Raw genomic sequence first — 114,314 nt, forward strand, 5'->3', positions numbered from 1 at the left:
ACGACGGCAAGAAGGACAACGGTCTTATCGTCAACACCGTCACCCAGGTCACCAACTCGCCGAACCGCATCGCGGTCTGCATCAACAAGCAGAATTACTCCCACCACGTTATCAAGAACACGGGCATTATGAACGTCAACTGCCTGTCCGTTGAGGCTCCGTTCAAGGTATTCGAGACCTTCGGCTTCCAGAGCGGCAGAAACGTCGACAAGTTCAAGGACTGCGAGCCTCTCCGTTCCGACAACGGCCTCGTATTCCTGCCCAAATATATCAACTCCTTCATGTCGCTCAAGGTTGAGGACTACATCGACCTCGACACCCACGGTATGTTCATCTGCATCGTCACCGAGGCGAGAGTCACCTCCGACAAGGAGACCATGACCTACACCTACTACCAGAACAACGTCAAGCCCAAGCCCCAGACCGAGGGCAAAAAGGGCTGGGTATGCAAGGTTTGCGGATACATCTACGAGGGTGAGGAGCTTCCCGAGGATTACATCTGCCCGCTCTGCAAGCACGGCGTTGCCGACTTCGAGCCTATCGAATAAAATCCATTTAAATGCCAAGACCGACGCGGTAAAACGCGCCGGTCTTTTTTCGTTCATTTTTCAATACTACTACCAAACCCAGAAGGTTTTGCCTGTAACGCCCGCTCCCTCAAAGATGTCTGCGGAGTACTTCTGAATGGCTGTGGCGTCGGTCACACTCACAACGCCGTCGCCGTTCACGTCGGACGCAAAAAGCGTGCGGGTGTCGGGAGTTTCCATCTCGGCGGCGATTTTCTGAATCGTTGTCGCGTCGTTGACGTCAACCTCGCCGCTGCCGTCCGCGTCGCCCATCTTTACGAACTCAAAGTCGTAATCGCCGTAGAACTGCGACGACAGCCATGCCGCGCGGCTGTAGCACCAGTCGGAAGCGTAATTATACATATCGTAATAGCTGTTCTGGTTGTAGGTCTTGGGCATCTTCATCAGCTCAACGCCCTTATCGTCAATGGTGAAACCGAGATAATCGAGCGTCGTGTGGTCGGCGACCCAGCCGCTTGTTCTGAGCAGCCAGCCGCTCCTGTAGTTCATCTCGGCGCTGCTGCTGAGCAGGTTGAAGTAGCCGTTGCGCGTGTACAGCTCGCCGTCGATCTTCGCGCTCGGAAACAAGCCGTAGAAGTGATATAGCGCCGGCATGAAGCTCTCGAACCAGATCCTCGGCGCCGCCTCCTGAACCTCGGTGTTCAGCGAGATCCTCGCCATGATGTTGGATGGAGTCTTTGTGCCCTTCGGAGTGCCCTTGTAGCGGCACCACCAACCCGTCGGCTCCTCGTAATCGGTAACGCCGAAATTCTTAAGGTCGCGAGTAACGCCTGTCGCGTTGCCGAGGGAGTTGTCGTAATCCCACACGGGCGAGCCGTAAAACTTATACTTGCCGTTTTCGTCTGGCTTGTAGGTAAAGAAGGTGCTCGAAACGCCGCTGTCCCAGTTCTTGCCGAGCTCGTTGATGAGATACAGCTTCGTCACGGAATCAACATCAGCGTAATCAGAGAGCATCATCAGCTTTGAAGAGGTCGCGTTGTAGAACTTGTCGAACTTGCTCTTGACATACGCCTTTACCTCCTCGTAATACGGCTGACCCTCCTCAATTTCGGGAGATTTGATCGTTACCTTGAGTCCCTTTGTGCTGATATAGTAGTCGCCGTCGCCCGCGCTCGCGTCGACCTCCGCGATAAACGCGAAGTTGTCCTTCAAGGTGCCGTCCTCGTTGAGGTAGCCCTCGTCGTCGACCTCGGGTACAAGGCTGCCCGGCTCGACCTTCTCGCACATCTGGTAGCTGCCCCGGTAGAAGCCGTTGACATAGAAATCCACAAACCGTGAATCGGATGCGTAAGGCAGTCCGACCGCGTCGGAAAGATCATATAGAATGCGGTTGCGAGCGAGTGAATCGTCCTGATAGTTCGCAAGAATGGAGTATTTCTTGTTCTTCTCCATGCCCGCGATGCTGACCTTCTTGTCGTAGGTGATGTTGTAACCCTTCTTCGGCTTGTCCCACGAGGTATTGCCTCTGCCCTTTATCTTCTTGATCGGGGTGTTGTCGACCTTGCCGTTGGGAGTGACGATCGCGCCCGTCGCCTTCGCGGAAAGGCTCTTGTCTGAGTTAAGATAGCTCATCAGGTCGGTGCCTTCGCCGTCGGCGTCGCTGTTGTTTATATAAATCGCCGCCTCAGCGCCCGACTTCATCACGCGCAGGGTATAATCCTTTCCGTCAGCGCTGACGGAATAGCTTTCGTCCATGCTGTAGGGTACCTCGGCTGTGGTCTGAGAAGCGATGTCAACTCCGTTGACCGTTACGCTGCCGTCAAAACCGTTGAAAACGTCTATCATGTCACCGTTCGCCGACGAGGGCAGGAAGAAATACTTCTCGTCGGAGCTTATCTCGTTAAAATCCTCGTCGTGGACGCACTGCCATCGCTGCCACGCCTCGCCGTCGTCAGAACCGAGAACCGCGTGGACATACAGAGCCGCGTCCGTCGTAAAGCCCGTGGGCTTGCCGCTGTCGGCAGCCGAAACAGGTACCGCCGAAAACGCGCCGAGCGTCAGGATCGCTGTCAGTAATAACGCCATTATTTTTTTCATTTTCATTCCCCCTTTGCATTATGATTATATCACAAAAATCAGCATTTATCAACATGAAAAACCGTTGAAAAACAATCCGCGTTATGATAGAATGAAAAGAGAAATAACTACGGGCAGGTGCGCTTATGAAAAAGTACATTTTGGCTCTCGACGAGGGTACTACCAGCGCGAGAAGCATACTGTTTGACAGGAACCAGAACGTCGTCAGCGTGTCGCAGCACGAGCTGCCGCAGATCTTCCCTCACGCGGGCTGGGTCGAGCAGAACCCGATGGATATATACGCCAACCAGTACGCCTCGATGACCGAATGCGTCGCCAAAAGCGGCATTTCACCCGATGAGATCGCGGGGGTCGGCATCACTAACCAGCGCGAAACCGCCGTTGTCTGGGAAAAGAGCACGGGCAAGCCCGTCTGCAATGCGATCGTCTGGCAGTGCCGCCGCACCGCAGATATCTGCGACAGGCTCGTTGAGGACGGATACAGCGATTATATCCAGCAGACGACGGGTCTGAAAGCGGACGCGTATTTCAGCGGCACAAAGATTAAATGGATACTCGACAACGTACCGGGCGCGCGCGAAAAGGCTGAGAACGGCGAGCTGCTTTTCGGCACAGTCGACACATGGCTCGTGTGGAAGCTGACGGGCGGAAGGGTTCACGTTACCGACCGCACCAACGCCTCGCGCACAATGCTGTATAATATTCACACGCTTTCGTGGGATACTAAACTCTGCAGACTGCTCGGCATACCCATGAGTATGCTGCCCGAGGTCAAAAGCAGCAGCGAGATCTACGGCGAAACCGAGATCATGGGCGCGAAGGTGCCTATCTGCGGCATCGCGGGCGACCAGCAGGCGGCGCTCTTCGGTCAGGGCTGCTTTGACGCGGGCGACATTAAGGTCACCTACGGCACGGGCTGCTTCCTCCTCGCAAACACGGGTCACGAGCCTGTGCAGAGCCGCCACGGACTGCTCACCACGATTGCCGCCACCGAGAAGGACAGAGCGGTCGAATACGCGCTCGAGGGCAGCGTTTTCACCGGCGGCGCCGTCGTTCAGTGGCTGCGCGACGGTCTGAGGATAATCTCGGACTCGAAGGACACGGATTACTTTGCCCAAAAAGTCAGGAGCAGCAACGGAGTGTACGTCGTGCCCGCGTTCTCGGGTCTCGGCGCTCCGCACTGGAACATGAGAGCGAGAGGTATCATCACGGGGCTGACGATGGGCAGCACCCGCGAGCACATTATCCGCGCGGCGCTTGAGTCGATCGCATACCAGACCGACGACGTTATCGCCGCTATGGGCAGCGACACAGGCAGGAAAATCACCTGTCTGCGCGCGGACGGCGGAGCTTCGGCGAACAGCTTCCTGATGCAGTTCCAGTCGGATATCTCCGACACTCAGGTTATCCGCCCGAGCCAGAAGGAAGCCACAGCGGCAGGAGCCGCGTTCCTCGCGGGACTTGCCGTCGGGTTCTGGGAGAGCCGTGAGGAAATCATGAAAAACGCCTCGGCTGAGAGCGTTTTCAAGCCCGCAATGGACAAAAACGAACGAGAAAAACTGCTCGGCGGCTGGCACAGCGCCGTTAGAGCGTGTACGGGGGTAACAAATGATTGATGTAATTGAAAAACGCTTTCCGTCCTCTGACGAAAAGCACGAGCTGTACGCGAGAATATATCTGCCCGAGGGCGAGGTCAAGGGACTTTTCCACGTCGTTCACGGCATGATTGAACACATAGGCAGATACGACGGCTTTATGCGCGTCATGGCTGAGAACGGCTGGATCTGCTACGGCTACGACAATCTCGGCCACGGCAAAACCGCCGCCGACAGCAGCGAGCTCGGCTACATGGGCGGCTACCGCTACCTGCTCGCGGACGTGCGCCGCTTCACCGCCGAGATGAAAAACGACTACGGCGACGACCTGCCCTGCATTCTCATGGGTCACAGCATGGGCTCGTTCATCGCGCGCTGCACCTTCACAAACAAGCTCTGGGACAAGCTGATCATCATGGGTACCGCCGGTCCGAACCACGCGTCGTACTTCGGTACCTCGCTGCTTGACCGACTTATTGCGACCAAGGGCAAGCGGTACATCTCAAAGACTATCGAAAAAATGATGTTCGGCACCTACAACAACCACTTCGACGAGGAGGACGCTCACGCTTGGCTGAGCAGTATCAAGGAAACGCGCGACCTGTATCACGCCGACCGCTACTGCGCCTTCCATTTCTGCGTAGACTCTATGAACGACCTGCTGCAGATGCTGCAGATCTGCAACCGCAAGGCGTGGTTCTGCCGCGAGGAGCTTAATGTGCCGATCTTCCTGCTCTCGGGCAGCGAGGATCCCGTCGGCAACTACGGCAAGGGCGTTCAGGAGGTCTGTAAGAAGCTCCTGAGGTACGGCAAAAACGCACAGATGAAGCTCTACCCGAACTGCCGCCACGAGGTTCTTAACGACACCTGCCGCGACGAGGTCATCAGGGATATTCTGGTGTTTGCCGAGAGATAATATTCTATAAAAGAAATAACGGAAGGGTTCTGCCCTTCCGTTTTGCTTTATGTATTCAAAAATTCCTTTAACTCGCTGAGCCTTCTCTCGCCTATCGCCCTGCCGATGTTGTAGGCGTTACGCATTTTGTCGGGGTCGTGCTCGATTCTTCCGATCGGCAGCGGCTCGTCGGGACAGATCACAAACGCCCTGCCTGCCTTTTCTTCGGCGAACACGAGCCTGCGGCTGCGGTTGTAGTTTTCGTGGCGGTTCTTCATCGCCGCGAGCAGGTTAGGGTACTTTCGCAGAGAAAGCTTCATCAGCGGCATAAGCGACGCGGGCTGCTTCTCGAAATCGCGCGGCTGAGTGAGGATAACTACGTTCTTCTCAAAGCCGCCGCGTATCATAAACCTGAGCGGTATTGAGTCTGACATTCCTCCGTCGAGCAGTTTCTTTCCCTCAAGCTCAACGGGCTTTGACACGAGCGGCATGGACGCAGAGGCGCGTATCCACTCAAAGCAGGTGTCGTCAGCAAGGTCGAGGCGCTTGTAAACGGGCAGGCCGGTGACGCAGTCGGTGCAGACAACGTAAAATTCCATAGAAGAATTATTAAACGCTTCTCTGTCAAAAACATCGAGCTTGTTCGGTACTGTGTGGTAACAGAATTCCGCGCCGAAAAGGTCGCCCGTGCGGATAAGCGACCGGGTGCTGCAATAGCGTTTGTCCTTTGCGAAGCGGGTATTGTAGCGGACAGCCCTGCCGTTCTGACCCGATTTATAGTTACAGCCGAACGCCGCGCCTGCCGAAACGCCGACGAGGCAGTTAAAGCTGATTCCGTTCTCCATCATAACGTCGGTGACGCCCGCGCTGAACAGTCCGCGCATCGCGCCGCCCTCGAGAACCAAGCCTGTTTTCATAAAGACACACATCCTTCCGACATATATGGTACCACAAAATAGAATTTTTGTAAACAACAAAACCGCGCCGGTGGGCGCATTCTCCCGCCTTTGACCGGGTTGAGCTTTATCAGGGCAATCATCAACGGCGGGGTCAATCGTCTTATTATAACAAAAACCGCCCTCGAATCTCTCCGAAGGCGGCATTATTGTTATTTAATTATTTCTTTGCGGTCTTTTTGTCGTCCTTGCCGACGATGAGCTTGATGCCGATGAGGACAGCTACCATGAGAGCTGCGGAAACGCCGAGAACTACGAATACGTTCTGGACGAAGCCCGCGAGCAGATAGCCGACAGCCGCAACGCCCGCAACGGTGAGAGCGTAGGGCAGCTGGGTCGATACGTGGTTAACGTGGTCGCACTGTGCACCAGTTGAAGCCATGATAGTGGTATCGGAAATCGGTGAGCAGTGGTCGCCGCAAACCGCGCCCGCAAGACAAGCGGAGATACAGACGATAACCATTGAGGGGATAGTTCCGTCGGTGACGTTGGCGAGCTGTGACTGGAACACGCCGGTGACGATCGGAATGAGGATACCGAAGGTGCCCCACGAGGTGCCTGTCGCGAAGGAAAGTCCGAGCGCGACGACGAAGAGCAGCAGCGGAAGCAGGATCTGGATCGCGGTAGCGCTCTCAACAATGCCTCTTACGAACTCAGCGGCGCCGAGCTGGTTGGTCATTGTCTTGAGTGTCCATGCGAATACGAGGATCAGGATAGCGGGAACCATCTGCTTGAAGCCCGCTACGATGGAGCTCATGCACTCTGTGAACTTGAGCACGCGGCGAACCATGTAATAAACCATGATCACGATAAGAGCGCCGATCGAGCCGAGCGACAGACCTACGGAAGCGTCGCAGTTAGCGAATGCGTCGATGATGCTCGCGCCCTCAAAGAGACCGCCTGTGTAGAGCATTCCGACAACGCAGAAGCCGATGAGCAGAAGTACCGGAAGAATGAGGTCGATGACCTTGCCCTTTGTGTGGGTAGGCTCGTCGTCCTTGTCATATACGCTGTTGCGTGTGGTGAAGAGGTCGCCGTTGATAGCGTTGATCTCGTGGGTGCGCATGGGGCCGTAGTCTACGTTTGATACGGAAACGAAGATCACCATGATGAGAGTGAGGATCGCGTAGAGGTTGTAGGGAATCGTGCTGATGAAGAGCTGGATTCCGTTTACGCCGTCAACTGTGCCGCTGACAGCCGCCGCCCATGAGGAGATCGGAGCTATGATGCATACGGGAGCTGCGGTCGCGTCGATGATATAGGCGAGCTTTGAACGCGAGATCTTGTGCTTGTCGGTGACAGGGCGCATTACCGAGCCGACTGTCAGACAGTTGAAATAGTCGTCGACAAAAATCAGAACGCCGAGCAGGAAGGTTGCGATGCTCGCGCCGACGCGTGTGTGAATGTGCTTTGCAGCCCATTCGCCGTAGGCACGGCTGCCGCCCGCGCGGTTCATGAGCACGACTATCGCGCCGAGAACTACGAGGAAAACAAGGATACCGACGTTGTAGCTGTCGGCGATGTTGGCGATAAGACCGTCGTTTACGACCGTGGTCATCATGCCGACGAAGCCCGTGCCCATCGAAACAGCGTGGAGCACAGCGCCCGAGATGATACCGATGAAGAGTGAGGAGTAAACCTCCTTGGTGACCAGCGCGAGACCGATCGCGATGATCGGCGGCAGCAGCGACCACCATGAGCCGACCGCTACGGCTTCTTCACCGGTTCCGGTGACGGTGACCGCCTGCGTAATCGGCGCTTGGGTAAAGCAGAACACGATATAGGCGATGACTGCGCCTATGAATATCAGGTTCTTTACCAGATTCTTTTTCATTTTAATTCTCCTATGAAATTATTTTCGCCGAAACGACAATTTTCGGCAAATGAACATTAGTATTTTATCATATTAAAGCGTTAAGTGCAATAATTATTTTAATCCGAATAGATTTTTAGGAAATACGTACAACAACCCGAGTGTCAAATTGGACAGTCTGAACAGTGAAAAACGCAATACCGCACCATTTCGCAATCTCAAAAGCGGTTTTCTGTCCGCAAAGGAAGATTCAGCTTAGTTGTATTGCACAATAAAATCATAGGCGCTCCATATATTCTGCACAAAACTGTGCTATACCTCTTGACAAAACGAATAAAAAGTGAGATAGTAGATAGGTAATCGCGACCCCGATATCGTATTGGTTTCGGGGTATTTTTTCGGGCAGTCTGCTTTAGCCATTTAAATCGCAAAAAAAAAAAACGGGCTGCCGTCCTATCAAACTTAAAGGAGCATGATTATGCCAATCACAGAGTTTCTGACAAGAAACGCAACCTATTTCAAAAACGACGTCGCGCTTGTGGAGATCAACCCCGAGATCAAGAACATTCCGCATGTGACATGGCGCGAGTACTCGCTGATCGAGACCGCAAGAGGCGGAGCCTTCCGCAAGCAGCTGACATGGGGCGAGTTTGAGAAGCAGGCGAACCGCTTTGCGAATCTCCTGCTCACCAGAGGTATCAAGAAGGGCGACAAGGTCGCTATTCTCCTGATGAACTGCCTTGACTGGCTGCCGATCTACTTCGGCATTCTCAAGGCGGGCGCTGTCGCGGTTCCGCTCAACTTCCGCTACACCGCCGAGGAGATCAAGTACTGCCTCGAAAAATCCGACTCGGATATCCTCGTTTTCGGCCCCGAATTCATCGGCAGAGTCGAGGAGATCCGCGACAGGATCCCCAGACTCAAGGACTGCTTCTACGTCGGCGACGAGTGCCCGAGCTTTGCAGACAGCTACGACAAGCTGCTCAATTACTGCTCGTCACAGGCTCCCAGCGTTTATATCACCGACGAGGACGACGGAGCTATCTACTTCTCGTCGGGCACTACAGGCTTCCCGAAGGCTATCCTGCACGCTCACGCCGCGCTCGTTCACTCCGCTAAGGTCGAGCAGGCTCACCACCACCAGAAAAAGGACGACGTTTTCCTCTGCATTCCTCCCCTCTACCACACGGGCGCGAAGATGCACTGGTTCGGCAGCCTTATCTCGGGCGGCAAGGCTGTTCTGCTCAGAGGCGTTTCTCCTGAGTGGATAATCCGCACCGTCAGCGAGGAGAGATGCACTATCGTCTGGCTGCTCGTTCCGTGGGCTCAGGACATTCTCGACGCCATCGAAAGCGGCAGAGTCGACATCGACGGCTACGAGCTCAGCCAGTGGAGACTTATGCACATCGGCGCTCAGCCCGTTCCGCCCACTCTTATCAAGCGCTGGAAGGCAGTATTTCCGCACCACGCATACGACACCAACTACGGTCTCAGCGAGAGCATAGGCCCCGGCTGCGTTCACCTCGGCATGGAAAACATTAACAAGGTCGGCGCTATCGGCATCCCCGGCTACGGCTGGCAGGTAAAGATCGTCGACGAGAACCGCAATGAGGTCACCGACGGCGTAGGCGAGCTCGCGGTCAAAGGCCCCGGCGTTATGAAGTGCTACTACAAGGACGCTAAGTCCACCGACGAGGTTCTCGACGACGAGGGCTGGCTCTACACCGGCGACATGGCTGAGCGCGACGAGGACGGCTTTATCTACCTCGTGGACAGAAAGAAGGACGTTATCATCACGGGCGGCGAGAACATCTATCCCGTCCAGATCGAGGACTTCCTCCGTTCCAACGGCAGCATAAAGGACGTCGCGGTCATCGGACTGCCCGACCAGCGTCTCGGCGAGATCGCAGCCGCGATCATCGAGGTCAAGGAAGGCTTCTCGCTCTCCGAGGAGGAGGTCAACAACTTCTGTCTTGATTTGCCGCGCTACAAAAGACCGCGCAGGGTGATCTTCGCGAAGGTTCCGCGCAATCCCACCGGCAAAATCGAAAAACCCGTGCTCAGAAAAATCTACTGCGGCGAAAGCGTTGTCGCCCAGCAGAATGAGATAAATATCAAATAAGCGGAACGCAAAATCCAAACCGCTTAAAATGGGGGTATCTTAAATGGTATTGAAAATTGTAATGTTGGTTCTGTTCTTCGGCGTAATGGTCGGAGTCGGCATCTACTGCCGCAAGCACGCAACTGACGTAAACGGCTTTGTGCTCGGCGGACGAAGCGTCGGCCCGTGGCTGACGGCTTTCGCCTACGGCACATCGTATTTCTCCGCGGTAATCTTCATCGGCTACGCGGGACAGTTCGGCTGGAAGTACGGTATCGCGTCCACCTGGATCGGTATCGGCAACGCCCTTATCGGCTCGTTCCTCGCATGGGCGATCCTTGGCCGCCGCACGCGCATTATGACCCAGCACCTCAACTCCGCGACTATGCCCGAATTCTTCGGCAAGCGCTTTAACAGCAAGGGACTCAAGATCGGCGCGTCGATCATCGTATTCATCTTCCTCATTCCCTACACCGCTTCTCTCTACAACGGCCTTTCAAGACTGTTCGAGATGGCGTTCGGAATTCCCTACATCTGGTGCATCATCGCGATGTCGGTGCTCACGGGCATCTACGTTATCGCGGGCGGTTACATGGCTACCGCTATCAACGACTTTATCCAGGGTATCATCATGCTCATCGGTATCGTCGCGGTAATCGCCGCCGTTCTCAGCCAGCAGGGCGGCTTCCTTGAGGCTCTCAAGGGTCTTTCGCAGGTCACTGACGAGACCGTCAGCGATATGCCCGGCGCGTTCAACTCCTTCTTCGGCCCCGACCCGCTCAACCTGCTCGGCGTTGTTATCCTCACCTCTCTCGGCACCTGGGGTCTGCCTCAGATGGTTCAGAAGTTCTACGCCATCAAGCACGAGAAGGATATCCGCAAGGGTACCGTTATCTCGACGGGCTTCGCTATCATCGTCGCGGGCGGCTGCTACTTCCTCGGCGGCTTCGGCAGACTCTTTGACGTTGACGTTGCGGCAAACGGCTACGACGCTATCATTCCCACAATGCTCTCTACCCTGCCCGATATCCTTATCGCGGTCGTCGTAATCCTCGTGCTCTCGGCTTCGATGTCAACTCTCAGCTCGCTCGTTATCGCGTCGAGCTCAACTCTGACAATCGACCTGCTCAAGGGCAACATCATCAAGAAGATGAGCGACAAAAAGCAGGTCGTGCTTATCCGTATCTTCATTGTGGTATTCATCGCGATTTCGGCGTTCATCGCTATCTACCAGACCCAGAGCAAGAACGAGAGCGTGAAGTTCATCGCTCAGCTCATGGGCGTTTCGTGGGGTGCTCTCGCAGGCGCGTTCCTCGCTCCCTTCCTCTACGGTCTGTACTGGAAAAAAACCACAAAGCTCGCCTGTTGGGTCAGCTTTATTTTCGGCGCGGGCGTTATGGTGCTCAACCTCTTCTTCCGCTCCTTCTTCCCCGTTATTCTCCAGTCGCCCATCAACTGCGGCGCGTTCACTATGATCGCGGGTCTTATAATTGTTCCGCTCGTCAGCTTCATTTCACCCAAGCCCGACAAGCAGCTCGTTGACGACGCGTTCGCCTGCTACGAGAAGCGCGTTCCCGCCGCTCAGAAGAGGTCGCTCGACTGATGAAAAAGCCTTTGAAGCGTATGATTCACCTGCTGAACCATACGGGAACGATGAAAATCTTCTTCGCATACCTTATCGTGCTCTGCATAGGCGCGGTGCTGACGTGGATTTTTGAGCCGCAGGTTCAGTCCCTCTGGGACGGCTTCTGGTTCTGCTTCGTGGCGTCGACCACGATCGGCTTCGGCGATATCACCGCCGTCACAGTGATAGGAAGGCTCGTTGTGATTTTTGTCACCATCTGCGGTATCCTCACCGTAGCTATGGTGCCGGGCGTAGTCGTCGCGTACTACACCGAGTACCTCAAAACCCGTGAGAGAGATACGGTTTCGACCTTCCTCGAGAAGCTCGAGAACCTACCTGAGCTGAACAAACAGGAGCTTAAGGAAATCTCGGAGCGCGTCAGGGAATTCAAAAAAAGGCATAAAAAATGATAAAGGCGCCGGCGGTCAAATCCGTCGGCGTTTTTTGTTGAAATCGGGCGTGGTTTGTGATAGAATATTTTCATACAGGAGGGCGCTATGAAATCCGCAAGAAACAAGACTATCGATATCAGCGTTGACGAGGGCAGAGAGTACCTCGGGCGCTGCGTGACCGTCCGCGAAAAGGCAGCGGCTGATGAAATACTGGACAGGACTATACTCGGCGATACCTTTGAGGTTTTGCCGCTGCTGCCCAAGAGCTTTGCCGACCTGATAATCGCCGACCCGCCGTACAATCTCACAAAGGACTTTCACGGCAGCACCTTCCGCGAGACGACCGCCGACAGCTACCTTGAGTACACCGAGAGGTGGCTGAGCCTGCTCGAGCCGATTCTGAAGGACAACGGCAGCATGTACGTCTGCTGCGACTGGAAATCGAGCATCGTCATAGGTCAGGCGCTCGCTAAGCGCTTTCACATTCAGAACCGGATTACCTGGCAGCGCGAAAAAGGCAGAGGAGCCATGCGCAACTGGAAAAACAGCATGGAGGACATCTGGTTCGTTACGAAATCAAAGGACTACACCTTCAACCCCGACGCGGTAAAAATCCGCCGCAGGGTCATTGCGCCGTACAGGGTGGCAGGCAAGCCAAAGGACTGGGAGGAAACCGCCGAGGGCAACTTCCGCAACACGGGCGCTTCTAACTTCTGGGACGATATCTCGGTTCCGTACTGGTCGATGCCCGAGAACACCGCTCACCCGACTCAGAAGCCCGAAAAGCTGCTCGCAAAGCTGATTCTCGCCTCATCAAACGAGGGCGATACCGTATTCGACCCGTTCCTCGGCTCAGGCTCAACCTCGGTGACAGCCAAAAAGCTCGGACGGCACTACTCGGGCATCGAGCAAAATCCGCAGTACTGCGTGTGGGCGGAAAAACGCCTATGCGACGCGGAAACAAACAAGTCAATCCAAGGCTTTGAGGACGGCGTTTTCTGGGAAAGAAACGCAAAAATCCGTTAACGGAGGATAGCTATGCTGAAAAACAACTCAAAAATCGCGCTGATTCCCGCGTACAACCCCGATCAAAAAATCACGGGCGTTGTCAGGGGCTTAAAGAACAGCGGCTTCACCGTAATTATTGTAAACGACGGCAGCGACCCTGAATTCGACTATCTCTTTGACAAGTCGAACGGCGCCGACGAGGTTATCGCCCACGAGGAAAACAGGGGCAAGGGTATCGCGCTGAAAACAGGACTTCGCTGGATTTACAAGAACTGCACGCCGCCCTACACCGTGGTCACCGTCGACGCGGACGGTCAGCACCTTACCTCGGACGCGCTGAGGGTTTCAAGCGCCGCGAAAAGATGTCCGTCGACGCTTATAATAGGAAGCCGCAGACTTAAACACGATGCGCCGTTTCGCAGCAAGAGCGGAAACCTCATCACTCGTGTTTTTCTGAACACACTCACGCCCGTGAGGATCTATGACACGCAGAGCGGACTGCGCGGCTTTACACACGACCTGATCCCCGTGCTGACCAAAATCGAGGGCAGCCGTTATGAATATGAGATGCAGATGCTGATCGACGTTGACAGAGAGGGGATCCCGATAAAGGAGGTTCCGATCGAGGCGGTTTACATCGGCGACAACGGCACCTCGCACTTCCGCACGGTCTACGACTCGAGGCGGCTGTATAAGGTCATCTTCAAAAACGCGGGCAGAAGAAAGAAAAAGCGGAGGTAAGCGCGCGTTTACCTCCGTTGTTTTTTGGGTGCAGCCGAGACTTTACACACCTCAAAAACCCGCATAAAATCTATGTAAAGAGATACTTTCTTTACTTTTTTGAAGAATAATATTATACTGGTGCCAACAACTAAGGGAGGTGAGCCTATGGGATGGCTTCTTATTCCGTTAATCATCATTATCGTAATCATCGGCGTCGCGTTCGTGAGGAACCGCAACGAGCAGTTCAGGTTCGGCTCGGGACTCTTCAAAAACAGCGAATACAACCTTGACGATCAGGACGAATTCGTCGACAAGGAATACTACGACAAAGACGGTCTTTTGAAATGAGGCGTCAGACATGAACTTCGGACAAAATCTTCAACAACACAGAAAAGATAAGGGCCTCTCTCAGGAGGCGCTCGCAAATCAGCTATTCGTGACACGTCAGAGTGTAAGCCAGTGGGAAAACGACAGGACTATGCCCTCGGTCGATCTGCTCCTCAAGCTCAGCGATATTTTCGGCACCACGGTGGACGCTCTGCTCGGCAAGCCCGAAACGGAGAGCATTCCGCAGCCGATATCCTCGGTTAATATTCTTACAAAGAAAAAAGATATCCGTGCTGCAATGCGCTCTGTCAGGAATCCTGCGGCAACGGTTCTGATTTCGGTCGCGCTGCTTTTGGGCTTTCTCTGCGGCATGATGCTGTTCTTCAAATACAATATATATAACACTCGCTACGCTCTCGAGCACTCGACATGGGATTTTATTTACCGCTACGGCATAGCGGCTCTGCTCTGTCTTTTGGTGGGAATAACGCTTATGGTCATCGGAATTATCCTCACGAAAAAAGCAGCGGGCTTCGGCACAAATCACCCCTGCTCGCTGAGGTTCTTCTATGACCACCTCGAGATCGAGGAGGAAAATGCCGAGCCGCTGAGCCTGTTCTACGCGAATATCCGCTCGATCACCGAGACCGACGCGTATTTTATCCTTAAAATGCAGAACAAGTCGCGGCTGTGCGTTGACAAGAGAGAAGTCGAAAGCGTCGAGGAGCTTTCAAAGCTGCTCAAATCCACACCCCACTACCGCGACCGCAGGCTGTGCAAAACTCATCAGACAGGCGGCAAAAGGCTCGTTATCCTGCGTATCGCGAGGGACTTCCTCTTTGTGTCAGCGTTTTTCACACTGCCGGCGTCGCCTATCATCTTCGGCTGGCTCAACACCTTTATCACCGAAAACCAGCCGCTGAGAGTCTTTCTCTTCCTGCTGCCGATTCTGTGGGCAGCGGCTGTGGCTGCCGCGGGAATCGTGCTCGTGATAAGGCACGTCAAGGCGCTGCGGCTGATCATTGCGGGAGGTACGGCGATTATCGTCTGCGCGGTATTCTCTTTCATTATAAACAACGCGAACGTGCTGTACGACCTTCAAAACGAACGTATCACCTCGGAGAGCTTCACAGATTACATGGAGGCTCACGGAATGACGGTTGATAACACAATAAAGGGCAGAGAGGAGCTTTACATCACCTCGTGCCTGACAGCGCACCCCGAAAACAACGCCTTCAGCATCATACTCATGGAGTTTGACGAGTTTACTCAGGAAAAAGGTCTGTTCTCGGCGCTCGAGACATTCGGCGATCTTAAAAACAAGATCTGCTCAACTCCGCGGCGGACAACGCGCTACACCTCGCAGGATTTCTCGTTCAACACCTTCTACACCGAAACGACAGGCGACAGAATCGCCTATGTTTCGCTCAACGAATACACGGTGATCTATTTCGAAGTGCCGATTGAGAAGGAAGCGCAGCTCAGAGAATTGCTTAAGGACTGGGAATTACAGCTGCCATATTAAAAAAACGGAGGGCGAAAGCTCTCCGTTTTTCATATTATATCATGCCTTCCGGAAGCTCAAGCTCCTTTTCCTCAACACGCTTCATTTCCCTCTTGTTGAACGCATCGTAAATCAGCGGAATGACAAAGAGCGTCATGAACGTCGCGTAGAGCAGTCCGCCGATACATACTATCGCGAGCGGCTGCATCATCTCAGCGCCCGTTCCGATGCCGAGAGCCATTACCGACAAGCCTAGAACCGTAGTCAAAGCCGTAATGAATATCGGGCGCATACGCGTCTTGCCTGCCTCGACGATCGCCTCTACCCTTTCCTTGCCGCCGAGCCGCAGGACGTTGATGTAGTCGACGAGAACTATGCCGTTGTTGACAATGATGCCGCAAAGCGTTACGAAGCCTATCATCGAGATTACGCTGACGTCGAAGCCCGTGACGAGAAGTCCGAGGAAGCCGCCCGTGAACGCAAGCGGGATCGTGAACATGATGATGAACGGTGACTTGAGACTCTGGAACTGCGCAACCATGATGAGATAAATCATCACAACGCCGAGCAAGAGCATGAGCGAGAGCTGCTGCATGGCTTCCATCGTCATCTTGTCGGAGCCGTCGTACTCGACCGTGCAGCCCGCGGGCAGGTCGTAGGAATCCATCATCGAGCGCACGTCGTTTGTCGCGGAGGTCAGGCTGTAACCATCTGCGACCGTGCCCGAGATAATCAGGTTGCGCTTCTGGTCGGTGCGGCGAATCATGTCGAGCGTCTCCGCTTCATCGATATCCGCCACAGACGAGAGCGAGGTCTTTTTCTCCTTGCCCTCGGAATCCGTATAGGTGAGGTCAATGCTGCCGACTGTGTCTGAGGTCGTCTTGTTCGAATCGTCCTTGACGATCACAACGTCGATATTCTTTCCGTCCTCGCCGCGCAGTGTGACGGAGGTCTTTTCCTCTGAGACAGCCGCCGCGACCTGCTGGAACACCTGAGCGACGGTCAGACCCTTTGCCGCAGCCTTCGCTCTGTCAACAGTGACCTTGATTTCGGGAGAAGTCGCGCCCATGCCGCTGTCGGACTCCGAAACGCTGTCGAGCTCCTCCATATTAGCCGCGATATCCTTCGCCGCCTCCTGCATTTTTGGCAGGTCGTCGCCGATAAGCCTGAGCTGGACGCTGCCGTCGCCTAGCATTGAGGACATCGAGGTCGTCGAGCCGCCCATTGTTATCTCGCCGATTCCGTCAAGCTCCTCCTCGAGCTTCTTCGAGATCTCGGCTCCCTTCTTTGTCGCGTCGGACTTGAGCACGCCGTAGGCGGTGATGCTGCCAGCGTCGCCCGAGGAACCGCCGAAAGACATTCCCATCAGCGACATCGAGCCGCCGACGGTAACGCCGACTGTCTCGAACTCGTCGTATTTGAGCATAGCCTCGTTAACCTTCTCCGCAGCCTCGACGGTCTCGTCAAAGGTCGCGTTGTCCGAGAGCGTTACGCTCACCGAGACCTCGGTGCCGCTCATCTCGGGCATGAAGCTGAAGCCGCGGGAGAATACCGCGAGTCCGCTGCCGAAGAGCAGCGCGATTACCACTATGATTGAAACGGCCTTGTGGCGCAGCACGAACCGCAGGCTGCGCTCGTAGGTGCGAAGCATCCTTCCCTCGCCCTGCTTTGTGTCGCGGATTTTGCGGAGCATCCGCTGGCTCATCGCAGGCACCAAGGTCAGCGCGATGATAAGGCTTGCGATCAGCGAATAGCCGATAGTGAGCGCCATGTCGACAAAGAGCTGGCGCGTGAGTCCCTGTACAAAGACGATCGGGACGAAAACGCAGATCGTGGTCAGTGTCGAGGCGGCTATCGCGCCCGCGACCTGACGCGCTCCGTTCACCGCCGCAGCGGGTGCAGATATTCCCTTTGAGCGCAGGCGGTAGATATTCTCGATTACGACGACCGAGTTGTCGACGAGCATTCCGACGCCTATCGCGAGTCCCGAGAGCGAGATCATGTTGAGCGAAATGCCGCTGATATACATCATGACTATCGCGAAAATCACGCTGACGGGTATCGAGCACGCGACGATAACCGTGGGCTTTATGTCGCGCAGGAACAGGAACAGTATGATTATCGCCAAGACCGCGCCCATCAGCAGGTTCTGGAGCACGCTGCCGATGATGACTGCTATGTAGTCGCCCTGGCTGTAGAGATTTCTGAATTTCAGTCCGTCGTACTTTTCCTCGAGCTCGCGCATCTCGGCGTTGAGGTTGTTGCAGACGGTCGAGGTCGCGATGTTGCTTTGCTTCGAGAAACTGAGTATAACGCCGTCGTTGCCGTCGATTTTGGCGTAGATCTCGTCGGAGTTGTCGCTTATGAAAACGTCGGCAACGTCGCTGAGCCTGACAACGCCGACGCTGTCGATTTTCGTGTCAAAGAGCACAAGGTCGCTGAGAGCCTGTTCCGAACGAACCTCGTCGCCGACGCGTACAAGATACCTGCCGCCGTTGTCGTCGCTGACATAGCCCGCAGGCATCGAAAAGCTCTGAGCCATCAGAATACCCGACACGTTGTCGAGCGTGACCTTGCCGTCCATATCAGCCGCGTCCGCAGCGGTTTTCTTTTGCTCTGAAATCTGCTCGAGCGAGGAGTCAAGCTCCTTCTGTGCCGCGTCGAGCTGTGCCGCAGCCGCGGTCACCTCGGTCTGCTTCGCGGTCAGCGCCGCAACTGCCGAGGACATCTGGAAGTCCGCGTTCGACTGCTGCTGACTTATCGTCGCGAGCGCCTGGCTGACGGTCAGAGTCTGGTCGTCAAGTCCCGAAATCGCCGCGTCTATCTGTTCAATGCCCGAGTTAATCTGCGCGATTTGCTCGCTGAGGCTGTTTATCGTATTATCGATTGAGTCAAAGTCCGTTCCGAGGTCGCGCAGCTTTTGGTTGAGCTCCCCGATAGAGGAATCCGCCTGCGCCAGAGCCGCATTCGCAGCCGCAATAGCAGCCGCCAGCCCTTCCTTCTTTATACCGTACGGCTCGAGCTCCCTGTCGATTTTCTCTAGCTCGTCATTGAGCTCCTGCCGCCTTTCGGGGGTCGTCTCGGGGCTTAAAAGCTCCTCGAGCGCCGAGATGTAGCGGTCGTTGAGCTTCGTCAGCGCGTCTATGCGGTCGCTCAGCTCGGCTTTTGTTTTGAGCAGGTCGTTGTAGCCCGCCTTTATCGTGAGCAGAGCGTTGGAGCTGAGTTCGAGCACCTGCTTTGTCTGCGCAAGAGAAGCCTTCTGATCGAGCAGCTCCATCTTCGCGGAGAGCATCTTTGTCTTGCCGTCGTCCGCCTGAGTCTGAGCGTCCGCGAGCTGTTCGCCGAGCTGCGCCTGCTGGTTCGAAATCTCGTCGAGTGAGGACGAGATAACTCCCGCGCCGTCCTCGGCGGCGGCGACATTCTTGTCGAGCTCGGAACGCGCTTCCTTGATTTTATCCTCCGCGTCGGCAAACTTGCTGTCGAGCGCGGCGGTTATTTTTTTGTTCAGCTTATCGAGCTTCTTCTGCGAGAGCACAATGTTCTCGCGCTCGGTGAGCAAGCCCTTCTTTGACACGGATGCAACGCCGTCAACGCCCTCGAGCTTGTTGATCAGCTCGTCGCTGACGAATGACGAGATCTCGCCCCTGTCCTTGCCCTCATAGTCCACCGCCGTCATCGCGACGGGCAGCATATTCGGGTTGAGCTTGATGAGATACGGCGTGCCTATCGTGTCGCTCCACGCGTCGGCTACGGCGTCGATCGACGTACGCATATCCACCGTCGCGGTGTTCATGTCGGTGCCGTCGTTGAACTCGATTATAAGGAGCGAATAGTTCTCAGCCGACTGCGAGGTCAGCTGCTTTACGCCGTCGACTATTGCGAGCGACTGCTCAAGCGGCTTTGTCACTTCCTTTTCGACGGTTTCGGGAGTCTGACCGGCATATGTGGTCAGTACCATCGCGTAGGGCAAGTCCATGTTCGGCAGCAAATCGGGCGTCATCCGCGTGAAAGCCACAACGCCGAGCACGATCACCATTATCACCGCAACGAATATCGTCATCGGTTTTTTTACACTGAATTTTGAAATCATATACTCTCCTGTTTGATGATGTCGGCAAGCGTGCCATTCGAAAGCCTGAGCAGATCCCCGGGCGCAAGGTCGATCTGATAGCCGATTTTGCCCGCGCTGACGATGATGCGGTCAATACTGCCCGCGCTCTCGTGGAAAACCGTTGGATAAGGCTTCTTCATGCACAGCGGCGAACAGCCGCCGCGCACATATCCCGTGACCTTTGTGATGTCCCTGACGTGAATCATCTCGACGCTCTTCTCACCCACGCTGCGAGCGCATTTCTTGAGGTCAAGCTCCTTTTCGACGGGCACGACGAACACGAAGTATCCGCCGCTGTGTCCCTTTGTCACCAGAGTCTTGAACACGCAGGCGGGATCCTGCCCCAAAAGGGACGCTACCGTCACGCCGTCGACCGCTTCCTTGCCGTGCGGGTACTCGTGGGCGATATAATCCACACCCTCGCGCTCGAGCAGGCGCATGACGTTGGTTTTTATCTCTTTTTTCATATGTTTACCTTCCATACATTTCGGTTTGGTTTTATTTTATTATGTTTGGCATTCGCTGTCAACCGCTTCGACATAATTCAGTCAAAAATCGGTTTATGCACATTTTTTCATCAGGATTGCAAAACTGTCAAAAATAGCCGCACTTTGATGAATTTGTACAGTTGAAAATGAATATTTTTATTGATTTCTCCGTCAAAATGTGGTATATTTATTGTTATATAGGTCAGTCAACGATTATTAATCGTAAGCAATCCTTCATCTTACGGAAAGGAGAGACTATGGCTAAGGATATATTGGACGCTATCCGCGCCGCCGAGGAAGAATGCGGCGAGCGTGAGGCACAGGCAAAGGCAGACGCTCAGGAGCGCGCCGCGCAGGCAAAAAAGGACGCCGCCGCGCTGATTGAAAAGCGCGAACAGGCTGCCCGCGAGAAGTGCGAAAGGTCGCTGGAGCAGGCAAGGGCTGAGGCGGAAAAGGCGCTTGAGGAAGCCAGAGCCTCGGCAGGCTCGCAGTGCGCGGATATCTCGGCGACCGCTGAGAAAAACCGCGGCAGGGTTGTCCTCGACGCGGCGGAAGCAATTCTGCGTTAAACTAAAAAACAAAACTATCATCAAAAGTGTGGTGAAGCTATTTGGCAAAAGCAAAAATGAAAACCGTCAGGATCGTCGCCCTCCGTCAGGACAGAAAGCGGCTGCTCGAGCACTTGCAGGACAGCGCGCTCGTTCAGATAAAGAGGGTCGAAAAATCCCGCAGCGGTTTTGAGCGCGTTGATATGAGCCGGCCAATGCAGGTCTTTGAGCGCAACGTCACACTGACGGAACAGGCGCTTAAGATCCTCGACAGCGTTTCTCCCGAAAAGGGCGGAATGCTAGCCTCCCTTAAGGGCAGACGCGAGGTCGACCCCGACGAGATCGGCGAGATCGCTGCGAAGTCGGGCGAGGTCATCTCGATCTGCAAGCGGCTCGCTGAGCTCGACAAGAAGCGCAGCGACAACTCCGCCGAGAGGACGAGGATCGCGACTCAGCTCGTACAGCTCGAGGCTTGGCAGAAACTCGATATCCCGCTCAACACGACAGAAACCAAATCCACCGCCGTCTTTGTCGGCACCTTCCCCGAGCAGTACTCCGAGGCAGCTCTAAAGGAAGCGATAGCGGCGGAGAACCCGAAGCTCGAATTCGTCACCGAAATCGATCACAGCGAGGAAGCGATGACCTGCGCCGTCATCTTCGTTCCTCAGAGCCAAAGGACAATGGCTGAGGACGTACTGCGTACCCTCGGCTTTGCGAGACCTATGGGAGCCACGAGCAAAATCCCGAAGGTCAAGTCGGAAAGACTCCGCGAAAAGAGCGAACGTCTCAGGCTCGAAAACGAAATGGCTGAGGACGAGATCAAGTCCTTAGTACCCAGGCGCAGCGACATCAAGATCACTCAGGACTACTTCCGCATAAGAGCGGACAAGTACAACGTGATAAACAACCTCGACCACTCAAAGCACGTATTCATCATCGAGGGCTTTGTCCCCGAGGACGACTGCGAAAAGCTAAAAGAGCTGTGCGAGAGAGTCGCGACCTGCACAGTCGACTTTGAGGATGCCGGCGACGACGCTCCCGTCAAGCTCAAAAACAACAAATTCGCCGAGCCCGCTCAGGGCATTCTGACGATGTACTCGCCGCCCGGCAAGGGCGACCTCGACCCGACGCCGCTGCTCGCGTTCTTCTTCTACTTCTTCTTCGGAATGATGTTCTCAGACGCGGGCTACGGACTGCTGATGGTTATAGTTATCGGCATCGCCCTCAAGGTGTTCAAGCCCGACAAGAAGATGCGCAACAACCTCAAGCTCTTCCAGTACTGCGGCATTTCAACCACCGTCTGGGGTCTGGTATTCGGCTCTATCTTCGGCGACGCGCCCGCTTCTCTGTACAACTACTTCGCGGGCACTACCGACATGACGATGGCAAAGCTTCTGCCGTGGCCGACTCTCGACCCGCAGAAGGACGCGCTGCTGCTGATGGTGATCTCTATCGCCTTCGGTCTGGTGCATATTCTCGTCGGCATGGGCTGCAAGTTCGTGGTCTGCTTCCGCGAGAAGGACTACGCCGCGGCATTCTTTGACACGGGACTGTGGATGCTGCTGCTTATCGGCTTAGCGGTTCTCGCAGCGGGAATGTTCCTCGCTCCTGTACTTGTTACGGTCGGCGCGGTAATCGCTATCGGCTGCGCTGTCGGTCTTGTGCTCACTCAGGGACGCGGCAAGAAGGGCATCGTCGGCAAGGCTATCGGCGGTCTCGCGTCACTTTACGACGTTACAAGCTACATCAGCGACCTGCTCAGCTACTCGCGTCTGCTGGCTCTCGGTCTGACGACCGGCGTTATGGCGCAGGTATTCAATATGCTCGCGACCATGATGGGCAAAAGCGTGGTTGGATTCATCTTCATGGTGATCATCTTCATCGCAGGTCACCTGATCAACATAGGACTCAACGCCCTCGGCTCTTACGTTCACACGATGAGATTGCAGTACGTTGAGATGTTCAGCAAATTCTACGAAGGCGGCGGCAAGGAGTTCGAGCCGTTCTCGCTTCAGAGTAAATACATTAAAATTCAGGAGGATAACAAATAATGGATGGTATGTTTTTCGCGCTTTTAGGCGCTTCAATCGCAACTGCTCTCGCAGGTATCGGCTCTGCAAAGGGCGTAGGCGGCGCTGCTCAGGCGGCTATGGGCGTTCTCTCCGAGGACAGCTCCCAGTTCGGTAAAATGCTCGTTCTCACCCTTCTCCCCGGCACACAGGGTCTGTACGGCTTCATCGTAGGCTTCCTTATTCTCGTAAGCTGCGGCGTTCTCGGCGGCAGCGCTCCCACACTCGCTCAGGGTCTTTGCTTCCTCGGCGCGTCACTCGCTATCGGTCTCGGCGGTCTCTTCTCGGGTATCGCTCAGGGCAAGGCGGCTGTTTCGGGTATCGCTATGAGCGCAAAGGACAGCAAAAACTTCTCAAAGGGCATGGTTTCCGTAACCCTCGTTGAGATTTACGCTCTTCTCGCGTTCATCGTTTCACTTCTCGTTGTAATCCAGATCCCCAACCTGGCAATCTGATTTGTCCGCTGAATATTCGCTGACAAACTATTAAAAGAGGTGAAAGCATGAACGGCGGAGAAATTATACTCAACCGAATTAAGACCGACTGCGACGAGGCGGTAAAGGCTATCCGCCTTGAGGCAGACAAGTCGCGCGACGCCGTTATGGCGGAGGCTGACAGGGAAGCGCAGTCGAGAGTCAAGGTCATCGTCGAGAAAAACGAGCAGAAGCTCCGTCAGACAAAGACGGCGTCACTCAGCCGCTGCGAGCTTGAGATCCGCAACGCGCTCCTCAGACAGCGCAGAAGCGAGATCGACAAGACGGTCGGCGCGCTGCTCGACTACTTCCTCGGGCTGCCCGACGGCGATTACTTTCAGGCTATCTACAGGCTCGCCGCCCAGTTAAAGGGCAAAAGCGGCGAGATCCTGCTAAACAATAAGGATTTACAGAGACTGCCCCAAGACTTTGAGGGCAAGATCCGCGAGGCGGGACTTGACGCCTCGGTCTCAAATACTCCCGCAGATATCCTCGGCGGCTTCGTGCTCAAGAGCGGAGACATCGAGGAAAATATGGACTTCCGTGCGCTCATTAACGCCCGCCGCGACGAAATCGAGGATTTGATCAACCGCGAGCTTTTTGAGCAGTAAGGGGGAGCTATGGCGTTATCATATGAATATTCCATCGGCTCCGTCCGCGCGAGAGAGAAAAATCTTCTGACGCGCTCCGACATCGAGCAGCTCCTTTCGCTCAAGAGCGAGGCAGAGATCGCTTCTATGCTCAGCGACAAGGGCTACGGCGAAGGCAAGACCGTTGAGGAGATCCTCAGCTCCCACACCGCTCAGCTCTGGAGCTATCTCAGGGCTACGGCTCCCGATTTCTCGATTTTCGATCCGTTCCTTATTCAGAACGACGTTCACAACTTCAAGGTGATCCTCAAGGGCACGATGGCTGACAGGGATTATGAGCACCTGCTCGTCACTCCGTCTACCGTCGATATCCCCGTGATGAAGAAGGCGATCGAGAGCAGGCTCATGAACCTGCTGCCCGAGTGGCTCAGAGTGAACGCCGACAAGGCGTATGAGGCTCTAGCCCACACCGGCGACGCGAGACGCTCGGACGCTTATGTCGACAAGGCGGCTATGCTCGAGATGCTGCGCATCGGCGACAGCGGAGAGTCGCGCTTCCTTGAAGCGTATATCAAAAACTTTGTATTCTACTGCAACATAAAAACCGTTCTCCGCGCCGCGAGAACAGGCGCTAACCGCGAATACCTCAAGCGCGCTCTCGTGCGCTATGAAGGCTTCCGCAAGGACGCGCTGATCGCAGCTGCTGTCAAGGGAATCGACGCGCTCGTCACCGAACTGTCAAAAATCCCCGACTACGACTGCAAAAAGGCTATGGAAGCGTATAAGGAGTCACCCTCGGCATTTGAGCGCTGGGTCGACAACCGCCTTATCCTCCTTGCGAAGGAAAGCTGCAAGCGCGCGGGCGAAGGCGCGGAGCCGCTGCTGGGCTATTACCTCGGCAGCGAGATAGAAAAAAAGGTTATCCACATCATTCAGAGCGGCGTACGTACAAAAACCGACGCCGATACTATAAGGGAAAGGCTGCGTGAGATTTATGGCTAAGAATATTGCCGTTATCGGCGACGCCGAAACCATCAAGGGCTTCTCGGCAATCGGACTCGACATCTTTCCCTGCGACGACAACGAACAGGCGGCTCACCTGCTGCGCAACATCGCGGACGGCGACAACTACGCGATTATCTACCTCACCGAGGAGGTTTACAACTCGGTTGAAAAGGACAGGGCGCGGTATGAGGAGAGGCTCACACCCGCCATTATCCCCATTCCCGGTGTCAGAGGCAGCCTGAATACAGGCAGATCGCGGCTTTCGTCCTTTGTCGAAAGAGCGGTCGGCTCCGACATTATCTTCAACGATTGAGGTGTATTAATTGAAAACAGGAATTATAACCAAGGTCGCGGGTCCTCTCGTCATCGCAGAGGGTATGCGCGACGCGAATATGTTCGACGTTGTGCGCGTCAGCGAGCAGCGTCTGATCGGCGAAATCATCGAGATGCACGGCGACAGGGCATCTGTCCAGGTCTATGAGGAGACCTCGGGTCTCGGCCCCGGCGAAAAGGTTGAGTCCACGGGCGCTCCGCTCTCCGTTGAGCTTGGTCCCGGTCTTATCGGCGCGATCTACGACGGTATCCAGAGACCTCTCGATGAGATCATGAAGGTCGCGGGCACCAACCTCAAGAGAGGCGTTGATGTTCCCGCGCTCGACCACAGCAAGAAGTGGAAGTTCAGTCCCACAGCGAAAATCGGCGACAAGCTCACGAGCGGCGACATTCTCGGCACCGTTCAGGAGACAGCTGCCGTGCTCCACAAAATCCTCGTTCCCAACAAGATCGAAGGCGAGCTCGTTAAGATCAACGAGGGCGAATTCACGATCGACGAGGCTGTTGCCGTTATTAAAACAGACGACGGCGACAAGGAAATCAAAATGTTCACCACATGGCCTGTCCGCGTTGGCAGACCCTACAAAAAGAAGCTCTCTCCCGACATTCTGCTCACCACGGGTCAGCGCCCGATCGACACCCTCTTCCCCCTCGCGAAGGGCGGCGTTGCGGCTGTTCCCGGCCCGTTCGGTTCAGGCAAGACCGTCGTTCAGCACCAGCTCGCTAAATGGGCTGCCGCCGACATCATCGTTTACATCGGCTGCGGCGAGCGCGGCAACGAGATGACCGACGTTCTCAATGAGTTCCCCGAGCTGAAGGATCCGCGCACAGGCAACTCCCTGATGGAGAGAACCGTGCTTATCGCGAACACCTCCGATATGCCCGTTGCGGCGCGTGAGGCTTCTATCTACACAGGTATCACTATCGCTGAGTACTTCCGCGACATGGGCTACACCGTAGCTCTGATGGCTGACTCTACCTCCCGCTGGGCTGAGGCTCTCCGTGAGATGTCCGGCCGTCTCGAGGAAATGCCCGGTGAGGAAGGCTATCCCGCTTATCTGGGCAGCCGTCTCGCTCAGTTCTACGAGAGAGCAGGCCGCGTGCTCGTAAACGGCACAGAGGACACCGAAGGCGCGCTCTCCGTTATCGGCGCGGTTTCCCCTCCCGGCGGTGATATCTCCGAGCCTGTATCTCAGGCGACTCTCCGTATCGTAAAGGTATTCTGGGGTCTTGACGCGGCTCTTGCCTACAAGCGCCACTTCCCCGCTATAAACTGGCTGACCTCATACTCGCTCTACACCGACCAGCTCACAAAGTGGTTCTCGGGAAACGCCGCTCCCGACTTCATGGAGCTTCGCGGCAGACTGATGGCTCTGCTCCAGGACGAGAGTGAGCTGCAGGAGATCGTAAATCTCGTCGGTATGGACGCGCTCTCAGCGCCCGACAGACTCAAGCTCGAGTCCGCGCGCTCTATCCGTGAGGACTACCTGCACCAGAACGCCTTCGACCCCACCGACACCTACACCTCGCTGCCCAAGCAGGTGCTTATGATGCGCGCTATCCTCAGCTTCTACGACAAGGCTCTTGAGGCTCTGCAGAACGGCGCGAACATCGAGTTGCTTGTAAATATGCCCGTAAGAGAGAGAATCGGCCGTTACAAGTACGAGCCTGAGGACAAGGTTGCCGCTGAGTTCGACTCGATCCAGGCGCAGCTCGACAGCGAAATTGCAGACGTACTGAAAAGGAGTGATGACTGATGCCAAAGGAATACCGCACCATACGCGAGGTCGCGGGACCTCTGATGATGATCAGCGACGTCGACGGCGTCAAGTATGACGAGCTCGGCGAAATCGAGCTTCCGAACGGCGAGACCCGCCGCTGCAAGGTGCTTGAGGTCGACGGCACCAACGCTCTCGTACAGCTCTTCGATTCCGCGGCAGGTATCAACCTCGCCGATTCAAAGGTAAGATTTCTGGGTCGCTCAATGGAGCTTCCCGTTTCATCTGATATGCTCTCGCGCGTATTCGACGGTCTGGGCAACCCGATCGACGGCGGCCCCGCGCTCATCCCCGAAAAGCGCCTCGACGTTAACGGCACACCCATGAACCCCGCCGCGAGAAACTATCCGCAGGAGTTTATCCAGACGGGTATCTCCGCTATCGACGGTCTTAACACGCTCGTAAGAGGTCAGAAGCTGCCTATCTTCTCGGCTTCCGGTCTGCCCCACGCACAGCTCGCTGCTCAGATCGCACGTCAGGCTGCCGTCCGCGGCAAGGACGAGCAGTTCGCGGTCGTATTCGCCGCAATGGGTATCACCTTCGAGGAATCAGACTACTTTATCCAGTCCTTCAAGGAAACAGGCGCTATTGACCGTACCGTAATGTTCGTGAACCTCGCGAACGACCCCGCAATCGAAAGAATCGCAACCCCTAAGATGGCGCTGACCGCCGCCGAGTATCTCGCGTTTGACCTCGGCATGCACGTTCTCGTCATCATGACCGACATCACTAACTACGCCGACGCTCTGCGTGAGGTTTCCGCCGCGCGCAAGGAGGTTCCCGGCAGACGCGGATACCCCGGCTACATGTACACAGACCTCGCGACCCTCTACGAGAGAGCGGGCAGACTCAGAGGCAAGGACGGCTCTATCACGCTTATCCCGATCCTCACCATGCCCGAGGACGACAAGACCCACCCGATCCCCGACCTTACGGGCTACATCACCGAGGGTCAGATCATTCTCTCCCGTGAGCTGTACCGCAAGGGCGTTACTCCGCCGATCGACGTTCTTCCCTCACTTTCGCGACTCAAGGACAAGGGTATCGGACCCGGCAGAACAAGAGAGGACCACGCGGCGACCATGAACCAGCTCTTTGCGGCTTACGCGAGAGGCAAGGACGCGCGCGAGCTGATGGTTATTCTCGGCGAGGCGGCTCTCACCGACATGGATAAGAAGTACGCTGAGTTCGCTGAGGCGTTCGAGAGAGAATACATCTCCCAGGGCTACGAGGCGAACCGCTCTATCGAGGAGACCCTCGACATCGGCTGGAAGCTGCTGGCGATCCTGCCGCGCTCCGAGCTGAAACGTATCAAGGACGATATGCTTGACAAATATTACCCGAAGAAGGCTTGACGACAACAGCCGCCCGAGAAAAGATAAATTCTCGGGCAACAACTTGGCGCAGCCCGATTCAGAGCAACGTCTGACGCGGGCAACCGTCATGTTAATTCAGTCGAACCTGTCTTCACGGAGGTAAAAAAATGGCAGTAATGAATGTTAATCCGACGCGCATGCAGCTGAGCAAGCTCAAAAAGCAGCTCACAACCGCTGTGCGCGGACATAAAATGCTCAAGGACAAGCGTGACGAGCTGATGAGGCAGTTTCTTGACTTGATCCGCGAGACCCGCGACCTTCGCGAAAAGGTTGAGGCGGAGCTTGAACACTGCAACGCGCACTTCGTCAACGCCAGCGCCGTAATGAGCAAGGAGGCTCTCGACGCGGCTCTCCTCTCGCCAAAGCAGCAGATCGGAGTTCAGATCGGCTCCAAAAATGTCATGAGCGTAGAGATTCCGCAGTTTGAGACCGAGACGCGCACCGCCGACAAGGGCGATATCTTCCCCTACGGCTTCGCGTTCACTTCCTTTGAGCTCGACGACGCTGTTACGAGCCTCGATACGGTGCTTCCCGACCTTATCAAGCTCGCTCAGTACGAAAAGAGCTGCGAGCTGATGTCGGCGGAGATCGAAAAGACCCGCAGGCGCGTTAACTCGCTCGAGCACGTAATGATTCCGCGCTATCAGGAGACGATCAAGTACATCTCCATGAAGCTCGAGGAAAACGACCGCTCCAGCCGCACACGGCTGATGAAGGTTAAAGACATGCTCCTCGACAAGGCGCACCACTATTCGGCATGAGAAAAACCCTGACCGCAAAAAGGTCAGGGTTTTTTATTTGAAAATTGAAAACGAAAACCGGAAAATTTAGGGTCGCTCCGTTCCGGATTTTGGTTATTGAAATTACCTGCGGACTATGATAAAATAACAGTAACGGAGGTGCCGCTTATGATGTATCCATATCTAACGCTCGACGACGAAACGGAAATCGTTCATTCCGAAATGAGTGAGAATAACTCGGTTAAAGTTTATATCGAAAAGCCTGACGAAAACGACGGCTTTCACTACGCGACCTGCTATCTTCCGAATTACGAATGGAAGGACATTTTCGGTTTCTCGGAAGAAGAGATAGAAAAATATCGGAAGATTATTGAAAACAACGCCCACCTGATTCTGGAGCTTTCGCAAAACGGAGGATTTGACAATGCCTCAGGTTTTTAGAATAGGCTCCTATATCGTGTACTTCTGGGCGAATGAAAACAAACCGCTTGAACCTGTTCACGTTCACGTAGCCAAAGGAAAGCCCTCTGCGGACACTACTAAGTTCTGGATAACAAAATCAGGCAGATGCCTGCTTGCAAACAACAATTCATGCTATAATAACGTAACGATAAACTATCTAAGCAAGGCAATCGAAGCAAACAGCTTTATCATCATTGAAAAATGGCTCTCTTTTTTTGGGGAAATCCGTTACTACTGCTAAAGCAAAACCCTGACCGCAAAAAGGTCAGGGTTTTTTATTTGAAAATTATCGTTCACACGCACGGGAAAGTGACCCCATATTTTTCTAAAATCTCGTGAAACTCCTCGTTCTCGGCTTTAGTTAGGGTAAGGTATTTTCCATTGTTCTCTACAATGTCATCGCCGTCGCGCGCTGGCATGAACGTATCGCCGCCGAACGAAACGCTGACATCCTCGCCAAATCCGCAGGACGGAGAATCATAGTGAAGCGGCTTGCCGTAAAGCAGCTCTCTCAGGCGCACGGAATCCTCCTCGTTCACGGGCTCGATCTCGTCGTAAAAACGTACCTGAGCCTGATTCGCGAAGGGGTTGCAGGAAAAGATATTGAACACATGGAAAAGGTTCAGCACAAATATCACCGCTACTACGGCGATAATACCAAGCAGCGCTTCCTTCTGATTTTTAAACCCATAATACACCTCCAGAGATTACAATTCTGTAACTTTATTCTATCACGGTATATTGCCGCTGTCAACCGATTCTAACAAAAAGCCCGACTCGTAAAAAGTCAGGCTTTTTTCTATATTAGAATTATTCGGTTTTGAAATCGAACCTGCCGTCGATAAAGTCACAGGTGACCTTGGAGTCGGACACAACCTTGCCGTCGAGCATGTACTCGGAGAGAGTATCCTCAATTTCGCTCTGAATCGCACGTCTGAGCGGTCTCGCGCCGTATGCATCGTCAAAGCCCTTGTCGGCGATGGCGGTGATAGCCGCGTCGGTGAAGCTGATTTCGATATTCATCGCCTTCAGACGCTTTGCAAGGGTGTCAAGCATCTTCTTCGCGATTTCCTTGATCTCGTTCTGAGTGAGCTTGTTGAACACAATGATGTCGTCAACACGGTTGAGGAACTCGGGACGGAATACCTTCTTGAGCTCGCCGAGGACAAGCTGCTTTACGTCCTTCTCCTCTCTGTCCTCGTTCTGAACGAAGCCGAGCGCCTTCTGGTGGTCGGTGATCAGCCTTGCGCCGACGTTGGAGGTCATGATAATAACGGTGTTCTTGAAATCGACCGTCCTGCCCTGGGAGTCGGTAAGTCTGCCGTCCTCGAGGATTTGCAGGAGCATGTTGAACACGTCGGGATGAGCCTTCTCGATTTCGTCGAAGAGGACTACCGAATAGGGCTTTCTGCGGACCTTCTCGGTGAGCTGACCGCCCTCGTCAAAACCAACATATCCGGGCGGCGAACCGATGAGCTTGGAGACCGTATGCTTCTCCATGTACTCGGACATATCGAGGCGGAGCATGGCGTTTTCGTCGCCGAACATAGCCTGAGCAAGAGCCTTGCACAGCTCGGTTTTGCCGACGCCTGTGGGGCCGAGGAAGATGAACGAGCCGACGGGACGCTTGGGATCCTTAAGACCTACCCTGCCGCGGCGGATAGCCTTGGCGATAGATGTGACAGCCTCGTCCTGACCGACTACGCGCTCGTGGAGAACCTGCTCCATGTTGAGCAGCCGCTCGCTCTCCTCCTTGGTGAGCTGAACTACAGGCACGCCCGTCCAGTCGGAGACGATCCGCGCGATAACCTCGGCGTCGACCTCTCCGCAGCTGTCCTTCTGAGTGTCCTTCCAGTTCTTGCGGGCGTCGTCGAGGCGCTTCTGAATCTCCTTCTGCTCGTCGCGGAGCTTTGCCGCGCGCTCGAAATCCTGCTCGTTGACCGCGCTCGCCTTCTCCTGCTCGTACTGCTCGAGGGTCTGCTCAAGCTCCTTGATGTTGTCGGGAGATGTCATGGACTTGAGGCGAACCTTTGAAGCGCCCTCGTCGATGAGGTCGATCGCCTTGTCGGGCAGGTAGCGGTCGGCAATGTATCGCGAGGAGAGCTTGACGGCAGCGTCGATCGCCTCGTCGGTGATCTTGACCTTGTGGTGAGCCTCGTACTTGTCGCGCAGACCCTTGAGAATCGCGATAGCCTGCTCCTGAGTGGGCTCGCCGACCTTGACGGGCTGGAAACGTCTCTCGAGAGCCGCGTCCTTCTCGATGTACTTGCGGTACTCGTTGAGGGTTGTCGCGCCGATCACCTGGAAATCGCCGCGCGCAAGCGAGGGCTTGAGAATATTCGCGGCGTCCGCGCTGCCCTCTGCCGCGCCCGCGCCGATGATTGTATGGAGCTCGTCGATAAAGAGAATCGTGTTCTTGCTCTGCTTGACCTCGTCAATCGCCGCCTTGATTCTCTCCTCAAAGTCGCCGCGGTACTTCGCGCCCGCGACCATGCCTGTGAGGTCGAGGGTGACAACGCGCTTGTCGCGTAGGATTTCGGGGACATTGCCCGCGGAAATCTCGAGTGCGAGTCCCTCGGCTACGGCGGTTTTGCCGACGCCCGGCTCGCCGATGAGGACGGGGTTGTTCTTTGTGCGGCGCGAGAGGATCTGGATCACGCGCTCGATTTCCTTCTCTCTGCCGATGACGGGGTCGATTTCGCCGTTCTTCGCAGCCTGCGTCAAATCCCTGCCGAACTTCTCGAGAGCGGAGCCGCCGCCCGATTCGGAACCGTCAGGCTGAGATACGCCGCCGCTCTGCTGAGTGCCGAAGGAGCTCTTGAGCTGCTCAGCGAGGCGGTTGATGTCTACTCCCATGTCGCGGAGGAAGCTATGGGCGTAGCTGTCCTGCTCATAGAGAATCGCGAGCAGGATATGCTCTGTGCCGACGTAGCCGCCTGTGCGCGCCGCAAAGGAAACAGCCGTCTGCAAAAGCCGCTTTGTGCGCGGAGTAAAGGCGTTTGGCGAGAGCTTTGTAGGATAGCCCGAGCCGGTGCTTCTGATTCTGCTTTCGAGGTCAGCCGCGTTGAGACCGCATGCCTTGAGCGCTTCGGCTGCAACGCCTGTGCCTTCCTTTGCAAGACCGAGAAGAATGTGCTCGGTGCCAACGTAGTTCTGACCCATGCTTTCGGCGGACTGAACCGCGAGGTTTACCGCCTTGTTTGCTTTCTGAGTGAAGCCTTCGATGTTGAACATATACATACACCCCCATGTTTAGTAATCAATTTATTATATAACCCAAAATTATGCGAGTTTATTTCGCAGGAGCGTCGCCCTTTCGATGTCGCGGTCATGCGGCGAAAGGGTTTTGCCCAGATTTACGCTGAGCGTCGCGGGCTCTACGGCTGTCATAAGCTCGTCGACCTGCGCCGCCGTCACGTCCTTTATCTGTCCCGATGATATGCCGAGACGAACGTTTGAAAGAAGCTTAAGCGCTTCGTCGTGTGTGATAACGAGCGCCGAGCGGAGAATTCCCAGACTGCGCGCTATCGTGTCGCGGACGTCGATGCTCGAACAGATACGCTCGCGCGCCTGTTCCTCCTGGATCATCAGCTGGTTCGCGATGTTCTTGAGGTTCTCGATCGCCGCCTTCTCGGAGATTCCGAGGGTGATCTGGTTCGAGAGCTGGTACATCGCGCCCTTAGGCTCGGTGCCCTCTCCGTGAGCGCCGCGGATAATCAGTCCGAGCTTGCTGAGATTGCCGCTGATACGGCTGATGACCTTGCTCTTTTCAAGCGCAGGAAGGTGGAGCATTACAGACGCCCTCATACCTGTGCCGAGGTTCGTCGGACACTGTGTCAGATATCCGAGCCGCTCGTCAAAGGCAAACTCAAGCCGCTCGTCTAGGAGAGTGTCGAGCTTATCGGCGATGTCATATGCTTCCTCAAGAGCAAGACCCTTCTTGATAACCTGCAGCCGGATATGATCCTCCTCGTTGAGCATGATGCTAAGGCTCTCGTCCTTGCTGAGCAGTAACGCTCTGCCTTCGGAGTCGCTGATGAACTCGGGGCTGACGAGGTGCTTCTCGACGAGAGATACGCTCTGCTGAGGGTCGAGCTCGCTCATTTTGATGAAGCTGAAATCGCCGGCGATCGCGCTGTTGCCGTTGATCAAGGCGTCGCGCACGCTCTCGATGACCTTCTCTCTTCCCTGTCTGTTAAGTCTGCACGGGAACGGATAATCCTTTAAGTTCCGCGCGAGGCGGACTCTGGTAGAAATTACGATATCACTCATTTTGAACCCTCCATTTCCCTGATTTTGTCGCGAAGCTCAGCCGCCTTCTCGAAGTCCTGACGGGCAACCGCCTTCTCGAGCTGTGCCTGCAGTTCCTTTACGGTTTCCTGCTTCGGCTGTTCCTTCGGCTGTGACTTCTCCTGCTCCAGAGCCTTGCTGTGCTTACCGCAGTGGGCGGCGTTGCCGTGGATCCTGACGATCGAGGGGTTGAGCCTGTCGGCGAAGAGCGAGTAGCAGTTAGCGCAGCCGACGTGGCCGCTGTTCGCGATCTCGGCATAGGTCGTGCCGCAGAACTCGCAGCGCGTTGACTGGGTTCTCGCGGGAAGGACATTTCCGAAGAAGCTGCCGAGGAGACTAGGGAAGTCGCTCTCGAAATCGGCAAATACGTTTGTGTAGCCCAGCTTGTGGGCGCAGGCGGAGCAGAGGTCGTATTCCGTAAGCTCGCCGTTTATGATAGTCTTGACGTGTGTCGTGGCGTTCTGAGCGCCGCATTTATCGCATTTTCTCATACATATACCTCCTAATTATTAAGTGTGATGACCATGTTCTTGAACAGATCAGCCCTCAGTCTGTCGCGCTTTTCCTGCTCGACAGAGGCGAGGGTGCGGTCAGACAGCGCCGCCGCTATCAGCTTCGCCGCCTGAAGCTCCATGATGTTCTGCTGCAGCATATTGTTGAGCATAGCCTCGGCGGTCGCCTTGTCAAGATTATTGCCCACCGAGTTTATGATATGCATTATGGTCGTGCCCTTATCCATCTTCACGCGGCTGATGCGGATATATCCGCCGCCGCCGCGCCGGCTCTCGACGATGTAGCCCTGCTCGGGCGTGAACCGCGAGGTGATGACGTAGTTTATCTGGCTGGGCACGCAGCCCAGAGAACCCGCCAGCTCGTTTCGCTTGATCTCGGCGCTGCCGTCCTGCGCCTCGAGCATATTCAAAATGTACTGTGTTACCAAATCACTCATTCTCATATTTGACCCTTCTTTCCTGCCCCTTTCGGAGCTTTGATTACATTATAGCGTCAAGGTCAGGCAAAGTCAAAGTCAATTAAAGTCAGGTTTTTCGTGCTAATCTCATTCATACTCCCGTTTTCTCGCGTATTCTCTCGTTTCCACGATTTTTAAAATTTTTTGACTTTTTCTGACTTTGGTGCAGCAGGCGCTTTCTCCGCCTTTAAAAAGAAAGACGGCGGTGAGCAAAACTCACCGCCTACAGTGCTAAGCGTTCATATTAATAATAGAAAAAGCGCGCATTAATTACAAATTATTCAGCATCTGCTTTTCTTTTGGCGAAGCAATCGCTGCAGTAGTAGCTCTTGCCTTCCATGGGCTTGAAGGGAATTCTGGCGGGGCCGCCGCACTCTGCGCAAACGGTGTCATAGAACTCGCGTCCTGCCTTAGCGGCATTCTTGCGGGCCTGACGGCATTCCTTGCAGCGCTGGGGCTCGTTCTCGAAGCCCTTCTCGGCATAGAATTCCTGTTCGCCTGCTGTGAATACGAACTCGTTGCCGCATTCCTTGCAGACTAAAGTCTTGTCCTCGTACATTGTTTTCGTCCTCTCTTTGGTACATAATAATTGTCCTGCAGCGGAATCGCACCGCTGTCTGTTCTAATCAGGACATATCGAAGCCAGATACCTTGCGGCGAACCCTCTGCAGGGCGTTGTCCACCGCCTTAGTGGTGATTCCGAGCCGCTCGGCAATACTGCTGTAGCTCAGTCCGTCGACATACAGTCCGAGTACCTCAAACTCGCGCTTTGAGAGCGTTTCGCGCAGGCGCGCGTACACATGTCTGAGCTGCTCCCTGAGCATAAGCTCCTCCTCGGGATTCTTTGAGGAATCGGCAGGCTCAGAGGTGAGCGAGTCAATATCGACTATCGCCGTATCGGGGACTGAACGGAGTGCGGACTGTCTGCGGATGATGGAGATAAACCTGCGCTCGGCGACAAGCATAGCGTATCCCGCGAATGAACCCTCGCTGTCGGTGCGGTAGCTTCGCGCCGCATGAAACAGGCCGACAAGACCCTCCTGGACGAAATCCTTATGGTCGTAGCCGCGCGCTGAGTACTTGCGGGCGATAAAGCTGATTCTGCCCAAATAGCGCATGACGAGCTCATTAAAAGCCCTTTCATCGCCGTCCCTTGTGCGCAGCGCAAGAACATCATCGGAAAGTGTGCTGTAAAAGTTCTTTGCATCGCTCACTTTTCCACCCCATCACAATGATATCCTTATAACAAAATAATACAATATTTTTAAGATAAAGTCAATCTGTTTTTAGTTTTTTGTAATTGTGCATTATTAATTAGAAAGAAATTGTGCATAATCTATACGACTTTTAGTAAAAATGACAGATTGCGCTTGTAAATTTCCGACATAAGTGATATAATAGAAAAAATACCCGAGGGTTGGTGAATGGGAATGGTTGTAAAGACTATCAGCTTCGGAATAAACGGCATTGACGGCTATTTGGTAGAAGTTGAGGCGTCCTCAACGAGAGGAATGCCAAAATTTGACCTTGTAGGTCTGCCCGACGCCTCCGTCAAGGAGAGCCGCGACAGGGTTACGAGCGCTATGAAGAACTGCGGACTGCAAATCTGCTCCTCTCACCTCACCTTTAACCTCGCGCCCGCGGATATCCGCAAGGAAGGCCCTATCTACGACCTGCCTATCACGGTCTGTCTGATGCTTTTAAGCGGTCACATAATGAAAAATACCGGCGACTGCGGATTTATAGGCGAGCTGTCTTTAAGCGGTGAGCTCAGGAGCGTTAACGGTGTGCTTCCGATGGTCATTAAGGCGCGCGAGACGGGTCTGAAAAGGGTCGTCGTGCCGCCGCAGAACGCAAAGGAAGCGGCTGTGGTGGACGGGATCGACGTTTACACCGTCCGCGACATCGTTGAGCTCAAGCGGTTCCTCAACGGCGAAAAGGACCTGCAGCCCGTAAAGCCCGAGCCGAAGAACGAGAGCGATACCGCGAGGTTCGTCCCCGATTTTTCTCAGGTCAAGGGTCAGCAGCTTGCAAAGCGCGCGCTCGAAATCGCCGCGGCAGGCTCCCACAATATCCTGATGATAGGCCCGCCCGGTTCGGGCAAGAGCATGCTCGCTAAGCGTGTGCCGACGATCCTGCCCGATATGAGCTTTGAGGAAATGATTGAAACGACGAAAATCCACTCGATCGCGGGTATTCTGCACGGAGAAGGCTTAGTCACCACCCGACCCTTCCGCTCTCCGCACCACAACGTCTCGGCAGTCGGTCTGGGCGGCGGCGGTTCAAACGGTATACACCCAGGCGAGGTGTCGATGGCACACCACGGCGTGCTCTTTCTCGACGAGCTGCCGGAGTTCAAGCGCTCGGTGCTCGAGGTGCTCAGACAACCGATCGAGGACGGCGAAATCACCATCACTCGCTCGGGTCAGACCTGCACCTATCCCTGCTCGATGATGGTCATTGCGGCGATGAACCCGTGTCCGTGCGGCTATTTCGGCGACGATACCCACCAATGCACCTGCTCGCCGCAGAAGATACACCGCTATCTCAACCGCGTTTCGGGGCCTTTGCTCGACCGCTTTGACATTCACGTCGAGCTGCCGAGGGTCAAGTTCGAGGAGCTGCGCAGCGATATCAGCGCGGAGTCCTCGGAGGATATCAAAAAACGCGTCAACGACGCGCGCGAAATGCAGCGTGAGCGGTTCAGGGGCAGCGACACTATGAGCAACGCGACAATCAACGCCGCGCAGCTTCAAAAATTCTGCGTGATCGACAAGGAAGCCGAGAACGTGCTCAAAATCGCTTTTGAAAAGCTCGGTCTGACGGCGAGAGCATATGACAGAGTGCTCAAGGTTTCGCGGACGATCGCCGACCTCGATCAGAGCGAGGTCATTAAATCAAACCACGTTCTGGAGGCGGTTCGGTACCGCAGCCTGGACAGAAAATACTGGGAAAACTAAAGCAAGAAAATATCATTAACATACAGACGGACGGCTGAAAACAGCCGCCGCAAGCTAAAAACGGAGGTTATAATTATGGCTATTACCAAGAACGACATCATCGGCGACGTACTCGACCAACACCCCGAAACCGCACAGCTCTTCCTGAGCATCGGCATGCACTGCCTCGGCTGCCCCGCTTCACGCGGAGAGACCATCGAGGAAGCCTGCATGGTTCACGGAGCGGACGCTGACGCGCTCATTGAGGCGCTCAACGCGGCAGTAAAGTGAGAGAGCCCGACAGCCGTCTGAGCCTTTGCGCCTCGTTTGTACGTCAGGGCGCGAGGCTCGCGGATATCGGCACAGACCACGCATATCTTCCCGTGTGGCTGTGCCGCAATGGCGTCTGCCCGTCGGCGATTGCGGCGGACATCAATCCCGAACCTCTCAGCCGCGGTCAGCTCACCGTTGAGGAAGCGGGGCTCAGTGACAGGATCACCACCCGGCTCAGCGACGGACTGAGCGAGATCTCCGCCGGCGAAGCGGACGACATCGTTATCGCTGGCATGGGAGGCGAGCTGATAGCAAAAATCATCGGCAGCTGCGCGTTCTCAAGGGATAAGGACAAGCGCTGGATACTGCAGCCGATGACCAAAAGTGAGATTCTCATTGAGTGGCTGTGCGACAACGGCTACTCGATCCTGCGGCAGGACTGCTGTGTGGCTTCCGGAAAATGCTACACCGTTATCCTCGCCGCGTATACAGGTGAAAACAAGACGCGCTCAGAGCTTTACCCGTACCTCGGGGAGCTGTGTCCGCGGAAAAACGCAACGCATCTCCGCTTTGTGAACGCCCACATCGGGCGGCTGAGAAAGCAGTCAAGGGGTGATGCGCGCTTTGCCGCGCTCGCGGACGGGCTGCAAAAAGCGACAGGAGAATGATATGACGACAATTCAGGATATTATAGATTTTTTTGAGAGCTTCGCCCCGCTATGCACCGCGATGGATTTTGACAACTGCGGTCTGATCGTGGGCGATGCGCATTTATGCGTAAAAAAAGTACTGCTCACCCTCGACATTACCGCAGAGGTCGTCGACGAGGCGGCTAAAATGGGCTGTGAGCTGATAATCAGCCACCACCCCGTTATCTTTCAGCCGATTAGACGGCTCGGCACACGCTCTGTTCCCTATCTGCTCGCTCAGAAGGGCATCGCGGCGCTGTGCATGCACACAAACCTCGACCTCGGTGAGGACTTCGGGGTAAACATCTGCCTCGGAAGGGCGGCAGGTCTTGACGGGGTTACGCGCGCTGACTGCGGCGACGCTCTGTTCTTCGGCACGCTCGACAAGGAAATCACCGCCGCGGAGCTTGCGAAGCGCATGAAGGTTAACCTCGGCTGCGAGGGTCTGCGCTACACCGAGGGCAGGGGTACGGTCAGAAAGGTCGCGGTTTCGAGCGGCGCGGGCGGTTCGGACATCTTTGCCGCCGCCGAAATCGGAGCCGACGCGCTTGTCACGGGCGAGATAAAGCACCACGAGATAAACGCGGCGAACGAGCTGGGTATCGCCGTGATCGACGCGGGGCATTTCAAAAGTGAAGACATTGTAATCAACCCGCTGAAGGATAAGCTGAGCGAAAGATTTCCCGAAACCGAGTTTACAAAATCGCAAACTTACAGCGACAAAGTGAAATTTTTAGCGTAAAGCCGCTCCCTGATTATAAAAAAAGATTGCATAATTGGTTACAAAATGCTATAATTAGATGATAACTGTGTTATAAGGAGCAATTATGCGCATCAGAAAGAAAAAATGGGCTGCGCCTGAGCTTAGTGTTTGCGATTTCTTCGTAAAAAATCCCGAAGAAAACGCCGGCAAGTGGCGCGACGCCTTCAAAAAAAATCAGCCTCTCTGCCTTGAAATCGGCTGCGGCAAGGGCGGCTTTGCGGGTCAGTTCGCCCTGCAGAACCCGGACATCAACCTCATCGCGGTCGACATCAAGATCGACATGCTCGGAGTAGGCAGACGCACCATAGTAAAGCTGTTTGAGGAAAACGGCAAGACTCAGTACGATATAGACAACCTTCTGCTCGTCAACTACAACGTCGAGCAGCTCGACAAAATCATCACTCCCGAGGACAGGATAGAACGCCTGTTCATCAACTTCTGCAACCCCTGGCCGCGCGAGCGACACAAAAAACGCAGGCTGACATATCCGCGCAAACTCGAGATGTACAAGAGCTTCCTCAGCCCCGACGCGGAAATCCGCTTCAAGACAGACGACGACGGTCTGTTTGAGGAGAGCGTAGAGTACTTCAACGAGTGCGGCTACGAGATCACCTACATCACACGCGACCTGCACCAAAGCGGCTTTGAGGGCAACATCATGACCGAGCACGAGAAGATGTTCTCGGACGAGGGCAAGAAGATAAAATTCCTTATCGCAAAACAAAAATGATCAAAAGAGGTGACAAGGCTTGAAGCTCAGAGTACCCGCCGCCATTCTCGGCGCGTGTATGCTGCTTTCCGCCAACGGCTGCAGCTTTTTGGAGCTCGGCCTTGACGACGCCCTGCGCCCGCCCAAAACCATGGGCGACGAGGCGGAGATCGAAAAGCTGATTTCCGAATCCGCCAAGGGCAGCTACATTCTCAAATATCCCAAAAACGGCAACTACCGCAGCGCGATCATCACGCAGGATCTCGACGGCGACGACACCGCCGAAGCGATCGCATTCTTCCGCGGCAAGGACGAGGCGACCAGACTGCACATGCTCGTCATGTACGAGACCGACGACGGCTGGAAGGTCTCAGGCGACTTCGTCACCGAAACCACCGACGTCGACTGCGTTGACTTCGCCAAGATATCGGACAGCGGCAGGCTCGACATTTTGACGGGCTACACCACCTACTCGCCCAACGTCAGCTTCCTCTCCTGCTACAGCTACCGCGACGGCGAAACGACTTCAATCTCCGCGGGGCAGAGCTACTCCGCCTTCTACTGCGGAAGCCTCGAGCAGAGCGACCGCAGCGAGGTCGTTACCCTGTCGCTCTACAGCGCCGACAACGAGGCAAAGGCGACTTTGCTCGAATATAACGCCGACAAGCGCGCGCTTTACGCAAAGTCCTCGGTCGCGATGGACCCGAGCGTCGTCAGCTTCCGCCACGTGATCTTCGGAGAGCTCGGAGGCGGCGTCAGAGGATTAGCCGTTGACGGAGCGTATGCAGACGAACAGCTCTGCACCCAGATAATCTACTACAACCGCGACCTCGCCGTGCTGCGAAACCCTCTCTACCGCGAAAAGGCGAGGAACATTACGCAGCGCACCGCGGAGGTCTTTTGTGAAGACAACAACAGCGACGGCCTGATCGACATTCCCACTGTCGAGAGGCTGCCGTATGAAAATATAGACGCGCGGGCAAACACCGCCGATCTGGTGACGCGCCACACGTTTAACGCAGCAAACGAGGAACTCGTCCGCGAAAACGACTACGCGCTCAATCCCGCGTACAACTTCTGCGTCAAGATTCACGAGAACTGGGAAGCGGAAACCTTTACCGCTCAGCTTGAGGACAACGCCATGCGCTTCTTTGAATGGACGGGCAAAACGCTCGGAAGTCCGATTTTTGAGATACGCGCCTTTGAGGCGGCAAAGTGGGAGCAGGGCAAGGAAACCGACGGCTACACGCTGATCTACCGCGACAACCGCTACGCCTATGCCCTGAAAAACAGCACCGACCAGGACAGCTGGTATTCACTGACTGATGACGAAATAAAAACATCATTTTCACTCCTCGGCGACACGGGCTGAGCAGGAAAACAGATTTGATAACGGAGGTAATATTAAATGAAAAAGATTCTTGTTTGTGAGGACGAAGCGGCAATCCGCGATTTTGTCGTGATCAATCTGACCCGCGCGGGCTACGACGTTGTCGAGGCGGACTGCGGCGAAACCGCGCTCGCCAAGTACGACGAGCACAACGGCGACTTTGATATCGCCATTCTCGACGTTATGATGCCAGGCATCAACGGCTTTGAGGTATGCAAGGAGCTGAGGAACCGCAACGGCGGCATCGGCATCATCATGCTCTCCGCCAAAACCCAGGAGATGGACAAGGTCACGGGTCTGATGCTCGGCGCCGACGACTATGTCGCAAAGCCCTTCTCACCCTCCGAGCTGCTCGCGCGCGTTGACTCGCTCTACCGCAGAGTGGCGCTCGCGCAGTCCAAAAACGAGAACAACTTCAAGGAGGAGCTCAAGAGCGGCGAATTCACCCTCAACCTGCGCAACCGCGCCCTGCTCAAGAACGGCAAAATGATCGAGCTCACCCAGGTTGAGTTCCAGATCATGGAATACTTCTTCTCAAACCCCAACGTCGCGCTCGACAGAATCGATATTCTCAACCACGTTTGGGGCGACGCGTATGTCGGCGAGGACAAAATCGTCGACGTCAATATCCGCCGTCTGCGCATGAAGGTCGAGGACGAACCCTCTAACCCCAAGCACATCATCACCGTCTGGGGTCTCGGCTATAAGTGGGACGCGGGCGAATAACCCTGAATTAAAGATTGAACGAAAGGAGGCTGACAGCTGTGTTTCACGGAATTACAAAACGATGGATGCTCAATACCCTGAGTGTAATTTTCACCATCATTGTCCTTATCGTTGTCAGCCTCATTTTTGTCGTCACCTACGTCTTTCAGAACAGCGTTGAACAGAGCCTCAACTCCGCCTGCAACGAGCTCAGCCTTGTTTTTCCGGGCTACACCGCCGACAGCGCGTCCGAATTCACCGCACTCGCCTGCGATTACGTCGAGAACTTCGATCAGAAGGAACGCATGGGCGTAATGGCGATCAACTCCTCCGGCAGGATCGTCCTGACCTCGACGGGCTTTATTCCCTCGGAGTCGGAAGAAATGAAGGACTTCGGCGACGCGAAGAAAAGCCCCGACGGGTACGCTTACTGGAGCGGAAGGCTAGCTTCGGGCGAGCCCGCAATGAGCGAGACACGCATTATCAGCACCGAGAGCGGCGTTGTAGTCGGCGCGGTGCGTTACATAGTTTCGATGGAACCGATAAACAGCAGGATCCTGATCGTCGACGCGATCATCGTCGCGCTCGGCATTGTCATGCTCGCGATGGTCATTTTCTCGGGATTGCTGTTTATCCGTTCGATCGTAAAGCCTATCCGCCGTCTTAGCGAGGCGGCTGCCCAGATCGCGCAGGGTGACTTCTCCGCCTCCGAAAAAATCGAGCACAAGTACGACGACGAGATCGGCGACCTCTGCGACGCGGTAAGCGACATGGCGAAGGATCTGCAGACCACCGAGCAGATGAAAAACGACTTTATTTCTCGCGTTTCTCACGAGCTTCGCACACCGCTGACGGCTATCAAGGGCTGGGCGGAAACCATGCAGCTCAGCGAGCGCGGCACGCTCGACCGCCGCACCTTCGACCGCGGTATGGGCGTTATCATCAAAGAAAGCTCGCGCCTGACGGGTATCGTTGAGGAGCTGCTCGACTTCGGCAGGATACAGAGCGGCAGAATGGTGCTCATCAACGAAAAGATCGACATTATCGCCGAGTTTGACGAAACCGTATACATGCTCAAGGACAGAGCCGCTGAGGAAGGTATCCACCTGCTCTACGACGAGGACGACACCGTCTACTATCCGCCAGTCTACGGCGACCGCAACAGGCTCAGACAGGTTTTCCTCAATGTGCTTGACAACGCGCTCAAGTACACTCCAAAGGGCGGCGTTGTTGCGGCTCAGGTCATCTACACCAAGGACGACCCCGAAGTTATCAAAATCGTCGTCACCGACTCGGGCTGCGGAATCTCCGCCGAAGATCTGCCCAGAGTCAAGGAGAAATTCTACAAGGCTAATCAGAAGGTAGGCGGCTCAGGTATCGGACTCGCCGTCGCCGACGAAATAATGAACCTACACCACGGCTCGCTCAACATCGAGAGCGGCGAGGGAGTAGGCACCACCGTCACCCTGACACTCCCTGTCTACAAGGAAGGCGCGGAGAACATGGCGGAAACGAAGAATATTAAGCTTTAAACAGATTAACAGCGCGGCACGGACGGATCGCGCCGCGTTTACAAAGGAGTATATATGTCTAAAAAAACAAAGAAAATCACCTCAATCGGCGGCAGCGCGCTTATTGAGGGTATTATGATGCGCGGCCCCAAGAAAAGCACAGTCTGCGTCCGCACGGGCAAGGACAGCATTTACAGCGAGGACATCAGCATCACAACCATTCCCGAAAAGTGCAGCTTCTTCAAAATTCCCTTCTTCCGCGGCATCGCGGGTCTTATCGACTCCATGCGCCTGAGCTACAAGAGCCTCATGCTCTCCGCCGATAAGGCGATCGAGAGCGCGGAGATCGAGGAAGAACCATCCAAGTTCGAGAAGTGGCTCGACGAAAAGTTCGGCGACAAGCTCGTCAAGGTGATGATGGTAATTGCCTCAGTCCTCGGCGTGGCTCTCGCAATCGGACTGTTCTTCTTCCTGCCGTCCTTCCTCTTTGACCTCTGCGGCAACTTCATTCCCGCCTTCCGCGAATCAGACGGCAACGTCGAGATGGTTCGCCTCTGGAAGTCGGTCTTTGAGGGCGTGATGAAAATTACCCTCTTCTTCGGCTACATCATTATCGTATCGCAGCTCAGCGACATGAAGCGCACCTTCATGTACCACGGAGCAGAGCACAAGACGATTTTCTGCTACGAAAACGAGGAGGAGCTGACCGTCGCGAACGTAAAGAAACAGACGCGCTTCCACCCTCGCTGCGGCACCAGCTTCATGGTCATCATGCTGATCCTCGGCATTGTTATCGGTCTTTTCGTGCCCGCTAACCCCTTCGGTATCGCGTTCCTGCGACCCGTATTCAAGATTTTGCTTATTCCCGTGACCTGCGGCATAGGCTACGAGCTTATCAAGCTCTGCGGCAAGCACGACAACTGGTTCACCAGAATTATCGCCGCACCCGGTCTTTGGGCGCAGCGTATCACCACCAAGGAACCCGACGACAGCATGATCGAAGTCGCGATCGAGGCTATCAAGGCTGTGATTCCCGAGGACGGCTCCGACATCGTCAACAACTGCGGATGCTGAAGGACAGCTACCTCGCCTGCAAATCCGCGCTTGAAAAAGGCGGAATAGAGAACGCGGCGTTTGAGGCTCAGTGCATGCTCGAACACCTTACAGGCTTTGGCAGGGCCTCTCTACTCGCCAACGGCGGCGATGCGTTCGACAGGCAGGACGAGCTTGATGAAATGATAAAAAGGCGGCTCAAAAACGAGCCGCTGCAATATATTCTCGGCAGCTGGAGCTTCTGTGGCATTGAGCTGCTGGTCGGCGAAGGCGTGCTGATTCCGCGCGACGACACAGAGGTCGTGCTTAATCTCTGCCTTGACTTCCTCAAAAACAAAAATATCGCGAAGTGCGTTGACCTCTGCTCGGGCAGCGGCGCTATCGCGCTGGCTCTAGAGCGTTATGCAAAGGCTGATGTCACGGCGGTCGAGCTGAGTGACAAAGCGTTTTATTTTCTTGAAAAGAATATTAAAGACAGTAATATCGACGCGCTCAAGGACGACGTGCTGACCTGTCACACCCGCTTCAAAGACAACAGCTTCGATTTGATCGTGTCAAATCCACCGTATATTCCGTCGCGCGAGCTGCCTACCCTGCAAGCCGAGGTTCAGTTTGAACCGTCCATGGCTCTCGACGGAGGCGACGACGGCTGCGACTTCTACAGAGCGATCGTGCGCGACTGGAGCAGTAAGCTCAAAACAGGCGGTGCTCTCGCGTTTGAGCTCGGCGAAGGTCAGGCGGACGCTGTCAGAGCGATGATGGAGGGCGCCGGGTTCACAAATATCCGCACAGAAACGGATTTTGGCGGCACGCATAGGGCAATAATTGGGACAATGCTCTGATTTTAGAAAATTTGTTCGATTTTTTTAACCCCTTTTTATTGCAATTTCTCACGTTTTCCAGTATAATATACTCGAAACGTTTCAGACAGGAAATGATACCCACGACACGGAGGTAAATGAAAATGGCAATGGATAAACAAACCGCGCTTGACACCGCGATCAAGCAGCTTGAAAAGCAGTTCGGCAAGGGCGCTGTAATGCGTCTCGGCGAAAATACACATATGAACGTTGAGCACATCTCGACAGGCTCCCTCTCCCTCGACGTCGCTCTCGGCATCGGCGGACTTCCCAGAGGACGTATCGTAGAGATCTACGGGCCCGAGTCCTCGGGTAAAACCACCCTCTCGCTGCACTGCATTGCTGAGGGTCAGAAAAACGGCGGCAACGTCGCGTTTATCGACGTTGAGCACGCGCTCGATCCCGTATACGCGGAGGCTTTGGGCGTAAACATCAACGAGCTTCTCGTTTCACAGCCCGACACAGGCGAGGACGCGCTCGAAATCGCCGAGGGACTTATCCGAAGCGGCGCGATCGACGTTATCGTAATCGACTCCGTAGCGGCTCTCGTTCCCAAGGCTGAAATCGAGGGCGAGATGGGCGACAGCCACGTAGGTCTGCACGCTCGTCTTATGTCCCAGGCGCTCAGAAAGCTCGCCGGCGCTATCAACAAGAGCAACTGCGTGGCTATCTTCATCAACCAGCTGCGCGAGAAGGTCGGCGTTGTCTACGGAAACCCCGAGGTCACCACAGGTGGCCGCGCGCTCAAGTTCTACAGCTCCGTCCGCATCGAGATCCGCAAGGGCGAGGCTATCAAGGTCAACGGCGAAATCATCGGCAACCACACCAAGGCAAAGGTCGTAAAGAATAAAATCGCTCCGCCCTTCAAGGTAGCGGAGTTCGATATCATGTACGGCGAGGGCATTTCGCGCGAGGGCGAGCTGCTCGATATGGCGGTCGAGGCCGAGGTCGTACAGAAGGCAGGCGCGTGGTTCAGCTACAAGACCCAGCGTCTCGGACAGGGCCGCGACAAGGTCAAGGAGCTGTTCAGAAACGACCCCGAGCTCGCTAAGCAGATCGAAACCGAGCTGTGGGAGAATATCGACAAGCTCTACGCAAAGACCTCGCCCAGAGCGAAGGCTAAGGCAGCGGCAGCAGCGGCAACGGAAGCTCCCAAGGCTGAGGAAGAAAAGCCCGAGCAGAAGCCCGCTTCGAAGAAGGCGGCTTCCACAAAGCCCGTCAATATTGACATCATGGTTGAAGAATAATGAAAATCACTGATATCCGTCCCCGCCGCAAGGGACTCAGCGCGGTGTACATCGACGGAGAATACGCCCTCAGCCTCGACACCCAGACCCTGCTTGAGCACAGGATCGACATTGGCAGAGAGTTTGACGACGAGGAGCTGCACGACCTTATCGAGAGCAGCAACGAGCGGCGCGCAAAGGAAAAGGCTCTGTGGCTTATCTCCTACCGCAGCCATTCCAAAAAGGAGCTGCGCGACAAAATCAGCCGCACCTGCGACAGACAATCCGCAGAGAAAGCGGTTGAGCGCATGGAGGAGCTCGGTCTTGTGAACGACCGGGACTATGCCGAACGGTGCGCGCAGACACTGATATTTACAAAGCATATGTCCAAGCGCGGCGCGGCGATGGAGCTGCGCCGCAAGGGCATTGAGAGCGAAATCATCGACGAAGTGCTCGACGATATTGAAGTCGACGAGCGCGAACAGATACAGGCGGTTATTGAACGCAAATACCCAAAAATCGATGACGAAAAAATCCGCCGCCGCGCCGTCGCCGCCCTTCAAAGGCTGGGCTACGGCTGGGAGGACATCAAGGCTGTTATTGAGTCTTTTTAATACGGGTGCGGGTGTCCCGCCAAAAATTTTCAACTTTTAATTTTCCATTTTTAACTTAAAATCGAGGACTGACGCATATGAATTACAAGGCAGGCATTGTTTCTCTCGGCTGCGCTAAAAACCAGGTCGACGCCGAGATGCTTCTCTACAACTTAAAGGAACGCGGCTTCACGATCGTGAACGACCCCGCCGACGCTGACGCTGTGATCGTCAACACCTGCGGCTTTATCGAATCCGCGAAGCAGGAGAGCATCGACGAGATCATCGAGCTGGGCGCGCTCAAGCGCGAGGGCAAAATCAAGGCTATCATAGTCACGGGCTGCCTTGCGCAGAGATACCAGAACGAGATCACAAAACAGCTTTACGAGGTCGACGCAGCTATCGGCATCGGCGCGAACGCAAACATCGCCGACGTTGTGCTCAACGCGCTGAACAACAAGAAAACCGAGCTGTTCCCCGACAAGCTTGAGCTGCCGCTGAGCGGCGGACGCATTCAGTCCACACCGAAATACACCGCGTACATAAAGGTTTCCGACGGCTGCGACAACCGATGTACCTACTGTGCCATTCCGCTTATCCGCGGTGGCTTCCGCAGCCGCACAATGGAGGATATCCTCACCGAAGCCCGTCAGCTTGCAAACAGCGGCGTAAAAGAGCTGAACGTTATCGCTCAGGATACCACACGCTACGGCGAGGACATCTACGGCAAGCTCATGCTCCCTGAGCTGCTGAGAAAGCTGTGTAAAATCAGGGAGCTTCACTGGATTCGAGTACTATACTGTTATCCCGACCGCGTGACCGACGAGCTGATCGACGTCATCGCGCAGGAGGATAAGATTTGTAAATATATCGACCTGCCTCTGCAGCACTGCGACGGAGAGATCCTGCGCCGTATGAACCGCCGCGGAGACCGCGAGAGCCTTACCGCTCTGCTCAAAAAGCTCAGGGAGAAGATCCCGGGCGTTGTTATCCGCACGACCTTCATCACGGGCTTCCCGGGCGAGAGCGAGGAACAGTTTGAACAGCTCGCGCAGTTCGCCGACGATATCCGCTTTGAGCGTCTGGGCTGCTTTGCCTACTCCCAGGAGGAGGACACTCCCGCCGCGGAATTTCCCGACCAGCTCGACGACGAAATCAAGCAGAACCGCGCCGACATCATCATGGAACAGCAGCAGACCGTCATGGCGGAATACTGTGAGAGCCTTATCGGCAGGGAGATCGAGGTGCTCTGCGAGGGCTTTGACAGAATCGCCGAGTGCTTCTTCGGCAGAAGCTACGCCGACGCTCCCGAGGTCGACGGCAGCGTATTCTTCACCTGCGGCGACAGAAAGCCCAAGGCAGGCGAATTCGTGCGCGTTATGATCGACGACTACCTCGGCTGCGACCCCGTCGGAACTATGATTGACTGAACAGGTAACGATTATGAATTTACCGAATAAACTGACATTGGGAAGGATTATCCTTGTGCCGTTCTTCGTGGCGGCGCTGCTTATCCCCTTCCCCTTTCACAATATTATCGCGCTGCTGCTGTTTATCGCGGCTTCCATCACCGATACGCTCGACGGCAAAATCGCGCGCAAAATGAACCTGATAACCGACTTCGGCAAGTTCGCCGACCCGCTCGCGGACAAAATCCTCGTGCTCTCGGCGCTGCTGTGCTTCATTCAGCTCGGCTGGTGCGACTGCGTCGCCGTGATCATCGTGCTCTTCCGCGAGTTCGCCGTAACGTCCATCAGGCTTATCGCCTCCGCAAAGGGCGAGGTCATCGCCGCGAATATGTGGGGCAAGGTCAAGACCGTCACCCAGATGATCGCGATCATCGCGATTCTCGTGTTCAGAGCGGCGTACGATATTACCCTCATGCTGCTGCCGTCAAGCATTGCTCAGTCGGCGGATTTCACCGCGGCAGCAAACGGCTGGCTGTTCTGGGGCGGCGAAGCGCTTATCTGGATCTCCACCGTTTTCGCCATTATCTCGGGCGTGATTTACCTCGCTCAGAACAGGCACTTTATCTCGGAAAAATAATCAGGATGTGATTTTTTGTTCGAAACCCTAAAATCGGATATCAGCGCCGTGCTCGAGCGCGACCCTGCAGCCCGCAGCAAATGGGAGGTCATGTTCCTCTACTCGGGCTTCAAGGCGATCCGCTCACACCGACGCGCGCACTGGTTTCTGAAACACGGACATCCCTTCATCGCGCGCTGGATCTCTCAGCGCAGCAGGCATAAAACAGGAATTGAAATCCACCCCGCCGCACAGATCGGCAAGGGTGTGTTTATCGACCACGGCATGGGCGTCGTTATCGGCGAAACAACCGTTATCGGCGACAACTGCACGATTTACCAGAACGTCACCCTCGGCGGTACCGGTAAAGAAACAGGCAAGCGTCACCCGACATTGGGCAACAACGTCCTCGTCGGCTCGGGCGCGAAGGTTCTCGGTCCGTTCAAGGTAGGCGACAATGCCCGTATCGCGGCAGGCGCCGTGGTGCTCAGCGAGGTTCCGCCGAACTCTACGGCGGTCGGCGTTCCCGCGAGAATCGTCAAGGTCAACGGAGTGCGAAGCGAAATGCTCGACCAGATCCACATTTCCGACCCCGTCGCTCAGGCTCTGTGCAGACTCGAGCAGCGGATAGACACTCTTCAAAACGAAATCAAAGAATTGAAAAGCAAGGAGTAAGCAATGATTTTATATAACTCTCTCGGACAGACAAAGCAGGAATTCATTCCCCACGACGGCAACAAGGTCAATATGTACACCTGCGGCCCCACCGTCTACCACTACGCCCACATCGGCAACCTCCGCACCTACATTATGGAGGACGTGCTCGAGAAGTACCTGCGCTTCGCGGGCTACGACGTAAAGCGCGTTATGAACATCACCGACGTTGGTCACCTCTCGAGCGACGCTGACACCGGCGAGGACAAGATGATCGCGGGCGCAAAGCGCGAGCACAAGACTGTCCTCGAAATCGCGAAGTTCTACACCGACGCTTTCTTCTCCGACTGCGAGAAGCTCAATATCAAGCGTCCCGACGTAGTTGAGCCCGCAACCAACTGTATCGAGGAGTTTATCCATATGATTTCCGTCCTGCTCGAGAAGGGCTACGCCTACATCGCGGGCGGCAACGTCTACTTCGACACCTCGAAGCTCGACACCTACTACGTTTTCGGCAATATGAACGAGGACGACCTCGCTGTCGGCGTTCGCGAGAGCGTTGAGGAGGACGAGAACAAGAGAAACAAGACCGACTTTGTACTCTGGTTCACAAAGTCGAAGTTCGATTCACAGGAGCTGAAATGGGAGTCTCCGTGGGGTCTGGGATATCCCGGCTGGCACATCGAGTGCTCCTGCATCAGCTACAAGCACAACGGCGAGTACCTCGACATTCACTGCGGCGGTATCGACAACGCCTTCCCCCATCACACAAACGAGATCGCACAGTCCGAGTCCTTCCTCGGCCACAAGTGGTGCGGTTACTGGTTCCATGTGCTCCACCTGCTCGACGCGCGCGGCAAGATGAGTAAGTCCAAGGGCGATTTCCTCACCGTTTCGCTCCTCGAGGAAAAGGGCTACAATCCCGTGGTTTACCGCATGTTCTGCTTACAGAGCCACTACCGCAAGCCACTCACCTTTACCTACGAGAGCCTTGACAACACCGCGACAGCCTATGAGAAGCTGAGAAAGCGCATCTCGGCTATTCCCGACGAGGGCGAGGTTGACTCAGCAAAGGCAGAGGAGCTGATCGCGTCCTTTAAGGAAGCGCTCGACAACGACCTCAACACCTCGCTCGGACTGACAAGTCTTTACGATGTGCTCAAGGCTGACGCTAACGGCGCGACAAAGAGATATGTCATCGGCGAGCTCGACAAGGTTCTCTCTCTCGACCTGCTGACAGCCGGCGAGACTCAGGACAACGGCGTCGACGATTCTCTGACCGCCGAGGTCGAGGCGCTTATCGCAAAGCGTGCCGAAGCGAGAGCCGCCAAGGACTGGGCTACCGCCGACGCTATCCGCGACAAGCTCAAGGAGATGCATGTCGTCCTGCTCGACACAAAGGACGGCGTGAGCTGGTCAATCGAAAAGTAAGAATATAACGGACTCACCTTCCATATAATTTAGCGGAAGGTGAGTTTTTTCATGAAATGTTTGATTCTGACGAAGCGGAGTCTGGCTTCGGTGGGTTTTTGCTTCATAATCGGCGCGCTTGCGGCAACGGTCGCGATTTCGTCAACCGTAAAAGCGGTTCAGACCGCCTCCGAACCGAAGGAGGTGCCGATTTACCGCGTTCAGTCCGACAGCAAGCAGGTCGCGATCTCGTTCGACGCGGCATGGGGTGACGAGGAAACCAATCAGCTGCTCGATATTCTCGACGACGAGGGCGTCAAGGCGACGTTTTTCCTCGTAGGCGACTGGGTCGACAACTTTCCCGACGACGTAAAGGAGATCTACTCGCGCGGCCACGATATCGGCAACCACAGCGACACGCATCCGCACATGCCGCAGCTTAGTATCGGCGACGAGACCGCCGAGATTCAGAAGTGCAACGACAAGATCGAAGCCATTACGGGTCACGCGCCTACGCTTTTCAGAGCGCCCTACGGCGACTACAACAACGACGTGGTAAAGACGGTCAAAAGCCTCGGAATGTACTGCGTTCAGTGGGACGTCGACTCGCTCGACTGGAAGGATCCCAGCCCCGAGCAGATGTGCAAGACCGTGCTAGACAAGGTGTGCGACGGCTCGATAGTGCTCATGCACAACGGCGCGAAAAATACCCCTGCCGCGCTGCCGTCGATTATCGAGGGCATCAAAGACAAGGGGTATGAAATCGTACTTATCAAAGATCTGATTCCCGAGGGTGAGTATTACACCGACGTTCAGGGTGAGTTTCATCTGTCGGAATAAATGATATAAAACTGACCGCCTGTGTTACGGCATAGGCGGTTATTTTTTTGCCGAATGCCCTTTATTTTTTCCGCAGTTTCCTATATAATGAAAGGTGATAAAAATGATAAGGGTGGACTGATAATGAGCTTTTTATTTATTTTTGTTCTGGCGCTGGCAATGATATGCCTGCTGGGCTTTTTCAATGAAAAGGTTACAAAGCTGACCTATGAGATCGCGCTCATGCTGTTTTCGGTTGTTATCGGCGCGGCCGCTCTGCTCGCGGCAACGGTTTTCTCGGGGACAAGCGCCGCGGAAATACTGGGAAAAATACAGGTTTTCAATATCGAGAAGTTCCTGATGGACGGCGTGCTCTGTTTTATGCTGTTCGCGGGGTCTTGTCATCTGAAGCTCTCGGACTTCAAACGGCAGGCGCGTCAGGTGACGGTGCTCGCATTTGTCTGCACGCTTCTCGGCGCATGCTTTTACGGACTGCTATTCTACGGAGCGGCGTACTTAATGGGACTTAACCTCTCGCTGCCCATGTGCCTGATGTTCGGCAGCATTGTCGCGCCGACCGACCCAATTGCGGCAACAAGTATCCTCAACAAATTCGGACTGCCGAAAAACATCTCCTTCCTGATCGAGGGCGAATCGCTGTTCAACGACGGCGTGGGTGTAGCGCTGTTCGTCTGCTTCTCGGGGCTGGCGACGGCAACCTCATCAAGCGGCTTTTTCAGCGTGATGCTTCCGCAGATTTTCGGAGCGGTTGCTGTCGGCGCAGTCGCGACGCTCTTGCTGTTTCCGCTGTACCGCTTCACAAAAAGCAACACCCTCGGAATATTTGTCAGCCTGCTGTCGGTCGCGCTCTCATATTATCTGTGTGAGCTTTTCGGATTCTCGGGCGCCATCGCCTCGGTGGTATGCGGTATCGTATTCGCCGCGCTGCGCTCAAAATTCTGTCCGCAGGAGGATACAGAAAAAGCCGAGCGTTTCGGCTCGTTCTGGGAAACGCTCGACACTCTGCTCAATTCGGTACTGTACATCATGCTCGGCTTCAGCTTTGTGCGGATCATGCAGATGGAGCACGTTATCCTGCTGGCGCTCGTCGCGATAGCAGCGAACCTGATCGCACGCTCAGGAAGCCTGTCGCTGTCGACCCTGATTATGGGCAGGCTGCCCGACGGATATGACAAGTTCAATTTTGTCAGGCTGCTGACTTGGGGCGGTCTGAGAGGCGGCCTTTCTGTCGCCCTCGCTATGAGTACAAGGGAAATGATCAGCGAGGATATATATTTCATTATCCTCGGAGGCACGTACGCGATAGTATTCTTCACTACCGTTATTCAGGGTCTGACGATGAAGCCCGTTTATCAGCGCATTGACCGCTCGGTTTCAAAGCGAAATTCAAAGTAAAATAAAAAAGGCATTTCACTTTACCGGTGAAATGCCTTTTGCATTATCAGTCGTATACGATTACGGGTGTGCCGTAGCCTGTGTTGTTGTAAATCTTCTGAACCTTGCTGTAGGGAGTGTTTACACAGCCGTGTGAGCCGTTGCCCTTGTAGATGTTTCCGCCGTAGGACGAACGCCAGCTCGCGTCGTGGATACCGCAGCCGCCGTAGAAGCCCATCCAGTAGTTAACGAAGGACGAGTATCCGGGGCCGTTGAGGTATGTATTTCTCGCGCGTGAGGTGATGCTGAAATAGCCTGTGGGAGTGTTGCAGTAGCCGTCGTCGTTACCTGTTACAACATCGGTCTCGCAGACGAGCTTGCGGTCAATGTACAGCCACATGTACTGCTGCTTGATGCTGATCTCGACGTAGGTTCCGCCTACGCTCTGTCCGTAAGCGCCGCTGGTGATCGTTCTGCCTTCAACGCCCCATGTGCCGACAACCTTTGTTCTGCTCGGGCCGTTGAGCTTGTAGGGCTGAATGCGGAAGTAGTACTTCGTGCCAGGGGTAAGACGTACGGTGTTGAAGAAGTTATCGGTGGTAGAGTCGAGATACTTGAAGTTCTTGTAGCGGTCGGTGGAGTAGTAGATGTCGTAGCCTGTCGCCCATCTGTTGTGTCTCCAGCTCAGGTTCGCACGGGATACAAAGCTGGTTGAGCTGGTGCTCGGCGAGCACATGCCGCAGATGAACTTGATCGTCTTGTGATAAGCGTGGTATATCGCGTCACCGTAGAGGATTCTGTAGGGACGTACGCTGTAGTAGTAGGCTCTGCCGTCCTCGACGTCCGTGTCGCTGAACGAGGTCACCTTGTTGTCGGTGATCGTCTTGTAGAGAACGTACTCGGCGTCGGTCTTTGAGCATGCGCGGTAGATCTTGTAGCCGGTTGCCTTGGAGTTGCGGTTCCAGTCGAACTGGATAACACTTGAAGAACGAACCATGTCAAGGCCTGTTACGGTGCCTGCCTGGGTAGCGGTTTTCTTCAGTGTGGCGTCGCCCTCGTAGGTCTTGCCGTCCTTGGTGATGTAGGCGGCAACCCTGAACCAGTACTGGGTGGTGTGGGCGAGCTTCTTGACAGTCGCGGTGTTCGAGGTAACTGTCGCAGCCTTTGTGAAGGTCGTGCCGTTATCTCTGTTGCAGATGTAGACGTTGTAGCCTGTCGCGCCGGGTACCTTGTCCCACTTGAGGGTGATGTAGTCAGGCTCAAAGCTTGTCTTTTCAACGTTCTTGACCGCGCCGACCTGTACAACGGGCGCTGTTGTGGGCGCCTGGGTAGGTGCCTGTGTCGGAGCCTCGGTCGGTGCCTGTGTCGGGGCTTCCGTAGGCGCCTCGGTCGGTGCCTCTGTGGGAGCCTGCGTCACCGCCTGTGTAGCCGAAACCTGCGTATCTTCCTCGGCGGCTGAGAAGCTGACCGCGGAAATCGCGGAAACGGCAATCATCGCGCTGAGAAGGACTGCTAAGAACTTGCGTGTTTTTTTCATGTCAGATTCCTCTCTTTTCGTTGGTTTGATTATCTTACTATGTTTTCTGTGCAGAATCTGTCGGAATCACTGTCCTGCGACAGCTTTTCTGACCTCCGCCTTCAGCCGCTCAAACGGCGTGTCCCTCTCCTCTATCTCCTTTTGTGTGAGGATCCTCGGGGTGAGGTTGGACGCTCCGGGCTGTGAGTGCATCTGAATGCAGATACCCTCCCGCTGAATCAGCGCGAACAGCTCGCTGAGTGTCTGAGTGCTGTCGATCGCCCCCAGAATGCGGGAACGGTCCTCGGGCTTCCATCTCGGCGGCTTGTAGCCGATAGCCTTGAGCACCTCTGCCTTAAGACGCTCGAGCGGAGTATCGTTGTTTCGGATAATGTCCTGCGGAGTCAGGCGGCGCGGCGCGAGGTTGGACGCTCCGGGCTGCGAGTGCATCTGCAGGGTGATACCCTCAAGCTGAATCAGCGCGAAGAGCTGACTGAGTGATGTGCATCCCTGAATAGCGCTTATAAGCTCCTCACGGCTCTTTTTCCTGTAACCGCGAGGCTGCGGATTATTCACTCAATCACCTCCTCTTCAATTTACGTTATTAACCCATTATCTAATATTATACTGAAAAACGGTAATTATTTCAATAGCAAATTAATAAAATATTTGTTTACAGATGTTTTACTTTATGTTATCATTATTAAATAAGTATTGTATTACATCAAAATAATCTCAGAAGGAAATGGAATTATGAAGAAAATAATCACTATCGCGCTCGCGGCTCTGACGGTTTCCGCCTCGGTTCTGTGCGGCTGCGGCTCAAACAACACCGCCTCCTCAGGCGCTCCGGCTGATTCTTCCGCGGCTTCCGAAGCCGCAACCACCCAGCCCGTGACCGATTCCCCCGTCAAGGCTACAGGCGGAAAAATCCACATAACCGACAACACCCTCGGCGATATCTGGATCACCGAGCTCGAGGGCGTTCCCGTAAACAAGCTGCAAGCCGACGGGTTTACAGCAGACAATACCTTCAAGTACTACAGCGAGAATGGTCAACCCGCGTCCAACGAGGGAATTGACGTTTCTTCGTTCAGCGGCAGCATCGACTGGGCTAAGGTCAAGGAGAGCGGCGTTGACTTCGCGATGATCCGTCTCGGCGGCAGAGGCTACGGCGATGAAGGCGGTCTTTACGCCGACGACAAGGCTGCCGAGAACCTTCAGGGCGCAAAGGCGGCAGGCATCAAGGTCGGCGCTTACTTCTACTCTCAGGCGACCACAAACGCCGAAGCCGAGGAAGAAGCGGAATACGCAAAGCAGGTACTCGGCGACATTCAGCTCGACTATCCTCTCGCCTACGACTGGGAAATCGTCAAGGACGACAACGCGCGCACCGACAAGGTCACCTCGACCCAGGCTACCGAATGCGCCGTCGCGTTCTGCGAGAAGGTCAAGTCATTCGGCTACATACCGATGATTTACTCCGCGAGCAGGGAGTTCTACTTCAAGTACGACCTCTCGCGCCTCAAGGACTACGAGCTGTGGCTGGTTCAGTACGCGGACAAGCCCGACTTCTACTATCAGTTCTCGATGTGGCAGTACTCGGAATCCGGTCACATCGACGGCATCGATGGCAGCGTTGACCTCAACATCAGCTTCAAGAGCACAGCCGACTACGCTAAATAAGCGCCTGCGTACGCTATTTGCGGCAATTTGTAAGCAGATTTTTCTTTTTCGGAATATACAATCTGTTTATTGCTAAAGAGAATAATAACTCTTTGTATATTTAGTTTCGAGAATTATTGTATCATATGACTAAAATATCGTGGTAATATTTGGCACAACGCCGAACATTATCACGATTTTTATTTCTCTTATTGAATTTTATGAATTTTTTGTTATAATAAGGTTGTTGGTTTGTTACAGCTTTGTAACAGTTAATTAGATAGGAGAATTTATTGTGAAAACGAAATTCATCGGCTTGGACGGTTTCGGCGAAATCGAGGCTGTTTCCAAGAAGAAAACTACAAAGAAAACCAAAAACCTTAGTACCGCACAGAAGTCCGTGCGCTTCGCTAAAAGAGCCGCGACACTCTGCGCCAAGAACATTAAAGCCAAAAATACTTCCAATAAAAAGAAAACGGCTGCGAAAAAGCCCGTCAGAGTACAGAGCACTATCCTGGACAGACAGTACGCCCAAAGCAGACGCGTGCCCATGACCTCCGGCTCAGCTATGGATAGCCTTAAGTACTTAAAGAAGGCGACCGCCGGCAAGACCTACGCTCACAGCGCTCCCGCTGAGCCTAAAGCGCACAAGACAGTCAAGAAAAAGGCGATCCTCGCAGTCGCGGCATGTCTGACGGCTATCATGCTCTCCTGCGTAACCGTCGCGAGCGCTCTTGACGCGCCTAAGCCCGTGAAGAATGAGAGTCCCAAGGCGTCAGCTGCACTTCCCGCAGCGACCTCAGACGAGGCTGTCTACTCCCTCAACACTCCCGATATGTTCGTCAACAACGTTCTCGCGTCGCTCTATGTAGACGGCGAGCTTATCGGCACCACCGACGAGGGCGACGAGCTTGACAATGCTCTCGCTCAGTACCTTGTTGACTACCGCGCCGCTTACGACGACACCACTACGACCGAGTACGTCAACGACGTCAAGGTTGAAAGACACGCTCTCGACAACAGCAATGTCATGACAGCTGCAGAGCTGATGGAGGAAGCCAAGAGCCACCTCAGCGTCAGACTTGAAACAGACTGGTCTTACGATATCGACATCGACTACGAAACCGACATCACCTACGACGAGGACGAGGACAGCGATTACGAGAAGGTCGTCACCGAGGGTGAAAAGGGCGCCGAGCAGATCAACGTCCGCCTTGTATATATCGACGGAGCTTTTGAGAGCGCCGACGTTATCAGCACCGAGCGCAAGAAGGAGCCTGTGACCGAGGAGCTTATCCGCGGCTGCAAGCATGGCAAGAAGGAAAATGCCGTTTCGGGCGAGGGCACCGGACAGTTTATCTGGCCTTTCCCCCACACCCACAGCGTTTCCAGCCTCTTTGAGTGGCGCTGGGGCAGAATGCACCAGGGCATCGATATCGCAGGCGGCAGCGACTACGGTCAGCCGATAGTTGCGGCAGACAGCGGCAAGGTCACCTGGGCAGGCAACGACGGCGGCGGCTACGGCAACTACGTCATGATCGATCACGGCAACGGCTACATGACCGTTTACGCTCACGCGTGCGAGGTAGCCTGCTCCACCGGCGACTACGTAAGCCAGGGCGACACGATCGCCTACTGCGGCTCCACCGGTAACTCAACAGGCCCGCACGTACACTTCGAGATCCGCGTGGACGGCACTCAGGTCGACCCTCTCGGATATGTAAGCTAAATAATTATTCACTGATCCGGCTCAGAACCTTTCGGGTTCCGAGCCGGTTTTTTATCACTTGAACATATACTGCGCGGTGTCGACAATATTCTCAAACGTCTTGTAGGCGCGGTTGGCTTTTTTTCTGAGCTTCGGGTTGTCGTCAGCCGCTTTTTTGCCGACGTAGCCGACAGCCATTCCCGCCGCCATGCCTATCGCCACGCCCTTGACGACGTTCATCGTATTTTTGTTCATTTGCTCTCACCTCTTTTTTTCCCGGATATTGATATTATTCTCGTTTAGAGTTACAATATGAATGGTAAATTGATTTGAAAGGAAAATTTTGACATGGCAAAGCTCAACCTTGTGCTCGTGGAGCCTGAGATCCCCCAGAACACGGGCAACATAGCGCGCACCTGCGCCGCGACCGGCGCGTCCTTACATCTCGTGGAGCCGCTCGGCTTCCGCGTCGACGACAGAAAGCTCAAACGCGCGGGACTCGACTACTGGCACCTGCTCGACATCACCTACTACGAAAGCCTGAACGATTTCTTTGAAAAAACAAAGGGCGGAAATTACTTTTTCTTCTCGACAAAGGGCACTCACCGCCACAGCGACGTCGAGTACCCCGACAACTGCTACCTGCTCTTCGGCAAGGAAACCCGCGGTCTGCCCGAGCACCTGCTGATGCAGCACCCCAACGAAACACTGAGGATCCCGATGATCGACGAGGCGAGAAGCCTCAACCTCTCGAACTCCGTCGCTATCGCCGCATACGAGGTTTTAAGGCAGTGGGACTACCCCGAGCTGCTCAATAAAGGCGAGCTTCACCGCCACTGCTGGAGCGACGTAAACAATCTGGGATAGGGACGAAATTTTTCTACAAATTGCCCAATACCTATTGATAAAAAACCGAAAATGTAATATAATATGATTGATGTAAAATACAGTTTTTTACAAATCTCTAAAACCGAAAGGATTGAACAATTATGCAGCTTAACAAAGTATCCGTTGATGATATCAATGTAAAGGGCAAGAAGGTTCTTGTCCGCGTTGACTTCAACGTACCCCTCAAGGACGGCGTGATCACCAACGACAACAGAATCGTTGCAGCTCTCCCCACCATCAAGAAATTAATTGCTGACGGCGGCAAGGTTATCCTCTGCTCGCACCTCGGCAAGCCCAAGAACGGTCCCGAAGAGAAGTTCTCTCTCGCTCCCGCAGCTGTACGCCTCTCCGAGCTCCTCGGTCAGGAAGTTGTTTTCGCAAACGACGATGAGGTTGTCGGCGAGAACGCCAAGAAGGCTGTCGCTGAGATGAAGGACGGCGACGTTGTTCTTCTCCAGAACACCCGCTTCAGAAAAGAAGAAACCAAGAACCTCGAGCCCTTCTCCTCCGAGCTCGCTTCCCTCGCTGACGTATTCGTAATGGACGCCTTTGGCTCCGCTCACCGCGCTCACTGCTCCACCGCGGGCGTTACCGAGCACATCAAGGACACCGCTGTAGGCTACCTCATGCAGAAGGAAATCAACTACCTCGGCAACGCTGTTGAGACTCCCGTCCGTCCCTTCGTCGCTATCCTCGGCGGCGCTAAGGTTGCGGACAAGCTCAACGTTATCTCCAACCTCCTCGAGAAGTGCGACACACTTATCATCGGCGGCGGTATGGCTTACACCTTCCTCAAGGCTCAGGGCAAAGAGGTCGGCAACTCTCTCGTTGACGACAGCAAGCTCGACTACTGCAAGGATATGATCGCCAAGGCTGAGCAGCTCGGCAAGAAGCTCCTTCTCCCCATCGACACCACCATCGCGGCTGAGTTCCCGAACCCCATCGACGGCCCCATCGACGTTCAGGTCGTTGACGCTGACAGCATTCCCGCTGACATGCAGGGTCTTGACATCGGCACAAAGACTCAGGCTCTCTTCGCTGACGCCGTAAAGTCCGCAAAGACCGTTGTATGGAACGGCCCCATGGGCGTATTTGAGAACCCCACCCTCGCTGCAGGTACTATCGCTGTTGCGAAGGCTCTCGCTGAGACCGACGCTACTACCATCATCGGCGGCGGCGACTCCGCTGCGGCTGTTATCCAGCTCGGCTTCGCTGACAAGATGAGCCACATCTCCACCGGCGGCGGCGCTTCCCTCGAGTACCTCGAAGGCAAGACCCTTCCCGGCATCGCTGTTATCGCTGACAAATAATCTCTGTCAGATAAAAAAACAATCGGGCGCACTCACGCGTGCGCCCGTCATTTTAAAACGAAAGGAACGGATTGACATGGATAAAGCTAAGAGAAAAGCAATTATCGCGGGCAACTGGAAAATGAACAAGACTCCCAAGGAGGCTACCGCACTTCTCAACGAGATCACTCCCCTCGTAAAGGACGCTGACTGCGAGGTTATCGCATGCGTTCCCTACGTAGATCTTGCTGCTGCTATCGAGGCGACCGCGGGTACTAACGTAAAGATCGGCGCCGAGAACTGCCACTGGGCTGCAAGCGGCGCTTTCACAGGCGAGATCTCTACAGGCATGCTCAAGGAAATCGGCGTTGAGTACGTTGTTCTCGGCCACTCCGAGCGCAGACAGTACTTCGGCGAGACCGACGAAACCGTTAACAAGAGAACAAAGGCTGCTCTCGCTGCAGGCCTCAAGCCCATCGTATGCGTAGGCGAGCTCCTCTGGGAGCGCGAGTGCGACATCACCGAGGAGGTTATCGCAAGACAAATCAAGCTTGACCTCTGGGACGTTTCCGAGGAAGAACTCAAGAACGTCGTTATCGCTTACGAGCCTGTATGGGCTATCGGCACAGGCAAGACCGCTACCGCCGATCAGGCTGAGGAGGTTTGCGCCTTCATCAGAGCACAGCTCGCCAAGCTCTACAATCAGGACGCTGCAGACGCTGTTACTATCCAGTACGGCGGCTCCATGAACGACGGCAATGCCGACGAGCTCCTCTCCAAGACAAACGTTGACGGCGGTCTCATCGGCGGCGCTTCACTCGTTGCCGAGAAATTCGCTGCTATCGTCAAGGCTGCAAGCAAATAATTTTACAATGAAAGGGGCTTTTTCACAATGAAAAAACCTTTGATTCTGATGATTCTCGACGGCTTCGGCGTGGGCAAAAAGGGCGAGGAAAAGGCTAATGCGATCCTCGCCGCCAACACCCCGAATCTCGACAGACTCTTTAAGGAAAACGCGCTGACTCAGATCGGCGCTTCGGGTATGGACGTCGGTCTGCCCGACGGTCAGATGGGCAACAGCGAGGTTGGCCACACCAACATCGGCGCGGGCAGGATCGTTTATCAGGAGCTCACCCGCATCACCAAGACTATCAACGAGGACAAGCTCAAGGATAACGAGGTCATTGTAAGCGCAATCAAGAAAGCGGTTGACAACGGCACCGCTCTCCACCTCATGGGACTGCTCTCACCCGGCGGCGTTCACAGCCACATCACCCACCTCTACGGCATTGTTGAGCTTGCTAAGAAGCTCGGCCTTGAGAAGGTTTACATTCACGCCTTCCTCGACGGCAGAGACGTTCCGCCCTCAAGCGCCGCGGAGTACATGGAGGACTGCGTCAAGGAGCTCGACAAGATCGGCGTAGGCAAGATTGCCACCGTAATGGGCAGATACTACGCGATGGACAGAGATAACCGCTGGGAGCGCGTTGAAAAGGCGTACTCCGCTATCGTTTACCGCGAGGGCGTAGACGAGGACTGCCCCGTTGAGGCTATCAAGAACTCCTACAAGAACGGCGTGACCGACGAGTTCGTTCTGCCCTGCGTTATCAAGGGCGGCGAGGCTGTAAAGCCCAACGACAGCATTATCTTCTACAACTTCCGCCCCGACAGAGCGCGCGAGATCACACGCACCTTTGTCGACCCAGATTTCAGCGGCTTTGAGCGCAGAAACGGTTTCTTCCCGCTCAACTACGTCTGCATGACTCAGTACGACGCGACAATGCCCAACGTGGAGATCGCGTTCAAGCCCCAGACGCTCAAGAATACAATGGGCGAGTACATCTCCTCCCTCGGCATGAAGCAGCTTCGTATCGCAGAGACCGAGAAGTACGCTCACGTAACCTTCTTCTTCAACGGCGGCGTCGAGAAGGTATATGAGGGAGAGGACAGAATTCTCGTCAAGTCACCCTCAGTCGCGACCTACGACCTCCAGCCCGAGATGAGCGCGTATGAAGTCACCGACAAGCTCGTTCCCGCTATCAAAAGCGGCACCTACGACATGATTATCCTCAACTTCGCGAACTGCGACATGGTAGGCCACACAGGCGTGTTCGACGCGGCTGTCAAGGCGGTTGAGGCGGTTGACGACTGCGTAGGCAAGGTTGTCGACGCTATCCTTGAGATGGGCGGCGCGGCTATCATCACCGCCGACCACGGCAATGCCGACAAGATGGTTGACGAGGACGGCAAGCCCTTCACGGCTCACACCACCAACCCCGTTCCCTTCTGCGTTATCGGCTATGACTGCAAGCTCCGCGAAGGCGGCGTTCTTGCTGACATCGCTCCCACAATGCTCAAAATCATGGGTCTTGAGCAGCCCGCGGAAATGGACGGCAAGTCGATCATTATCTGATGATTACATTTCAGGCACACAGTTTCGGCTGTGTGCCTTTTTTTGTTGAACATCTCGGGCGAATCGTGTATAATAAAAGGAGTACCGGAAAAGAAGGAAATAATCATGATCAAACTCCGCCGATTTTTGAAAGGCTACAAAAAAGAAGTCATAATAGGGCCGCTGTGCAAGCTGTTTGAGGCGATACTCGAGCTGTTTGTGCCGCTGGTCATGGCGAACATCATCGACGTCGGAATCAACGAGCTTCACGACACGGGATACGTCCTGAGAATGGGCGGAGTGCTCATTCTGCTCGCGGCGACAGGTCTTACGAGCGCGCTGTTCTGCCAGTATTTCGCGTCAAAGGCTTCTCAGGGCGCAGGCACCGAGATTCGCCGCGCGCTTTTCAGACACATCAACTCGCTCTCGCACGCGGAGCTCGACAGACTCGGAACCCCCTCGCTGATCACGCGAATCACCAACGACACAAATCAGGTTCAGCAGAACATCGCCATGTGCATACGTCTGCTCACCCGCGCGCCGTTCATTATCATCGGCTCGCTGATAATGGCTATGTCGATAAATCTCAGAATGTCGCTGATTTTCTTCGGCGCGGCGCTGCTTATTGCGCTGACGCTCTACTTCGTCATGAGCCGCAGCGTGCCGCTATATGCCGCAGTTCAGAAAAAGCTCGACAAAATCGGCCTTATCTCGCGCGAGAACCTCTCGGGCAACAGGGTTATCCGCGCGTTCTCGAAACAAAATACCGAGAAAGCGCGCGTCGACGCGGCTACCGAGGACTTAACGAGAACCTCCGTGCGCGTCAGTAAGCTTTCGGCGCTGCTCAGCCCGATCACCTACCTCGTCACCGACTGCGCGATCATCGCGATTGTCTGGTTCGGCGCGGTCAACGTCAACGCGGGCGGAATGAAAACGGGCGATATCGTCGCGCTCGTCAGCTACATGACCCAGATCCTGCTCGCGATGGTAGTCGTCGCGAATCTCGTTATCCTCATGACAAAGGCGGGCGCGTCCGCGAAACGCATCAACGAGGTCTTTGAAACAAAGCCCTCGGTCGCCGAAATCAACCATGATTATATTTCCGCAAAAGAAAATACACCGAAGATAGAATTCAGAAATGTCCGCTTCAACTACAGCAGCGACGGTGACGACGAGCTCAGCGGCATTTCATTCACCGTCAAAAATGGTCAGACCGTCGGCATAATCGGCGGTACCGGCTCGGGTAAGTCTACGCTGATTTCGCTTATTCCCCGTTTTTACGACACGTCGGACGGCGCGGTGCTCGTCGACGGCAACGACGTTCGCGACTATCCCTTGGAGCAGCTCAGAAAAAAATTCGGCATAGTTCCGCAGCAGAGCGTTCTGTTCAGCGGCACTATCCGCGACAACATGAAGTGGCAGAACCCGGACGCAAGCGACGAAGAAATCAACCGCGCCCTGCAAATCGCCCAGGCAGCGGAATTCGTCGACAAGCTGCCGAACGGGCTCGACAGCCGCGTTGAACAGGGCGGCAAAAACTTCAGCGGCGGTCAGCGGCAAAGGCTGTGTATCGCGCGCGCGATCGTTTCGCAGCCCGAGATACTGATTCTCGACGACAGCTTCTCGGCTCTCGACTTCGCGACCGACGCGGCGCTGAGAAAAGGTCTCGCCGAAAACGCAAAAGGCGCGACCGTCCTGATCGTCACACAGCGCTGCTCAACCATCAAAAATGCCGACCTTATCCTCGTTCTCAGCGACGGCAGGCTCGCGGGTCAGGGCAGGCACGAAGAGCTTTTTGAGAGCTGCGAGGTATACCGCGACATCTGCCTCTCCCAGCTCAGCGAAACGGAGGTGGCGAAATGAAATCCTCCGCTGTAAAAAAGCTGATTCCGCGGCTCAGAAATCATATGGGTCTGCTGATACTTGCGCTGCTCAGCGCCGTAGTCAGTATCTCACTCACACTTCTGATTCCCGTCCTCGTCGGCAAGGCTATCGACAACATCATCGCCGAGGGGCAGGTGTACTTTGAGGCGGTTACACAAATTATCCTCTATATCGCAATCGCGATAATAGGCGTTACCACCTGCCAGTGGCTGATGAATTTCCTCGTCAACCTGATCAGCTTCCGCCTTGTGCGCGACCTGCGCCGCGACGTTTTCCGCAAATTCAACACCGTGCCGCTCTCGGCGATCGACACAAACTCACACGGCGATCTTATCAGCCGCGTCATCAACGACGTCGACGCTGTCGGCGACGGTCTGACGCAGCTCATACTGCAGCTATTCTCGGGCGTCGTCACTATCATCGGCACGCTCGGCTTCATGATCGCAATTGACTGGAAAATCGCCATCGCGGTCTTTCTGCTCACGCCTATGTCGCTGTTTCTCGCGGCGTTCATCGGCAGGCTGACGCACAGACGCTTCACAGCACAGCAGATATTGCAGGGCGAGATCTCGTCCTACGTCGAGGAGCACGTCGGAAACCAGCGGCTCGTCAAGGCGTTTTCATTTGAGAAACGCGCATTCGAGGGCTTTGACAAATACAACGAGGAGCTGCACGTTGTCGGCTTTAAGGCGCAGTTCGCGGGCGCTCTCGCCAACCCGAGCACGCGCTTTGTCAACGCGCTCGTCTATGCCGCAGTCGGCGTTTTCGGCGCGGTCACCGTTATATCGGGCGGTCTGAGCATCGGCGGTCTGTCGTGCTTCCTCACCTACGCCAACCAGTACACCAAGCCCTTCAACGAGGTCACGGGCGTTCTGACTCAGCTAAACACGGGCATCGCGGCGGCTGAGAGGGTTTTTGAGGTTCTCGAATGGAAGGACGAAACTCCCGACAAGAACAGGGCTCCGCTCAAAAACTGCAGGGGCAGGGTCACGATCGAGGACGTCAGCTTCTCCTACGTTCCCGAAAAACCTCTCATAAGGAACTTCTCGCTCGACGTTCCGAGCGGCTGTCACGTCGCAATCGTCGGCCCCACGGGCTGCGGCAAAACAACGCTTATCAACCTGCTGATGCGTTTCTATGAGGTCAATGAAGGAAGGATCCTGCTCGACGGCACCGATATCCGCGACCTCAGCCGCGACGCGCTCAGGCGCAGCTACGGAATGGTTCTCCAGGACAGCTGGCTTTTCTGCGGCACGATCATGGAAAACCTCCGTTACGGCAGCGAAAACGCCACCGACGAGGAGGTTATCGCGGCGGCGAAATCCGCGCACGCCCACAGCTTCATCAAGCGCATGCCAAAAGGCTATGACACCGAAATCAGCGAGGGCGGCGGCAACCTCAGCCAGGGTCAGAAACAGCTGCTCTGTATCGCGCGCGCTATGCTGACTAACCCGAGCGTGCTGATTCTTGACGAGGCGACCTCGTCCATCGATACCCTGACCGAGATCCGCGTCCAGAAGGCGTTCGCCAAGATGATGAAGGGCAGGACGAGCTTTGTTGTCGCCCACAGACTCTCGACGATCAAGGAGAGCGATGTTATCCTCGTCATGAAGGACGGCAACATCATCGAGCAGGGCAGCCACAAGGAGCTGCTCAAAAAGCACGGATTCTACCACACGCTATATCACTCGCAGTTTGAAAAGCAGTAAATAATTATCATCTTCTCCGCATATAATTGACGTAGATTATATGCGGAGGTTTTTTTATGTTAACGGCACTAAGCGTAAATGTTCCCGAGAGAGCGAAAGGACTGAAACGGCTGCGCAACCGTCTGCGCCGCGACAGGGTCGATGTTCAGGTCAGCCGCGCCAGAGGCGTGAGCCTGCGTCACATTACATATACAAGCTACAGCGGCGAGGTGCGGCTCGACCGCGCAGACAGGCTGATAGGCGCCCAGCGCTCGCAGCTGCTCTGCTCCGAAAAGCTGGTTTTCCCGATGTCCAGCGGCTACAGGCGGTTTTATTCGCGGTCGTTCTCGGCAAGGCTGTGCGCAAACATGGCGCTCGAAACTCTCAGACTATGCCCGTCCGCCGCAAGACTCAGGTGCGGGATTTACGACCCGAAGGGCGTCGCGTCGGACTACCTTCTGCAATCTCTCGCCTACTGCGTCAACCCCGTCGTAATCGAGGGTGACAATGAAATCTATTCCCTCGCCCGCGAGCGCGCTCTGACCGAGCTCGGCGCGCCTGTCACCGTGACAAGAAACCTCTCTGAGCTTGAACGCTGCGGCTTTGTCCTCGCTCCGACGGGTATTGATGTGCCGCTGAAGCTCAGTCCCGACGCGGTAGTCCTCACCTCTGGCGAACCGTCAACCCCTGTGAGCGGCGAGGTTTACTACAAATACAGCTTCCGCATGCCGAACGGCTTTGACGCGCTCAAGCCCGACGAGCTCAGCGAGGAGTATTTCTGCTCAGCACTCTACACCCTCGGCGCGCAGTACGAGCTCGGGTCGATAGTACCCCTTAACTGCTGCGGAAAATACGGCTCTCAAACCGTCAATTCCCTCTCGGAGCTTCTTGACAACCGCGCAAAAAAGGCATATAATAGGTGAGTGTGTAACCAAAACAATTTTCACTGAAAGGAAGTTTTTGATATGGCAGCAAAACCTACAATGCTCACCGCGGAAGGCTTGAAAAAGCTCGAAGATGAACTTGCATTTTTACAAAACGAAAAGCGTAAGGAAATCGCGGAGAAGATCAAGGTCGCGCGTTCCTTCGGCGACCTCTCCGAGAACAGCGAATACGACGACGCCAAGAACGAACAGGCGATCATGGAAGCCCGAATCAACACCATCGAGGCTATTCTCAAGACCGCCGTGCTCATCGACGAGTCCGAGACCTCCAATGAGCGCGTACACCTCACCTCTGTCGTAAAGATCGAGATGCTCTCGACAGGCAGACAGGTTCAGTACAAGATCGTCGGCTCAGGTTCAAATGAAGCCAACCCCAAGGAGGGTAAAATCTCCGACGAAAGCCCCATCGGCGCTGCGCTGATGGACAAGAGCGTCGGCGACGTTGTCGAGGTTGAAACACCCGGCGGCATTGTCGGCATCAAGATTCTCGAAATTACTAAGTAAGGAAGTTGAAATATGGGTAACAAGCCACAGCAGGCAAACACAAGCGACGTTATCAAGGTTCGCTACGAAAAGCTCCAGGCGCTCAGAGAAGCCGGCAGAGATCCCTTTGTCATCACCACGAGCGACCGCGATGTTTATACCGCCACAGTTAAAGAGAAGTTTGAGGAATATGAGAACAGGGACGTCTGCGTTGCCGGCAGAATCATGTCGAAGCGCGGCAAGGGCAAGGTTTCGTTCCTCGATCTGCACGATAAGACAGGCAAGATTCAGATTTTCGCCAAGTTCGACGACCTCGGCGAGGAGGAGTACGGCTTCCTCAAGAAGTGGGATATCGGCGATATCGTAGAGGTCAAGGGCTTTGTTTTCAAGACCCAGATGGGCGAGATCTCGGTTCACGCCAAGGCGGTCAGACTTCTCTCGAAGTCACTCAAGCCCCTGCCCGAGAAGTACCACGGACTTACTAACACCGACCTGCGCTACCGTCAGCGCTACGTCGACCTGATCATGAACCCCGAGGTAAAGGACACCTTTATCAAGCGCTCCAAGATCATCGCGGCTATCCGCCGTTACCTCGACGCTCAGGACTTTATCGAGGTTGAGACTCCCATGCTCGTTGCCAACGCCGGCGGCGCTGCGGCTCGTCCCTTCCTCACCCACTCCAACGCTCTTGACGAGGAGTTCAAGCTGCGCATATCCCTCGAGCTTTACCTCAAAAGACTTATCGTCGGCGGCCTCGAGCGCGTCTACGAGATTGGCAGGGTTTTCCGCAACGAGGGCGTTGACACCCGTCACAATCCCGAGTTCACCCTGATGGAGCTCTATCAGGCTTACACCGATTACAACGGCATGATGGATCTCACCGAGAACCTCTACCGCCATGTCGCCCAGGAGGTGCTCGGCACCACCACCATCACCTACAACGGCGTTGAGATGGATCTGGGCAAGCCCTTCGAGAGGATCACAATGGTCGACGCTGTCAAGAAGTACGCGAACGTCGACTTCAACGAGATCAACAGCGACGAGGAAGCAAAGGCAATCGCAAAGGAACACCACGTTGAGTTTGAGGACAGACACAAGAAGGGCGATATCCTCAGCCTGTTCTTCGAGGAATTCGCCGAGGAGCACCTGATCCAGCCGACATTTGTAATCGACCACCCGATCGAGATCTCACCTCTGACAAAGAAGAAGCCCGAGGATCCCAACTATGTTGAACGTTTCGAGCTGTTCATGAACGGCTGGGAGATGGCGAACGCCTACTCTGAGCTCAACGACCCGATCGACCAGCGCGAGCGCTTCAAAGCTCAGGAAGCGCTGCTCGCTCAGGGCGACGAAGAAGCTAACACTACCGACGAGGACTTCCTCAACGCCCTCGAAATCGGCATGCCTCCCACAGGAGGCATCGGCTACGGCATTGACAGACTGACAATGCTCCTCACCGACAGTCCTGCTATCAGAGACGTTCTGCTCTTCCCGACAATGAAGTCCCTCGATAAGTAACAACCTCAAAAGTGGCTTATCTATGCGGTTTTTGAACTTCACGAAGTACCGAATTTACACCATTTACACCAAACTTACACCAAACGGTGCAGAAAGTTGTGCAGAGCGAAAACAATCGCATATTTTAATGAATTTGACCTTGATGGATTCGTTTTCATCAAGGTCTTTTTTTGTTTGACGGATAGACAAAATCAGGCTGAAATGATATAATTATAGCAAGACAAATCGGAATAAACCGAGGTGCGAGAACCATGATATTTCAGGAATATGGGCTGAAACATAAAGACGCGGTCATTCTGCTCCACGGAGGTGGATTATCATGGTGGAATTATCGGGAAGTGGCATTGCTTCTACAGGGGGAGTATCATGTCATCCTTCCGATTCTGGACGGACACGCCGGGAGTGATCACCCTTTTACTACGATTGAAGAAAATGCGTCCGAGATCATTGAATTCATTGATGAACAATTAGATGGCTCTGTATTACTGATAGGAGGTCTTTCTTTGGGCGGACAGATTCTGCTTGAAATGCTGTCACAACGCAAAGATATTTGCTCCTATGCTTTGGTTGAGAGTGCATCTGTCATTCCGTCAAAACTGACAAATGCGTTGGTTTCCCCGACATTCGGCAGCAGTTATTGGCTAATCAAGAAAAGAAGCTTTGCAAAGCTTCAGTTTCAATCTCTGCACATTAAGCCGGAACTCTTTGAGGACTATTACAGGGACACTTGCCGGATAAAAAAGCAGGATATGATTGCTTTTCTAAAAGCAAATACGTCCTACTCTCTGAAAGATGCTTTCAGAGAATCGTCTGCTGAAATTCACGTTTATGTTGGAGCAAAAGAAACAAGAGAAATACTGCGTTCGGCAGAAGTCATTTGTAAAATGCGCCCCTCCTGTAGAATGAACTGTTTAGACGGTCTTAAACACGGAGAGTATTCAATGAATCACGCAGCTCAATATGCAAATGCCATACGACAAATTGTTCAGGGCAGATAAAGTCTGATTTACAGCATTAATCTATACTATAGCAGGCAGCCTTATGTGAGGTTGCCTGATTTTTTATGCCCAAGAACGAATTGCAAACTTCGATTTTCTCCTGTTTCTCATATAATATAGGTAAGATAAACAATCGCATATTTTAATGAATTTGACCTTGATGGATTCGTTTTCATCAAGGTCTTTTTTGTTTGACGGATAGACAAATTCAGGCTGAAATGATATAATGATAGAAAGATAAATCGGAATTTGTTGAGGTGAAGGTTATGCATTTTGGCTTTTCTTATATTGGTTTGATTTTTCTTTTAATGCTGTTTATACCTAATTTCTTCTGGACAAAAAACAAGCCTAAGGACTATGACGAATATGCAAAGTGTGAAAACAAGGTGTTATTGATTTTAGAACGAATAGGAGAAGTAGCTGTTTCATGTCTTATTTTGATTTTCAGCGACTTTAACCCGCAAGGACTCTCAATTTGGCTTCTTTGGCTTTTTGCTTCGTTTGGTTGCATGATTCTTTATGAACTATACTGGATTCGCTATTTCAGAAGTGAAAAAACGATGAAAGATTTTTACAGCAGTTATTTAGGTATCCCTGTGGCAGGCGCAACCCTGCCTGTTTTATCAGTCTTATTTATTGCGGTTTATGGGAAAAATCCTTTTCTTTTTGCAGCCGGTATCATTTTAGGAATCGGGCACATCGGTATTCACCTGATGCACAAAAAGGAAATTACCAGTCGGGAAAAGCGATAACACAAATTCTGATTTACAGCATTAATCTATACTAAGGAGAGGATTTAAATGACACACGAAGAAAAAGCGTTATCCTATTTCAAAGATAAATTTCATTGCTCACAGTCTGTTCTTGCCGCATATGCCGACGAGCTCGGATTAACGGAAGAACAAGCGTTGAAAATCGCCGCCTGCTTTAACGCAGGAATGAGAAAAGGCGAGGTGTGCGGAGCTTGTTCGGGAGCGTTGATGGTGCTCGGAATGATGTACGGTCAAGCCGATAAGGACGATCTCGACAGTCGAAACAAAACCAATCAGATGACTAACCGTTTTCTGGATCGCTTTAAGGAACTAAACGGAACATATATCTGCAATGAGATACTCGGCTGTGATATTACCACGCAGGAGGGAGTAGAATACGCTGTAAAGCACGAATTATTCACCACGACCTGCAGAGATATGGTAGCGCTTGCCGTTCGGGTTCTTGAGGAAATCATTGAATGAAAATGATATAATAATCAAAAGAAAAATCGGGATTTGTAGGAATATTCATTTCTCTTATAAACAGGCACCGAGGTGCGAGGAGGTAAATAACATGGATATGAAGCAGGCAATGAAAGAACGTCATATGGTTCGAAAGTACACTGATGAACCTATTCCGGAGGATATCGTAGAAAAGTTGAATCGTCGGGTAAGAGAGAATAATGAGCAGTATGGACTATCTATCAAATTGATGACCAATGATGATAGTGCTGTTCCCGGTGTGATCAAACTGATCCTCGCTAAGGGGGTCAACAATTTCTTTATCATGGCCGGGCCTGATGGTGCAGATGAACTGTGTGGATACTGTGGAGCTGATCTGATGCTTTACGCACAGACGCTGGGACTGAATACATGGTGGGTCGGCGGTACCTATAATCGAAAAGGAGCACAGAAAAAAATCGAAGGTGCAAAGCCTGTAGGAATCATCGCTGTTGGTTATGGCCAGACACAAGGTGTTCCACATAAGACAAAGACAGCAGAACAGGTCAGTTCATATGACGGAGAAGCACCACAGTGGTTTAAGAACGGCATTGAAGCAGCACTCTTGGCACCTACCGCACTGGCAAAACAGGCATTCACCATCAAAGGTAAAGGAAATAAGGTATCTATCTCCTGCGATAACGGCATCTTTACCGGTGTGGATACAGGTCTTGTGAAATACCACTTTGAACTTGGAGCGGGTAAGGATTGTTTTGAATGGGTGTGATCCCTATGGGTGAGCATTACAAAAGCATTTTTCTGTCTGTAATTATTATCTGACAGTCGAGTAGACCTACACCTCACAATGTAAGCCCCTCACAGAACCGTACGTGCAGTTTTCCCGCATACGGCTCTTCATAATAAAATTCACATCATCAAAATAAGCTGTAGTAGATTTTCGGCTTTGCAAGAGTGTAATATTTCATCATTTCTATAAAGCCCTTTCTTGTATAGCTTTTCTTTTCACTTCTTCTGTTCAGCACTTTATACAGCAATTCTCTGACCTGCTGTCTGTAATTACTTATCATTCTGCTGTTGAAACTTATCCCATAGTACCTGTAGTGCCCTATGAGTTTAATGTTCAGCATATACATAAGTTTACCGAGTTTTTGTTCCTTATTGCAGTATAGCCATTCTTTCATTTCCTTGAGTTTCTGTCGAAATTTCTTACTACTGGTTTTGGGCATAATCCACGGCTTTCCCTTTACTGTTCTTCCACAATAAAAGGTGAAGCCCAAAAAGTCAAATGTTTTAAATCTCGTTGATTCGCCGCGTTTGGCTTTTGCATTTGCAAGATAATGTCCGCTTTCTACAATTCGGCTCTTGCTTTCTTCAAGTTCAAGTCCGAAATTTGCCATTCGACTCTTAAGCTGTTCGTAAAACCGTTCAGCTTCCCACGGATATTGAAATCCTGCTATGAAATCATCTGCGTAAACCACAAGAAAGCACTCGCCTTTACACTCCTTCGCCACAATAATGTAGAACCACAGTGTCAGAACATAGTGCATATAGATATTTGCCAGCACCGGGCTGATTATATTTCCCTGTGCCGTTCCCTCATTACCTTTCACAAGACTTCCGTTATCTATGATTCCTGCTTTTAGATATTTCTCAACCAACCATAGAATATTCTTGTCCTTGATGTAGTAATTCAGAAACTTAAGTATCCATTCGTGCTTCATATGGTCGAAGAATCCCTTGATATCTGCGTCTACTATCCTCGTTATCTTTCTGAAGTTAATCTGGTCATACAGAGCTTTTACTGCTGTATGACAGCTCCTGTTTGGTCTGAATCCATACATACAATTCAGAAATTTTGGTTCGTATATCGCTTCAAGAATCTTCTTCAATGCTAATTGTACAATCTTATCCTCGTAGCACGCAATACCCAGCGGTCTCATTTTGCCGTTGCTTTTGGGAATGTATACTCTCAGCGAAGGCTGCGGTTTGTAGGCTTTCCTTTTCAGTCTGTCTACAAGGCTTTCGATGTTACTTTCGAGATTTTCATTGTATTCTCTTTTGGTAACTTCGTCTATACCGACAGCTTTGCTTCCGTCCAGTTCCCTATGACATTGCATTAGCATTTCTTTGTTGATGAGATGGTACAGCGACGTAAACTCAGGTCGTTTTGTATTTGCTGACTTCGATGCTATTCTTCCCAATTTCGTTTCCATTAGTTCCTCCGTCCCTGAGTACGGCTAATGTGTCCTCAGAAAGACCTTTATTATGCAACTCCCTTCCCTCTGTCGGCATTACCCGACTTCTTCGGTACTATGAAGCTGTCCGACTGCCTGTATTTCATCTGACTTTCTCCGTTTTACCGTCGTTCCATCATACTTCTTATTGAAGAAAATACAGGCTCTCCCCAGTTGACTGGATAGTCACTATGTGAAGCGTGATTGGCTCTTTGACCCCGCAGAGGTGTGTTTCATCTCGCCCTAACGATTTACACATTTTGCTTTCCGCTGGAATTAAAGCGTCAGCCCTCCGAATGGTAAAATTTCGAGGCTCCATCACCCTGTAACCCCACTTCCTCGCTGTCTACGCTTTACTGTAAACATTACTGTTTACAGCACAAGACTCGCTAACGGTGGTTGGCTAAACCTTTCCGTGCAGGCTTCTCACCTGCTAGACTATCCGCCCTTCGTCTGGGCGCACAATTCTGATTTATCGCATTTACTATTATGGCAATCGCAGGCAGCCTTATATGAGGTTGCCTGTTTTTTATGCCCTGAAACGAATCGCAAACTACGATTTTCTCCTGTTTCCTATATAATATAGGTAAAGGAGAGGATAAGGTATGAAAAGAATGTTAGCTGATGTTTGCCCTGAACTTATAAATGAATGGTCACAACGCAATTTACCTCTTACGCCGAACAGCGTAACGCACGGCTCTAATAAAATAGTATGGTGGAAAGGCAAATGCGGACACGAATGGAGAGCTTCAGTAAAAAACAGAGTAATCGGCGGAAGTGGTTGTCCTTACTGTTCCCACAATGCGATATTAGAGGGCTTCAATGACCTCGCTTCTCAAAAGCCTGAACTTGCCGCAGAGTGGTCAGCCAGAAACGCCCCTCTACTCCCCACACAAGTTACTGTTTTTGCTAATCGCAAGGCTTGGTGGAAATTCTTAACCGTATCACGCAGAACAGAGCAAAGGGTAAATCCTGATGAAGTGCAGGTCATCACCCTTGACGAAAGCAAGGAAGAATATATCCGTAACCTATTTTGGGAAATTAACAAGATTGACCACAGAATAGAAACGTACACCGAAACTGAACAGGTCGAGGAAAAGCAAAAAGACGGTAAGGTCAAGAAAGTTAATAAGCAAGTCCAAAAGAAAGCTCTTTATATAACCGTGTCCCACGTTGACCTCGAAACGATAATGACCAATAAAGGGTTTACTGCGGAACAGAAGAAAATGTGCCGTCAGTTACTTTCGGACGAGAACAACGATTTGTGGCGAGAGCTTTTGCACGGAGTAACAGGCTCGAACAGCGATATTGTCCTTATAGCGCAGGAACAGCTTGGAAACGTCGGCGGAAAGCCTTATTGGAGCTGGTACGGTTTCAGCTCCCGTGTTGAGTGGTGCTGTTGCTTTGTTTCGTGGTGTGCGAATGAGTGCGGTTATATTGAGAGCGGTACTATTCCAAAGTATTCTGTTGTTGATGATGGAGTTGTATGGTTTAAGAACAAAGACCAATGGCTTGATGGCTCAGAAGAACCGGAACCGGGTATGATAATCTTCTTTGATTGGGCAGATGACGGACTTGATGGTGGTGGCGATCACACGGGTATCGTTGAAAAAGTTGAGGGCGGCACAGTTTACACAATCGAAGGCAATAGCGGCGATAAGGTTTGCGAGAATCAGTACAGCATTGGCAACAAAGAAATTTTGGGATATGGTTTCTACTCAGGTAACAATACCGTTGCGACAGGTGATACAGCGCAGCAAACTTGACGGCAAAACAATCCTTATAGAGAGGGACTTGAATGATGATGTTTCCCAAATTGGTAGATGTAATTTTACCAAATCCCACGAAGCAGGTCATCAAATCTTAAAAATGCTATTTCCAAATGAATATGGTGGGAGCAATAAAAAAATACATTTCTGTCTTTCACAACCGCAGCCACACAAAAGAATGGATTGGGAGGAATGGCAGGCAAATGGAATTGCTTCGGTTATACTTATGCCGGAAGAATTAATCAGACAAGCTATGTTTCTTTTTAGCTTGGGAGATAAGATTGAGATGATTAATAAGGTTTATGCAACTTACGAATACGAACAATTTTCAGCTATGGCGGATTTCTTGGGAGTTTCAAAAACGGCTCTTTCTATCAGGCTTACACAGCTTGGTTTGGTCGAGAAAAACTTCTTTAGCAATCCCTACGACTTAACGAATGTGTATTATGATGGAGGTATATGAAATTGGCAAAGTTTAATGCAAAAGAAAATGATCCTGAGCGTTACGCAAGGGTTAAAGAAGAACAGGATAGGTTGAGGACGAGGTGCAAGTCAGAGCTGCGATTAGCTCGTCTGTGTCCTTACTGCGATTATCAGGTTTTCCAATTAGCCGTTGATGATGATTATATCAGGAATAATCCGACTGATAACGTTTTGAAAGAACTCAAAAAATCTCACGTTTTCCAGACGGAAAAAAGGAGAGCATTAACAAAGGAAGAACAGGATTTATTCCTGAATTATCTTAGGAACAATCATCAATACAATCATTGGTATCCACTATTCGCAGTAATGTTAGGAACGGGACTTCGTGTTGGAGAACTGACCGGACTTAGATGGTGTGATCTCGACTTTGATGAAGGACTTATTGACATAAACCATACTTTGGTGTATTATTGTCATAGAGAAGAAGTTGCTAAGAATGGCTGCTATTTCAATATTAACACGCCCAAAACCAAAGCGGGTAACCGCCAAGTGCCGATGATTGATTCAGTCAGAGAGGCTTTCTTGATGGAAAGGGACTATCAGGAAAAGATGGGTATAAGTTGCAATGTGGTCATTGATGGATATACGGATTTTGTTTTCTTAAACAAAAACGGGAAAACCCATCAGCAAGGAACTTTGAATAAAGCAATTCGCAGAATCATACGGGATTGTAACGACGAGGAACTGCTTAAGGACGAGAACGCTACCGTATTACTCCCTCATTTCAGTTGCCACTCATTACGCCACAGTTTTGCGACAAGAATGTGTGAAGCGGGCATCAATATCAAAGTGATGCAGGATACTCTCGGTCATAATGATATTTCAACGACTATGAATATCTATACTGATGCGACAAAGGCTCTGAAGAAGTCAGAGTTTCAAACTCTTGAAACGTACTTAATTCCAGAGCAATAAATGACATCACGTTTTTACCGTATACACCATTTACACCAAAACTTACACCGTTTTGAACAAGCAACATAATAAGTTGTGTTAGGTTATAAAAAATCGAAGGATTTTAAACGCTGAAAATAACAGGATTTATGAGCTTTTGGGAGCTTACAAAACGGCGACCTTGGCAATCCCGACAATGAAATCCTTAGATAAGTAACACCCCAAAACCCCAGTGTTTATGCGGGTTTCGAGAGTTGCGATGTCTCGGATTTACGCCATTTACGCCAAACTTACGCCAAACGGTGCAGAAAGTTGTGCAGAGTAAAATCAATCGCATATTTTAATGAATTTGACCTTGATGGATTCGTTTTCATCAAGGTCTTTTTTTGTTAGACGGATAGACAAAATCAGGCAGAAATGATATAATGATAGAAAGATAAATCGGAGTTTTGCAGGAGAACCGGAATGGATACAATTAAGAAAACAGGACTAAACTCCAATGAAATAAAGCTGATTGCCATTATTGCGATGACAATCGACCATGTAACTTGGCTACTATTTCCTGGATGTCAAAAGATATGGTGGGTCATGCTTCTTCACGCGATAGGAAGATTGACAGCGCCAATTATGTGGTTCTTTATTGCAGAGGGATTTCATTACACTCGAAACGTAAAAAAGTATATTGCCCGACTGTTCCTTTTCGCTGTAATATCGCATTTTGCCTATAACTTTGCCGGAGGAATACCATTTATTCCTAACGGATTTTTCAATATGACCAGTGTGATGTGGTCGCTTGCTTGGTCGGTAGTTTTGATGGTCATATTTACAACGGATCAGTTGCCGCAGTGGGGTAAAATTGTTTTGATCCTGATTATCTGCTTTATTACCTTCCCATCGGATTGGTCAACTGTGGCGGCTATGTGTCCGGTATACTTATACATGAATCGCGGCGATTTCAAGAAACAATCGCTTACTATGCTCATATGGACAACAATTTATGCAGTCGTATATTTTATCTTTATGGACAAAGCGTATGGAATCCTTCAGATGTGTACGCTGTTATCATTACCGATTTTGAAGCAGTATAACGGTGAGAGGGGAAAATGGAAAGGCATGAAATGGTTTTTCTATCTCTATTATCCGGCGCATCTGTTTGCAATTGGAATTATCAGGGTGCTCATTGGAAACGGAAGTATCTTCCCTTAGGCTGTCGATAAATTCTGATTTATTGCATTTACTATTATGGCAATCGCAGGCAGCCTTATATGAGGTTGCCTGTTTTATTTGGGGTATAGACAAAATCAGACTGAAATGATATAATTTCAAAAAGACAAATCGGAAAATATAGGAGCGCAGAATTATGAAAGGTATTATTCTTTATCAATCCAAATACGGTGCTACAAAAAAATACGCCGATTGGATATCGGAAGCTACGGGATTTGAATGTGTCGAAACGAAAAAAGCGAATATAAAAGAAGTCGAAAAATATGACATCATCGTATTAGGCGGTGGAATATATGCAATGGGTATAGCCGGTCTTTCTTTTTTGAAAAGGAATATCGATGTATTATTCGATAAGAAGATAATCGTGTTTTTCTGCTGTGCGTCCCCATATGACGAAGATGCTTTTAAGCAGATCAGAAGTCATAATATGAAGGATAAACTATCTGATATTCCGATTTTTTATTGCCGTGGTGCATGGGATATGGATTCAATGTCGTTCAAGGACAAGACACTGTGTAAAATGCTGAGAAAAGCAGTAAGCAAAAAGGATCCTGCCGATTATGAAATATGGGAGAAAGCAATAATGGATGCCGGAGAAAACAAGTGTGATTGGACTGATAAAAAATATATCGATCCTATTCTCAAATGTATTTAGCAACTTGTACTGACGCATATTTTATGAATTTGACCTTGATGGATTCGTTTTCATCAAGGTCTTTTTTTGTTTGACGGATAGACAAAATCAGGCTGAAATGATATAATTATAGCAAGATAAATCGAAATTTGTTGAGGTGAAGGTTATGCATTTTGGCTTTTCTTATATTGGTTTGATTTTTCTTTTAATGCTGTTTATACCTAATTTCTTCTGGACAAAAAACAAGCCTAAGGACTATGACGAATATGCAAAGTGTGAAAACAAGGTGTTATTGATTTTAGAACGAATAGGAGAAGTAGCTGTTTCATGTCTTATTTTGATTTTCAGCGACTTTAACCCGCAAGGACTCTCAATTTGGCTTAGCTCGCTTATGTCCATACTGTGATTATAAGCTATCTGTTGTCTTAAAGGGCGAACATAGCTACACAAGCGAGAAATGTCCTAACTGCGGCGAGATAATCGTTTTCCCACCTATATCATTCAGAATGGCGTCCAGCCACTAACATTAACCAATTTTTTCTAATATTATCCAACAAAATCAAATAATAAAAAACTATAAAAAGCAAGTTTGAGCTTGGAGCCGCTTGGTGCGTTGATTCCTATTGCCACTTGATTTAGATTTATACCTTATATATAAGGTATAGGTCTATCTTGTGGCAGTTGGCGACGTATCAAGTGGCTTTTTATCTTTTCATCAGGCAGCTCCGTGAAAGGAGTTACTGATGAAAACAATTATTGAAAGCAATGAAAACTATTCCGTTATCGACCTGACTCTTGAATATGAGAATTGGACAGGTAAAGAGAGATATGGTGTTGTTTCTGAATTGGAACAGAGCTATGTGGAATCGACTTTTGCTTCTGAATTGGAGGGTTATGCCCCGTATATCTTTATGGATAGCAGTTTTTTGGAAATTAGACGAGAATTCAAGAACAATGAGAAGAAGTTTGAAATGAGAATGTTAAGGGATACTACAACATTTGATTATGATTCTGGGCTAATAGAGCAGGAATATCCTGAAATAGCATTACCTGATTTTTCTAAAGAGGTATGCGAAATGATTGAATTTGAAAAGAAACTGAGTTGTTTGACAAATATAGAAAAAAAGCGAATCATTCAGTTTTGCAAACATCAATTTACTATATCAGAAATAGCAGAGGAAGAAGGAATTAGCAAAGCGTCTGCAAGCAGAACGATTGCGAGAGCTATCAAAAAAATAAAAAAATTTTGGAAAATGGGGTAACAAAATCGCTCTCCCAGTGGGTAATAGTGAAAGGGTAATTTCCTTTCAATAATATTTGCTGAAAAGAGGATTAAAAATGACCAACAGAAAAATCAAACGGGGCGATATTTACCTTTATGATTACGGCGAGAACGAAGGCTCAATACAGAACGGATACAGACCTGTTGTAGTATTGCAGGCAGATAACTTCAATCTCAAAGCACCTACGATTATGGTGGCGGCTATTACCACCGCCATTAGAAAGACCTTTCTTCCCTCACATATCTTGATAGAGGATAAGTATGGGCTGACTGATCCTTCAATGATTATGCTCGAACAGCAAAGAGCTGTGAACAAGGAGGAGTTAGTCAATTATGTAGGTCATATCAACGACGATAATGTCTTGCGCCGTATCCATAACGGCTTAATGAAGCTATACGGATATTGGGACTACACCCGATATAACAAGGCTAATATCCGTTGCCTGTGTCCGAGCTGCCTGAACAAGTACAAATATGTGCCGGAACTGATTGTGAAGCGAGTAGATCCGCTGACAAATATCAAGGACAGGTGCGACCAATGTCAGGGCTTCGGCTATGTACTTTTGCTGTTCATACAGCTCTTTGATGACCGTTAACCGCTTGGCTTGCTTTTCGGTAAGAACTACTCCGTTGGCTAATACAAACATATCGATATAAGAATATCCCGGAAGTCCGATAAAGTATTGGTAGTAGGCATTCTCCTTGATTTGCTCGACAAGCTCACGGTCGGAATAATCATATTTCTTCTGGATCATCAGCGACCCGAGAGCTGTTTGTAAAGGTTTTGCCGGCATACCGGTCTCGCTCGGAAACAGCGCGGCATATTTTATCTCGATGTCGTACCACGGTATACTCGCAGCCTTCTTTACCCAGCGGTTCTCAGGATCCATCTGCATCCCTGCGGGCTGATTGAAATCTGTAAAACTCATTTGTTGATTTCTATGGAACTTGTACATACTGTCCTCTAACTTAAGTGCAAGCTTTTTTATTGCTCTTGATTATTTTCTTGCACTTATTATAGCACATTTCGATGAAAAATGCACTGTTTATCGAGAATTTTACTGATTGCTTGTTTTGAAGGCAGTGACTAATTACTCATTTTCAGCCGGAGGAAGGAAAAGGTACTCGTAAACAGCAGGAGATTGCGAACACTCAAAACGCAGTCAACAAAGTTCGTTCTCTTAATCAGAGCGTTTATTCTCATTCGTTGTTTGTTTCTCCGCATATATCCAACAAACTTCACAATCTACTTTTGGATATTGAACAAATAGTTGAAGGCAGACTATGGAATAATAATCCGTGGAAAAATATATCTGATGCCGTCAGCTATTATGAGATTGAGATTTATGAGTTTCAATTCTTTCAATTCAACAGTAAAAGAGATATATGCCTTGATTCACCGAGTATTAACGGCGTGTGTTATATCTACGATGAAATTGGATACGCAGATGACCTCGAATTAGGCAATACCGTTGATCCTGATGATAGTTTTGAAGAGCATTGTGACGACGCTGAGTTTATTATGAAGTATGGGTATCAGGGTGATTACGAGATTACTCCGACTATGGTATATGACCATTTGCTTACAAAGTATATGGCTGCTGTTTTTCGTTATAATTTCCCTGATCTTTTTGAGGAACAGTGAGATGGAAATAAAGGAATTTTATCTATACAAAAATGTGAATGGTTCAAATCAAACTCTCGGTATAAGAAAAATTGATTTTCAAGAGCCTTATAACCTAACAAACGTGTTTACTGAAAAGATAGCGAGACAAAGCCGACGGAGGTTTCAAATCAAAGCTCCGTCGGCAATTTTCTATATGAGTTATACTTTATGATATGTAACGCTTTTCAGCTTCAAAAATCACTGTTTATTCGCTTTCCGGGGAGTAATTCTTGGTAAGTAGGGTATTTTCATTTCATTGCGAGTTTGGGCGTTACAAATCCAGCTATTGACAAAACGATTATTATACTTTATAATAAAACAAACGTTATAAAACGATTGTTTTAGAAAGGAGCTTATTATGCCCCCTAAAGCAAAATTTACAAAAGAAGACATTATCGACGCAGGCTTAGCAATTCTGCGTGAGCGTGACATTTCTGCCGTTACTGCAAGAGAAATCGGCAATTATCTTGGCAGCTCGGCAAGACCGATATTTACCGTTTTTGATAATATGGGCGAGGTGCTTAACGGGATTGAAGCAAAAGCTCGTGAGATATATTCCGAATATGTTGAGCAAGGATTACAGCAAACCCCTGCCTTTAAGGGCGTTGGTCAGTCATATATTCAGTTTGCAATAAATGAGCCGAAGCTGTTTCAACTTTTGTTTATGCGAAAAACATCCGGTAATATAGGCATAAATAGAATACTCCCCGAAATTGATGACAACTATACCGATATTTTAAAATCAATTACCGATGAATATCCTGTATCGGCAGATGACGCTGTAATATTGTACAGACACCTGTGGATATATTCTCACGGCATTGCCACCCTTTGCGCAACATCTATGTGTCGTTTTACGGAAGATGAGATCGGCATAATGCTGACGGAAGTTTTCAAAGCATTGCTGACAGAAAGACTGAAAGGAAAATCATAATGATAGAGATAAATGATTTAACAAAATATTACGGAAAAGGCGAAAGTCGCTTTAAAGCGCTGGATGGTGTTTCCGTTCGCATTAATGATGGTGAGTTTATCGTCATACTCGGCGCTTCAGGTTCAGGAAAATCAACCTTTCTCAATGTCATTTCGGGCTTGGAGACTTCAGACGGCGGTTGTGTTGTTTATGACAGCCAAGAACTCAGCAATATGAGCGAAAAGGATCTGACGAAATTCCGACGTGAGAACACGGCTTATATCTTTCAGCAATACTATTTGCTCCCACATCTAAATGTAGAAAAGAATGTAAGGATGGGCGCTGACCTCGACAATAACAAGGATTATCTGAAATATATCGAAGCGGTCGGCTTATCCGATAAGCGCAGAAAATTACCATCAGAACTCAGCGGCGGCGAACAACAGCGTGTAGCGATAGCAAGAGCGCTCGCAAAGAATCCGAAGGTACTTTTTCTTGACGAGCCGACAGGAGCATTAGATGAAGAAACAGGCAGACAGGTACTCGACTATATCATCAGGCTGCACGAGGAACAGGGCTTTACGATGATTATGGTAACGCACAACAGCAATATAGCCGAAACTGCCGACAGAATCATTAAGATGAACAGCGGCAAAATCGTCAGCGTTACCGAAAACACGGAGAAAAAGACGGCATACGAGATCGGGTGGTGACGGTATGATTGTCAGTATCAAGGACAGCGTAAAGTTGTTCGGAATTTCCATTATGACCTGCTGTGCGGTAACCGTCTGCAATATGTTTTTAAACTATTATTTGGATTTAACTGCGATAGCCGGTCTGATTGACAACCCCTACGCGCAGATGTTCTACGACGCACAGATTATGACTTCAAAGGTCGTTTGTGCCGTCAGCGGCGGCTGCTTGGCGATCACTACCGTTGTGATGCTGTTTTTCTATATCAAGCATTACATAGACAGCCATTCAAAGGAAATCGGGATATTAAAGGCTCTGGGTTATTCTGATTTCAAAATCGCAAAGGGCTTTTCTGTTTTCGGTTTGAGTGTATTTCTTGGTTGTTTCGTCGGCTATTTGCTGTCATTTGCGTTAATGCCGCAGTTTTATGAGTTACAAAATAAAGACGGTTATTTGCCGGAGCTTTCTATTGGTTATCATTGGATATTATTCGTCCTGCTGGTGATTGCTCCCACTTTGGTCTTTGCTTTGATTGCAGTATGCAACAGCCTGTTAAAGCTTAGCCAGCCTTGCGTCAATCTATTGAAGGGTATTGTAAAGGTAAAGGGGAAAACCAAAAACACAAAAGATAAAAAGACTTTTGTCGCCGAAATGAGGAGCTCTGTGTTAAGAAGCCGCAAAACCTTGGTGTTCTTCATCGCCTTTTCCTCGTTCTGCTTCTCGGCTATGATACAAATGTCGGCAAGTATGAAGGATTTGTCAAGTGAAATGATGGGCTTGATGATGTTGATTATCGGCGTTGTTCTGGCATTTACCACGCTGTATATCGCCGTGACCACCGTCATCCGCTCCAACCAAAAGAATATTGCTATGATGCGTGTATTCGGCTATGATAGCGCTGATTGCAAGCGTTCTGTTCTCGACGGCTACCGCCCGGCGGCGTATATCGGCTTTATCATCGGTTCCGTGTATCAGTATGCATTGCTGAGAATTATGGTTGATATTGTTTTTTCGGGCGTCGAGGGTATTCCCGAATATGAGTTTGATTTTCTGATGTTCTTCATAACGCTTGCTGTTTTTATCGTTGTATATGAAGGCGTTATGTTTGCTTATGGTCAGTCAATGAAAAAAATACCGTTAAAACAAATTATGAACGAATAAAAAAATAATCGAGCGAAGATAAATAATTTACCTTCGCTCGATTTTATTATATATAAATCAACTCTGCATTAACGATTTCCGTTGCTCGGTTACTGATATTGTTCATTCGCTGTCTCGCCTGTCGGCTCGGTCGGCGCTTCTGCCTGCGGCAGAGGTCTCCACCGGAGACCCGCGCCCCACAGCATTTGATTTTCTGCTTTGAGCTGCTCAGTCACGCCTTCCTTTTTGGCAAGTTGTTTTACTAACCGAAAGAACATATCCTCTGCCTGCTTGTCTATGTCGGCAAGATAGGAAGTGAGTTTACAACTTGTCAATAGATTGGTATAGCGAATTTTATGATACTTCTCAATGTACCGTAAATGCCGTTTGCCCCAAATCCCGATTTCTACCTTTGGCTGTTCGGGTAATCTTAAGTCGGGCAGCAGATAATCGCCCTGTTGTGTATAGCTGATTTCAAAATTGTGTTTCATAATAGAATCCTCCAAAAATATATTCGCACATACATCACAGCACCCCGATTGCCACATTTTGTTATAACTTATTATCAGTTTTTCTTTCCCTCATCTTTGCCCTTGCGAGCCGTCGGGTACGAAATAATAAAATGTGAAATCATATGTCCGCATAAGGTGAGCAAACTGCGATAAACTCACTGTTTATCAGGCTTTTGGAGGACTTTACTAACAACCTATGATATGCTATAATAACCATAGATTATTTCAAATTCAAATCAGAATTTAAAACAGACATTTTTAATTTATTTGCAGAAAGAATGGAATTATGAAAAGGAAACTTAAAAAAATTATGCTTATTGTGTTAATTATAATTACCGCAGTTATTGTGCTTACGGTACTGTCAGTTTTTGTTTCACGCTTGATAAACAGCGATAAAAACAAAATTGATACCAAAACCGGTATTCAGGAATCTACTTACATAGACATAGACGGAATGAAACAGTACGTTCAGATTCGTGGAAAAAATACCCAAAATCCCGTTATGATTTTTATACACGGGGGTCCTGCAAGTCCTATGGGATATGTATCCGCTTATTATCAGAGGGAACTTGAAGCTGAGCTTACTATTATCAATTATGACCAGCGTGGATGCGGCAGAACTTATTTTGCAAATAACTGCAATGCAAATTCTAACATAGACCTGCTTGTTGATGACCTGAATAAAATCGTTGAGTATGCAAAAGAACGCTTTGGCAAGGAAAAAGTAATAATAGCAGGACATTCCTGGGGAACTGTAATAGGCAGTATCTATATACAGAAACATCCTGAAAATGCAATCTGTTATATCGGTATAAGTCAGATTACAAATCTCTATGAAAACAAGCTGAACGCCGCACGAACGGCTCTTGAAGAAGATGCAATCAAAGAAACAGAGGATGAGCAAAAACTTACAAACCTTATCAACAAAATGAGCAAGGTTAAAGAATATAATGATATGAAATCATCTGCGTAAACCACAAGAAAGCACTCGCCTTTACACTCCTTCGCCACAATAATGTAGAACCACAGTGTCAGAACATAGTGCATATAGATATTTGCCAGCACCGGGCTGATTATATTTCCCTGTGCCGTTCCCTCATTACCTTTCACAAGACTTCCGTTATCTATGATTCCTGCTTTTAGATATTTCTCAACCAACCATAGAATATTCTTGTCCTTGATGTAGTAATTCAGAAACTTAAGTATCCATTCGTGCTTCATATGGTCGAAGAATCCCTTGATATCTGCGTCTACTATCCTCGTTATCTTTCTGAAGTTAATCTGGTCATACAGAGCTTTTACTGCTGTATGACAGCTCCTGTTTGGTCTGAATCCATACATACAATTCAGAAATTTTGGTTCGTATATCGCTTCAAGAATCTTCTTCAATGCTAATTGTACAATCTTATCCTCGTAGCACGCAATACCCAGCGGTCTCATTTTGCCGTTGCTTTTGGGAATGTATACTCTCAGCGAAGGCTGCGGTTTGTAGGCTTTCCTTTTCAGTCTGTCTACAAGGCTTTCGATGTTACTTTCGAGATTTTCATTGTATTCTCTTTTGGTAACTTCGTCTATACCGACAGCTTTGCTTCCGTCCAGTTCCCTATGACATTGCATTAGCATTTCTTTGTTGATGAGATGGTACAGCGACGTAAACTCAGGTCGTTTTGTATTTGCTGACTTCGATGCTATTCTTCCCAATTTCGTTTCCATTAGTTCCTCCGTCCCTGAGTACGGCTAATGTGTCCTCAGAAAGACCTTTATTATGCAACTCCCTTCCCTCTGTCGGCATTACCCGACTTCTTCGGTACTATGAAGCTGTCCGACTGCCTGTATTTCATCTGACTTTCTCCGTTTTACCGTCGTTCCATCATACTTCTTATTGAAGAAAATACAGGCTCTCCCCAGTTGACTGGATAGTCACTATGTGAAGCGTGATTGGCTCTTTGACCCCGCAGAGGTGTGTTTCATCTCGCCCTAACGATTTACACATTTTGCTTTCCGCTGGAATTAAAGCGTCAGCCCTCCGAATGGTAAAATTTCGAGGCTCCATCACCCTGTAACCCCACTTCCTCGCTGTCTACGCTTTACTGTAAACATTACTGTTTACAGCACAAGACTCGCTAACGGTGGTTGGCTAAACCTTTCCGTGCAGGCTTCTCACCTGCTAGACTATCCGCCCTTCGTCTGGGCGCACAATTCCGCTATATTATAGAACTATCATATCAGATAAACCCGAGATTGTCCACAAGTTTTTGCGCTTTCATAACAGGAGGATAAACCGTAAACTCCGAGCTGCCCTGCCAATGCACGTCGGGATGCGAAAGAAATTGTTCGCCTCTGCCGGTGAACGCAGCGACCTCGTAAATGTTGGCGATAAAGACATCGCCTTCGCCATAGAGGTAGGTATCGACCTCGACTTTGACGGATTTGCTGTCGAGGTTGTCCGACATGAATTTCTGATAGATCGTCCAGTCCTCCAAATCGTAATGATCCTTCGGAGAACCCGAACAAAGAAGCGTGGCGGCGCTGCCGTTGTCGGCGGTCAGCGTCACCTTTGAAAACATCACGCTCATGTCATTTTCTCCATAGAAAAGCCCACGTCGCCGGTCGCGATGACGAACCGGTTATAGTCCAAATAATCCACTTCATCGCTGTTGAGAAAATCCTCACCGCGCTTTTCAAATTCCGCGATATCGTCCTCATCGGCGTTTTCGCTTTCACCCTCGCCGTAAATGTAGTGCTCAACATCTACTGTAACGCTTTCCGCATCAGGGTTGTCTTCGAGGAAATCACAGTAACCGTCGGTTTCGGTGATCTGTTCCTCGGTGTCGGGCATTCCCGGGCAGAGATACTCGACCGTCGAACTGTTATCGGCGGTCAGGCATACTCTTGAAAACAGCTTGCTCACGCTACATTCCTCCCATTGTCATCGAACTGCTCTCGTCCTCGAACTTGTCCATAAAAGAATCAAACCCGTCCTCTCCGTCGCAGAAGATGAAGCCGCCGTTTACAAATTGACCGCTTTTTTCATCAGCCATATGTGCGCCGAATTCCGCAAAGTCAAAATAATCGCACAGCTCATCGCTGATTTCATACTCGTCGTAATAATCGTTGTCAACAAAGTATCTTCCGATCCCCTCATAGTCGCCGTAGCTGATATCGTTCAGCCATTCAAACTCGTCAAGGTGATTGATCAGCGTGATGATGTTCTTTGAGGATTTAACGTCCGTCATCTCCATCGCGGCATCGAGCTTTTCGGTATCTATGTCATAGGTGTTAAGCTCATACGCAAGTTCGTTCAGTGCGTCAATGCCCTCGTTGTCGAGTATTTCCTCAAAGCGGACGGAGAAACGACTGAAATTGGGATTTCCGTATTCACTGGACAAATCGCAGTCGTCAATGGATTCCGCGCCGAGCCTGCGGACTGCCTTGTCTATGGCAAGCTGCGATTCAGGCAGGAACAGGCTCTCGTATCTGCCCTTGTACTCCACATCGACATTGACGATGAACGATTGGTAAGCAAAGCCCGGAAAGGTTTTGCCGTCATAGACTTCCTCGATCGGCTTATCCTCAACAAACAGCAGTCCGCGCTCGGTAAAGACGCCGCGTCCTGATGCGAGGAGCTTTCTGCCTATTTCTGCGTACTTTGCATCATATCGTGAATCTGCCGGTACGCACCCCTCGGTGTTGAGCGTGTAATCTCTGCCGACCTTTGTCATATCACCGACGTTCTTGATGAGCGTGAATTTGTCGAGGTTATAGGTTAGGTTGATCATATTCTTCAGGCTTTGAGCGTTTTCATGCTCGGTTGCAGCAAAGAACTGTTCAATCTCTTCTTCGGTAAAGGAATCAAGCCGCCTTGCGAGGAAGTTCAGCTCGTCAAGATTAACATTCCGGGCGTTTAATGCTGACAGCTCTATCGGATAGTGGATGTCCTCGACAAGAAACGGCAAGGTGGTGTCAGTCGGCATTTCCGAATTTTCGAGAATGACGTTAAGCATTTCGTCGCTGACGGGGAAATCGATATCCGCAGAGTTCCCGTTATAGCTGATGTGTGCTGAAATATACAATGTTATTCATCTCCTATCTGGAAATCCCCGAACCATCGCTGATTCGGGGATTCTGATTATTATTTATCCGTATACTACATAGATTTGACCGCCGCTTGCAACGACGTTGAACATAATATCTGACGGTTCCGCGCCCAATCCGGCATAGTAGTACGGGACATAATCGACGTCGCCGTAGCAAGCCGCCGTCGCCGCGTCGGTATCGGTGTAACCGCTGATATCCGTCGGCGGGAACCATCCCGAGTTGCCGATGCCAAGAGAGCCGTTGTAAACCATACCGAGACTCTGTCCGTAACCGATTAGGTTGCTGACTACCTGATTATAGTCGAGCGTCTTTCTCTCCGTTGGTGGCTCTGTTGGTTCAGGCTCGGGAGCCGGTGTCGGCTTTGGCGCTTCCGTCGCCTTGGGCTGAGTCGCTTGAGTAGGCTTCGGAGCGGGTTTGCTCTGCGGCTTTTCGGTAGTTCTCTGGCTGCTGCTCTGACTGTTTCCGCTCTGTTTCGGAGTGTTTTCACCCGAACCCCCTGAGCTTTGGGTCACTGAGCTTTCGCTGTTCTGCATACTCCCGTCGTTCTCCGAAACGCCGCCCTGTTGGCGCGACATTTGCCCAACGTCGGCTTTTTCCGCCGTGGTCGGGTACACGCCCGAAGGCTCCTGAAAAGCCGACACAGGCGATTTCTCGGCGTTTTCCGTTTTTGCTGTTTCGGTGCCGAAAACATCAGTATTTATGCGGCTTTTCGCTTCATCCGCCGTCGCGGAATACGTTGGTTTTTGTTGGATGGGATTCGCTTTTTCTGCCTGTGAACAGGCGCATATGCTGCCCGCAGTCATTAAGATGGCTATGATGATCGCTAACTTTTTCATACAGTCAGCCTCCTTTCAACGAGCAGTATATACACGGTGCTTTTGAAAGTCCAGACAAAATCGGATACTTTTTTACATACTCGGCGCAAAACCCATACTGTCGCCCTCATCCTCGTCGAACGGCAAATCATCGTCCACATCCATCTCGGTGAAGCCGTTGCTTTCGCTTTGCTGAAGTGCCTGATTGTACGCTTCATTCCCAGCAGTTTCGCTTCTTCATTGCCGACAAGTACACAGCCGTCGTCCATAAAAATGGGTTCAATGAGACCGTCACAGACGGCGCGCTGCATACCTTCAAGCGTGTTTCGGATTTCCGCTTCATACGGTACCTTGCCGGGTTCGACGTAAAGCACCCGCATAAGGTCATCGGGCTTCTGTGTCTTCGATTCATCAAAATCAATTTTCTCAAATCCGCTGCTGTCACAGAAATAAGCTCCTTGATCTGTGACAACTACGTCGGATACAGAAAGCGAGTCACCTCTATGGAGCGGATGCCTCTCAATATTAAATTTTGTATAAATTTCTTCAAGATCACCGGTGCCAAGCTCGGCATTAAACACCTCGTCATATAACGAGGAGTCAACGCCGTTACCCTGCATAAGCTTTGTCGTTTCGGCAAGATTTGAAAACCTGAAGTGTGCCTTGTCCCGGTTGCTGTTGATTTGATAGATTTTCACTCTCACGATGGACTCGCCTCCATTCCTGTGTCGCAATCCTCAATAACCAGCTTCTCTCTGATTTCATTGAGCTTATCAAGCACCCAATCCGGTAAAGCCGCGTCATTGGCTACGCCGTAAAAATCATGGCGGCGGAAGGACGTAAACTCGTCGTCCTTCAAAAAGAAGCCGAACACCCGCGCACCGATCTTTTTCGGATCGCATCCGAAGCCGTCGGTTGCGTAGAACAGCTGAAAGTCGGGCTGTCTGTATTCGTTCTTCAATACTGTGGGCTTAAGAATGAGCACCTGATTCTCATAGTTGGTTTCGTCAGTGACTGCGGCTTTGTCGAACAGACCCAGTTCGTTCCATGCGGCTCTGAGCTGATTGGCAAAAACATTCACCAAGCCGGGATGTGCAGTCACACAGAAGTGCCAGTTCTGATCACTGCTCAGAACGTCAAAACCTTCAGCCCATTTCTTGTTTTCTTTGGAATATCTTCCGTCCTGAATGCCTTCCCTGATTGTGTTTGCGATAACCCAATTCACGCGGTCAAAACCGTATTTGTCGATCATCGACTGAACACAGTTGTCAAGGCGGTTGTCATGATAATGGCTGTTGATGGCGTCGGTAATGTCGTTAGCGCACTTGCAGTTTTCGCGGTGGCTCTCGCGCCACTGTTCCACCTCGTCAAACTCGTTGGCATTCTGAAGTGTATAGCGGTAAAGATGCTTATACTCAGGCATTTTCCGAACTTCCTTTCTGACCTCCTGCAACCTGCATCGACAGATGAACGAGCGCCGCCGCTTTCTGCTCGGGCGAAAGTTTGTTGAGGAAATCGAGGAGGGTTTCCTTCTTTTCCTCGATCGGCGTTCTCGCATTGCAGACACAGAGACTCTCGCGAGTGATGAGAATTCTGTCGTCGTCCAATTCCTCAAAAGATAAAATATCGCCGTGCTGCAAATCAAGGCTTTCCCTGATTGCATAGGGGATGGTGATTTTTCCGTCCTTTCCCAAAAATCTGAAAATAATATCGCCTGCCATAGTATCCTCCTTCCTTATACTGCCTTTTCATGGGCGCAGTCGATGATTCGAAACGGACAATTCACGCAGTCTTCGTCGCATTCGAAGCTCTCAATGTCCTCCGGCTGCAGCTTATGAATAACGACCTTTCCGTCTTCTGCGTAGATTTCGACAGCATCGGTTGGGGTGATTCCCGCCTCAATAAGCGCCTCAACGGGCAATGTGATAAAAACATGGGGCTGTGCTGTTACTGAAATAATTTTCATTAAACTTTACTCTCCTTCAAAATTCTATTAAAATAGTCCATCTTCTCTGCGTCGTCAAAAAGAGTCAGCTGCTGAGGCTGATTCTTGATTCGCTCAAAGAAGTCATAGTTTGCGATCAATAATTCCTTAAATTCCTTTCCTGCTTCATAACGCTGCGCCATCGAGTGGGTTCGGGAAAAACTGAAAATTTCACAATCCTTGTAAAGCTCCCGAATCTCGGGGCAATCGTTATATGACAGCAGGAATCTGCCTTTGATGGAAAACAGTAAATCTCTCAACCGCTCATGGTCATCTGTACCGAAGCCGCCGGGGTACATTCCCTCGGTAGCAAAATACGGCGGATCAAGATAGAAGAAAGCATCGTCGCGGTCATAATGCCGCACAAGAGTTTCAAAATCTTGATTCTCCACAATGACATTTGCCATGCGCTTTTCAAGCCGCTGTATTAAATGAAACAGCTTGCGTATGTCGAACGGCTGAGAAGCATATGATTTACCGCTGCTTGAATAGCTGTAGCGCTGTAATTTGAGATACATCGCCGCTTTGCGAACATCATAGTCCTGCGTATATTTCAGGAAAAGCTCCTTCAGTTCCTTTGCCTTAAGCGGCGGAAGCATGATTTCCGTCAGTTCCAATTCTTCTGCAAGGTATTCGTCTGTGAATATCTCATGCTCAAAGAATCGTCTGATAACGTCAAAATCATCTCTGGCATTTAGATTACAAAAGCCAATCTCGCGGATAACCGCCATCGGTCTGACCTTCATGCATCGGAACAGATTGACCAGATTGCGGTCAAAGTCGTTATATACCTCAAAGGCGTCAATTGTCGGCTTGCCGAGCAATACGCTGCCCGATCCGCCGAATACATCTATGAACCTACCATAATGCAGCGGAAACAGGTTATAGATGATGTGTAGGATCGATGTTTTGTTTCCTACTCGTGATACCGGTGTTCTGATTTTGATCCCTCGTTTCAGAGGGTATCAATCCCCGCGACGCTTCGGACGGTATCATTCGCCGCGGGGTTTGCGATTGATACCCTTTATTTTTAGTTCTTATCGAGAATTATTCATGTTCTCGACGATGTTGCGGAGTCTGCGAATTTCCGCTTCATACTTATTGACCCGGTGGATGGACAGGCAACACATCAGAAATACTCCAAGACAGCAGCCTACCATCATGCCCAGGATAAACCAGAGAATTCCCATGACTAACTCATCCCTTCCGAAACTGTTTCGCCTTTGATTGCGGCGAACTTGATTTCAAGTCCCAGCAAAACATCCTCAACAGACTTATCCGTATAGCCGCACAAGGTATTGGCGACAAGTTCTTCCAGCTCGCGCAATTCTTCAACGGTCAAAGGAAGAACAGTTGTACTGCCTTGCTCGGTGACGTCAAATCTGTCGGGATGCTGACGGTATTCCTTATACTTTTCAAGGGAGAGCTTCTCATAGAATTCTCCGAAACCGACACCGTCCATTCGGCTCTGGTCTGATACGGCAACGGCGCACCACTGACGGCACGCTTCGTCGAGCAGACCATATTTTTGCTTGAACTTCTGCAAACTTACAATCATATATTCTTCATCCTTTTCTTTAGTGATTTTACATATTCAAATCGAAATCTTCGTCGTCCTCGGGAAGTGAAGCGTTTTGCACCGCGTCTTCGCCGAGTGACAAAAGAATCTGATTGAACTGCTCTGTGTCAAAACAATCCACAATACCAAAATCGGCGCAGAGCTGCTCATACTTTGCAACATCTACGCCGTCTGTATCGAAGCTATCATTCAATTGCAGCCACGCCTTTCCCTTATCCCAATTCACGCAGAGAGAGGTGGGATAACCGCCCGTTCTGTCGCATTGGAAGTCCGGTGACACATACACGTCGCTGTCGTTCAGCCGCTCAATCCGGCTGACGAAATCCTCATATCTCACAATGACATACCTTGCCCTTCGTCGAAATCCTCGCTCTCCGAACCGTCGGTGATGTTGACGTAATCGCCGATCACACCGAGGGCTTCGTCATAACTGCCTGAGCTCATCACCTTATCGAGCATTTCTTGCGCTTCCATTCTCATGCCGTTTTGCTTGAGGGTTTGCGCCGCTTTTCCGGCAAGGTGAAAGATATTGCCCGACTCTCCAATCAGGGCGCAGTCGGGCTTTACTCTCTCGCCGAGGTATCCGCCCAACTCGTTCGGTACATAGTCAGAAAGCCATGTGCCGCCGAACTGACTGTGAGTAGAGAGTCTCCACACAGCAAGTTTACCTGTGTCAAGCTGCACATCGGGATTGAAGGGAAACAGCAGGCAGGTCACACCGTTATTCTGAAAACGGAACACATCTGAAAACTTTGTATCGTCAAGCAGAATTCTGCTTTCTCTCAACATGTCATTGATACCGTCAATCCACTCCTGCGGATCGCCGCCGCAGCCCTGAAATACAATACCTTCGGTTTTCTTCATTCGCCGAAGATCGTTAATTGAGATATCTCTTACGCTCATAAATTCATTCCTCCAATCGGTGCAAAATCATCGTCGATGTCCTCAGTGAAATCCCTTCCGGCAAATTCCTCCGCAGTCATTTCCACACCAATGAAATTTGGTGAGGAATCCTCGTCGAGCTGAATGTATCCATCTTCTCCAAACTCAAACGGCTGCTGTACAAGAATGCTGCCGCCGTGATTCACATATACATACGGCTCGATCGTTCCGTCAAGAAGATCGTCCTCGCCGCAGCGCAAATCATAACGGTACAGACCTTCCGGCACTGCGCTGTCGGGAATACGCGCGTCACTGAACAATGCAGGCTGTCCGCACACTTCGATCAGCTCATATTCTTCAAGCTCATCATAGCCGGTCAGCGCAAATAAACTGCCGTGCTGCTTGGAAACTATGCCGTAGGATGTTACCTCGGCTCCTAACTGTTGAAGTAATCTGTCGGCGTCGATATCGGAGCGAATACCATCGAGCCATCGAGTGTCAAAGTTAGTCGGCACGTGGTAGGCAAGATATTCCTTGAAGAAGTCGTCCGCATCCTCCGCGTCAAACGAAAACTCATAATCATTAATGCTCTTGAAAGCGGAAAGAGCGCCGTCAAGCGTGGTAACATGCCTTCTTTCCATTACGGCTTTAAACATAGTCCGTTCCTCAGCGGAAAGGGTCAGATAATTCAAAGCAAGCTCGTTGAGCTTAACGATATCACCCATACTTTGAAGCATAAATCCTTCAATCTGAGGAATGCCGCTTTTGAAGTCGTAGAAAACACAGTCCTCAATCTGCGACGCGCCAAGCTGTTTTGCCAAGGCGTTCATTTCATCCTTGCTCTCCGGCAAATGAAGCCACTGCGCGGATTTTAACACTTCGTCAGGGGCGGTCTCGGGGGCTTTAGCAACAAGCAGACTGAAAACAGCGCTGTCCGACGGGGATTCAGGCAGAACATGGGTGCCATCATACAAATTATCCGGTTCATGGTACCTTGTAGGTACATAGTATTTGCCATAAAACACACCGTCGTCGCGTTCTCTGAATTCCTTTCCGATGGATTTGTAATCAAGATAGGACAAGGCGGCATCCGGAACGTTTTCGAAGCGTTCGTCAAAATCATTCTCAACGACGAATCTGCCCAGCTCATAATCCGTGCCGATATTTACTGCCAGGGGTAGGATGCGCCAACCGAGTCATCGTTGATATGCCGGGCGTATTCAGATTTCGAGATGTAACCGCCGTAGGAAATAAGCTCGCCGAGTTCGTCATTGGAGATATATTCTCCGTAGCAATCGAGGTTGACGTCATTGCCGCCGCCTATTTCCGCTGCTTTGACTGCTGTTCCGAAATCCGAACAAGCTGCCAGCATTATGACGGTCAGTGCAAGCAAAACGGCGATTATCCTTTTTACTTGTTTCAATTTCTCTCTCCTTTCCTTTAGGATTAATTGGTTGGTGTAGTTGCCGGGTCTGTCACGTGTACGGTAAAAATGTTTCATGTTCATTTCCTTTCTGAAATCAAATAGAACCGGTCAAAACCGCCGCGTCCGTTCGATACGCAGGTGATAAGCGTGAGCAAATCCCTGCCCTCGGTGATGTAGCAGTCTGCCGATTCATCCTTTTTATGGATTTGTTTATCAATGACCTTATAGGTCAGCGTATTCCAATAGTTCTCGACGGTGATCTCGTCGCCGATGCTCAGATTTGGAATGTAGTCAAGAGCAAAACAATGGTTACAGCGAGAAGAATGTATTTTGATAATTACTACAGCTTTGTTCTGACGGATTTCTTCGAGGGCTTGCACTACGGTCATTATCCGAGAAGGTGTCCTATCTGCAAGCGATATTTTTTGATGACTTCTGCAAGGCGGCAAGTATATTGCAATGGAACCGCGCCTTATACGCTGAAAGGAAAATCAATCACCTGCCGAAAATATGCGGCGAGGATGAAGGAAAAGGAGCTTTCCGAAGGCAATCCTATCAATCCGATTTACAAAAGCCGCTGCTCTGCGATTCGTGTAGAACAAAAAAGAAGCACCATCACAGCAGAGTTTGCTGTAATGGCGCTGAAGGTTGCAAAAGAGTATTGGCAAAAAGCGAAGTATGACGATAACTACGCTAACGGTCAATTCAAAATGGATATGAAGCGTGAGAATTTGTATAGAGAAACGGACAGGAGAATTAAGCAAAAGTGAGCCATATTGAGAAAAAAGAATTTGAAATATACCGCATTACGCCGCCACCGCCTGAATGGGATTTGCAGGAGTATATTCGTCAGTATGTACAGAGCGGCGACGACAAATATTTCTATTGGTTCCTACACAATTACGAGCCGACGCTAAATGAAAAGGCGAAGTCCTTTAGGAATAAATACTCAATGGAAGAGCACTTTGCCGATATAAAGCAAAGTCTTGTAACAGGCTTATGTAAGGCTCTGATGAAATACGATATTACCATAGCTCCTTTTCTGCCGTATGCTCAGAGGTATATGGAGCGTGAGGCGCATAACTATATCCGCACAATGCGGACAGGCTATTCCGTGCAGAGCGAATTTGAATACGCCCGGCTTCGTAAAGTGATGGATATTTTCAATCATTCAGGTGGTGAATTTACGGAGGAAACAATTTCGCAGGTCGCAACGCAAATCGGTGAAAGCTATGAGAAAACAAAGTCCATCATTGAGGGTGGTATTCTCACCGAAAACTATACGGATGTTCAGAGTAATGATGAGGACGACACAGGAACGACCGACTTTCTTCTGCCGGATTCCTCGCTCAATCCCGAAAATATCTATTTCAAGCAGGAACTATATGACAAGCTGTATGAAGCCTATGACGGCTTAGAATATACAGAAAAGATGATGCTCGCCCAACACCTCGGCTTTTGCCCGGAGTGTTTCAGCACTCGCTACGCTGACAAGAATGATTTAGGTGAAAACGGCAAACCGAAAGAAAAGCCGATCAAACCGCTTCCTTATACCGACATCGCTACCGATCACGGGTTTAGTGATGCGGATACTGCGAAGAGGGTTTGTGATAATGCATTATTTAAAATAAGGAAATATCTCTAATCCAAACAAAAACGCAAAATAGTCAAACAAGAATTGCCGAATCATACTTGACTAAATTATTTGTATGTGCTACAATACAATTAGTCTTAATATGGAGGATTCTACATGTTTATTGGTAGAGAGAGGGAATTAAATTCCCTAAACAGTCTATATGACTCCGGTAAATTTGAGTTTGTTGTTCTCTACGGTCGTCGTCGTGTTGGAAAAACTGAGCTAATTAACCATTTTATTGCTCAAAAATCAGCGATTTATTTTATGGGTGTAGAAAGCAACGCAAAACAGAATTTGGAAAACTTTAGCAAGAGTATTATCGAGTACGCAAGCGGTATTACTGCTGAAACGACATTTGCATCCTTCCAAGTCGCTTTAGAAACAGTTTTTAAGCTTTCAGAAAAAGAGCGTATCATTTTGGCTATTGATGAGTATCCGTATATTGCAAGAGCTTCAAAAAGTCTTGCGTCAACGCTCCAATTGCTCATCGATAAATACAAAGACAGTTCTAAAATGATGCTGATCCTTTGTGGATCTTCTATGTCTTATATGGAAGATCATGTCCTTTCCTACAAAGCACCTCTGTACGGGAGGAGAACCGCTCAGATCAAGCTTCTTCCATTCGATTTTGAGGAAACTTGTTGTTATTTCAAAAAATACTCAGCAACAGATAAAGCTCTTGCTTATGGAATAATCGGTGGAACACCACAATACATTTTGCAGATAAACGACAAGCTAAGTATAGAGGATAATATTAAAAACACCTATTTAAATCCTAGTTCATCACTATACGAGGAACCCACTAACCTATTAAAGCAAGAAGTTCGTGAGCCAGCAATTTATACCGCTATTATTACAGCGATAGCTACCGGAGCATCTCGAATGTCGGAGATTTCAAACAAAGTAGGAGAAGATACGAATGTATGCTCTACCTATTTGAAGAATCTTCTTTCATTAGGAATTATAAAGAAGGAAACTCCTTATGGAGAGAAGGCTTCAAAAAAATCAATCTATTCTATTGAGGATAATATGTTCCGTTTTTGGTATAGATTTGTTCCAGAAAACACCTCCTTGATAGCAAGAGGTGCGACAGATCTGGTTTACAAGCGTATTGAACCACAGCTGTCAACTTATATGGGAAAGGTATTTGAAGAAATATGTAAACAGTACTTGTGGAAACTGCTGCTTACCGATAATTCTCCGGTATTTTTCTCTTCGCTCGGTCGTTGGTGGGGCAGTGATCCCATACGTAAATGTCAAGCAGAAATTGACATTATGGGTGAAGAAGATAAAAACACCGCTCTTTTTGCGGAATGTAAGTGGACAAACGAAAAAGTCGATGTAGGAGTATTGGAAACACTAATTCAGCGCAGTGAGTTGTTCTCTTATAGTAAAAAACACTATTATTTATTCTCTAAAAACGGTTTTACTAAAGGTTGCTTGGAAAGAGCCAAAGAACAAAGTAACATTTATTGCGTAACACATTCTGAGATTATAAAAAAGCTCGGATAAAATAAGATAATATGATAAAACAATACTATTTGCTGTTATGGTTTAGCGCAGAAAGGCAAAACAATGAGTAATTATGTAGAACTATCTATTGACAAAATTGAACTTGATAAAAGCAACCCGAGAATTGCTAATTATTTAGCAACACATGATGAAGATGATATAACGAGCGATTTGATGGCGTTACTTCTTGGAACGACATCAGATTCATGCGCTAGTTTGCGTCAATCTATTGAAGCTAATAACGGGATCATTCATCCTATTGTTGTAAACAAACAAGCAGATGGAACTTATGTTGTTATAGAAGGGAATACTCGTCTGCAAATATATAAGGATTTCCGAAAGGCTAATATTTTCAAGTTCAATTCCAACAGAATGAGATTGCACTTTAGCGGTTTTATATAAATCCTTTTCTTTTAGAACAGATTGCAGTTCTTCTAGAACATTTATAGAATTATCATCTTGAGAATAATTTGTTACAACAATTATATCTACATCTCTTTTGCTGTCGTCCTTTTTAGGCCTAATAGAAGTATGTTTTGCGTAAGAACCTGACAAAAAAGTGTCCTTATGAATGTCTTTATATTCAGAGTGATTCTCAAGATATTCCCTAAGATTATTCTGCACACTACTTATGTAACTTACAGTAGTTTTGCTAGGTTCGATATTAGAAATAAAGCTATCAAAATCTTTTTGTTTTGCCATAATTACCTCGTAAACTTATATCGTTTTGCATCTATTGGTTTTTCATAATCATAAAAACTGATGGCAGGAACTGTTCCTATATCTTGGAGTTTTTTGAGTAGACTTAATAAAAGATAAACCAATGATTTATCAGATTCGCAAAACATTATTTCGTAGTTTGCTTCACTATCATATTCTGATAAAAAAACATTATTATTCGCAGAAAAAGTACAATTATTTATAGAGCAAACTAAATCCAGTCTTTCATTACGATTTCTCTCGTTAAGATGTTCGACTACTTTTGCTTGAATTGGCTCTTTCCAATCACAAGTTGTCGTTAACAATCCAGAAATAATCTCGTGTAATTCTTTTGGTGGATACTGCCCGCCCGCGTGCTTTATTGGAGCGGACGTTCTATTTAATTCCCTCACACTTCTAGCTTTATTACCAGCATATTGAATATGATCTTTATTTAGATTTTGTTTTACTTCAAAAACAGCATAAACGCTCTCTGCAGGAACTAATAACGTATCATCTCGATGAAAAACAAAATATGAGTAGTGATTATCATATATAATAATATCAATTTGCTGACTTTGATTTCCATCAGAATCAATTACAATTCCTTTATCGACTTTATACCGAGTTGGAAGATATCTTCTAAAAAAGCTAATCCAATCATTTTCTGTTGCATCTCCCTTGGTGCCTGGATGAACAACAGCTGAAGCCGACAAATTCAACGATGCTATCATTTCATTTTGAATATTACAATAAAGTTCAGATAATTCTATTCTAGGCATTCAAACATCTCCTTGTTATCACCGCACTCATATCTTATCGACAAAAACAATTATACGCCTAATAATAAAAATGGTCAACACCATTTGTAATAAAGCAGACAGAAGCTGCTTCTGCCTGCTTTAAGTTATCAATCATATTAAAATCAACTTAGAATTTACTATTTCCGTTACACGATTTCGTATATTGTTCATTTTGCGAACCCACAACATTTGATCAATAGCTTTTAGCTGTTCGGTGCAAGCTTCTTCCTTTGCGAAAGCCTGCACAAGCTCGTCGTACATCTTCTGCGCCTGTTCATCTATGTCGGCAAGGTATTTGTTCAGCTTGCATTTAGTGAGCAGGTTGGTGTAGAGAATCGGACGGCTGTGTTTGATATAGCGAAGGTGTTGTTGTCCCCACAAGCCGATCGGTCGGTTATCCTGTTCGGGCAACGTTAAATTCGGCAACAAATAGTCGCCCTGTTGTGTGTATGTAATCTCCATTATTAGACCTCCTTGATCTTGATATTCTTGACTTTGGCTTTTGTGAGCTTGATTAACAGCTCGTCAATGATGTCGGTGTATTTGCCCCGTGAAAGAAGGTCATTCCTCAAATCAATCAGGCTGTTGATGACCGTGCGCCGTTCATCAGGCATTAAGTAAATGTGATACTTTGGATTTCTCATTGTGGTTACCTCCGTTAGATTTGATGATTCCATTATAAACGGAGATTACCGATAAATCGAATGTGCGGATTAAAAAAGTCTTAATAAACAGAAAAAACGCCGTTCCAGCTTTTACACTGAAACGGCGTTCTGTTTTGTGTATCAGAGAACACATCTGACGGCAAAACCGCCGCTGAAAAAGTAGGTGTTCATCCAATACTTGTTTGTCAAGGATAGGCAAAAAAGATGGGTTTTCGGGAAAGTGCTGTGGGGCAATGAACCCATGTCGGTGCAAAACACATCTTACTTAATACGTACTACATTCACTGATAACATAAGGAAATATTATGTAGGTGTAGCAGAAAAGAAATTACTATTACAAGAATATATATTCCCCGCTATACTTACAGATGAAAAATCTTTATCATCAGTAATAATTGCATACTTTTTTTCATTACTCAATTTATATAGTAACGTATCAAACAAATCTAATGAGTGTTGCTCAAATGTATCAATAAATTTCTGTGGTAATTCCGAATCTATTGTTTCATCAATAAAGATAATCTGTGGGATATTGCAAAGTTGTTGCCAGAATAGATTTAGAATCTGTTTCAAGTTGTTTCTCTCTTGAGGAATCGAACGAAAATCCTTAAGTTTTAAATTGTATATACCATTTGTATCTTTGTAAATTTTATATTGAATTCTCTCAATGACGTGGATAGCTTCGCATACATTAAACATTGGAATATAAATATGTTTATTGCTTGAAATAATATCTGAAATAAAATTCGAGTAATCGGCTGCAGATGAATTGCCCGATTGACTATTTGGATAAAAGGCCCAAAGAAGTGCATTTGTATCCAAAAGAAAATCCTCATCAGTGCAATCACAAACATTTACGGTATGAATATCAAAAATACTTCCCATATCTAATTCCTTATGCCTCGCCTATAGTATTAATAATTATTTTTTCAATCATGCCGCGATCATGTTTTTCATTAATGAACTTTGCGTTAGCGATAGAGTGAGACAGCGTTTTTTCTCCTAACGGTGATATATTTTCAACTTTTATTTTTTCTAATATCTCATCTTTGTTTTCTTGAATCAAATAGCCAATACTTGCATTAAAAAACATTGTCGCAAACAGATTAATTTCATTAAAGTCCAAAACAATGTTTTCACTTTGGTTAGTTGTATAAGCTTGTAAAATTTTCTCTCTAAGCATTGTTCCAGCTTTTTCCGATAAGGCATTTTTGGCAAAATCTTTTATAACAATTATCATTACAATCCTCCTTTTGTCAAATACATTTTATTATATCATTATCATTTGTATATCTATGAAGAAAATCTTTTCTAATCTGCATAGAGAAAAAAGTACCTAAAATCGGGTTTTCTAAATTTGAAAATACTTTTTTCTTCTGAGAAACCTGACAATAAGAACCGTTACTTCCAACAAGAATATCGCCTTGATTTTCTTTAGCAAAAGACTCTAAAATTTGAAAGCCCGCACCTCTTGGGTAATCAATTTTTCCGTTCAACGAGGAATTACCTTGCTGCCAGGCCCATTTTAATGCATCTGCTTCTCCTAATTGTTCCATATTACAGTCCCTAAGATAATTATTTACACTTTCTGGTATTCCTATTCCGATATCATATATTGAGAATATTAAAGACTTCTGTTGATTATAATACCCACAACAAAAAACCTTATTAACTTTACTATGTGTAAATGAATTAGAAAAAACCTCGTATATTTTAGAAATTAACTCGTTTTTAATTCCATTTTCTAATCTTACCGGAAACTTATCGATAATTGATAATGCTACATCTTCGCAATCGTCTATGTTACGAACAATCAAAAAATTAGCGGATTTATTTATATCCAATATATTACTCTTTCTGGCTTCAGAATAATGTTTGAGAATTCCAGAATCATTTAAAAACTTATTACAGTTTTTATCATTTGATAGATAACGGATAACCGAAGAATTGCCTGTCTCTTCAGCTATATACGGAATTGCAGCAATAATGACTGCATAACTTGGATTGATATAATTATAATTAGTTAAATCTATTAGTACATTTTTATTATTATTTTCTTTTAGATAAGCAATGATTTTAGCAAATTTACCCAAAGAGGTAATGCTCCTTCTGTACTCACTATTTAATTTAAATACTTCATCAAACTTTAGCATAGTTTAATCAATCCCAATATCTACATATCTATTTTCTATTATAGCAAGAAAATCGAATGTCGTCAATGCAATTTCCAAATTAGTTTACCGATTAATGACTGAGTTTTAATATTTTTTTAGGCAATGTGCCGAAAAACCAGAGTGCTTGTAAACTATCTTATGGCTTTTGGTAAAAACAACTATACTGTGCTATCATTCTCTTGAAAGGAGGCTGATAACAAATGAAAAAAATCAGCGAAGAAGAAAAACAAAACATAATCAACAGTTACAAAAGCGGAGAATCCGTCGTCAACATCTTAATGCGTACGAATATTCCGCGAAGCACTATCTACGGCTGGATAAAAGCCGAACAGCCAAAATCGAATAAACTGCCGGTCAATAAGATGACAATCAACAATCTTGAGCGAACAGTCGAAAAACAAAAGGCAATGGTTGAGGTTTTGCAAAAGGCGTTTGATGTTGAATCGATTCCGGTTCAGATTCGATTATCCATGTTGGAGGAATTATACAGTGATTACAACGTCCACGTACTTTGCGACGCACTAAAGGTTCCCAGGGGTACCTTTTACAATCACATCAAGCGCAACAAGCGGGATAATACATGGTACGCCAAACGGCGGGAAGATCTTCGCAAACAAATCGAAGTTATCTATCACGAAAGCCGTCAGATCTACGGTGCAAAGAAAATAGCTGCCGTTCTCAAAGAACGCGGTATTAACACGAGCGAAGTAATGGTACGTGAACTGATGACGGACATGGGTCTTATCAGCATTCGTGAAGACGCGAAGGATTACTATGACAAAGAAAAGAAAAAGCACAAGAATTATCTGAATCGGCAATTCCACGTGTCGAGACCAAACGAAGTGTGGGTCAGCGATATCACGTTTTTCAGGTATAACGAAAAAAGCTTTTACATTTGTGTGATTATCGATTTGTATGCGCGCAAGGTCATTGCCTATAAAATCGGATATAACAACAGCACACAGCTGACAAAATCGACCTTCAAGTCAGCCTACGAGTCCAGACAGCCAAATCAGTCCCTGTTATTTCATACTGACAACGGCTCAAATTACAAATCGAGGTCGTTTATGACCTATCTAAAAGGATTTGGCGTCACTCAATCGTTTTCCAGACCGCATGTCCCCTAATGCAACGGTTGGTTATTAGATTAGCATGTATGACTCGACACAGATTTTTTTGAGTTGGGCATCACTGAAAAAAACTACTCTGACGAAAAACGCACACAGGTTCAGTATTGAGCCTGTGTGCGTTTTTGAAATGTTGGAATAGTTCTTTATGAATGGTATGAGGTATGTTTTATCATGTCATTAAGGTCAACGAGCAGACGTTTTGCGACCGCTTTCTTTTTGAGATTGTTTCAACGCTGTGCGACGTTACGCCGCGTTCAGACTAATGCGCCGTGGACGCCTCTTTAGCCGACACAGCCCGACAGGCGCCGCTCTTTACGTTTTTTCAGATCAAAAGAACACTTCGATGCAAAATCCGAGAGCGATGCACGCCAAAATACCGAGGATCGTTCCCGCTCTGGTCATGATCTGATACTTCGTGATTTTCCTGTTCATTTGATGTACCCCCTTGCACATGAAATAAAAGTATCCACTATCGACGGGCAGTCAGTAAACATGTACTGTCTTCCCGCGTCTATATCCTCATTCAGAAAAACAATTCCGGCGCACCTGTCGTACGAGCTTAAATACTCAAAAAGCCCTTTTATGTACTGACGGCGGAACTCGTCGTTTCCGCTGTCGCTGTGCTCTGCGGCCTCTCCGAAAATGATGGGCTTGTTATATCTCTCCAAGTAAGCGCGTTTTCCTTCGTTTTCGTAGAATTGCTTGAAGCTCCCGCGCGAGTCGAGCGTGTTGTTAAGCGTCAGACTGACGTAATCGACATACGCGTCTCCCGGATAATAGTCGAACGTATATTCGTTCGCTCTGTTGGGAGACCACACCCATTTGACATTGGGCGCGTATTGCCTGCCGAGTCCGACTATGTATCTCCACGCATTGACGTACATCGCCGAATCATTTGTTTGCCAACTGTACCACCCTTGTCCGTAAGCAGGATTCATCTCCATTTCGTGCGCAAACCGGACGAAAAGCTCCGTATTTGCTCTGTTGCCCAGAGAGAGAAGCTTGAGATATCCGATTATAAGCTCGTCATAATAACCGTCCGAAACCAACGCCATGTTCAAATTCGTCGGCTGAAGCGATATGAAAGCCGTGTACATGTGCGAGTCCAAACATAACGAGATCTTGTTCTCGCTCGGTCTGTCAAATTGATCGAACCATGCCATAACATTGACACTGTCGCCGAACAGCGTGATCTCTCCGAACTCCTGACAGTAGACGCCGCAGTACTTTTTCTCGGTATCTATCGCCCTGTAAGTCTGATCGACAGGTTCGGTCTCTTTTTCCGACACGGCTTTCTCCGTTGTCGAGGCGGCAGTGTCGGTGTTTTCCGGCTGATCATCTTCATTCCCCAGATTTCTTGTCCCCCATCCGATATTATCGGAGCAGCGCATCAGACCCAGCAAGCGGACGGGAACCATAATGACGGTCAGAACGATAATAAACACCGGGATCAGCAAAATATAATACCATTTCAAGCTCTTAAGAGCCTTTATATTTCTTGAACCGAAGCTTAAGATACAGCCGATCCAGATGAATATTATTATCAGCCACCATGGGGCTGTATACGTCAGTGTCTCTATATGATAACCCAATTTGTTGAGCACCATGCAGATGATCATATTTGCATAGACGCTTAACAACAGCATGGGCATAAGCATGTCCGTCCAATAAATGAACAGCATCAGCTTTGAATTTTTGAGCATCCACGACGTCATGCGCAGGTTATTATACTGAGACCCCGCCGCCCATCTGAACTGCTGCCTGACAAACTGTTTCCATTTGACCGGCGCGTCCGTATAAACGACGGAAGTGTCCTGCATGACGGTTTTATATCCTTTTTGAAGCGTCAGATTCGTCAGACTCCTGTCGTCTGATACTTCCTTGTGTATCCCCATGAATGTTTCATGGAGAAAATCATACATTACGTCTTTCAAGAGGTCGGTCCTGAAAGCGATCGTTCGGCCCGGCAAGCATCCGACCTTGCCTTTTACGCTCATCGCCTTCATCGTTCCTTCCGCTCGGATCTCTTCGAGCACGCTTGCGAACATGGTAACGAGCTTGCGTTCGGGCTTCAGTATTTTCTGGCGGGTCGTAACGCCTCCGACCTTAGCGTCACAGGCGAACGGCTTAAGAATTTCGATCAATGTGTTTTTTGTCCAGATGGTATCGCTGTCCACAAGCAGCGTTATATCGGACCTCGGATCTACATGCTCCATGGCGACCCGGATCGCGTTTCGTTTCCCGGCAACGGGAGTATAGTAAAACTGAATGCGCGTCATCTTATCCGGGAGGTACGCGTTCAGATCACGACAAAGCTTTTGAATACCTGGATTTTTCGGTCCGTTCAGGACGACTAGGATCTCGGAAGGCCGCTGACGCGCTATATTGATCAGCACTCTGCGAAAGAGCTCAGGTGATTCATCAACTATTGGAATAACGACAGATGTGAAAAAGTTAAGTTTCTCCTTCGGGAACCTGTAAGGCTTATAACGTATAGCATGGAAAAACACAACGCCCCATCTGACGAAAATGAAAGCGAAGAACAGCATAAAGAGGTGAAGATTATGTGTGTCTATATAATCTTTCACCATCAAGATAAATGTGTAAATTCAGACCGCCTCCTTGCTGTTACCATCCGGTGTAGTATGGAGATACGACTCAACAATCAGAAGAAGCGAGCGTTTTGCATATCGGCAAGACAGCTGTTTGCGAAAATAAATTATACCGGCACAAAAACGACCATTGCGGATATTATACACGAAAAGCTCTTATTTGTCAACATTATGGTTATTTGAAATTTTTTCGCTGTAGTGCGTAAAAACGTGTTACAAGCCCTCAGATTTGATTTCAAGAATGGGAGCGTTAATAACCCTGTTTTTGTTTCCAGATTTGGTATTCTTTTTTCATGCAAACAGCGCACGGTCGGTATCCTGCGGCGATAGCAGTTGCTTCATCAGAAAAGAATACTCTTTCATGAACATAGTGTCCTTTAGCTATATGCCGAAGCGCTGACGGACAATCTAATCTGCCATAAATTTTTAGTTTTCTGTGTCCGCCAAGCGTACCTTTTTGTTCGGAAAAGTATTCTTTCCCGTCAGCACCAATCAATTTATACTTTTTTTCGTTATTCATGACTTATTCTCACCATAGGGGACCCGTCACATAAATCTATGAAATAGTTGTCGCCATTATCGGCTAATTTGAATTTCATCTCATCATCAAGCGGTATTTCCAAACCACTCTCATCCATGGATTTTATTCCTAAAGGGCAAATATCCAATCTCAAATGAGCTTTTACTCCCCAATAGGATATTTCTCTTAATATGTAGATATGCTGATTGTAAACCTTAACTTTCACAGCAAACTCGCCGTTTGAATAGTGAACAAACTGCTTTTTCGTCACATCCCAAACAAATACGATTCCACCTTGTCCACTCGCTACGGTAATGCAACAGCTTACAAGGTTGTCAAATACTTCCGCATCAACATACTCGATGTATTCAAGCTCATCATCAGAAACACCCCTCCAAATGCTCTTGATCATATCAATAGTAATGCTTTGAACGATGCCGTTTGCATGAATGTTTAGTATATTTTCACCTGAGTCATATAATTCAACACTTATTTCAGACATACGATAACCTCCTCACGTTTGATACTATCTCATAATACCATTACCGGTGGGTTAAAAACGGTGCATATCTACAAAGATTCTTGTTTCACTGTTTAGGAACAAGCTATGTTATCTGTAAATCATATTCTCTTCTCCATAGCTCCATAAGAATATGTCCAAATCTTTCATAGAAACATTGATTTGATTTTTTGTTCTTAAGTATTTTCTGAACTTCTCATATATTTCATAATAAGAAAAGTAATCATTCAACTGCTCATCTGTTATTCCATTTTCCAAATTCATATATTCTTTGATTTCTATGTTATCGTTAACTAAATGATATAAGACTCCCTTTGTGTAACTATCAACGATCGGATATACGTCTGGTTTATGCCATGCACAATACTTAGTAGAGAAAGAGTATAGATTATTCGCGTGTTCTTTATTGCCGTTTCTTGTTTTGATTCTAAATTGCAGGAATGAATTATCGCCAATTTCAGGGAGATCATCAATTTGATGATATGCGAATTTTTTTACCAAATCAAAATTTGGTTTTTCGTCCTTTTGAGAGTTGATTAGTTCATCAAAATGGAGACTGCAAATATATCTGGCTACTGCAACCAAGTTAATATTATCAATAGTCGTTCGATAAAAAGCATTGAGAAGAGTCACTTTTACGAGCACGGTATTAAGATCATCATTTTTCCTTAATCGTTCGTCAGTTTGGAAATAATACTTTAATACTTCTTCTGAAACCTTGTTATCAGTTGGCAAGCCCCGTTCAACCAGTTTTTTCTCATACGGGCGTTCATATGGTTCGGACTCACCTTCTTTCTTCAGTTTTTTATATTCTGTAGGAGATTGATAAAACTTAGTCACATATCCATCACTTTCATTTATCCTTCTCAGCTTACTAACTATATCATCCAACACAACTTTCTTTTTACTCAAGCCAACGTCCTCCTTGTTGAATTTTCCTACATACAAATTATATACCGCTCTCATTCCAAACACAATAGTTAATTGTATTAATGTCAATCTAGATTATCACAGTTTACTGAGGAATAAAACTCCTCTCCGGTTTCCAAGCATATTACGGCGAGGCGCCCACCCGGAATGTGGCAGCCGCAGTCGATCGCAATGTTATTTAAATGTCTGTAGACACTGCCCGGTTTTGGGTTCCCCTTAATCAACTGCGTCGGAGTATGTCCGGTGATAACAGTAACATCTTCAAAGTATCGGGTATTATAATCATTTCTGTCCCAAACCAGATTTTGCAATGAATAATCCTCGATATCCTTTTCGGAATCATAATCTCCTAACCCTGCGTGGACGAGCAGATACTTTTGTCCGTTGACAGTCAGTTCTTCATACACGGAAAAATCCATTATATCAATGCTGTTTTCGACGAGCAGAAATGGTCTCAAAACTGCACGCCGATGGTTCAAATCCTTCTCCCGCAACCACCAAAGGACAATGCCATTGATACAATTCGATGGTGTTGACCTTTGACTTTTTATACCATTTTCAGGCTTTTGCCTAATTCTCAAATGAATACTTGAACGAAAAATCGCTCTGCTTACCGGTATTTTATGCTTTCCGGCAGGCAGAGCGAACACTTTATTTTTCGATTTTTCTCAACCGGTCGGTGAGTAGTTCACCCGGTCGATGAGTGGCTCAAACGGTCGATGAGTTGGTTCAACCCATCGGCTTTCCAATATTCTGATTTGTCGGCATACTTGCCAGATGGCGCTGGATGGCGGTGGCGTCGTTGATGGTCACCTTGCCGTCCTCGTCGGTGTCAGCAACCATTTCGCCGAACGAATCGGTCGAAAGATCAGCAAGATGGCGCTGTATGCATGTCACGTCGACGATCGTGACCTTTTCGTCAAGGTCGGTATCACCGAGAATAACAGGTACAAACGTGAGGTCCTCCTTCTTATTAGCAAAGGTCTCAGCGTAGGTACCCTTATAACCGAGTATGCGCCGCTTACTCCACGGACCATATTCATCAAATGCATCGTCGGCGATCTTTGTCACACTGGGAGGGATGACAACATCATACGGTCTTGTATTTAGAAAAACACCACTGCCAATCTCGGTAATGCCATCCCGGATCACGACTTTCTGAACACCTAGATATCCATAAGGCTTCAGTGTAAGGGCACCTTTACCGGAATAGGTCAGAGTTTTTCCTTCCATTTTCCAGCTTATCTGTTCACCGGCAACGCGAAAGATCTTCTTGTTCAGTTCGCCGGTTTCGGCGTTGATGGTATAGAAGCATACGGCACCGCCAACGGCACCGCCAACAGAGGCGCAATAAATCATCTTTGAGTCATTCAGTATCGGCTTGCACTGAGACGCGGACGCAGAGGCGGTAAACTCTTTGGATACCTTATTACCGTTCGAATCGACAAACAGATAATGAAGCTTTCCTCCTGAGAAAGGATCGTTAGGGTTTGACGGGTCATAGGATACTCTCTCTACTCTCGCTTCGATGCGTTCAACTTCCTCCCACATAACCATGAAACGATTATCGTTGACCTTTGCCAAACTGAGATTGAAAAAAGCGTTGAATTTTTCCTTGTAATCGGTTAGCCAGATGAGTTTGGTATCAGCTTCGGTGAAGCTATCCTTTGGTGTTACTGTGAGATAGATGTTATAGATGTTATTATCCGATCTGTCCGCTTCGTCGTACATCGACTGATCTATAGAGTAGCCTACACCAAGCACGGAATGATCCGAAACAGCGACATCGTCCGCATAAGCAAATGTCGGAATCGCCCAACCGCTGGTTCGCTGACCCCCGTAATGAAGCACCGGAATTTTTTTATAACTCCCGGCAGTTTCAGGCTGCAACCGGGATAATTTCGTTGCACGGCTGCCCTCGCTGAGCTCGTATAAATACAACCACTTTTCATCACTGTCGATGAATTGCGTAAAGGAATGGTTTAAATCAGCTTCCACTATTTTTGTTTCCATTGTCTTTTCATTCAGAGAGATTAGCATCATGCCCTGGTGTCCCCGACCGTACATCTCATCGATATAACCCTCTCTGCTGGTAAACACATAGAGAATACCGTTTTGCTCAGTCATATTCACACAGCCTGCATCAAAGGGACGTCTGATCTTATAACTTTCCGCTTCTGAATAGATACTTCCGCTTCCGACCCTTTTCCAGTTTTTGTCGTATTTAATGATACGAACAACTTCTGTACCGTTCTTGCAGTCCGAATTACGTTGCCCTTCGACCAGATAATAAGCTTCTTTTGCGGCATAGAAGCCACCCCACATAGGCAGTTCAGGCTCAATAGACTTTTTCGAAAGGATATTCAACTTCTCGTCATAATATTCGATATATACTGTTTTATCTACATAAACACGCATATACCCACCCTCACATACTGAAAGGTACGAATTGACGATTTTTTCATAAGACAAGTCGTTTATTGTCCCTGGCATCAGTTCAGAGCCACTCTCGGCTTTTGCCGAAAGGTTTGCTGAGATCATCGTTCCTATGATCACAGCAACACACATCATTACAGATATTACTCGCTTACATACAGTCATAACAATTTCCTCCGTAATCTTTTCATTGAAATAGCTGTTACGGTTATCGGTAGACTCAAACCGCACAAAACAGCTACGATACACCTCACCGACAATAAAAAATATGCGCAACCCAAAAACGAGCTACGCACAAAAACCTCATAGCTCATTGCTAGGTCCAGGGAATCTATGTTATAATAATTATATCACATTGTAATCTATCACGCAATCCAAAATATCTGACGGTTATTTATGCGATTTGCACATACAACTTTAAATCGTAGTATAACCCAAGCGCACAAAAGCTCCACCACAAAAGCGATGGAGCTTCTTGTTATGATGTAGGTTTTCCAATAGAGAAAGTCGTCAGGAACAGAGGACAACTAATTGAATCGAATAAAACCGAGTTGTTCGCTTTTGAAATCCCTTGTTCGCTTTTCAAAATCCGTGTTCGTTTTTGCCTTTTCCGACTACTCACCGACCGTGTATCATTTTCATTGTCTTTTGCCACATCGGTACTATGACAATGATACAAGTTGTCATAGTACCTTTTAATTTTTCTATCCCGTACAATAGGTTCCGCGGTCTGTAACACGGGCTGTGTATTGCTCATTGGTCTCCCGGTTCACTATTCTGAAATAGTAATTGACCGTCGCACTGCCGTCATCGGTAGTTTTGAGGATCTCCAAAGGTATGCTGAAGATATTGGTGTAATAGAAATCAAAGACTTTCGGGGTATCATTGGTTCCCGACGTTGTCTGGAATAAGTACGAACGCGTAGATAACAACGGTTCATAAAAATCCGGCATAACGCAGGGCGATGAGCTGTCAGCTTTTCGACCGATTTCTGTTATAGGTCAGCGTATTCCAATAGTTCTCGACGGTGATCTCGTCGCCGATGCTCAGATTTGGAATGTAGTCAAAGAAGATTCTGCCAATGTAACCCGAATGTCCTGACAGCACACAGTTGGTGCTATTGCCGCCTACGGGCAGCGATGTACAGGTCATGTGCGCGGCGCCCGATGCCATATTGAAGTCATTGCCGCCGAGATAGATGGGAAGCTCCATGCCTATTGACGGAGCGGAAATATATCCGTAAACGCCGTTTGTTATTCCGTAGCTGCTGAGATTCAAAGCGGGAGATTGGTAGGACTGTTCATTTGTAAGCAGTTCGTGTTGGTGTTTTTTCAGATTCTCGTTGTACGCTATACTATCGGAAAAGAGGCGGTCAAAATCAATCTTCGGGACGTTGTCTGAGCTATTTCCGCTTTCAGGGTTGAGTCCTTTTTCTTCCACCTGCCGAACGCGAAGGCTTTCGGCTTCAGGGTTCTCTCTTTGGGTGCTCTCCTCGGACGATTCTTTCTTTTCCGTTGGTTCATCATAAGTCGACTTGCTTTTCAAAGCCTTGAAATCCTCGACGGTGGTATGGGCTATCTGATCACCGACACGGTTGGATATTCTCGGGACGATCAGCATTACCAAGCCTGCAGCCAAAAGAAATACTGCAATCGCCGTGAATAGTTTTCGTTTCATGTTTTTGGTTCGTCTGTGAACTGTATTGCTCCCAACCCGTATTTTCGGATTGCCATCGCGTTACAGATGAGCGCGAAGGTCTTTGCGTTGATCAGCTTATTGTCGGCAAGATCGTTAATGGTGATGTGCCTGGTACCGAGATACAAATCCTTCGCCGCACAGTAGAGGGGATAGGAATACTCGGAGCAGTTCTTTGGTCGCAGCTTGCCGAAGCTGATGCCGTGGTTCTCGACATATCGCCGTGCCTGATTCCATAGTCGGAAATCTGCTGTCAGCAAATACAGCGCCGCGACCAACGCAAAGTTCTTTCTGTCATACTGTCCGATCCGGTCGAGTGCTGCGTTAAAACTCAGTCTGTGCTGTTCGTTCAAGAATGTCATGGGGATGACCTCGCTTTCCTTTATATATTTTCTCAGCCTGCGGTTGAAGCCGCTGTGTTTGATTTCTGACATCGTTTCCTTCATGACCTCTTTGAGTGAGGCGACGCCGACGGCGATTCGTTCCTCTAAGCAGACGCATCGTGGAACCTTGCAGCCTCTCAGTTTGCCGCCATAGTGTTCGCATAATCGGCAGTCACACATCTTTGCTGTGTACTCAAATTTCCCTGTCACTACGATTCCCGACCCTCTCGGATAAAAGTTTGGTACACCCTTCATCATCCATTCGATGCTGCGGTCGTACCGGTTTTCTGTAAAATACATTGATTATCATCTCCTTTAGTTTTTTTAGAAATAAAAAAAGAGCCAACCGCTTATTTCTAAACGATTGGCTCTGAA

Annotated in this window: 118 protein-coding genes and 4 pseudogenes (1 of these 122 running past the window's edge); 72 read left to right on the plus strand and 50 right to left on the minus strand. The window is 49.9% G+C overall.

The window, feature by feature from the left end; all coding sequences use genetic code 11:
* On the plus strand, positions 1–548 hold the final stretch of the coding sequence (locus tag AB1I49_RS08765; RefSeq protein WP_186834325.1) for a flavin reductase. It extends 1,243 nt beyond the left edge of the window; 548 of the gene's 1,791 nt are visible here — the last part of the coding sequence; its start codon lies beyond the left edge, outside the window; the stop codon is at positions 546–548.
* A 69-nt stretch (positions 549–617) separates the two neighbouring features.
* Here AB1I49_RS08765 and AB1I49_RS08770 read toward each other — a convergent pair whose 3' ends face one another.
* Positions 618–2,624, minus strand: a complete 2,007-nt coding sequence (locus AB1I49_RS08770) for a CotH kinase family protein (protein ID WP_407720752.1) — start codon at positions 2,622–2,624, stop codon at positions 618–620.
* Between the two features lie 125 nt (positions 2,625–2,749).
* Here AB1I49_RS08770 and glpK point away from each other — a divergent pair, with 125 nt between their 5' ends.
* Both glpK and AB1I49_RS08780 read left to right on the plus strand, forming a co-directional pair.
* Complete coding sequence (gene glpK / locus AB1I49_RS08775) at positions 2,750–4,240, plus strand: glycerol kinase GlpK (RefSeq protein ID WP_186834327.1); 1,491 nt, start codon at positions 2,750–2,752, stop codon at positions 4,238–4,240.
* Complete coding sequence (locus AB1I49_RS08780; protein WP_407720753.1) at positions 4,233–5,135, plus strand: alpha/beta fold hydrolase; 903 nt, start codon at positions 4,233–4,235, stop codon at positions 5,133–5,135. Before glpK ends, AB1I49_RS08780 begins: the two co-directional genes overlap by 8 nt.
* A 47-nt stretch (positions 5,136–5,182) precedes the next feature.
* Here the strand turns inward: AB1I49_RS08780 and AB1I49_RS08785 are convergent, their stop codons facing one another.
* Together AB1I49_RS08785 and AB1I49_RS08790 are read right to left on the minus strand one after the other, a co-directional pair.
* On the minus strand, positions 5,183–6,031 hold the full coding sequence (locus AB1I49_RS08785) for a patatin-like phospholipase family protein (RefSeq protein WP_186834329.1): 849 nt from the start codon (positions 6,029–6,031) through the stop codon (positions 5,183–5,185).
* A gap of 199 nt (positions 6,032–6,230) precedes the next feature.
* Positions 6,231–7,904, minus strand: a complete 1,674-nt coding sequence (locus AB1I49_RS08790; protein ID WP_316609542.1) for a Na+/H+ antiporter NhaC family protein — start codon at positions 7,902–7,904, stop codon at positions 6,231–6,233.
* Positions 7,905–8,361: 457 nt separating this feature from the next.
* On the opposite strand from AB1I49_RS08790, the gene AB1I49_RS08795 reads away from it, so the two are divergent.
* From AB1I49_RS08795 to AB1I49_RS08825, 7 genes are all read left to right on the plus strand, one after another.
* Positions 8,362–10,005: a class I adenylate-forming enzyme family protein gene (locus AB1I49_RS08795; protein ID WP_316609327.1), complete on the plus strand. Its 1,644-nt coding sequence runs from the start codon at positions 8,362–8,364 to the stop codon at positions 10,003–10,005.
* 43 nt (positions 10,006–10,048) lie between these two features.
* Complete coding sequence (locus tag AB1I49_RS08800) at positions 10,049–11,587, plus strand: sodium:solute symporter family protein (protein WP_407720754.1); 1,539 nt, start codon at positions 10,049–10,051, stop codon at positions 11,585–11,587.
* The gene (locus AB1I49_RS08805) at positions 11,587–12,018 is read left to right on the plus strand and encodes a potassium channel family protein (protein ID WP_316609277.1); all 432 of its coding nucleotides are present in this window, start codon (positions 11,587–11,589) and stop codon (positions 12,016–12,018) included. Before AB1I49_RS08800 ends, AB1I49_RS08805 begins: the two co-directional genes overlap by 1 nt.
* An 87-nt stretch (positions 12,019–12,105) precedes the next feature.
* A complete protein-coding gene (locus AB1I49_RS08810; RefSeq protein ID WP_316609278.1) occupies positions 12,106–13,026 on the plus strand; it encodes a DNA-methyltransferase in 921 nt (306 codons plus the stop codon).
* Between the two features lie 12 nt (positions 13,027–13,038).
* Entirely contained in the window at positions 13,039–13,749 is a 711-nt protein-coding gene (locus AB1I49_RS08815; protein ID WP_316609279.1) for a glycosyltransferase family 2 protein, read from the plus strand.
* Between the two features lie 147 nt (positions 13,750–13,896).
* Positions 13,897–14,079 carry a hypothetical protein gene (locus tag AB1I49_RS08820; protein WP_316609281.1) on the plus strand — a complete coding sequence of 61 codons (183 nt, stop codon included), beginning with the start codon at positions 13,897–13,899 and terminating at the stop codon, positions 14,077–14,079.
* Between the two features lie 10 nt (positions 14,080–14,089).
* Positions 14,090–15,583: a helix-turn-helix domain-containing protein gene (locus AB1I49_RS08825; RefSeq protein ID WP_407720755.1), complete on the plus strand. Its 1,494-nt coding sequence runs from the start codon at positions 14,090–14,092 to the stop codon at positions 15,581–15,583.
* A 34-nt stretch (positions 15,584–15,617) separates the two neighbouring features.
* Here AB1I49_RS08825 and AB1I49_RS08830 read toward each other — a convergent pair whose 3' ends face one another.
* Together AB1I49_RS08830 and ybaK are read right to left on the minus strand one after the other, a co-directional pair.
* Positions 15,618–19,652, minus strand: a complete 4,035-nt coding sequence (locus AB1I49_RS08830; protein ID WP_407720756.1) for an efflux RND transporter permease subunit — start codon at positions 19,650–19,652, stop codon at positions 15,618–15,620.
* Complete coding sequence (gene ybaK, locus AB1I49_RS08835) at positions 19,649–20,140, minus strand: Cys-tRNA(Pro) deacylase (protein WP_316609284.1); 492 nt, start codon at positions 20,138–20,140, stop codon at positions 19,649–19,651. Before ybaK ends, AB1I49_RS08830 begins: the two co-directional genes overlap by 4 nt.
* Positions 20,141–20,418: 278 nt before the next feature.
* Between ybaK and AB1I49_RS08840 the strand changes: the two genes are divergently transcribed.
* From AB1I49_RS08840 to AB1I49_RS08890, 11 genes are all read left to right on the plus strand, one after another.
* Positions 20,419–20,730 carry a hypothetical protein gene (locus AB1I49_RS08840; protein ID WP_316611420.1) on the plus strand — a complete coding sequence of 104 codons (312 nt, stop codon included), beginning with the start codon at positions 20,419–20,421 and terminating at the stop codon, positions 20,728–20,730.
* 41 nt (positions 20,731–20,771) lie between these two features.
* On the plus strand, positions 20,772–22,760 hold the full coding sequence (locus tag AB1I49_RS08845; protein WP_316609287.1) for a V-type ATP synthase subunit I: 1,989 nt from the start codon (positions 20,772–20,774) through the stop codon (positions 22,758–22,760).
* A complete protein-coding gene (locus AB1I49_RS08850) occupies positions 22,760–23,233 on the plus strand; it encodes a V-type ATP synthase subunit K (protein WP_316609289.1) in 474 nt (157 codons plus the stop codon). The genes AB1I49_RS08845 and AB1I49_RS08850 overlap by 1 nt, the downstream gene beginning before the upstream one ends.
* Positions 23,234–23,280: 47 nt before the next feature.
* The gene (locus tag AB1I49_RS08855; RefSeq protein ID WP_407720757.1) at positions 23,281–23,862 is read left to right on the plus strand and encodes a V-type ATP synthase subunit E; all 582 of its coding nucleotides are present in this window, start codon (positions 23,281–23,283) and stop codon (positions 23,860–23,862) included.
* A 9-nt stretch (positions 23,863–23,871) separates the two neighbouring features.
* Positions 23,872–24,843, plus strand: coding sequence for a V-type ATPase subunit (locus tag AB1I49_RS08860; protein ID WP_316609292.1), 972 nt, complete (start codon positions 23,872–23,874; stop codon positions 24,841–24,843).
* Entirely contained in the window at positions 24,836–25,159 is a 324-nt protein-coding gene (locus AB1I49_RS08865; protein WP_316609294.1) for a V-type ATP synthase subunit F, read from the plus strand. The genes AB1I49_RS08860 and AB1I49_RS08865 overlap by 8 nt, the downstream gene beginning before the upstream one ends.
* Before the next feature lie 10 nt (positions 25,160–25,169).
* Positions 25,170–26,936, plus strand: a complete 1,767-nt coding sequence (locus AB1I49_RS08870; RefSeq protein WP_407720758.1) for a V-type ATP synthase subunit A — start codon at positions 25,170–25,172, stop codon at positions 26,934–26,936.
* Complete coding sequence (locus AB1I49_RS08875; protein WP_407720759.1) at positions 26,936–28,312, plus strand: V-type ATP synthase subunit B; 1,377 nt, start codon at positions 26,936–26,938, stop codon at positions 28,310–28,312. The genes AB1I49_RS08870 and AB1I49_RS08875 overlap by 1 nt, the downstream gene beginning before the upstream one ends.
* 128 nt (positions 28,313–28,440) lie before the next feature.
* Complete coding sequence (locus tag AB1I49_RS08880) at positions 28,441–29,094, plus strand: V-type ATP synthase subunit D (RefSeq protein ID WP_316609298.1); 654 nt, start codon at positions 28,441–28,443, stop codon at positions 29,092–29,094.
* Positions 29,095–29,241: 147 nt separating this feature from the next.
* Positions 29,242–29,514 carry a hypothetical protein gene (locus AB1I49_RS08885; RefSeq protein WP_186834286.1) on the plus strand — a complete coding sequence of 91 codons (273 nt, stop codon included), beginning with the start codon at positions 29,242–29,244 and terminating at the stop codon, positions 29,512–29,514.
* Positions 29,498–29,776 carry a DUF4160 domain-containing protein gene (locus tag AB1I49_RS08890; protein ID WP_186834285.1) on the plus strand — a complete coding sequence of 93 codons (279 nt, stop codon included), beginning with the start codon at positions 29,498–29,500 and terminating at the stop codon, positions 29,774–29,776. The genes AB1I49_RS08885 and AB1I49_RS08890 overlap by 17 nt, the downstream gene beginning before the upstream one ends.
* A 52-nt stretch (positions 29,777–29,828) precedes the next feature.
* On the opposite strand, the gene AB1I49_RS08895 is transcribed toward AB1I49_RS08890, so the two are convergent.
* From AB1I49_RS08895 to AB1I49_RS08925, 7 genes are all read right to left on the minus strand, one after another.
* Positions 29,829–30,164, minus strand: a complete 336-nt coding sequence (locus AB1I49_RS08895) for a hypothetical protein (protein WP_316611415.1) — start codon at positions 30,162–30,164, stop codon at positions 29,829–29,831.
* A 181-nt stretch (positions 30,165–30,345) separates the two neighbouring features.
* Positions 30,346–32,775, minus strand: coding sequence for an ATP-dependent Clp protease ATP-binding subunit (locus AB1I49_RS08900; RefSeq protein ID WP_407720760.1), 2,430 nt, complete (start codon positions 32,773–32,775; stop codon positions 30,346–30,348).
* A 42-nt stretch (positions 32,776–32,817) separates the two neighbouring features.
* On the minus strand, positions 32,818–33,807 hold the full coding sequence (locus tag AB1I49_RS08905; RefSeq protein ID WP_316609300.1) for a protein arginine kinase: 990 nt from the start codon (positions 33,805–33,807) through the stop codon (positions 32,818–32,820).
* Entirely contained in the window at positions 33,804–34,316 is a 513-nt protein-coding gene (locus tag AB1I49_RS08910) for a UvrB/UvrC motif-containing protein (protein WP_186834281.1), read from the minus strand. Before AB1I49_RS08910 ends, AB1I49_RS08905 begins: the two co-directional genes overlap by 4 nt.
* A gap of 11 nt (positions 34,317–34,327) precedes the next feature.
* Complete coding sequence (locus tag AB1I49_RS08915; RefSeq protein ID WP_186834280.1) at positions 34,328–34,780, minus strand: CtsR family transcriptional regulator; 453 nt, start codon at positions 34,778–34,780, stop codon at positions 34,328–34,330.
* A gap of 292 nt (positions 34,781–35,072) precedes the next feature.
* A complete protein-coding gene (locus tag AB1I49_RS08920) occupies positions 35,073–35,354 on the minus strand; it encodes a zinc-ribbon domain containing protein (RefSeq protein ID WP_186834279.1) in 282 nt (93 codons plus the stop codon).
* 67 nt (positions 35,355–35,421) lie between these two features.
* The gene (locus tag AB1I49_RS08925) at positions 35,422–36,009 is read right to left on the minus strand and encodes a sigma-70 family RNA polymerase sigma factor (protein WP_407720761.1); all 588 of its coding nucleotides are present in this window, start codon (positions 36,007–36,009) and stop codon (positions 35,422–35,424) included.
* A 216-nt stretch (positions 36,010–36,225) separates the two neighbouring features.
* On the opposite strand from AB1I49_RS08925, the gene AB1I49_RS08930 reads away from it, so the two are divergent.
* The 18 genes from AB1I49_RS08930 to AB1I49_RS09015 all read left to right on the plus strand — a co-directional run bounded on the left by AB1I49_RS08930 (position 36,226) and on the right by AB1I49_RS09015 (position 53,830).
* Entirely contained in the window at positions 36,226–37,755 is a 1,530-nt protein-coding gene (locus AB1I49_RS08930) for a YifB family Mg chelatase-like AAA ATPase (RefSeq protein ID WP_186834289.1), read from the plus strand.
* 75 nt (positions 37,756–37,830) lie between these two features.
* On the plus strand, positions 37,831–38,025 hold the full coding sequence (locus AB1I49_RS08935; RefSeq protein ID WP_186834277.1) for a DUF1858 domain-containing protein: 195 nt from the start codon (positions 37,831–37,833) through the stop codon (positions 38,023–38,025).
* Positions 38,022–38,675, plus strand: coding sequence for a class I SAM-dependent methyltransferase (locus AB1I49_RS08940; protein WP_186834276.1), 654 nt, complete (start codon positions 38,022–38,024; stop codon positions 38,673–38,675). Before AB1I49_RS08935 ends, AB1I49_RS08940 begins: the two co-directional genes overlap by 4 nt.
* 1 nt (position 38,676) lies before the next feature.
* On the plus strand, positions 38,677–39,438 hold the full coding sequence (locus AB1I49_RS08945; protein ID WP_186834275.1) for a Nif3-like dinuclear metal center hexameric protein: 762 nt from the start codon (positions 38,677–38,679) through the stop codon (positions 39,436–39,438).
* Positions 39,439–39,523: 85 nt separating this feature from the next.
* Entirely contained in the window at positions 39,524–40,189 is a 666-nt protein-coding gene (trmB, locus tag AB1I49_RS08950; RefSeq protein WP_407720763.1) for a tRNA (guanosine(46)-N7)-methyltransferase TrmB, read from the plus strand.
* A 19-nt stretch (positions 40,190–40,208) separates the two neighbouring features.
* Positions 40,209–41,540: a hypothetical protein gene (locus tag AB1I49_RS08955; protein ID WP_407720764.1), complete on the plus strand. Its 1,332-nt coding sequence runs from the start codon at positions 40,209–40,211 to the stop codon at positions 41,538–41,540.
* 36 nt (positions 41,541–41,576) lie between these two features.
* Positions 41,577–42,284, plus strand: a complete 708-nt coding sequence (locus tag AB1I49_RS08960) for a response regulator transcription factor (protein ID WP_316609304.1) — start codon at positions 41,577–41,579, stop codon at positions 42,282–42,284.
* A 38-nt stretch (positions 42,285–42,322) separates the two neighbouring features.
* On the plus strand, positions 42,323–43,795 hold the full coding sequence (locus AB1I49_RS08965; RefSeq protein WP_316609305.1) for a sensor histidine kinase: 1,473 nt from the start codon (positions 42,323–42,325) through the stop codon (positions 43,793–43,795).
* 54 nt (positions 43,796–43,849) lie between these two features.
* Positions 43,850–44,848: a DUF1385 domain-containing protein gene (locus AB1I49_RS08970; protein ID WP_186834271.1), complete on the plus strand. Its 999-nt coding sequence runs from the start codon at positions 43,850–43,852 to the stop codon at positions 44,846–44,848.
* The gene (gene prmC / locus AB1I49_RS08975) at positions 44,842–45,669 is read left to right on the plus strand and encodes a peptide chain release factor N(5)-glutamine methyltransferase (RefSeq protein ID WP_407720765.1); all 828 of its coding nucleotides are present in this window, start codon (positions 44,842–44,844) and stop codon (positions 45,667–45,669) included. Before AB1I49_RS08970 ends, prmC begins: the two co-directional genes overlap by 7 nt.
* A gap of 122 nt (positions 45,670–45,791) precedes the next feature.
* Positions 45,792–46,934 carry a recombinase RecA gene (gene recA, locus AB1I49_RS08980; RefSeq protein ID WP_186834269.1) on the plus strand — a complete coding sequence of 381 codons (1,143 nt, stop codon included), beginning with the start codon at positions 45,792–45,794 and terminating at the stop codon, positions 46,932–46,934.
* A complete protein-coding gene (locus AB1I49_RS08985; protein ID WP_186834268.1) occupies positions 46,934–47,527 on the plus strand; it encodes a regulatory protein RecX in 594 nt (197 codons plus the stop codon). The genes recA and AB1I49_RS08985 overlap by 1 nt, the downstream gene beginning before the upstream one ends.
* A gap of 77 nt (positions 47,528–47,604) precedes the next feature.
* Complete coding sequence (gene rimO / locus AB1I49_RS08990; protein ID WP_407720767.1) at positions 47,605–48,936, plus strand: 30S ribosomal protein S12 methylthiotransferase RimO; 1,332 nt, start codon at positions 47,605–47,607, stop codon at positions 48,934–48,936.
* Between the two features lie 13 nt (positions 48,937–48,949).
* Complete coding sequence (gene pgsA / locus AB1I49_RS08995; RefSeq protein WP_186834266.1) at positions 48,950–49,552, plus strand: CDP-diacylglycerol--glycerol-3-phosphate 3-phosphatidyltransferase; 603 nt, start codon at positions 48,950–48,952, stop codon at positions 49,550–49,552.
* Positions 49,553–49,567: 15 nt separating this feature from the next.
* The gene (gene cysE / locus AB1I49_RS09000) at positions 49,568–50,206 is read left to right on the plus strand and encodes a serine O-acetyltransferase (protein ID WP_186834265.1); all 639 of its coding nucleotides are present in this window, start codon (positions 49,568–49,570) and stop codon (positions 50,204–50,206) included.
* Between the two features lie 3 nt (positions 50,207–50,209).
* Positions 50,210–51,616 carry a cysteine--tRNA ligase gene (gene cysS / locus AB1I49_RS09005; protein ID WP_407720768.1) on the plus strand — a complete coding sequence of 469 codons (1,407 nt, stop codon included), beginning with the start codon at positions 50,210–50,212 and terminating at the stop codon, positions 51,614–51,616.
* 51 nt (positions 51,617–51,667) lie between these two features.
* On the plus strand, positions 51,668–52,435 hold the full coding sequence (locus AB1I49_RS09010; protein WP_186834263.1) for a polysaccharide deacetylase family protein: 768 nt from the start codon (positions 51,668–51,670) through the stop codon (positions 52,433–52,435).
* 123 nt (positions 52,436–52,558) lie between these two features.
* Positions 52,559–53,830 (plus strand): cation:proton antiporter, encoded by a 1,272-nt coding sequence (locus AB1I49_RS09015; RefSeq protein ID WP_186834262.1) that lies wholly within the window; start codon positions 52,559–52,561, stop codon positions 53,828–53,830.
* Between the two features lie 46 nt (positions 53,831–53,876).
* Here the strand turns inward: AB1I49_RS09015 and AB1I49_RS09020 are convergent, their stop codons facing one another.
* Positions 53,877–55,346 (minus strand): L,D-transpeptidase family protein, encoded by a 1,470-nt coding sequence (locus AB1I49_RS09020; RefSeq protein ID WP_186834261.1) that lies wholly within the window; start codon positions 55,344–55,346, stop codon positions 53,877–53,879.
* Positions 55,347–55,412: 66 nt separating this feature from the next.
* Positions 55,413–55,901 carry a hypothetical protein gene (locus AB1I49_RS09025; RefSeq protein ID WP_316611706.1) on the minus strand — a complete coding sequence of 163 codons (489 nt, stop codon included), beginning with the start codon at positions 55,899–55,901 and terminating at the stop codon, positions 55,413–55,415.
* Between the two features lie 177 nt (positions 55,902–56,078).
* On the opposite strand from AB1I49_RS09025, the gene AB1I49_RS09030 reads away from it, so the two are divergent.
* Entirely contained in the window at positions 56,079–57,011 is a 933-nt protein-coding gene (locus tag AB1I49_RS09030; protein WP_186834259.1) for a glycoside hydrolase family 25 protein, read from the plus strand.
* 274 nt (positions 57,012–57,285) lie between these two features.
* A complete protein-coding gene (locus tag AB1I49_RS09035; RefSeq protein WP_407720769.1) occupies positions 57,286–58,719 on the plus strand; it encodes a peptidoglycan DD-metalloendopeptidase family protein in 1,434 nt (477 codons plus the stop codon).
* A gap of 54 nt (positions 58,720–58,773) precedes the next feature.
* On the opposite strand, the gene AB1I49_RS09040 is transcribed toward AB1I49_RS09035, so the two are convergent.
* Positions 58,774–58,953, minus strand: a complete 180-nt coding sequence (locus tag AB1I49_RS09040) for a hypothetical protein (protein WP_186834257.1) — start codon at positions 58,951–58,953, stop codon at positions 58,774–58,776.
* Between the two features lie 93 nt (positions 58,954–59,046).
* Between AB1I49_RS09040 and trmL the strand changes: the two genes are divergently transcribed.
* The 13 genes from trmL (at position 59,047) to AB1I49_RS09105 (ending at position 72,762) form a co-directional block, all read left to right on the plus strand.
* The gene (gene trmL / locus AB1I49_RS09045) at positions 59,047–59,565 is read left to right on the plus strand and encodes a tRNA (uridine(34)/cytosine(34)/5-carboxymethylaminomethyluridine(34)-2'-O)-methyltransferase TrmL (RefSeq protein WP_186834256.1); all 519 of its coding nucleotides are present in this window, start codon (positions 59,047–59,049) and stop codon (positions 59,563–59,565) included.
* Between the two features lie 122 nt (positions 59,566–59,687).
* A complete protein-coding gene (locus AB1I49_RS09050) occupies positions 59,688–60,896 on the plus strand; it encodes a phosphoglycerate kinase (RefSeq protein ID WP_186834255.1) in 1,209 nt (402 codons plus the stop codon).
* 76 nt (positions 60,897–60,972) lie between these two features.
* Complete coding sequence (gene tpiA / locus AB1I49_RS09055) at positions 60,973–61,740, plus strand: triose-phosphate isomerase (RefSeq protein WP_316609320.1); 768 nt, start codon at positions 60,973–60,975, stop codon at positions 61,738–61,740.
* A gap of 27 nt (positions 61,741–61,767) precedes the next feature.
* Positions 61,768–63,288 (plus strand): 2,3-bisphosphoglycerate-independent phosphoglycerate mutase, encoded by a 1,521-nt coding sequence (gene gpmI / locus AB1I49_RS09060; RefSeq protein WP_186834253.1) that lies wholly within the window; start codon positions 61,768–61,770, stop codon positions 63,286–63,288.
* Positions 63,289–63,393: 105 nt separating this feature from the next.
* Positions 63,394–65,130 carry an ABC transporter ATP-binding protein gene (locus AB1I49_RS09065; protein ID WP_407720770.1) on the plus strand — a complete coding sequence of 579 codons (1,737 nt, stop codon included), beginning with the start codon at positions 63,394–63,396 and terminating at the stop codon, positions 65,128–65,130.
* Complete coding sequence (locus AB1I49_RS09070) at positions 65,127–66,860, plus strand: ABC transporter ATP-binding protein (RefSeq protein WP_407720771.1); 1,734 nt, start codon at positions 65,127–65,129, stop codon at positions 66,858–66,860. The genes AB1I49_RS09065 and AB1I49_RS09070 overlap by 4 nt, the downstream gene beginning before the upstream one ends.
* Before the next feature lie 56 nt (positions 66,861–66,916).
* Entirely contained in the window at positions 66,917–67,762 is an 846-nt protein-coding gene (locus tag AB1I49_RS09075; RefSeq protein ID WP_407720772.1) for a hypothetical protein, read from the plus strand.
* Between the two features lie 42 nt (positions 67,763–67,804).
* Positions 67,805–68,287: a transcription elongation factor GreA gene (gene greA, locus AB1I49_RS09080; protein ID WP_186834249.1), complete on the plus strand. Its 483-nt coding sequence runs from the start codon at positions 67,805–67,807 to the stop codon at positions 68,285–68,287.
* A 12-nt stretch (positions 68,288–68,299) separates the two neighbouring features.
* Positions 68,300–69,784, plus strand: coding sequence for a lysine--tRNA ligase (gene lysS / locus AB1I49_RS09085; protein ID WP_407720773.1), 1,485 nt, complete (start codon positions 68,300–68,302; stop codon positions 69,782–69,784).
* 251 nt (positions 69,785–70,035) lie between these two features.
* Complete coding sequence (locus tag AB1I49_RS09090) at positions 70,036–70,782, plus strand: alpha/beta fold hydrolase (RefSeq protein ID WP_407720774.1); 747 nt, start codon at positions 70,036–70,038, stop codon at positions 70,780–70,782.
* 266 nt (positions 70,783–71,048) lie between these two features.
* On the plus strand, positions 71,049–71,534 hold the full coding sequence (locus tag AB1I49_RS09095) for a hypothetical protein (RefSeq protein ID WP_092965553.1): 486 nt from the start codon (positions 71,049–71,051) through the stop codon (positions 71,532–71,534).
* 48 nt (positions 71,535–71,582) lie between these two features.
* The gene (locus AB1I49_RS09100) at positions 71,583–72,017 is read left to right on the plus strand and encodes a C-GCAxxG-C-C family protein (protein ID WP_092965555.1); all 435 of its coding nucleotides are present in this window, start codon (positions 71,583–71,585) and stop codon (positions 72,015–72,017) included.
* A gap of 91 nt (positions 72,018–72,108) precedes the next feature.
* Positions 72,109–72,762 (plus strand): nitroreductase family protein, encoded by a 654-nt coding sequence (locus tag AB1I49_RS09105; RefSeq protein ID WP_216556253.1) that lies wholly within the window; start codon positions 72,109–72,111, stop codon positions 72,760–72,762.
* A gap of 148 nt (positions 72,763–72,910) precedes the next feature.
* Here the strand turns inward: AB1I49_RS09105 and ltrA are convergent, their stop codons facing one another.
* Complete coding sequence (gene ltrA / locus AB1I49_RS09110; RefSeq protein ID WP_407720775.1) at positions 72,911–74,209, minus strand: group II intron reverse transcriptase/maturase; 1,299 nt, start codon at positions 74,207–74,209, stop codon at positions 72,911–72,913.
* 626 nt (positions 74,210–74,835) lie between these two features.
* Here ltrA and AB1I49_RS09115 point away from each other — a divergent pair.
* From AB1I49_RS09115 to AB1I49_RS09150, 8 genes and pseudogenes are all read left to right on the plus strand, one after another.
* On the plus strand, positions 74,836–75,996 hold the full coding sequence (locus AB1I49_RS09115) for a zinc-ribbon domain-containing protein (RefSeq protein ID WP_407720776.1): 1,161 nt from the start codon (positions 74,836–74,838) through the stop codon (positions 75,994–75,996).
* Positions 75,997–76,024: 28 nt separating this feature from the next.
* Positions 76,025–76,462, plus strand: a complete 438-nt coding sequence (locus tag AB1I49_RS09120) for an ImmA/IrrE family metallo-endopeptidase (protein WP_407720777.1) — start codon at positions 76,025–76,027, stop codon at positions 76,460–76,462.
* Positions 76,463–76,464: 2 nt separating this feature from the next.
* Positions 76,465–77,397, plus strand: coding sequence for a tyrosine-type recombinase/integrase (locus AB1I49_RS09125; RefSeq protein ID WP_407720778.1), 933 nt, complete (start codon positions 76,465–76,467; stop codon positions 77,395–77,397).
* 444 nt (positions 77,398–77,841) lie between these two features.
* Positions 77,842–78,582 carry a TraX family protein gene (locus AB1I49_RS09130; RefSeq protein WP_407720779.1) on the plus strand — a complete coding sequence of 247 codons (741 nt, stop codon included), beginning with the start codon at positions 77,842–77,844 and terminating at the stop codon, positions 78,580–78,582.
* Positions 78,583–78,736: 154 nt separating this feature from the next.
* On the plus strand, positions 78,737–79,255 hold the full coding sequence (locus tag AB1I49_RS09135) for a flavodoxin domain-containing protein (RefSeq protein WP_407720780.1): 519 nt from the start codon (positions 78,737–78,739) through the stop codon (positions 79,253–79,255).
* A 145-nt stretch (positions 79,256–79,400) separates the two neighbouring features.
* A pseudogene (locus AB1I49_RS09140) lies at positions 79,401–79,613 on the plus strand (hypothetical protein); the annotation flags it as partial.
* Positions 79,614–79,977: 364 nt separating this feature from the next.
* Positions 79,978–80,496 carry an RNA polymerase sigma factor sigma-70 region 4 domain-containing protein gene (locus AB1I49_RS09145; RefSeq protein WP_407720781.1) on the plus strand — a complete coding sequence of 173 codons (519 nt, stop codon included), beginning with the start codon at positions 79,978–79,980 and terminating at the stop codon, positions 80,494–80,496.
* Positions 80,497–80,572: 76 nt separating this feature from the next.
* Entirely contained in the window at positions 80,573–81,112 is a 540-nt protein-coding gene (locus AB1I49_RS09150; protein ID WP_407720782.1) for a type II toxin-antitoxin system PemK/MazF family toxin, read from the plus strand.
* 63 nt (positions 81,113–81,175) lie between these two features.
* On the opposite strand, the pseudogene AB1I49_RS09155 reads toward AB1I49_RS09150, so the two are convergent.
* Positions 81,176–81,472, minus strand: a pseudogene (locus AB1I49_RS09155) (transposase); the annotation flags it as partial.
* Positions 81,473–81,768: 296 nt separating this feature from the next.
* Between AB1I49_RS09155 and AB1I49_RS09160 the strand changes: the two are divergent.
* The 4 genes from AB1I49_RS09160 (at position 81,769) to AB1I49_RS09175 (ending at position 84,949) form a co-directional block, all read left to right on the plus strand.
* Positions 81,769–82,161, plus strand: a complete 393-nt coding sequence (locus tag AB1I49_RS09160) for a hypothetical protein (protein ID WP_407720783.1) — start codon at positions 81,769–81,771, stop codon at positions 82,159–82,161.
* A 379-nt stretch (positions 82,162–82,540) separates the two neighbouring features.
* Positions 82,541–83,116, plus strand: a complete 576-nt coding sequence (locus tag AB1I49_RS09165; protein ID WP_407720784.1) for a TetR/AcrR family transcriptional regulator — start codon at positions 82,541–82,543, stop codon at positions 83,114–83,116.
* Complete coding sequence (locus tag AB1I49_RS09170; protein WP_407720785.1) at positions 83,116–83,808, plus strand: ABC transporter ATP-binding protein; 693 nt, start codon at positions 83,116–83,118, stop codon at positions 83,806–83,808. The genes AB1I49_RS09165 and AB1I49_RS09170 overlap by 1 nt, the downstream gene beginning before the upstream one ends.
* 4 nt (positions 83,809–83,812) lie before the next feature.
* Positions 83,813–84,949, plus strand: coding sequence for an FtsX-like permease family protein (locus tag AB1I49_RS09175; protein ID WP_407720786.1), 1,137 nt, complete (start codon positions 83,813–83,815; stop codon positions 84,947–84,949).
* An 89-nt stretch (positions 84,950–85,038) separates the two neighbouring features.
* Here AB1I49_RS09175 and AB1I49_RS09180 read toward each other — a convergent pair whose 3' ends face one another.
* Positions 85,039–85,419 carry a TnpV protein gene (locus AB1I49_RS09180; protein WP_407720787.1) on the minus strand — a complete coding sequence of 127 codons (381 nt, stop codon included), beginning with the start codon at positions 85,417–85,419 and terminating at the stop codon, positions 85,039–85,041.
* Between the two features lie 307 nt (positions 85,420–85,726).
* Here AB1I49_RS09180 and AB1I49_RS09185 point away from each other — a divergent pair, with 307 nt between their 5' ends.
* The gene (locus AB1I49_RS09185; RefSeq protein WP_407720788.1) at positions 85,727–86,413 is read left to right on the plus strand and encodes an alpha/beta fold hydrolase; all 687 of its coding nucleotides are present in this window, start codon (positions 85,727–85,729) and stop codon (positions 86,411–86,413) included.
* A 41-nt stretch (positions 86,414–86,454) separates the two neighbouring features.
* On the opposite strand, the pseudogene AB1I49_RS09190 reads toward AB1I49_RS09185, so the two are convergent.
* The 17 genes and pseudogenes from AB1I49_RS09190 to AB1I49_RS09270 form a co-directional block, all read right to left on the minus strand.
* A pseudogene (locus AB1I49_RS09190) lies at positions 86,455–87,153 on the minus strand (reverse transcriptase domain-containing protein); the annotation flags it as partial.
* Positions 87,154–87,665: 512 nt separating this feature from the next.
* Positions 87,666–88,016, minus strand: a complete 351-nt coding sequence (locus AB1I49_RS09195) for a hypothetical protein (protein WP_407720789.1) — start codon at positions 88,014–88,016, stop codon at positions 87,666–87,668.
* Entirely contained in the window at positions 88,013–88,351 is a 339-nt protein-coding gene (locus tag AB1I49_RS09200) for a hypothetical protein (RefSeq protein ID WP_407720790.1), read from the minus strand. Before AB1I49_RS09200 ends, AB1I49_RS09195 begins: the two co-directional genes overlap by 4 nt.
* Before the next feature lies 1 nt (position 88,352).
* A complete protein-coding gene (locus AB1I49_RS09205; protein ID WP_407720791.1) occupies positions 88,353–89,513 on the minus strand; it encodes a hypothetical protein in 1,161 nt (386 codons plus the stop codon).
* A gap of 63 nt (positions 89,514–89,576) precedes the next feature.
* Positions 89,577–90,374, minus strand: a complete 798-nt coding sequence (locus tag AB1I49_RS09210) for a hypothetical protein (RefSeq protein ID WP_407720792.1) — start codon at positions 90,372–90,374, stop codon at positions 89,577–89,579.
* The gene (locus AB1I49_RS09215) at positions 90,371–91,057 is read right to left on the minus strand and encodes a YodL domain-containing protein (protein WP_407720793.1); all 687 of its coding nucleotides are present in this window, start codon (positions 91,055–91,057) and stop codon (positions 90,371–90,373) included. The genes AB1I49_RS09210 and AB1I49_RS09215 overlap by 4 nt, the downstream gene beginning before the upstream one ends.
* Positions 91,054–91,776, minus strand: coding sequence for a DUF3849 domain-containing protein (locus AB1I49_RS09220; RefSeq protein ID WP_407720794.1), 723 nt, complete (start codon positions 91,774–91,776; stop codon positions 91,054–91,056). Before AB1I49_RS09220 ends, AB1I49_RS09215 begins: the two co-directional genes overlap by 4 nt.
* Positions 91,769–92,074, minus strand: a complete 306-nt coding sequence (locus AB1I49_RS09225; RefSeq protein WP_316620968.1) for an AbrB/MazE/SpoVT family DNA-binding domain-containing protein — start codon at positions 92,072–92,074, stop codon at positions 91,769–91,771. The genes AB1I49_RS09220 and AB1I49_RS09225 overlap by 8 nt, the downstream gene beginning before the upstream one ends.
* Positions 92,075–92,088: 14 nt before the next feature.
* Positions 92,089–92,319 carry an AbrB/MazE/SpoVT family DNA-binding domain-containing protein gene (locus AB1I49_RS09230; protein WP_316620969.1) on the minus strand — a complete coding sequence of 77 codons (231 nt, stop codon included), beginning with the start codon at positions 92,317–92,319 and terminating at the stop codon, positions 92,089–92,091.
* A complete protein-coding gene (locus tag AB1I49_RS09235; protein ID WP_407721670.1) occupies positions 92,319–93,296 on the minus strand; it encodes a DNA adenine methylase in 978 nt (325 codons plus the stop codon). Before AB1I49_RS09235 ends, AB1I49_RS09230 begins: the two co-directional genes overlap by 1 nt.
* Positions 93,297–93,374: 78 nt before the next feature.
* Complete coding sequence (locus AB1I49_RS09240) at positions 93,375–93,527, minus strand: DUF3789 domain-containing protein (RefSeq protein WP_399552660.1); 153 nt, start codon at positions 93,525–93,527, stop codon at positions 93,375–93,377.
* A 2-nt stretch (positions 93,528–93,529) separates the two neighbouring features.
* Complete coding sequence (locus AB1I49_RS09245; protein ID WP_330056933.1) at positions 93,530–93,895, minus strand: hypothetical protein; 366 nt, start codon at positions 93,893–93,895, stop codon at positions 93,530–93,532.
* Between the two features lie 28 nt (positions 93,896–93,923).
* A complete protein-coding gene (locus AB1I49_RS09250; RefSeq protein ID WP_405317845.1) occupies positions 93,924–94,253 on the minus strand; it encodes a hypothetical protein in 330 nt (109 codons plus the stop codon).
* Positions 94,250–94,819, minus strand: coding sequence for a hypothetical protein (locus AB1I49_RS09255; RefSeq protein WP_316610031.1), 570 nt, complete (start codon positions 94,817–94,819; stop codon positions 94,250–94,252). Before AB1I49_RS09255 ends, AB1I49_RS09250 begins: the two co-directional genes overlap by 4 nt.
* Positions 94,816–95,880 carry an LPD28 domain-containing protein gene (locus tag AB1I49_RS09260; protein WP_407720795.1) on the minus strand — a complete coding sequence of 355 codons (1,065 nt, stop codon included), beginning with the start codon at positions 95,878–95,880 and terminating at the stop codon, positions 94,816–94,818. Before AB1I49_RS09260 ends, AB1I49_RS09255 begins: the two co-directional genes overlap by 4 nt.
* Positions 95,881–95,963: 83 nt before the next feature.
* The gene (locus AB1I49_RS09265; protein WP_407720796.1) at positions 95,964–96,221 is read right to left on the minus strand and encodes a hypothetical protein; all 258 of its coding nucleotides are present in this window, start codon (positions 96,219–96,221) and stop codon (positions 95,964–95,966) included.
* 80 nt (positions 96,222–96,301) lie between these two features.
* Positions 96,302–96,613, minus strand: a complete 312-nt coding sequence (locus AB1I49_RS09270) for a sortase domain-containing protein (protein WP_407720797.1) — start codon at positions 96,611–96,613, stop codon at positions 96,302–96,304.
* Between AB1I49_RS09270 and AB1I49_RS09275 the strand changes: the two genes are divergently transcribed.
* From AB1I49_RS09275 to AB1I49_RS09290, 4 genes are all read left to right on the plus strand, one after another.
* A complete protein-coding gene (locus tag AB1I49_RS09275; RefSeq protein WP_407720798.1) occupies positions 96,548–96,994 on the plus strand; it encodes a DUF6076 domain-containing protein in 447 nt (148 codons plus the stop codon). The two genes, AB1I49_RS09270 and AB1I49_RS09275, sit on opposite strands and share 66 nt — an antisense overlap.
* Positions 96,991–97,869, plus strand: coding sequence for a hypothetical protein (locus tag AB1I49_RS09280; RefSeq protein WP_407720799.1), 879 nt, complete (start codon positions 96,991–96,993; stop codon positions 97,867–97,869). Before AB1I49_RS09275 ends, AB1I49_RS09280 begins: the two co-directional genes overlap by 4 nt.
* A 105-nt stretch (positions 97,870–97,974) precedes the next feature.
* Positions 97,975–99,372, plus strand: coding sequence for an ATP-binding protein (locus AB1I49_RS09285; protein WP_407720800.1), 1,398 nt, complete (start codon positions 97,975–97,977; stop codon positions 99,370–99,372).
* A gap of 174 nt (positions 99,373–99,546) precedes the next feature.
* Positions 99,547–99,774 carry a ParB/Srx family N-terminal domain-containing protein gene (locus AB1I49_RS09290; protein ID WP_407721671.1) on the plus strand — a complete coding sequence of 76 codons (228 nt, stop codon included), beginning with the start codon at positions 99,547–99,549 and terminating at the stop codon, positions 99,772–99,774.
* On the opposite strand, the pseudogene AB1I49_RS09295 reads toward AB1I49_RS09290, so the two are convergent.
* The 7 genes and pseudogenes from AB1I49_RS09295 to AB1I49_RS09325 form a co-directional block, all read right to left on the minus strand.
* Positions 99,727–100,074, minus strand: a pseudogene (locus AB1I49_RS09295) (SMODS domain-containing nucleotidyltransferase); the annotation flags it as partial. The gene AB1I49_RS09290 and the pseudogene AB1I49_RS09295 sit on opposite strands and share 48 nt — an antisense overlap.
* A 2-nt stretch (positions 100,075–100,076) precedes the next feature.
* Positions 100,077–100,853 (minus strand): DUF6602 domain-containing protein, encoded by a 777-nt coding sequence (locus AB1I49_RS09300; protein WP_407720801.1) that lies wholly within the window; start codon positions 100,851–100,853, stop codon positions 100,077–100,079.
* Positions 100,854–100,985: 132 nt separating this feature from the next.
* Complete coding sequence (locus tag AB1I49_RS09305) at positions 100,986–101,336, minus strand: TnpV protein (protein ID WP_407720802.1); 351 nt, start codon at positions 101,334–101,336, stop codon at positions 100,986–100,988.
* Positions 101,337–101,338: 2 nt separating this feature from the next.
* Positions 101,339–101,518: a hypothetical protein gene (locus AB1I49_RS09310; protein WP_407720803.1), complete on the minus strand. Its 180-nt coding sequence runs from the start codon at positions 101,516–101,518 to the stop codon at positions 101,339–101,341.
* Between the two features lie 324 nt (positions 101,519–101,842).
* Positions 101,843–102,424, minus strand: coding sequence for a PIN domain-containing protein (locus AB1I49_RS09315; RefSeq protein WP_407720804.1), 582 nt, complete (start codon positions 102,422–102,424; stop codon positions 101,843–101,845).
* A 10-nt stretch (positions 102,425–102,434) separates the two neighbouring features.
* Positions 102,435–102,779 carry an STAS-like domain-containing protein gene (locus tag AB1I49_RS09320; RefSeq protein WP_407720805.1) on the minus strand — a complete coding sequence of 115 codons (345 nt, stop codon included), beginning with the start codon at positions 102,777–102,779 and terminating at the stop codon, positions 102,435–102,437.
* 16 nt (positions 102,780–102,795) lie between these two features.
* Complete coding sequence (locus tag AB1I49_RS09325; protein WP_407720807.1) at positions 102,796–103,692, minus strand: hypothetical protein; 897 nt, start codon at positions 103,690–103,692, stop codon at positions 102,796–102,798.
* A gap of 221 nt (positions 103,693–103,913) precedes the next feature.
* On the opposite strand from AB1I49_RS09325, the gene AB1I49_RS09330 reads away from it, so the two are divergent.
* Positions 103,914–104,840 (plus strand): IS3 family transposase, encoded by a 927-nt coding sequence (locus AB1I49_RS09330; protein WP_407720808.1) that lies wholly within the window; start codon positions 103,914–103,916, stop codon positions 104,838–104,840.
* A gap of 431 nt (positions 104,841–105,271) precedes the next feature.
* Here the strand turns inward: AB1I49_RS09330 and AB1I49_RS09335 are convergent, their stop codons facing one another.
* The 8 genes from AB1I49_RS09335 to AB1I49_RS09370 all read right to left on the minus strand — a co-directional run bounded on the left by AB1I49_RS09335 (position 105,272) and on the right by AB1I49_RS09370 (position 114,239).
* Positions 105,272–107,434 (minus strand): glycosyltransferase, encoded by a 2,163-nt coding sequence (locus AB1I49_RS09335; protein WP_407720809.1) that lies wholly within the window; start codon positions 107,432–107,434, stop codon positions 105,272–105,274.
* Between the two features lie 271 nt (positions 107,435–107,705).
* Positions 107,706–107,975 carry an Ada metal-binding domain-containing protein gene (locus AB1I49_RS09340; RefSeq protein ID WP_407720810.1) on the minus strand — a complete coding sequence of 90 codons (270 nt, stop codon included), beginning with the start codon at positions 107,973–107,975 and terminating at the stop codon, positions 107,706–107,708.
* Positions 107,968–108,477 (minus strand): hypothetical protein, encoded by a 510-nt coding sequence (locus tag AB1I49_RS09345; RefSeq protein ID WP_407720811.1) that lies wholly within the window; start codon positions 108,475–108,477, stop codon positions 107,968–107,970. Before AB1I49_RS09345 ends, AB1I49_RS09340 begins: the two co-directional genes overlap by 8 nt.
* A gap of 108 nt (positions 108,478–108,585) precedes the next feature.
* Positions 108,586–109,407 carry an HI_0787 family protein gene (locus AB1I49_RS09350; RefSeq protein WP_407720812.1) on the minus strand — a complete coding sequence of 274 codons (822 nt, stop codon included), beginning with the start codon at positions 109,405–109,407 and terminating at the stop codon, positions 108,586–108,588.
* Positions 109,408–109,490: 83 nt separating this feature from the next.
* Positions 109,491–109,883 (minus strand): hypothetical protein, encoded by a 393-nt coding sequence (locus AB1I49_RS09355; protein ID WP_407720813.1) that lies wholly within the window; start codon positions 109,881–109,883, stop codon positions 109,491–109,493.
* Positions 109,884–110,154: 271 nt separating this feature from the next.
* Positions 110,155–112,026 (minus strand): dockerin type I domain-containing protein, encoded by a 1,872-nt coding sequence (locus AB1I49_RS09360; protein WP_407720814.1) that lies wholly within the window; start codon positions 112,024–112,026, stop codon positions 110,155–110,157.
* 807 nt (positions 112,027–112,833) lie between these two features.
* Positions 112,834–113,538 carry a sortase gene (locus AB1I49_RS09365; RefSeq protein ID WP_407720815.1) on the minus strand — a complete coding sequence of 235 codons (705 nt, stop codon included), beginning with the start codon at positions 113,536–113,538 and terminating at the stop codon, positions 112,834–112,836.
* The gene (locus tag AB1I49_RS09370; protein ID WP_407720816.1) at positions 113,535–114,239 is read right to left on the minus strand and encodes a hypothetical protein; all 705 of its coding nucleotides are present in this window, start codon (positions 114,237–114,239) and stop codon (positions 113,535–113,537) included. Before AB1I49_RS09370 ends, AB1I49_RS09365 begins: the two co-directional genes overlap by 4 nt.
* Positions 114,240–114,314 lie beyond the last annotated feature (75 nt).

Origin of the sequence: Ruminococcus sp. NATIVEDY160 (assembly GCF_045819885.1) — a bacterium.
GTDB lineage: Bacteria > Bacillota > Clostridia > Oscillospirales > Acutalibacteraceae > Ruminococcoides.

Excerpts from the sequence above, each read along its gene's own strand:
- AB1I49_RS08770 (WP_407720752.1), bottom strand. The coding sequence starts at position 2,624 with ATGAAAAAAATAATGGCGTTATTACTGACAGCGATCCTGACGCTCGGC.
- glpK (WP_186834327.1), top strand. The coding sequence starts at position 2,750 with ATGAAAAAGTACATTTTGGCTCTCGACGAGGGTACTACCAGCGCGAGA.
- AB1I49_RS08780 (WP_407720753.1), top strand. The coding sequence starts at position 4,233 with ATGATTGATGTAATTGAAAAACGCTTTCCGTCCTCTGACGAAAAGCAC.
- AB1I49_RS08785 (WP_186834329.1), bottom strand. The coding sequence starts at position 6,031 with ATGAAAACAGGCTTGGTTCTCGAGGGCGGCGCGATGCGCGGACTGTTC.
- AB1I49_RS08790 (WP_316609542.1), bottom strand. The coding sequence starts at position 7,904 with ATGAAAAAGAATCTGGTAAAGAACCTGATATTCATAGGCGCAGTCATC.
- AB1I49_RS08795 (WP_316609327.1), top strand. The coding sequence starts at position 8,362 with ATGCCAATCACAGAGTTTCTGACAAGAAACGCAACCTATTTCAAAAAC.
- AB1I49_RS08800 (WP_407720754.1), top strand. The coding sequence starts at position 10,049 with ATGGTATTGAAAATTGTAATGTTGGTTCTGTTCTTCGGCGTAATGGTC.
- AB1I49_RS08805 (WP_316609277.1), top strand. The coding sequence starts at position 11,587 with ATGAAAAAGCCTTTGAAGCGTATGATTCACCTGCTGAACCATACGGGA.
- AB1I49_RS08810 (WP_316609278.1), top strand. The coding sequence starts at position 12,106 with ATGAAATCCGCAAGAAACAAGACTATCGATATCAGCGTTGACGAGGGC.
- AB1I49_RS08815 (WP_316609279.1), top strand. The coding sequence starts at position 13,039 with ATGCTGAAAAACAACTCAAAAATCGCGCTGATTCCCGCGTACAACCCC.
- AB1I49_RS08820 (WP_316609281.1), top strand. The coding sequence starts at position 13,897 with ATGGGATGGCTTCTTATTCCGTTAATCATCATTATCGTAATCATCGGC.
- AB1I49_RS08825 (WP_407720755.1), top strand. The coding sequence starts at position 14,090 with ATGAACTTCGGACAAAATCTTCAACAACACAGAAAAGATAAGGGCCTC.
- AB1I49_RS08830 (WP_407720756.1), bottom strand. The coding sequence starts at position 19,652 with ATGATTTCAAAATTCAGTGTAAAAAAACCGATGACGATATTCGTTGCG.
- ybaK (WP_316609284.1), bottom strand. The coding sequence starts at position 20,140 with ATGAAAAAAGAGATAAAAACCAACGTCATGCGCCTGCTCGAGCGCGAG.
- AB1I49_RS08840 (WP_316611420.1), top strand. The coding sequence starts at position 20,419 with ATGGCTAAGGATATATTGGACGCTATCCGCGCCGCCGAGGAAGAATGC.
- AB1I49_RS08850 (WP_316609289.1), top strand. The coding sequence starts at position 22,760 with ATGGATGGTATGTTTTTCGCGCTTTTAGGCGCTTCAATCGCAACTGCT.
- AB1I49_RS08855 (WP_407720757.1), top strand. The coding sequence starts at position 23,281 with ATGAACGGCGGAGAAATTATACTCAACCGAATTAAGACCGACTGCGAC.
- AB1I49_RS08860 (WP_316609292.1), top strand. The coding sequence starts at position 23,872 with ATGGCGTTATCATATGAATATTCCATCGGCTCCGTCCGCGCGAGAGAG.
- AB1I49_RS08865 (WP_316609294.1), top strand. The coding sequence starts at position 24,836 with ATGGCTAAGAATATTGCCGTTATCGGCGACGCCGAAACCATCAAGGGC.
- AB1I49_RS08875 (WP_407720759.1), top strand. The coding sequence starts at position 26,936 with ATGCCAAAGGAATACCGCACCATACGCGAGGTCGCGGGACCTCTGATG.
- AB1I49_RS08880 (WP_316609298.1), top strand. The coding sequence starts at position 28,441 with ATGGCAGTAATGAATGTTAATCCGACGCGCATGCAGCTGAGCAAGCTC.
- AB1I49_RS08885 (WP_186834286.1), top strand. The coding sequence starts at position 29,242 with ATGATGTATCCATATCTAACGCTCGACGACGAAACGGAAATCGTTCAT.
- AB1I49_RS08890 (WP_186834285.1), top strand. The coding sequence starts at position 29,498 with ATGCCTCAGGTTTTTAGAATAGGCTCCTATATCGTGTACTTCTGGGCG.
- AB1I49_RS08900 (WP_407720760.1), bottom strand. The coding sequence starts at position 32,775 with ATGTATATGTTCAACATCGAAGGCTTCACTCAGAAAGCAAACAAGGCG.
- AB1I49_RS08905 (WP_316609300.1), bottom strand. The coding sequence starts at position 33,807 with ATGAGTGATATCGTAATTTCTACCAGAGTCCGCCTCGCGCGGAACTTA.
- AB1I49_RS08910 (WP_186834281.1), bottom strand. The coding sequence starts at position 34,316 with ATGAGAAAATGCGATAAATGCGGCGCTCAGAACGCCACGACACACGTC.
- AB1I49_RS08915 (WP_186834280.1), bottom strand. The coding sequence starts at position 34,780 with ATGAGAATGAGTGATTTGGTAACACAGTACATTTTGAATATGCTCGAG.
- AB1I49_RS08920 (WP_186834279.1), bottom strand. The coding sequence starts at position 35,354 with ATGTACGAGGACAAGACTTTAGTCTGCAAGGAATGCGGCAACGAGTTC.
- AB1I49_RS08930 (WP_186834289.1), top strand. The coding sequence starts at position 36,226 with ATGGTTGTAAAGACTATCAGCTTCGGAATAAACGGCATTGACGGCTAT.
- AB1I49_RS08935 (WP_186834277.1), top strand. The coding sequence starts at position 37,831 with ATGGCTATTACCAAGAACGACATCATCGGCGACGTACTCGACCAACAC.
- AB1I49_RS08945 (WP_186834275.1), top strand. The coding sequence starts at position 38,677 with ATGACGACAATTCAGGATATTATAGATTTTTTTGAGAGCTTCGCCCCG.
- trmB (WP_407720763.1), top strand. The coding sequence starts at position 39,524 with ATGCGCATCAGAAAGAAAAAATGGGCTGCGCCTGAGCTTAGTGTTTGC.
- AB1I49_RS08960 (WP_316609304.1), top strand. The coding sequence starts at position 41,577 with ATGAAAAAGATTCTTGTTTGTGAGGACGAAGCGGCAATCCGCGATTTT.
- AB1I49_RS08970 (WP_186834271.1), top strand. The coding sequence starts at position 43,850 with ATGTCTAAAAAAACAAAGAAAATCACCTCAATCGGCGGCAGCGCGCTT.
- prmC (WP_407720765.1), top strand. The coding sequence starts at position 44,842 with ATGCTGAAGGACAGCTACCTCGCCTGCAAATCCGCGCTTGAAAAAGGC.
- recA (WP_186834269.1), top strand. The coding sequence starts at position 45,792 with ATGGCAATGGATAAACAAACCGCGCTTGACACCGCGATCAAGCAGCTT.
- AB1I49_RS08985 (WP_186834268.1), top strand. The coding sequence starts at position 46,934 with ATGAAAATCACTGATATCCGTCCCCGCCGCAAGGGACTCAGCGCGGTG.
- rimO (WP_407720767.1), top strand. The coding sequence starts at position 47,605 with ATGAATTACAAGGCAGGCATTGTTTCTCTCGGCTGCGCTAAAAACCAG.
- pgsA (WP_186834266.1), top strand. The coding sequence starts at position 48,950 with ATGAATTTACCGAATAAACTGACATTGGGAAGGATTATCCTTGTGCCG.
- cysS (WP_407720768.1), top strand. The coding sequence starts at position 50,210 with ATGATTTTATATAACTCTCTCGGACAGACAAAGCAGGAATTCATTCCC.
- AB1I49_RS09010 (WP_186834263.1), top strand. The coding sequence starts at position 51,668 with ATGAAATGTTTGATTCTGACGAAGCGGAGTCTGGCTTCGGTGGGTTTT.
- AB1I49_RS09015 (WP_186834262.1), top strand. The coding sequence starts at position 52,559 with ATGAGCTTTTTATTTATTTTTGTTCTGGCGCTGGCAATGATATGCCTG.
- AB1I49_RS09020 (WP_186834261.1), bottom strand. The coding sequence starts at position 55,346 with ATGAAAAAAACACGCAAGTTCTTAGCAGTCCTTCTCAGCGCGATGATT.
- AB1I49_RS09030 (WP_186834259.1), top strand. The coding sequence starts at position 56,079 with ATGAAGAAAATAATCACTATCGCGCTCGCGGCTCTGACGGTTTCCGCC.
- AB1I49_RS09040 (WP_186834257.1), bottom strand. The coding sequence starts at position 58,953 with ATGAACAAAAATACGATGAACGTCGTCAAGGGCGTGGCGATAGGCATG.
- trmL (WP_186834256.1), top strand. The coding sequence starts at position 59,047 with ATGGCAAAGCTCAACCTTGTGCTCGTGGAGCCTGAGATCCCCCAGAAC.
- AB1I49_RS09050 (WP_186834255.1), top strand. The coding sequence starts at position 59,688 with ATGCAGCTTAACAAAGTATCCGTTGATGATATCAATGTAAAGGGCAAG.
- tpiA (WP_316609320.1), top strand. The coding sequence starts at position 60,973 with ATGGATAAAGCTAAGAGAAAAGCAATTATCGCGGGCAACTGGAAAATG.
- gpmI (WP_186834253.1), top strand. The coding sequence starts at position 61,768 with ATGAAAAAACCTTTGATTCTGATGATTCTCGACGGCTTCGGCGTGGGC.
- AB1I49_RS09065 (WP_407720770.1), top strand. The coding sequence starts at position 63,394 with ATGATCAAACTCCGCCGATTTTTGAAAGGCTACAAAAAAGAAGTCATA.
- AB1I49_RS09070 (WP_407720771.1), top strand. The coding sequence starts at position 65,127 with ATGAAATCCTCCGCTGTAAAAAAGCTGATTCCGCGGCTCAGAAATCAT.
- AB1I49_RS09075 (WP_407720772.1), top strand. The coding sequence starts at position 66,917 with ATGTTAACGGCACTAAGCGTAAATGTTCCCGAGAGAGCGAAAGGACTG.
- greA (WP_186834249.1), top strand. The coding sequence starts at position 67,805 with ATGGCAGCAAAACCTACAATGCTCACCGCGGAAGGCTTGAAAAAGCTC.
- lysS (WP_407720773.1), top strand. The coding sequence starts at position 68,300 with ATGGGTAACAAGCCACAGCAGGCAAACACAAGCGACGTTATCAAGGTT.
- AB1I49_RS09090 (WP_407720774.1), top strand. The coding sequence starts at position 70,036 with ATGATATTTCAGGAATATGGGCTGAAACATAAAGACGCGGTCATTCTG.
- AB1I49_RS09095 (WP_092965553.1), top strand. The coding sequence starts at position 71,049 with ATGCATTTTGGCTTTTCTTATATTGGTTTGATTTTTCTTTTAATGCTG.
- AB1I49_RS09100 (WP_092965555.1), top strand. The coding sequence starts at position 71,583 with ATGACACACGAAGAAAAAGCGTTATCCTATTTCAAAGATAAATTTCAT.
- AB1I49_RS09105 (WP_216556253.1), top strand. The coding sequence starts at position 72,109 with ATGGATATGAAGCAGGCAATGAAAGAACGTCATATGGTTCGAAAGTAC.
- ltrA (WP_407720775.1), bottom strand. The coding sequence starts at position 74,209 with ATGGAAACGAAATTGGGAAGAATAGCATCGAAGTCAGCAAATACAAAA.
- AB1I49_RS09115 (WP_407720776.1), top strand. The coding sequence starts at position 74,836 with ATGAAAAGAATGTTAGCTGATGTTTGCCCTGAACTTATAAATGAATGG.
- AB1I49_RS09130 (WP_407720779.1), top strand. The coding sequence starts at position 77,842 with ATGGATACAATTAAGAAAACAGGACTAAACTCCAATGAAATAAAGCTG.
- AB1I49_RS09135 (WP_407720780.1), top strand. The coding sequence starts at position 78,737 with ATGAAAGGTATTATTCTTTATCAATCCAAATACGGTGCTACAAAAAAA.
- AB1I49_RS09145 (WP_407720781.1), top strand. The coding sequence starts at position 79,978 with ATGAAAACAATTATTGAAAGCAATGAAAACTATTCCGTTATCGACCTG.
- AB1I49_RS09150 (WP_407720782.1), top strand. The coding sequence starts at position 80,573 with ATGACCAACAGAAAAATCAAACGGGGCGATATTTACCTTTATGATTAC.
- AB1I49_RS09165 (WP_407720784.1), top strand. The coding sequence starts at position 82,541 with ATGCCCCCTAAAGCAAAATTTACAAAAGAAGACATTATCGACGCAGGC.
- AB1I49_RS09170 (WP_407720785.1), top strand. The coding sequence starts at position 83,116 with ATGATAGAGATAAATGATTTAACAAAATATTACGGAAAAGGCGAAAGT.
- AB1I49_RS09175 (WP_407720786.1), top strand. The coding sequence starts at position 83,813 with ATGATTGTCAGTATCAAGGACAGCGTAAAGTTGTTCGGAATTTCCATT.
- AB1I49_RS09180 (WP_407720787.1), bottom strand. The coding sequence starts at position 85,419 with ATGAAACACAATTTTGAAATCAGCTATACACAACAGGGCGATTATCTG.
- AB1I49_RS09185 (WP_407720788.1), top strand. The coding sequence starts at position 85,727 with ATGAAAAGGAAACTTAAAAAAATTATGCTTATTGTGTTAATTATAATT.
- AB1I49_RS09195 (WP_407720789.1), bottom strand. The coding sequence starts at position 88,016 with ATGAGCGTGATGTTTTCAAAGGTGACGCTGACCGCCGACAACGGCAGC.
- AB1I49_RS09210 (WP_407720792.1), bottom strand. The coding sequence starts at position 90,374 with ATGAAAAAGTTAGCGATCATCATAGCCATCTTAATGACTGCGGGCAGC.
- AB1I49_RS09220 (WP_407720794.1), bottom strand. The coding sequence starts at position 91,776 with ATGCCTGAGTATAAGCATCTTTACCGCTATACACTTCAGAATGCCAAC.
- AB1I49_RS09225 (WP_316620968.1), bottom strand. The coding sequence starts at position 92,074 with ATGGCAGGCGATATTATTTTCAGATTTTTGGGAAAGGACGGAAAAATC.
- AB1I49_RS09230 (WP_316620969.1), bottom strand. The coding sequence starts at position 92,319 with ATGAAAATTATTTCAGTAACAGCACAGCCCCATGTTTTTATCACATTG.
- AB1I49_RS09240 (WP_399552660.1), bottom strand. The coding sequence starts at position 93,527 with ATGGGAATTCTCTGGTTTATCCTGGGCATGATGGTAGGCTGCTGTCTT.
- AB1I49_RS09245 (WP_330056933.1), bottom strand. The coding sequence starts at position 93,895 with ATGATTGTAAGTTTGCAGAAGTTCAAGCAAAAATATGGTCTGCTCGAC.
- AB1I49_RS09255 (WP_316610031.1), bottom strand. The coding sequence starts at position 94,819 with ATGAGCGTAAGAGATATCTCAATTAACGATCTTCGGCGAATGAAGAAA.
- AB1I49_RS09275 (WP_407720798.1), top strand. The coding sequence starts at position 96,548 with ATGTATTTTGATAATTACTACAGCTTTGTTCTGACGGATTTCTTCGAG.
- AB1I49_RS09270 (WP_407720797.1), bottom strand. The coding sequence starts at position 96,613 with ATGACCGTAGTGCAAGCCCTCGAAGAAATCCGTCAGAACAAAGCTGTA.
- AB1I49_RS09285 (WP_407720800.1), top strand. The coding sequence starts at position 97,975 with ATGTTTATTGGTAGAGAGAGGGAATTAAATTCCCTAAACAGTCTATAT.
- AB1I49_RS09290 (WP_407721671.1), top strand. The coding sequence starts at position 99,547 with ATGGCGTTACTTCTTGGAACGACATCAGATTCATGCGCTAGTTTGCGT.
- AB1I49_RS09300 (WP_407720801.1), bottom strand. The coding sequence starts at position 100,853 with ATGCCTAGAATAGAATTATCTGAACTTTATTGTAATATTCAAAATGAA.
- AB1I49_RS09305 (WP_407720802.1), bottom strand. The coding sequence starts at position 101,336 with ATGGAGATTACATACACACAACAGGGCGACTATTTGTTGCCGAATTTA.
- AB1I49_RS09310 (WP_407720803.1), bottom strand. The coding sequence starts at position 101,518 with ATGAGAAATCCAAAGTATCACATTTACTTAATGCCTGATGAACGGCGC.
- AB1I49_RS09315 (WP_407720804.1), bottom strand. The coding sequence starts at position 102,424 with ATGGGAAGTATTTTTGATATTCATACCGTAAATGTTTGTGATTGCACT.
- AB1I49_RS09320 (WP_407720805.1), bottom strand. The coding sequence starts at position 102,779 with ATGATAATTGTTATAAAAGATTTTGCCAAAAATGCCTTATCGGAAAAA.
- AB1I49_RS09325 (WP_407720807.1), bottom strand. The coding sequence starts at position 103,692 with ATGCTAAAGTTTGATGAAGTATTTAAATTAAATAGTGAGTACAGAAGG.
- AB1I49_RS09330 (WP_407720808.1), top strand. The coding sequence starts at position 103,914 with ATGAAAAAAATCAGCGAAGAAGAAAAACAAAACATAATCAACAGTTAC.
- AB1I49_RS09335 (WP_407720809.1), bottom strand. The coding sequence starts at position 107,434 with ATGGTGAAAGATTATATAGACACACATAATCTTCACCTCTTTATGCTG.
- AB1I49_RS09340 (WP_407720810.1), bottom strand. The coding sequence starts at position 107,975 with ATGAATAACGAAAAAAAGTATAAATTGATTGGTGCTGACGGGAAAGAA.
- AB1I49_RS09345 (WP_407720811.1), bottom strand. The coding sequence starts at position 108,477 with ATGTCTGAAATAAGTGTTGAATTATATGACTCAGGTGAAAATATACTA.
- AB1I49_RS09360 (WP_407720814.1), bottom strand. The coding sequence starts at position 112,026 with ATGACTGTATGTAAGCGAGTAATATCTGTAATGATGTGTGTTGCTGTG.
- AB1I49_RS09365 (WP_407720815.1), bottom strand. The coding sequence starts at position 113,538 with ATGAAACGAAAACTATTCACGGCGATTGCAGTATTTCTTTTGGCTGCA.
- AB1I49_RS09370 (WP_407720816.1), bottom strand. The coding sequence starts at position 114,239 with ATGTATTTTACAGAAAACCGGTACGACCGCAGCATCGAATGGATGATG.